Source organism: Streptomyces sp. NPDC029292 (genome assembly GCF_055569295.1).
The window spans coordinates 1-89,036 of sequence record NZ_JBVHXR010000033.1; the positions used below are offsets into that span (position 1 = coordinate 1).

66 protein-coding genes, 1 tRNA gene and 1 rRNA gene are annotated in these 89,036 nt (G+C 70.0%); 22 read left to right on the forward strand and 46 right to left on the reverse strand.

The genetic code is table 11. The features are described 5' to 3' along the window. Positions 1-240: 240 nt before the first annotated feature. The 4 genes from ACZ4WS_RS43715 to ACZ4WS_RS43730 all read right to left on the reverse strand — a co-directional run bounded on the left by ACZ4WS_RS43715 (position 241) and on the right by ACZ4WS_RS43730 (position 4,676). Positions 241-1,974 (reverse strand): DUF4153 domain-containing protein, encoded by a 1,734-nt coding sequence (locus ACZ4WS_RS43715; protein ID WP_467989171.1) that lies wholly within the window; start codon positions 1,972-1,974, stop codon positions 241-243. Positions 1,975-2,362: 388 nt separating this feature from the next. Further along, entirely contained in the window at positions 2,363-3,292 is a 930-nt protein-coding gene (locus ACZ4WS_RS43720) for an ADP-ribosylglycohydrolase family protein (RefSeq protein ID WP_467989173.1), read from the reverse strand. A gap of 12 nt (positions 3,293-3,304) precedes the next feature. Then, on the reverse strand, positions 3,305-3,964 hold the full coding sequence (locus ACZ4WS_RS43725) for a histidine phosphatase family protein (RefSeq protein ID WP_467989175.1): 660 nt from the start codon (positions 3,962-3,964) through the stop codon (positions 3,305-3,307). Between the two features lie 106 nt (positions 3,965-4,070). Further along, positions 4,071-4,676, reverse strand: a complete 606-nt coding sequence (locus ACZ4WS_RS43730) for a DUF4937 domain-containing protein (protein WP_467989176.1) — start codon at positions 4,674-4,676, stop codon at positions 4,071-4,073. Between the two features lie 155 nt (positions 4,677-4,831). Here ACZ4WS_RS43730 and ACZ4WS_RS43735 point away from each other — a divergent pair, with 155 nt between their 5' ends. Next, positions 4,832-5,365: a TerD family protein gene (locus ACZ4WS_RS43735; protein WP_467989178.1), complete on the forward strand. Its 534-nt coding sequence runs from the start codon at positions 4,832-4,834 to the stop codon at positions 5,363-5,365. A 167-nt stretch (positions 5,366-5,532) separates the two neighbouring features. Here ACZ4WS_RS43735 and ACZ4WS_RS43740 read toward each other — a convergent pair whose 3' ends face one another. The 3 genes from ACZ4WS_RS43740 to nrdR all read right to left on the reverse strand — a co-directional run bounded on the left by ACZ4WS_RS43740 (position 5,533) and on the right by nrdR (position 10,473). Beyond that, entirely contained in the window at positions 5,533-6,663 is a 1,131-nt protein-coding gene (locus tag ACZ4WS_RS43740; protein ID WP_467989180.1) for a hypothetical protein, read from the reverse strand. A gap of 195 nt (positions 6,664-6,858) precedes the next feature. Continuing rightward, the gene (locus tag ACZ4WS_RS43745; protein ID WP_467989182.1) at positions 6,859-9,759 is read right to left on the reverse strand and encodes a vitamin B12-dependent ribonucleotide reductase; all 2,901 of its coding nucleotides are present in this window, start codon (positions 9,757-9,759) and stop codon (positions 6,859-6,861) included. A gap of 150 nt (positions 9,760-9,909) precedes the next feature. Beyond that, positions 9,910-10,473, reverse strand: a complete 564-nt coding sequence (gene nrdR / locus ACZ4WS_RS43750) for a transcriptional regulator NrdR (RefSeq protein ID WP_467989184.1) — start codon at positions 10,471-10,473, stop codon at positions 9,910-9,912. Between the two features lie 518 nt (positions 10,474-10,991). On the opposite strand from nrdR, the gene lexA reads away from it, so the two are divergent. Next, complete coding sequence (lexA, locus tag ACZ4WS_RS43755; protein ID WP_081219793.1) at positions 10,992-11,768, forward strand: transcriptional repressor LexA; 777 nt, start codon at positions 10,992-10,994, stop codon at positions 11,766-11,768. Positions 11,769-12,137: 369 nt separating this feature from the next. On the opposite strand, the gene ACZ4WS_RS43760 is transcribed toward lexA, so the two are convergent. From ACZ4WS_RS43760 to ACZ4WS_RS43780, 5 genes are all read right to left on the reverse strand, one after another. Beyond that, entirely contained in the window at positions 12,138-14,114 is a 1,977-nt protein-coding gene (locus ACZ4WS_RS43760) for an ATP-dependent DNA helicase (protein ID WP_467989186.1), read from the reverse strand. Positions 14,115-14,202: 88 nt separating this feature from the next. Continuing rightward, positions 14,203-16,308 (reverse strand): IucA/IucC family protein, encoded by a 2,106-nt coding sequence (locus tag ACZ4WS_RS43765; RefSeq protein ID WP_467989188.1) that lies wholly within the window; start codon positions 16,306-16,308, stop codon positions 14,203-14,205. Between the two features lie 57 nt (positions 16,309-16,365). Then, on the reverse strand, positions 16,366-17,229 hold the full coding sequence (locus ACZ4WS_RS43770; RefSeq protein ID WP_467989190.1) for a GNAT family N-acetyltransferase: 864 nt from the start codon (positions 17,227-17,229) through the stop codon (positions 16,366-16,368). A 39-nt stretch (positions 17,230-17,268) separates the two neighbouring features. After that, positions 17,269-19,275, reverse strand: a complete 2,007-nt coding sequence (locus ACZ4WS_RS43775) for an IucA/IucC family protein (RefSeq protein WP_467989192.1) — start codon at positions 19,273-19,275, stop codon at positions 17,269-17,271. 478 nt (positions 19,276-19,753) lie between these two features. After that, on the reverse strand, positions 19,754-21,352 hold the full coding sequence (locus ACZ4WS_RS43780; RefSeq protein WP_467989194.1) for a diaminobutyrate--2-oxoglutarate transaminase family protein: 1,599 nt from the start codon (positions 21,350-21,352) through the stop codon (positions 19,754-19,756). A gap of 905 nt (positions 21,353-22,257) precedes the next feature. Between ACZ4WS_RS43780 and ACZ4WS_RS43785 the strand changes: the two genes are divergently transcribed. From ACZ4WS_RS43785 to ACZ4WS_RS43795, 3 genes are all read left to right on the forward strand, one after another. Then, on the forward strand, positions 22,258-23,826 hold the full coding sequence (locus ACZ4WS_RS43785) for a carbohydrate-binding protein (protein ID WP_467989196.1): 1,569 nt from the start codon (positions 22,258-22,260) through the stop codon (positions 23,824-23,826). Between the two features lie 932 nt (positions 23,827-24,758). Beyond that, positions 24,759-25,988 (forward strand): trypsin-like serine peptidase, encoded by a 1,230-nt coding sequence (locus ACZ4WS_RS43790; RefSeq protein ID WP_467989198.1) that lies wholly within the window; start codon positions 24,759-24,761, stop codon positions 25,986-25,988. A gap of 187 nt (positions 25,989-26,175) precedes the next feature. Further along, on the forward strand, positions 26,176-27,375 hold the full coding sequence (locus tag ACZ4WS_RS43795) for a trypsin-like serine peptidase (RefSeq protein WP_467989200.1): 1,200 nt from the start codon (positions 26,176-26,178) through the stop codon (positions 27,373-27,375). 104 nt (positions 27,376-27,479) lie between these two features. Here ACZ4WS_RS43795 and hflX read toward each other — a convergent pair whose 3' ends face one another. The 6 genes from hflX to miaA all read right to left on the reverse strand — a co-directional run bounded on the left by hflX (position 27,480) and on the right by miaA (position 35,610). Then, positions 27,480-28,976, reverse strand: a complete 1,497-nt coding sequence (gene hflX / locus ACZ4WS_RS43800; RefSeq protein WP_467989202.1) for a GTPase HflX — start codon at positions 28,974-28,976, stop codon at positions 27,480-27,482. Positions 28,977-29,149: 173 nt separating this feature from the next. Beyond that, positions 29,150-30,661, reverse strand: coding sequence for a M1 family metallopeptidase (locus tag ACZ4WS_RS43805; RefSeq protein ID WP_467989204.1), 1,512 nt, complete (start codon positions 30,659-30,661; stop codon positions 29,150-29,152). A 78-nt stretch (positions 30,662-30,739) separates the two neighbouring features. Then, positions 30,740-32,881, reverse strand: coding sequence for a RelA/SpoT family protein (locus tag ACZ4WS_RS43810; RefSeq protein ID WP_467989206.1), 2,142 nt, complete (start codon positions 32,879-32,881; stop codon positions 30,740-30,742). Positions 32,882-33,082: 201 nt separating this feature from the next. After that, on the reverse strand, positions 33,083-33,952 hold the full coding sequence (dapF, locus tag ACZ4WS_RS43815) for a diaminopimelate epimerase (RefSeq protein WP_467989208.1): 870 nt from the start codon (positions 33,950-33,952) through the stop codon (positions 33,083-33,085). Positions 33,953-34,000: 48 nt separating this feature from the next. Further along, a complete protein-coding gene (locus tag ACZ4WS_RS43820) occupies positions 34,001-34,564 on the reverse strand; it encodes a hypothetical protein (RefSeq protein WP_467989280.1) in 564 nt (187 codons plus the stop codon). A gap of 107 nt (positions 34,565-34,671) precedes the next feature. After that, the gene (gene miaA, locus ACZ4WS_RS43825; RefSeq protein ID WP_467989210.1) at positions 34,672-35,610 is read right to left on the reverse strand and encodes a tRNA (adenosine(37)-N6)-dimethylallyltransferase MiaA; all 939 of its coding nucleotides are present in this window, start codon (positions 35,608-35,610) and stop codon (positions 34,672-34,674) included. A 183-nt stretch (positions 35,611-35,793) separates the two neighbouring features. Between miaA and ACZ4WS_RS43830 the strand changes: the two genes are divergently transcribed. Together ACZ4WS_RS43830 and ACZ4WS_RS43835 are read left to right on the forward strand one after the other, a co-directional pair. Beyond that, the gene (locus ACZ4WS_RS43830) at positions 35,794-36,051 is read left to right on the forward strand and encodes a hypothetical protein (protein WP_467989211.1); all 258 of its coding nucleotides are present in this window, start codon (positions 35,794-35,796) and stop codon (positions 36,049-36,051) included. 24 nt (positions 36,052-36,075) lie between these two features. Continuing rightward, on the forward strand, positions 36,076-36,348 hold the full coding sequence (locus ACZ4WS_RS43835) for an antitoxin (protein WP_467989212.1): 273 nt from the start codon (positions 36,076-36,078) through the stop codon (positions 36,346-36,348). A gap of 249 nt (positions 36,349-36,597) precedes the next feature. Here ACZ4WS_RS43835 and ACZ4WS_RS43840 read toward each other — a convergent pair whose 3' ends face one another. The 3 genes from ACZ4WS_RS43840 to ACZ4WS_RS43850 all read right to left on the reverse strand — a co-directional run bounded on the left by ACZ4WS_RS43840 (position 36,598) and on the right by ACZ4WS_RS43850 (position 39,425). After that, positions 36,598-37,317, reverse strand: a complete 720-nt coding sequence (locus ACZ4WS_RS43840) for a class III extradiol dioxygenase subunit B-like domain-containing protein (protein ID WP_467989214.1) — start codon at positions 37,315-37,317, stop codon at positions 36,598-36,600. Between the two features lie 139 nt (positions 37,318-37,456). Beyond that, positions 37,457-38,980, reverse strand: coding sequence for a tRNA (N6-isopentenyl adenosine(37)-C2)-methylthiotransferase MiaB (gene miaB, locus ACZ4WS_RS43845; protein WP_467989216.1), 1,524 nt, complete (start codon positions 38,978-38,980; stop codon positions 37,457-37,459). A 40-nt stretch (positions 38,981-39,020) separates the two neighbouring features. Next, positions 39,021-39,425, reverse strand: a complete 405-nt coding sequence (locus ACZ4WS_RS43850) for a pyrophosphohydrolase domain-containing protein (RefSeq protein WP_467989218.1) — start codon at positions 39,423-39,425, stop codon at positions 39,021-39,023. Positions 39,426-39,508: 83 nt separating this feature from the next. Here ACZ4WS_RS43850 and ACZ4WS_RS43855 point away from each other — a divergent pair, with 83 nt between their 5' ends. Beyond that, a complete protein-coding gene (locus ACZ4WS_RS43855) occupies positions 39,509-40,507 on the forward strand; it encodes a TAXI family TRAP transporter solute-binding subunit (protein ID WP_467989220.1) in 999 nt (332 codons plus the stop codon). A gap of 49 nt (positions 40,508-40,556) precedes the next feature. Here the strand turns inward: ACZ4WS_RS43855 and ACZ4WS_RS43860 are convergent, their stop codons facing one another. After that, positions 40,557-41,963, reverse strand: a complete 1,407-nt coding sequence (locus ACZ4WS_RS43860) for a sensor histidine kinase (protein ID WP_467989222.1) — start codon at positions 41,961-41,963, stop codon at positions 40,557-40,559. 9 nt (positions 41,964-41,972) lie between these two features. Continuing rightward, complete coding sequence (locus tag ACZ4WS_RS43865; protein WP_467989224.1) at positions 41,973-42,659, reverse strand: response regulator transcription factor; 687 nt, start codon at positions 42,657-42,659, stop codon at positions 41,973-41,975. 352 nt (positions 42,660-43,011) lie between these two features. Between ACZ4WS_RS43865 and ACZ4WS_RS43870 the strand changes: the two genes are divergently transcribed. The 8 genes from ACZ4WS_RS43870 (at position 43,012) to ACZ4WS_RS43905 (ending at position 49,768) form a co-directional block, all read left to right on the forward strand. Beyond that, positions 43,012-43,788 (forward strand): amino acid ABC transporter ATP-binding protein, encoded by a 777-nt coding sequence (locus ACZ4WS_RS43870; protein ID WP_467989226.1) that lies wholly within the window; start codon positions 43,012-43,014, stop codon positions 43,786-43,788. Between the two features lie 83 nt (positions 43,789-43,871). Beyond that, positions 43,872-44,714: a glutamate ABC transporter substrate-binding protein gene (locus tag ACZ4WS_RS43875; RefSeq protein WP_467989227.1), complete on the forward strand. Its 843-nt coding sequence runs from the start codon at positions 43,872-43,874 to the stop codon at positions 44,712-44,714. A gap of 93 nt (positions 44,715-44,807) precedes the next feature. Then, the gene (locus ACZ4WS_RS43880; protein WP_467989229.1) at positions 44,808-45,476 is read left to right on the forward strand and encodes an amino acid ABC transporter permease; all 669 of its coding nucleotides are present in this window, start codon (positions 44,808-44,810) and stop codon (positions 45,474-45,476) included. Then, on the forward strand, positions 45,473-46,381 hold the full coding sequence (locus ACZ4WS_RS43885) for an amino acid ABC transporter permease (protein ID WP_467989231.1): 909 nt from the start codon (positions 45,473-45,475) through the stop codon (positions 46,379-46,381). The genes ACZ4WS_RS43880 and ACZ4WS_RS43885 overlap by 4 nt, the downstream gene beginning before the upstream one ends. A 175-nt stretch (positions 46,382-46,556) precedes the next feature. Continuing rightward, positions 46,557-48,293, forward strand: a complete 1,737-nt coding sequence (locus ACZ4WS_RS43890) for an FAD-dependent monooxygenase (protein ID WP_467989232.1) — start codon at positions 46,557-46,559, stop codon at positions 48,291-48,293. A 408-nt stretch (positions 48,294-48,701) separates the two neighbouring features. Then, a complete protein-coding gene (locus ACZ4WS_RS43895) occupies positions 48,702-48,773 on the forward strand; it encodes a putative leader peptide (protein ID WP_467989282.1) in 72 nt (23 codons plus the stop codon). 75 nt (positions 48,774-48,848) lie between these two features. Further along, positions 48,849-49,376 (forward strand): cupin domain-containing protein, encoded by a 528-nt coding sequence (locus ACZ4WS_RS43900; RefSeq protein WP_467989234.1) that lies wholly within the window; start codon positions 48,849-48,851, stop codon positions 49,374-49,376. Then, positions 49,373-49,768, forward strand: coding sequence for a rhodanese-like domain-containing protein (locus ACZ4WS_RS43905; RefSeq protein ID WP_467989236.1), 396 nt, complete (start codon positions 49,373-49,375; stop codon positions 49,766-49,768). Before ACZ4WS_RS43900 ends, ACZ4WS_RS43905 begins: the two co-directional genes overlap by 4 nt. A gap of 81 nt (positions 49,769-49,849) precedes the next feature. Here ACZ4WS_RS43905 and ACZ4WS_RS43910 read toward each other — a convergent pair whose 3' ends face one another. The 4 genes from ACZ4WS_RS43910 to recA all read right to left on the reverse strand — a co-directional run bounded on the left by ACZ4WS_RS43910 (position 49,850) and on the right by recA (position 55,784). Next, positions 49,850-52,384, reverse strand: a complete 2,535-nt coding sequence (locus tag ACZ4WS_RS43910) for an ABC transporter permease (protein ID WP_467989238.1) — start codon at positions 52,382-52,384, stop codon at positions 49,850-49,852. Next, the gene (locus ACZ4WS_RS43915) at positions 52,381-53,082 is read right to left on the reverse strand and encodes a helix-turn-helix domain-containing protein (protein WP_467989239.1); all 702 of its coding nucleotides are present in this window, start codon (positions 53,080-53,082) and stop codon (positions 52,381-52,383) included. The genes ACZ4WS_RS43910 and ACZ4WS_RS43915 overlap by 4 nt, the downstream gene beginning before the upstream one ends. A gap of 671 nt (positions 53,083-53,753) precedes the next feature. Beyond that, complete coding sequence (recX, locus tag ACZ4WS_RS43920; RefSeq protein WP_467989241.1) at positions 53,754-54,656, reverse strand: recombination regulator RecX; 903 nt, start codon at positions 54,654-54,656, stop codon at positions 53,754-53,756. A 3-nt stretch (positions 54,657-54,659) separates the two neighbouring features. Next, positions 54,660-55,784 (reverse strand): recombinase RecA, encoded by a 1,125-nt coding sequence (recA, locus tag ACZ4WS_RS43925; protein WP_467989243.1) that lies wholly within the window; start codon positions 55,782-55,784, stop codon positions 54,660-54,662. Positions 55,785-56,130: 346 nt separating this feature from the next. Here recA and ACZ4WS_RS43930 point away from each other — a divergent pair, with 346 nt between their 5' ends. Beyond that, positions 56,131-56,910: a hypothetical protein gene (locus ACZ4WS_RS43930; protein ID WP_467989244.1), complete on the forward strand. Its 780-nt coding sequence runs from the start codon at positions 56,131-56,133 to the stop codon at positions 56,908-56,910. Between the two features lie 21 nt (positions 56,911-56,931). Here ACZ4WS_RS43930 and ACZ4WS_RS43935 read toward each other — a convergent pair whose 3' ends face one another. Together ACZ4WS_RS43935 and ACZ4WS_RS43940 are read right to left on the reverse strand one after the other, a co-directional pair. Next, entirely contained in the window at positions 56,932-58,146 is a 1,215-nt protein-coding gene (locus ACZ4WS_RS43935; RefSeq protein WP_467989246.1) for an AI-2E family transporter, read from the reverse strand. 60 nt (positions 58,147-58,206) lie between these two features. Further along, on the reverse strand, positions 58,207-58,401 hold the full coding sequence (locus ACZ4WS_RS43940; protein ID WP_467989247.1) for a DUF3046 domain-containing protein: 195 nt from the start codon (positions 58,399-58,401) through the stop codon (positions 58,207-58,209). 80 nt (positions 58,402-58,481) lie between these two features. Between ACZ4WS_RS43940 and ACZ4WS_RS43945 the strand changes: the two genes are divergently transcribed. Then, positions 58,482-59,435, forward strand: a complete 954-nt coding sequence (locus ACZ4WS_RS43945; RefSeq protein WP_467989249.1) for a hypothetical protein — start codon at positions 58,482-58,484, stop codon at positions 59,433-59,435. On the opposite strand, the gene ACZ4WS_RS43950 is transcribed toward ACZ4WS_RS43945, so the two are convergent. From ACZ4WS_RS43950 to ACZ4WS_RS43965, 4 genes are all read right to left on the reverse strand, one after another. Beyond that, on the reverse strand, positions 59,406-60,608 hold the full coding sequence (locus ACZ4WS_RS43950; protein WP_467989251.1) for a PucR family transcriptional regulator: 1,203 nt from the start codon (positions 60,606-60,608) through the stop codon (positions 59,406-59,408). The genes ACZ4WS_RS43945 and ACZ4WS_RS43950 overlap by 30 nt on opposite strands. Positions 60,609-60,761: 153 nt before the next feature. Next, positions 60,762-61,070 (reverse strand): AzlD domain-containing protein, encoded by a 309-nt coding sequence (locus ACZ4WS_RS43955; RefSeq protein ID WP_467989253.1) that lies wholly within the window; start codon positions 61,068-61,070, stop codon positions 60,762-60,764. Continuing rightward, the gene (locus tag ACZ4WS_RS43960) at positions 61,067-61,786 is read right to left on the reverse strand and encodes an AzlC family ABC transporter permease (protein ID WP_467989284.1); all 720 of its coding nucleotides are present in this window, start codon (positions 61,784-61,786) and stop codon (positions 61,067-61,069) included. Before ACZ4WS_RS43960 ends, ACZ4WS_RS43955 begins: the two co-directional genes overlap by 4 nt. Continuing rightward, positions 61,687-62,676, reverse strand: a complete 990-nt coding sequence (locus ACZ4WS_RS43965) for an AraC family transcriptional regulator (RefSeq protein WP_467989254.1) — start codon at positions 62,674-62,676, stop codon at positions 61,687-61,689. Before ACZ4WS_RS43965 ends, ACZ4WS_RS43960 begins: the two co-directional genes overlap by 100 nt. A gap of 355 nt (positions 62,677-63,031) precedes the next feature. Here ACZ4WS_RS43965 and ACZ4WS_RS43970 point away from each other — a divergent pair, with 355 nt between their 5' ends. The 3 genes from ACZ4WS_RS43970 to ACZ4WS_RS43980 all read left to right on the forward strand — a co-directional run bounded on the left by ACZ4WS_RS43970 (position 63,032) and on the right by ACZ4WS_RS43980 (position 69,876). After that, positions 63,032-68,137: an ATP-dependent helicase gene (locus tag ACZ4WS_RS43970; RefSeq protein ID WP_467989256.1), complete on the forward strand. Its 5,106-nt coding sequence runs from the start codon at positions 63,032-63,034 to the stop codon at positions 68,135-68,137. 99 nt (positions 68,138-68,236) lie between these two features. Next, positions 68,237-69,079 (forward strand): Fpg/Nei family DNA glycosylase, encoded by an 843-nt coding sequence (locus ACZ4WS_RS43975; protein WP_467989258.1) that lies wholly within the window; start codon positions 68,237-68,239, stop codon positions 69,077-69,079. Between the two features lie 32 nt (positions 69,080-69,111). Then, entirely contained in the window at positions 69,112-69,876 is a 765-nt protein-coding gene (locus ACZ4WS_RS43980; protein ID WP_467989260.1) for an SDR family NAD(P)-dependent oxidoreductase, read from the forward strand. Positions 69,877-70,033: 157 nt separating this feature from the next. On the opposite strand, the gene ACZ4WS_RS43985 is transcribed toward ACZ4WS_RS43980, so the two are convergent. The 10 genes from ACZ4WS_RS43985 to ACZ4WS_RS44030 all read right to left on the reverse strand — a co-directional run bounded on the left by ACZ4WS_RS43985 (position 70,034) and on the right by ACZ4WS_RS44030 (position 84,860). Continuing rightward, positions 70,034-70,303 carry a hypothetical protein gene (locus tag ACZ4WS_RS43985; RefSeq protein WP_467989262.1) on the reverse strand — a complete coding sequence of 90 codons (270 nt, stop codon included), beginning with the start codon at positions 70,301-70,303 and terminating at the stop codon, positions 70,034-70,036. A 95-nt stretch (positions 70,304-70,398) separates the two neighbouring features. Further along, entirely contained in the window at positions 70,399-70,869 is a 471-nt protein-coding gene (locus ACZ4WS_RS43990; RefSeq protein WP_467989264.1) for a Dps family protein, read from the reverse strand. A gap of 199 nt (positions 70,870-71,068) precedes the next feature. Next, positions 71,069-71,446 carry a helix-turn-helix domain-containing protein gene (locus ACZ4WS_RS43995; protein ID WP_037620346.1) on the reverse strand — a complete coding sequence of 126 codons (378 nt, stop codon included), beginning with the start codon at positions 71,444-71,446 and terminating at the stop codon, positions 71,069-71,071. A gap of 109 nt (positions 71,447-71,555) precedes the next feature. Next, positions 71,556-72,101, reverse strand: a complete 546-nt coding sequence (locus ACZ4WS_RS44000; protein ID WP_467989266.1) for a CinA family protein — start codon at positions 72,099-72,101, stop codon at positions 71,556-71,558. Continuing rightward, complete coding sequence (gene pgsA, locus ACZ4WS_RS44005; protein WP_467989268.1) at positions 72,098-72,820, reverse strand: CDP-diacylglycerol--glycerol-3-phosphate 3-phosphatidyltransferase; 723 nt, start codon at positions 72,818-72,820, stop codon at positions 72,098-72,100. The genes ACZ4WS_RS44000 and pgsA overlap by 4 nt, the downstream gene beginning before the upstream one ends. Beyond that, positions 72,817-74,292, reverse strand: coding sequence for a 30S ribosomal protein S12 methylthiotransferase RimO (rimO, locus tag ACZ4WS_RS44010; protein WP_467989270.1), 1,476 nt, complete (start codon positions 74,290-74,292; stop codon positions 72,817-72,819). The genes pgsA and rimO overlap by 4 nt, the downstream gene beginning before the upstream one ends. A gap of 91 nt (positions 74,293-74,383) precedes the next feature. Further along, the gene (locus ACZ4WS_RS44015) at positions 74,384-75,244 is read right to left on the reverse strand and encodes a helix-turn-helix domain-containing protein (protein ID WP_467989272.1); all 861 of its coding nucleotides are present in this window, start codon (positions 75,242-75,244) and stop codon (positions 74,384-74,386) included. A gap of 263 nt (positions 75,245-75,507) precedes the next feature. Continuing rightward, positions 75,508-78,240, reverse strand: a complete 2,733-nt coding sequence (locus ACZ4WS_RS44020) for a DNA translocase FtsK (protein WP_467989273.1) — start codon at positions 78,238-78,240, stop codon at positions 75,508-75,510. A gap of 124 nt (positions 78,241-78,364) precedes the next feature. After that, the gene (locus ACZ4WS_RS44025; protein WP_028802361.1) at positions 78,365-79,048 is read right to left on the reverse strand and encodes a response regulator; all 684 of its coding nucleotides are present in this window, start codon (positions 79,046-79,048) and stop codon (positions 78,365-78,367) included. 313 nt (positions 79,049-79,361) lie between these two features. Beyond that, the gene (locus ACZ4WS_RS44030; protein WP_467989276.1) at positions 79,362-84,860 is read right to left on the reverse strand and encodes a HAMP domain-containing protein; all 5,499 of its coding nucleotides are present in this window, start codon (positions 84,858-84,860) and stop codon (positions 79,362-79,364) included. A 343-nt stretch (positions 84,861-85,203) separates the two neighbouring features. On the opposite strand from ACZ4WS_RS44030, the gene ACZ4WS_RS44035 reads away from it, so the two are divergent. Next, positions 85,204-87,951: a SpoIIE family protein phosphatase gene (locus ACZ4WS_RS44035; protein ID WP_467989278.1), complete on the forward strand. Its 2,748-nt coding sequence runs from the start codon at positions 85,204-85,206 to the stop codon at positions 87,949-87,951. Between the two features lie 48 nt (positions 87,952-87,999). Here the strand turns inward: ACZ4WS_RS44035 and ACZ4WS_RS44040 are convergent. The 3 genes from ACZ4WS_RS44040 to rrf form a co-directional block, all read right to left on the reverse strand. Then, positions 88,000-88,075: transfer RNA gene (locus ACZ4WS_RS44040), tRNA-Thr, on the reverse strand. A 93-nt stretch (positions 88,076-88,168) separates the two neighbouring features. Further along, on the reverse strand, positions 88,169-88,831 hold the full coding sequence (locus ACZ4WS_RS44045) for a DegT/DnrJ/EryC1/StrS family aminotransferase (RefSeq protein WP_467989286.1): 663 nt from the start codon (positions 88,829-88,831) through the stop codon (positions 88,169-88,171). Between the two features lie 114 nt (positions 88,832-88,945). Continuing rightward, positions 88,946-89,036: ribosomal RNA gene (gene rrf, locus ACZ4WS_RS44050) — 5S ribosomal RNA — on the reverse strand; the annotation flags it as partial.

Consider the following 89,036-nt stretch of genomic DNA (forward strand, 5'->3'; position numbering starts at 1 on the left):
CCCCCCCCCCCCCCCCCCCCCCCCCCCCCCCCCCCCCCCCCCCCCCCCCCCCCCCCCCCCCCCCCCCCCCCCCCCCCCCCCCCCCCCCCGCGCCCGGAGAGCAGCAGACGTCCTCTCACCCCACTCCAAGCAAGCCGGAACAGCAGGCAAGCCGGACTCAGCAGCCCATGAACCGGATTCAGCAACCCCTGAGCCGTACTCAGCAGCCCATAACCGGACGCAGGGCTACATGCGCCGGACTCAGCGGTACATGAGGTCGTCCCCCACCTGGCCGCACACACTCCACTCCGCGTCCTTGGACAGCGGCCCGTCGCGGAGGATGTCCCGGGCGTGCGCCTCTCCCCAACTGGTGGCGTACCAGGGTTCGCCAGCCCCTCCCAGGTCGTCCGCGATGGACCGCAGCGCGCACGAACGCAGCGGCTCCTTCAGCTTGTCGAGGGCCGGTACGGCGTCGGCGGACAGCCCGCGCGCGTAGTCGAGGTCGAACTTGCCGGTGTCCTCGTACCGCTGGACATTGCGCTCGGCGATCAGCCCATCCGGTGACATCAGCCCGAACGCGAGCACACTCGCCGCCGCACTGGCCGCGACGGCACGCGGCAGCCAGCGGGCGTCCCACACGCCGGCCGCCATGATGAGCACGATGACCAGGCCCAGCCAGAGCTCCACGGCCAGCACCGAGACCCTCAGTCGCGTCAGTCCATAAGCCCCCACATACATGTCCATACGTCGCACAGCCGATGCCACGACAACGAGCGCCAGCGCGCTCAGAGTTCCCAGGACACCGCGCACCAGCTTCCGGTCGACCGCGCCGTCGCGTGGCGCCCAGCGCAGGGCGAAGACAATGACGAGCAGGGTCAGGAGCGTGACGAGGAGCAGTTGCCAGAAACCCTGGCGCGCGTATTGGGCGTACGTCTGGCCGGTGTTCTTCAGTACGGCGTCGTATCCGCCGAAGAGCACAGTGAGTTGGACGGCGTTGAAGGCCGCGAAGAGCACAGTGAGCACGATGAGCGGCAGCGCCCACTCGACGCGGCCGCGGGCCCGGCCCGTGGGGACCTCCATCCGGTCCCACTGGACGGGCGCGGCGGCCGTGTGCGCCGCCGCAAGCGCGCCGACCAGGCCGAGCACCAGGAGCAGGACGCGCCAGGGGCCACCGGAGACGGAGGTATCCGGCACCAGATCGCCGAGCAGATCCGCGAAGGCGGCGTCGGCCCCCGCGAACAGCGCTCCGAAGACCAGCAGCAGGACCGCGGTCACGGCGAGCGCGCGCAGCCCGGCGCCTACGCTGCGGCGAGAACCGCCGAACCGTTGGCGCAGCCCGCGCCAGCCCCAGGTGGGGCCGGTCACGAGGGCGTTGAACACGCCGATGGGGCCGAGCAGGACGGCGGGCCAGGTGCGGCCGCCGTGCAGCGCGAGCGAGCCCAGCCCGACCGCGGTGACGACGGCCAGGAACGACGGCCAGTCCGCGTCGCGCAAGGCGGGCACGGACAGCAGACCGATGCCGCCGACGCCCCAGACCACCGTCCACGCGCGCGTGCGTCGTCCCGCGGCCTGAGCGGCGAAGTACGCGGCGAGCGCGGCCGGGATCGCGACCAGCAGGAGATTGAGCGCCAGTCCGTCGTCCAGGAGCAGCATGCTGAGCACGCCGGTGGCGAGCGCGGCCCACAGAGTGGCCGTACGCACCGCGGCGGGTGGCCTGGCCTGAAACTCGGCCAGCCACGGAGCGGGGGTGGGCGACGGATCGGCCCAGTCGTTTTCCTCGTCCGGTTCGGACACGTCTCCCTTGGAGCCGGATCCGGGGACAGCGTCTGCAGACTCACGGCTCTTCGCCGACCCGACGCCCAGCGGCGTCTTGGAATCGGGATCTCCCGGACCGCTCGGTTCGGTCTCCGTCGGTTCGGTCTCCCGCGGCTCCTGCACCTGCGGACCCTGCGGATCCCTGGGCCGCGTCGGCTCCTGGTCTCTCGGCTCGGGCATGGACGGTATGTCGGACACGGGACCCCCTCCCAGCCGGTCCGTACGCAGCCCGCGACACGCCCCTGCGGCGGAAGGCTGGTGACCGGTGTCTCGTCGGCGCACGCCCTTCATGATCAACGGGCGGCGTGGCGGACAGGCTATCCACGGGCAACCCGCCCCAGCGGGTGGCGGCCGGGCTGTAGCAAACCTGTGACAGAGACCCACCGGCCTCGCCGGGCGGTCCGTCCGCCTCCGAGGCGGCAACGCCCTCCGGAGACCTCAGACGGTGCGGCCCGCTCATGAAGCGGTGACAGACGGTGAGACTCTGCTTCGCGACCCGTCACTCACCGTGCAGCGCCGTACACCGCCACAGCCGGGCCCGATCGCCCGCCGGATTCGCCGTACGGCCCTAGGCCCCGCTCGCCGTACGCCCGTACGCCGGACCCGGCACCCAGTCCGGCAGTCCTTCCGTGCGCTCCACCCACGCACTCGGTGGCGCCCCCGCTTTCGCGGAGCCGACCACGCCGCCCACGATGGCGCAGGTCGTGTCCACGTCGCCGCCCACCTGGGCGGTCGCCCAGAAGGCCTCTTCGTAGTCACCGAGGGCCCGGGCCGCCGACCAGAGCGCGAACGGCACCGTGTCGTGCGCCGAGGTGCGCCGTCCGCAGCCCAGGACGGCGGCGACCGTCGCGGCGTTGCCGTAGTCGAGCATGTCCCGGGCGCGCCGCAGCCCCGCGCCGACAGCGCTGCGCGGCACGAGCGCGATGACGCCGTCGAGCAGCGCCTCGGCGCTCGGCGGGCCCGCCGGGTCGGCAGCCAGCGCGGCGGCCGCGGCGACGGCCATGGCACCGACCACGGCCTCTCGGTGCTGGTGCGTGGGGTAGGCCGAGATCTCCGCCTGGTGGGTCGCCTGCTCGGGATCGTCCGCGTACCAGGCCCCCAGGGGGGCGATGCGCATCGCGGCGCCGTTGCCCCAGGAACCCTGGCCCTTGAAGAGGGCGGACGCCAGCTCGCGCCAGTCGCCGCCCTCCCGGATCTGCCGCAGCAGTCGGTTGACCGCGGGCCCGTAGCCCCGGTCGAAGTCGTGGTGCTCGGCGAAGGAGAGGGCCAGTTCGTCCTGGTCGATGCGGTGATGTTCGGCCAAAACGGCTACTACGGAGCAGGCCATTTCGGTGTCGTCGGTCCATTGCCAGGGATCGGGCGGCAGCTCGCGGCACTTGAGCAGCGGGTAGTTCGCGGGCACGAAGAACTGGGAGCCCAGCGCGTCTCCCACCGCGAGTCCGCGCAGGCTTGCCACGGCGCGGTCCAGGCGCCCGTCGGGAGAGGAGTCAGCGGTCATCGCCCTGCCACTCTATCCGGTGACTCCGTACGGTTCCGGATCACGCCAGCGTTCGAAAGGCCGGTCAAGTGTGTACTTGCCGTCGTCTCCCAGAACGAGCATCCGGGTCTCCCCGTTCCCCGGATTCGACAGCGATTCGAAATCAGCGACCGTCCAGTGGAACCAGCGCATGCAGAACAGCCGCATGGCCAGACCGTGCGTCACCAGGAGCACGTTCGGCGGATGGTCGGGGGCCTCGAAGCTCCGGTACAGGCTCTCCAGGAAGCCGCCGACCCGGTCGTACACGTCGGCACCGGACTCGCCCTGCGCGAAGCGGTAGAAGAAGTGCCCGTACGCGTCCCGGTACGCCTTCTGGAGACGTACGTCGTCGCGGTCCTGCCAGTTGCCCCAGTCCTGCTCGCGCAGTCGCGGCTCCTCACGCACCCGTACGAGCTCGGAGTCGAGGTGGAAGGCCTGGAACGTCTCGTGCGTACGCCGGTAGGGGGACACGTAAACGCTTACGTGCTCCCGCCCGAAGAGCTCCCGCAACTGTTTGCCCGTCTCGTCCGCCTGCCGCCACCCCTTCTCGGTGAGCGCCAGCGCGTGGTCGGGCTCGCGTTCATACACGGTGTCATCGGCGTTGCCCACCGACTCGCCGTGCCGGACAAGGACGATGCGCCGTGGTCGTGCCATGCCAAGACCCTAGATCGAATCACGGCCGATCGAGCACTCGTACGGGCTCCATACGGCGTAGGTCACACAGATCCCGCACACACGGGACCCACGACAGGTGGCCCGATCAGACCGTCCAGCTGGGCTCCAGCTCCACGATGTCGCCCGCGAGGGCCGCGACATCGGCCTCCGTCTGAGCGCGCAGTGCGAGGCGCTCCACCCGCTCCGCGCGGTACTTGCCGTGTTCGGCGGCCGACTGCCACATGGAGAGGATCAGGAACTCATGGCCGGGCGCCTCACCGAACAGGCCCCGCACCATGCCGGGTGAACCCGCCATCGCGGGGTTCCAGACCTTCTCCTGCATCAGCGCGAAGTGCTCGGCCCGTTCCTCGTGGATCCGGCAGTGGGCGACGCGCACCAGGTCGGCGTCCGTGAAGCGCGGCTCGAAGCCGGTCTTCACGTCGAAACGGTGATCGAACAGCTTGACCTGGGAGTCCTTGAAGGTGCCGGACTGCGTGGCGGCGAGCCGGTCGTGAGAACGGGCCATGAAGGAGTCGTAGAAGGCACGACTCTCCCAGAAGGCGAAGATGTGTGCGACGCCGGACCGCCCCCGGCTCCATCCCCCGCCCTGTCCCCGGAAACCCGGCTCCCCCAGAAGCCCCGCCCACTTTCGCTGCCCCCGCTCGAACCCGCGGCGGTCCACCACGGTGCAGCGAATCCACTTGACCAGCACCGCGCCATCGTAAGGCCACGGAGCGTGGCGCCGGTCACGCTCCGGCGGAGTACATCCGCGCGAACGCCCCGGCGTGCGTGGCACGATGGACAACCGGCCCTGATCGCGGAGCAGTTGGGCCGGAAGGCACTCGGGGAACGGGGAGGGGAGATCTGGTGAACGGTCTCAATAAGGGAATCCGTAAAGTCGAGCTCGCGGTGAAATGGGACCCCAGTCCCGTCGGTGAGCCCGCGACCGATCTCGACATCATCGCGGCGACGTATCTGGCATCTGACCCGTACGGAAATCCCGCCTACGTGGTGCACTTCGACAGCCGATCCCCGGACGGCACCATCTATCTGAACCGGGACAGCAAGGACGGCAAGGGCTTTGGTTGGGACGAGGTGATGACACTGGAGCTCGACCGCCTCAACAGCCAATACGCGCGCGTGGTGGTCGGCGTACTCATCCAACAGCGCGCCAGGCACAGGACGTTTGTCGGCGTGCTCAACCCTGCCGTGCGCATGCGCGAGGGCTACACCGTCCTGGCCGAGGACGACTTCGGCAGTGTCCTGGGGGCGACGGCCGCAACCGTAGGCGAGTTCGTACGCGACGACTCCGGGGAGTGGACTTTCCACCCGGGCATCCACGGCTACGACGAGGACCCGGCGACGTTCGCCAGGGTCATGGGCAGCCGCCAGGATTCCTGAAACGGACTCCCTGGGGACCACGCCGCAAACACACTCCCCAGGGACCGCGGTTTCGAAAACGGACCTCTCCGTAGGACCGCAAAAACGCCGAAGGGCGGCACGGCCGGGGGCCGTGCCGCCCTTCAGGGCTTCAGATACTGGCGGAGCACACTTATTCCTGACGTGCGCTAATCCTCGGCTCTCGACCTGTCGTTGGGGAAGGCCCGCAGATTGAGTTCCGATGCCACGGAGTCCGCGAGCCACGCCAGCCGGCTGTCTCCAGCCGCAAGGCCCTCCCGCGCCGCGTCACACGAGCCCGCACGGTCGACCAAGGCGAGATACGACGTCTGGGCCTCGTCCCAACGCGCCTTGAGTCCGGCGGCGTCGGGCCAGGCGGGTGTCTCCTTGGTCAGGTAATGGGCGACGGTCGCCGCGGCGAAATAGCGCTCTGCCGTCGGCCCCAGATGTCCGAGATGATGAACATGAGCCTCCAACACCGCGACCGCATGAGGGTAGTGGCGGAGAGAAGTGCCCATACCCTCGCAGTACGTCATCACGTGGAGGAGCCGCCCCGCCTGGTCCACTGATTCAGCGTCATCCCCGGACTCGGTGATGGCCTCATGGAGCATGGTCACTCGCGCAACGTTGGCGGCGAAACAGCTGTTGAGGAAGTCGCCGTTGGCGGCTCTCCGCAGCAGCCACGGCCGGGTGGCCGGGTGATCGTCCACGTGTCGACACAGCGTCTCCACTACGTAGACCCGGCCCCACCCGGTAACCCGCTCCGCGAGCCAGATCAGTGCGTCGACACCGCCCGGCAGGCGTTCCAGGACCCGCACCGCAAGGGGGCCGAAGGCGTTGGAGAGAAGGCCGAGGGTCTGGATCCTCGGAATGTCGTCCGCAGTGGCGACCTCGGTGAGCAAAGCAAGTCCGATGGCTGCGGGACCGGTCTCAGTCCCGTGCCGGACCAGCCACCGGCCGGTTTGCCGGGCCCTGGCTGCCGGCGCCCTCAGGGCCGCACCACTGATGTGCTCGTTGTGCCGGGCCGACACAGGAAGGCTACGAAGCCTGACGGCCGGCTCGCGCGGGGAATCTCTCGTGCCATTGAAGTACTCGTCGAGGACCTCGGCGGCGTCGACCCCGTCGAGAGTGGGGTCGAGTGGCCGTTTCCGATGTGATCCGCGTCGACGCCGTTCCAGGTCGGGAAACGACTCCCCACCACGAGGAAGGGGCTCGTCCGGCGTCAGCCGATGCAGCCGGAGCGCATGGTGAAACAGCGTGGTCGGGGTTCCGGGCAGTCCAGTCCCGGGCGTCTGGCTCACAGGCGGACGAAAGACTCGATTCTCTTGATCATGCCCTGGAGCCTGCCACCACCACAACCGCCACAACAAGCCCTTACAAAGGCCTCCTGTTGCATCGGGCACAACAACCAGCGTCACAAACGCCAAGGGCGGTGGCGCCGAGAAACCGGCTCCACCGCCCTGACCAGTAAATTCACCCCTGGGCTGTGCCCTGAATCAGCTGCAACCGCTGGTCGATCCGCACCCCTCGCAGATGTAGCAGGAACCGGCCCGCTGCATCTTCGTACCGCAGGAGAAGCACAGGGGGGCGTCCGCCTGGATGCCCAGCTGCATCTCCACCAGCTCGGCGCTGGTGTGGGCCTGCTTCGGGGCGGGCTTGGCCTCCTCGACCTCGGCCTTCGGGGTGGCGACGGCCTTCAGCTCCTGCGCGCGGGGCGCGGACTGGGCCAGGCCCTCGACGTCCATCTCGACATCGTCGATGGACGGCTCGTAGGAACCCGTCTCCAGGTGACGCTGCCGTTCCTCGGCGGAGTGGATGCCGAGCGCGGAGCGGGTCTCGAAGGGCAGGAAGTCCAGCGCCAGGCGACGGAAGATGTAGTCGACGATCGACTGCGCCATCCGCACGTCCGGGTCGTCCGTCATACCGGCCGGCTCGAAGCGCATGTTCGTGAACTTCGAGACGTACGTCTCCAGGGGCACGCCGTACTGCAGACCCACGGAGACCGCGATCGAGAAGGCGTCCATCATGCCCGCGAGGGTGGAGCCCTGCTTCGACATCTTCAGGAAGACCTCGCCGAGACCGTCGTCCGGGTAGGAGTTGGCGGTCATGTAGCCCTCGGCGCCGCCCACCGTGAAGGAGGTGGTGATGCCGGGACGGCCCTTGGGGAGGCGCTTGCGGACCGGGCGGTACTCGACGACCTTCTCGACCGTCTCACGGATGGTCGCCTCGGCCTTGGCGGTGACCTCGGCCTTCTCCTTCTCCTTGGTCTTCGCGGAGAGGGGCTGGCCGACCTTGCAGTTGTCGCGGTAGATCGCGAGCGCCTTGACGCCCATCTTCCACGCCTCGAAGTAGACCTCTTCGACGTCCTCGACGGTCGCCGTCTCCGGCAGGTTGACCGTCTTGGAGAGCGCGCCGGAGATCCAGGGCTGAATCGCGGCCATCATGCGGACGTGGCCCATCGCGGAGATGGAGCGCTCGCCCATGGCGCAGTCGAAGACCTCGTAGTGCGCGTGCTTGAGGCCCGGGGCGTCGATCACATTGCCGTTCTCGGCGATGTGGGCGACGATCGCCTCGATCTGCTCCTCCTGGTAGCCCAGGCGGCGCAGGGCCTGCGGGACGGTGCCGTTGACGATCTGCATCGAACCGCCGCCGACCAGCTTCTTGAACTTGACCAGCGCGAGGTCGGGCTCAAGGCCGGTGGTGTCGCAGGACATCGCGAGACCGATGGTGCCGGTGGGCGCGATGACCGAGGCCTGCGCATTGCGGAAGCCGTTCTTCTCACCGAGGTGCAGCACGTCCTGCCAGGCCTCCGTGGCGGCGGCCCAGATCGGCGTGTCCAGGTCGTCCATGCGGACGGCCACACCGTTGGCGTCGGCGTGCTGCTTCATGACGCGCTGGTGCGGCTGCGCGTTGCGGGCGTAGCCGTCGTACGGGCCGACGACCGCGGCGAGCTCGGCGGAGCGCCTGTACGAGGTACCGGTCATCAGCGAGGTGATGGCACCGGCGAGGGCGCGGCCGCCGTCGGAGTCGTACGCGTGGCCCGTGGCCATCAGGAGGGCGCCCAGGTTGGCGTAACCGATGCCCAGCTGACGGAAGGCGCGGGTGTTCTCGCCGATCTTCTGTGTCGGGAAGTCCGCGAAGCAGATCGAGATGTCCATCGCGGTGATGACCAGCTCGACGACCTTGGCGAAGCGCTCGACCTCGAAGGACTGGCGGCCCTTGCCGTCGTCCTTCAGGAACTTCATCAGGTTCAGCGAGGCGAGGTTGCAGGACGTGTTGTCCAGGTGCATGTACTCGCTGCACGGGTTCGAGCCGTTGATACGGCCGGACTCCGGGCACGTGTGCCAGTGGTTGATCGTGTCGTCGTACTGGATGCCCGGGTCGGCGCAGGCCCAGGCGGCCTCGGCCATCTTGCGGAAGAGCGCCTTGGCGTCGACCTCCTCGATGACCTCGCCGGTCATGCGGGACGTCAGACCGAACTTGCCGCCCTCCTCGACCGCCTTCATGAACGTGTCGTTCACGCGGACCGAGTTGTTGGCGTTCTGGTACTGGACGGACGTGATGTCGTCGCCGCCCAGGTCCATGTCGAAGCCCGCGTCGCGCAGGGCGCGGATCTTCTCCTCCTCCTTGACCTTGGTCTCGATGAAGTCCTCGATGTCGGGGTGGTCGACGTCGAGGATGACCATCTTGGCGGCGCGGCGCGTGGCGCCGCCCGACTTGATCGTTCCTGCGGAGGCGTCGGCACCGCGCATGAAGGAGACGGGACCCGAGGCGTTGCCGCCCGAGGAGAGGAGCTCCTTGGAGGAGCGGATACGGGAGAGGTTCAGGCCGGCACCGGAGCCGCCCTTGAAGATCATGCCCTCTTCCTTGTACCAGTCGAGGATCGACTCCATGGAGTCGTCGACGGACAGGATGAAGCAGGCGGAGACCTGCTGGGGCTGCGGCGTCCCGACGTTGAACCAGACGGGGCTGTTGAAGCTGAAGATCTGGTGCAGGAGGGCGTACGCCAGCTCGTGCTCGAAGATCTCGGCGTCGGCGGGCGAGGCGAAGTACTTGTAGTCCTCGCCGGCCTTCCGGTACGTCTTCACGATGCGGTCGATGAGCTGCCTGAGGCTCACCTCGCGCTGCGGGGTGCCGACGGCACCGCGGAAGTACTTGCTGGTGACGATGTTGACCGCGTTCACCGACCAGAAGCCGGGGAACTCGACGCCACGCTGCTCGAAGTTGATCGAGCCGTCGCGCCAGTTGGTCATGACGACGTCACGGCGCTCCCACTCCACCTCGTCGTACGGGTGCACGCCGGGGGTGGTGTGGATGCGCTCGATGCGCAGTCCCTTGGTGGCCTTGGTGCCCTTGGCGCGGGAACCTCGTGCCGGACCGCTCGCCGTCTCTGTCATGCCGCCTCCCTGTATCGGGCTAAAACGCCCTGAAGTGCCTCGTTCTTCCCGTGGCACGGTGTGTGTCTGGTGTTGCGCGCACCGCGTAAGCGGCCGCCCGCAACAGGTCTGTGGTCGCCGCCGATCGGCCGACCCGAGTCGGCCTTCCCGTCAGTCGGCGGCGCTGGCGGGCACGGGGACCTGAACAGTCCCTCCGGACCCGCGGTCGCTCTCCGGGCGCCCCCCGGCCGCGTCTTCTGCGGACGCCTCGTCCGCGGCGGGGCGCCACTTCGTCTCATCCCTGAGTTCCGCGATGGCTGCCTCGAAGTCCTCGAGCGAGTCGAACGCCCGGTAGACGGACGCGAACCGCAGATAGGCGACGAGGTCGAGTTCCTGCAACGGGCCGAGTATGGCCAGCCCCACGTCATGGGTGGTCAGCTCGGCGCTTCCGGTGGCCCGCACCGCCTCCTCGACCCGCTGGCCGAGCTGGGCGAGTGCGTCTTCGGTGACAGGCCGCCCCTGGCATGCCTTGCGCACGCCGTTGATGACCTTGGTACGGCTGAAGGGCTCGGTCACGCCGGAGCGCTTGACCACCATCAGCGAACACGTCTCCACGGTCGTGAAACGACGGGAGCAGTCGGGGCACTGGCGGCGCCTGCGGATCGACGTGCCGTCATCGGTCGTACGACTGTCGACGACGCGGCTGTCAGGGTGCCTGCAGAAGGGGCAGTGCATGGCTCCAACCCTCCTTCACAGCACGACTCATAGGCCTCGCGAGACCCCTTGAGCCCCTCGAAGCAGCCCCAAGCATAGGCGATTCCCGAGGGCCCGAAGACCGGGGGGACCACAACTTCTGGGCCGCTACTGCAATCCAACCACTAGATGTGGGGCCTGGAGCGCAAATTCCCCCACGACGCGCGTGTCGCACACGTATTGGCATGTGCCGCACGGCCATACCGATCCCGGACACGCGGAGATACCGTGGTCGCGGTGCAGATAGGGGGTCGGTACCCGGTTGACGGGGTACCGGATGGCAGACTGGGCGGCGGCCCACATCTGCTGGCAGGGTCATCGCCCCGGCGGTGAAGAGTACAGCAATGAGCCCTTTTGTCCTCGGGATGCAGCGTTAGCCATACACCCAGACACATGATCACGACAGGTAATCCACGTTTTTTCACTCGAACGTGTGTTTGGCGCAACCTTTCGAAAGCAACTACCGTTGTCCAGCAGGGAGACCATCGAGAGGGGCCGACGTGACCACCACCGCAGACAGCGCCACCATCACTGCCCAGGACCGCTCCCAGGGCCGACTCGAGCCGGTGCATGCGATGAACGAAGCCGCGAATCATGAGGGACCCAAGCGCTCCCTGCCTGGCCGACCTCCAGGCATCCGGGCGGACAGCTCCGGGCTCACCGACCGGCAGCGCCGGGTGATCGAGGTGATCAGGGACTCCGTGCAGCGGCGCGGCTACCCGCCGTCGATGCGGGAGATCGGACAGGCGGTCGGCCTCTCCAGCACCTCCTCGGTCGCGCATCAGCTGATGGCACTGGAGCGCAAGGGCTTCCTGCGCCGCGATCCGCACCGCCCGCGCGCGTACGAGGTCCGGGGCTCCGACCAGTCCTCGGTCCAGCCCACGGACACGGCGGGCAAGCCGGCCGCTTCGTACGTGCCGCTCGTCGGCCGTATCGCCGCAGGTGGCCCGATCCTCGCCGAGGAGTCGGTCGAAGACGTCTTCCCGCTGCCCCGACAGCTGGTCGGTGACGGTGAGCTGTTCGTCCTGAAGGTCGTCGGCGACTCGATGATCGAGGCCGCCATCTGCGACGGGGACTGGGTGACGGTCCGCCGCCAGCCGGTCGCGGAGAACGGCGACATCGTGGCCGCCATGCTCGACGGCGAGGCCACGGTCAAGCGCTTCAAGCGCGAGGACGGCCATGTGTGGCTGCTGCCGCACAACTCCGCGTACCAGCCGATCCCCGGCGACGAGGCGACCATCCTCGGCAAGGTGGTGGCAGTGCTGCGGCGGGTGTGACCACCTGCGACGGGCGGGACGCTCCGCCCCGCCCCTGACCGGGCCCCGGGACCAACTGCGCCGGTTCCGGGGTCCTGTGCATTTTTCTGGCCGGGCCCTTCGAGGGTACGGAGCCGGGTGCCCTGTGGCGGCGCGCGGCCGGTGTCGTCCGGGCCCTGCCTCGGCGCGTGCCGCACGCCTGGCAGCCGCAGCCCGGCGAGGCTCCGGGAATGCCCCCCCGTAGAGCCTGCCGAGCGACGCATCGCGCACGAACCTGAGGGTGACAAGCTCGGTGCCCCCAGGGGCAGCCGAGCTGCTTCGACTCGCCCCGAAAGGGCAGCTGCCCCTCACCATCCCGCCGTGCACCGTCGGCCGCCCACCGCCCAGGCGCTACGCGTCCTCCGCCTTCCGCGCCGTCTCGTCGATCGCGGCGAGCGACCTCCGTACCTGGTTACGGTCCGTCGTGTACCAGAAGTCGGGCAGCGACGCCTTCAGATAGCTGCCGTAGCGGGCCGTGGCGAGACGCTGGTCGAGTACGGCGACGACACCCCGGTCCCCCGACGCTCGTACGAGACGACCCGCGCCCTGGGCCATCAGAAGCGCCGCGTGGGTGGCGGCGACGGCCATGAAGCCATTGCCCCCATTGTCCTCGACGGCCTTCTGGCGGGCGCTCATCAGCGGGTCGTCGGGGCGCGGGAAGGGGATCTTGTCCATGACGACCAGCTGGCAGCTGGCGCCCGGGACATCCACGCCCTGCCAGAGCGAGAGCGTGCCGAAGAGGCAGGTCTTCGGGTCGGCCGCGAAGTTCTTGATCAGCTCGCCGAGCGTCTCCTCGCCCTGCAGCAGGATGGGGTACTCGGGGATGCGTGAGCGCAGCTCCTCGGCCGCGAGCTGGGCGGCCCGCATCGAGGAGAACAGGCCGAGCGTACGACCGCCGGCGGCCTGGATCAGCTCGGTGAGCTCGTCCAGCATGTCCCCGCGGTCGCCGTCGCGCGCGGGACGCGACAGGTGCTTGGCGACGTACAGGATTCCCTGCTTGGGGTAGTCGAAGGGCGAGCCCACGTCGACGCCCTTCCACTGCGGAAGATCCTCGCCCTCCGTACCCTCCGGGGCGAGCCCCAGCGACGCTCCCACTCCGTTGAAGTCGCCGCCGAGCTTCAGCGTCGCGGACGTCAGGACGACGGAGCGGTCCGCGAAGAGCTTCTCCCTGAGAAGCCCGGACACGTTCATGGGAGCGACGCGGAGGGATGCGCCGAAGCGGTCGTGGCGCTCGTACCAGACGACGTCCCACTCGGAGCCGTTGGTGATGCGCTCTGCCACGTCGTGCACGGACTCCACCGCGGCGAGGGCCTGCTTGCGCACCGCGTCCTCGTCCTGGACGGACTTGTCTCGGGTGGAGCCGATCGCCGAGATCACCGTACGGGCGGCGTCGCGCAGCGCCATCAGGGCGTACCCGAGGTCCTCCGGGATCTCCTCCAGGCGGCCGGGCAGGGCCAGCTCCATGAGCCGCTCGAAGCCCTCGGCAGCGGTCTGGAGCTGGTCGGCCGCCTTCTCGTTGACGAGCCTCGCCGCGCGACGCACGGCCCGGTTGACCTGGCCGGGCGTGAGCTCGCCGGTCGCGACGCCGGTGACTCGGGAGACCAGCTCATGGGCCTCGTCGACGATCAGCACCTCGTGCTGCGGGAGGACCGGCGCGCCCTCGATGGCGTCGATCGCGAGCAGCGCGTGGTTGGTGACGACGACCTCGGCGAGCTTGGCGCGCTCGCGGGCCATCTCGGCGAAGCACTCCGCTCCGTAGGCGCACTTGGTGGCGCCCAGGCACTCCCGCGACGACACGGACACCTGGGACCAGGCGCGGTCGGACACGCCGGGTGTGAGGTCGTCACGGTCGCCGGTCTCGGTCTCGTCCGACCAGTCGCGCAGCCGCAGCAGGTCCTGGCCCAGCTTGCTGGTGGGCGCGGCCGCCTCGAACTGGTCGAAGAGGCCCTCCTCCTCATCCTGGGGCACACCCTCGTGCAGACGGTGCAGGCACAAATAGTTCGACCGGCCCTTGAGCATCGCGAACTCGGGGCGGCGGCGCAGCAGCGGATGCAGCGCGTCGACCGTCCGCGGCAGGTCCCGCTCCACGAGCTGCCGCTGGAGCGCCAGAGTGGCGGTCGCCACGACGACGCGCTCCCCGTGCGCGAGCGCGGGCACCAGATAGCCGAGCGACTTTCCGGTGCCGGTGCCCGCCTGGACCAGCAGATGGGAGTTGTCGTCGATGGCGCCCGCGACGGATTCGGCCATGGTCACCTGGCCAGGGCGCTCCGTACCGCCGACGGCAGTGACGGCAGCATGCAGGAGTTCGGGGAGTGAGGGCTTTGTCATAGCGCTGCAAGCCTACGGGGCGCCACTGACAATCGGGCGATCAAGGTGGGGACGACGGATGCGATCAAGACGTGCACGCGGCGCGTGATCATGGCTGGTGGAGGGGGTTCGGGACAGTGCCGTGCACGGCGGCGTGCGGGCGCTCGGGGCGGTCACGGTAGCCGTCGAGGTGCAGCCGGTTGCGGTTCAGACACAGGCGCTCAATACGCGGAGTGAGCAGGTCGAACGTTTCGTAACGCTCCTTGAGCTCGGGAAAGCGGGCCTGGTGGCGGATGATCTCCGCTCGTACGAGCGACCAGAACTCGTCCTCCGCGACACCCAGTTGCTCCTCGCAGAGCGGTGCGAGATAGCGGAACACCCCCACAAAGAGCCCGGAATGAATGAACTGGGTCAGAAACGAAGGCGGCTCGGTGAGCAGTACACGCCGTACGTCGTCTGGCATGGAGGCATGCTCGGGCAGGGGATCCGCACTCACGTTGACGTCGTCCACGAAGTCCTTCATCGCGAGCCGGACGGGCACGTCATGGTCGTCGAAGACAACGATCGTGTTCTCGCCATGGGGGCTGAACACAGTGCCGTACCGATAGAGAAAGTGCAGCAGCGGCGGCAGGAGCGCACCGAAGAGGCGGCGCAGCCAGACCTTCGGGGCCAGGCCCGACCGGGCCACGAGCTGTGCCGTGAAGGCGCGGCCCTCCTGGTCGGTGTACAGGAGCGCGGCCAGGGTGCGGGCGCGTTCGCCGGGGGCCAGATGGCGGGAGACCGGCTCGCGCCAGATCGCGCCGAGCAGCTCCTTGTACTGATAGGGCACTTCAGGGAGAGCGTCGTACACGGGATGCCCGACGGTCACCGAGGCCACCTCCCCGAGCAGGATCACCCCACAGGAGTCGCGCAGGAACGGGTCGGCGGCGCGCAGGGCGTGCATCCAGGCGGTGACCGCGGGGGCCGCGAGCGTCCGTTCCGTCGGTAGTCCACGCCACACCAGGGTGTTGAGGACGGACAGCGGCAGCTTCACGGTGTGCCGGTCCGGGCGCGAGACATTGAGGAACGTGCGGATCGACTGCTGGGGCAGGCGCAGATCACCGTCCGTGGGCAGCGGCACGATCGCGCCCTCGGCGACGGAGGACGCGAAGAGGGGCAGGACGACGTCGTCCCACTGCCACGGATGCACAGGCAGATAGAGGTACGACTCCGGTGTGAGCCCGCGCGCGCGGAGCACCCCTTCGAAGGATTCTCTGGTGGCGGGTGTGAGTTCGCGCGCATAGAGGTGTTCGGCGGTGGCGAGGCCCGGGACACCCCTGTAGCTGGCGAGCGACGTGTGCACCGCGATCCACGGAAGAGCCACCGCTTTCCGGGCCTCGGGCGCCCAGTCGCCGGCGTCCCTCGCGGAGAATCCGAGACGTCCCTTGTTGAGCACGATCCAGGGGTGGCCTGTCTGGTGGCCCTCCAGTTCCGCGTATCCGAGGTCGGCGAGCTGAGCCGCCGGAACGGCGTCGTGGTCGAGGCGCGCGTCCGCCGCGAGCGTGGTGCTCAACTCGCGGATGACATGTCCGAGCGTCGCTCCGTCGAGTCCCAGCGTGCCGCGCGCCCGCGTCAGGAAGCCGAGCGGGTCGGTGAAGGGACGCGGCTCCTCCCCTCCTTCCATGAGCGTGAGCGAGGCGGGATCCACGCGCCAACTGTCGTACGCGGTACGGCGGGCGCGGAAGGAGAGGATGCCGCCGGCGTCCAGACGGAGGGTGTACGGGGCGCAACGACTGTCGGACAAGGGCACGTCGCCGGGACCGGCATGCGGCGCGTTGCGGCCGGTCGGCGCATCGTCCTGACCGCGCACCGGGATCTGTGCCTCCGCCGTGGCTCGCTCCGGGTTCGCGGGTGCGGCCGGGGAGGGGGCGGAAGCCGAGGCCTGTTGCTGCTCCTGGGCCGGATCTGGAACCGAGGCCGGGACGGGATTCTGCTCCAGGTCCGGGGACGGGGCCAAGAGTGGGGCCGGCGCTGGGTTTGAGGTTGGGGCTGGCTGACGCTCCGGCTCCTGCTCCGGCTGTGCCTCCGGCCGGACGATTCCCTCGTGCGCGAACTCGCCGACCATCTTGGCGAGGAGACGGCGGCCGGCCTGTTCCCAGCGGTCTTTGCGCAGCTCAGGAGGGTCGTACAGGGCGGGCGGGGTTGCGGAGGCCGGGGTGGCGGATGGATTCGGCACGGGGACTCCTCGACAGGGAACCGGAACGGGACGAGCGGTGTACTACAAGTGACGGCGCTACAACAGATCGCGCAAGGCCCGGTCTCGGACCATGAGGGCTGCCCGCTTGTCGGGCAGATCGACCTCGGCGGAGAACCGGAAGCCGGCGCTCAGGAAGGCGGAGACGGAAGGGGTGTTGCGAAGGTCGGGTTCCGCTACGACGCGAGCGCACGAGGGGCGCTTGTCGAGTACGAGGTCGGCGACAGCTCTGAGCAGGGTGGAGCCGAGTCCTCGCCCACGGTTGGCGACGCCACCGATGAGGAGGTGAATTCCGGTGTCGTGCGGTCGGGCGGGGTAATGGCGAGCCAGGAGGTCGAGATCCGCGCGGTAGATCTCCCAGTAGCTCATCGGGGTCCCGTCCAGCACGCCGAGACAGGGGACGCTGCGTCCGTCGCCGTCGAGCTGGAGGCGCAGGTGCCCCTCGGCCACGGACTCGGGCCCCTCCAGCTCCCAGAACTCCGCGACGGCAGGGTCGTTCATCCAGCGGGTGATGAGCGGTAGATCGCGCTCGACGCGCACGGGGACGAGGTGGAAGACGCCCACGGGGGTGGCGGTCGGCCCCCAGCCGCCGACGCGGCCCAGCAGGTCGTCGCCGACCGGTGCGACGGGATCGGTCTCCGCCGCGCCCTTTCGCTCGAACGTGGCCATCTCCGTGGCCTTCTCCGTGGCGTCGCCGTGTGCCCCGGCTTCCTCGGCGAAGAGCGCGATGAGCTCGTCGGGGAGGCGCAGGTCCAGGGTGTCCTCGCAGTCCGTGCTCACGCCGGAGCCCGAGCTGGGTCCCGGTACTGGACCCGCGCCGGGGCACGAGCCGGGACCCGTGTCGGCGCCGAGTTCGGTGGCGGGGGCGGTACCGGCGTCGGTGCTCGCATCGGTGGGAGGCACGGCGACGCTCCTCTCAGGAGACGGGGTGGGTCATGTTCCTCAGGAATGAAGGGGGTTGGTGAGGGTGATGTAGACGGACTGGGTGTCGACCGGACCGACGAGTTCGTCGAGACCGTGCAGCCGGGTGAGCAGGTTGGCCTTGCAGCGCAGGACGGGTGAGTCGAGCAGGCGGGTGGGCAGGGGCGTACGCAACCGAGCCGGGCCGGTGGCCACGTCGGCGAGGAAGCGGCGGAAGGCGGCGATCAACAGCCCTTCGTCGGCCAGGCGTTGGGAGCCGAACGCGCCGATGAGGCCCAGCACGTTGTTGATGGCGAGGTAGTAGGCGAAGCGTTCGTCGGTGACCTCGTCGGAGACGAACGTGTCGCTGTGCTCGCCGATGCCGGGCAGCCGGGCGTCGAGTTCCGCGCGCCGTGACTCGCGGAAGTAGTAGCCCTGGTTGTCGCGGTAGCGCCCGCCAGTGGGCCAGCCCTCGGGGTCCAGCAGGAGCAGGGTGTTCTGCTGGTGCGCTTCCAGGGCGATCCCGGCTTCGCTGTCCAGCCAGAGCACAGGGCGTACGACCTGCTCCAGATAACGCAGAAACCACTCGGTGGCGACGGCGCCGCGAGGCCGGCCCGTGCGTCCGGCGAGACCGGTGACGATCTCGGTGAGCCGGGAGCGCATGAGAGGCCTCTCCGGTGTCGGGTTGCTTGCGCCGGGTTGGGCGTGGGGCCGGGGCGAGACCAGCCCTGCGATGCAGCCGACGTCGTCCGTCGGGCTGAACGGGTTGTGGCGGATCATCACGTCGAGCCCGGGCAGCGGGTTGCCGTCCGGGCCGTTGACGGCGAGCCAGGCCGGATCGCGGACGATGTCGAAACCGGGGTGAGCGGCCTGCCACTGCTTGAACAAGCCGCTGCGCAACAGGCGGTGGACCTCCACGCCACGGTGGAGTTCCTTGCGGAGGTTCTCACGACGGGAGTTGGTGATGCGCAGGCCGAGCGAGAGCTTCAGCATCGCGGGGGCACCGGAGCGGTAGAGAGTGCGGACCGAGGAGGTGGGGTGCCACGGGGAGCCCTGCGGGCCGAGGTCCTGGAGCAGCCCCGCGTCCAGCAGGGCCGCGGTCGCGCGACGGTGCCGGACCTCGCGCATCTGCCACGGGTGCAGGGGCAGTGCGGCGTACCCGTCGGGCAGCGACAACCCGGTGCCGGCCAGCCGCGCGGTGAGCTGCCCCGCCGAGACGGGGCGGCCGCCCTCCGTCCACGCCGAGTCGGCCGCCAGCACCGAGGGGGCCACCGCCATCCAGTGCAGCGGGAACGAGCCGCGCAACTCTGGTGAATACAGCCGGGCTTCGGCCTCGGAGAGTCCCTCGCGGCTCTTCGGTGTGGGATGGAGCGGGTGTCCGAGCAGGAGGGCCTGCTCGGCGGCGAGAAAGAGGTCGGGCTCGTCGGCGGGACGCGCCCTGCGGTCGCTGATGAACACGGCGGTGCGCCGGACGGAGTCGGCGACGCGGCCGACGAGGTCGGCGCCGTCCCCGGCAGGGCTGTGCGGGGCCAGGGGTTCGGGGCGGCTCGCGGTGGCTCCGCGGGGTGCTAGGCCGGGCGTCGCGAGCGCCGGGTCGGTGGTGGTTGCCGATGCGCCCGTCGCCGATTGCCGTGTCAGCAGTGCCGCCACCGTGACCGCGTCGGCGGGCGGTGCGCCATCGGGAGCGTCCGCGAGATGAGGGAGGCCGAAGCGGTGCCAGCCGGTGCGGGACCAGTAGTGGACGGGGGCCAGCAGGGTCGTGCCGCTGGCGGAGAGGGGGATGCGCAGGGTGCCGTCGTCGGGAGCGGGCAGGTCGTTCTCCCGTACCCAGCAGCGCAACAGGTTCTCGACGGCCGCCGCCTGGGCAGCGGTGTGCGCTTCTGGGTGCTCCAGCAGGTCGGCGGTGGCGCCGCGCAGCCGCTCGGACTCCCGGGCCCCTCCCTTCTGCCGGGGGACCGAGTCGGCCCCCGGCACGAGCGGGGTCTGCGTGCCACGGCCCGCTCGCTCGTGGGTGTCGGGACGGCCGTCGGGTGCGGGGGTGGCGTTCAAGAGAGTTCCTTGTGGGGTCGTTCGGGCTCGTGCGGCGACGAACCGGGGCGGTACTGGCGTGCGTGGGGCCTTTGGCGTTCCTGGTTGATTCGGGTGGGGGTGGGGTGGTGGTTGGGGTCGCAGTGATGCGGGTCTGTATGCGGGGTCTGGATCTCGAGTGGGTGAAGGGCCGCCCGCCCGGATGGAACTGCTGGGGATGGCGTCGGGACTGGTGCAAGCCGGGAGGCGCGAGGGCGCATGGGGTTCGACCGACCAGGAGTGGGGTCTTGTGAGCTGCGACTCCAGCGCCGTACGGCCGACTCCGGAGCCGCCGCGCCGGGCAAGGCCCCGAGCCTCACGACGCCTCGCAACGGCTCACGGCCTTCTCGGTGCGGCGGTACCCGGGCACCCAAGCCCCGGCACTCCCATGGCCCATGACCCGAGACCCGACAGCCCACGATCCGACAGCCCGACGCCCGACGCCCCGGCCCCCGCGGGCCTATCCGGCGTGCTCGGCACACCCGGAACGCCGGTCTTGCTCGGCGAGCTCAAGCAACTCGGGATGGTCACGAAGCCGACCCTGCGCAGGGCGCCCACAGAGGGACCCGCCCTCGCCGCTGAGCCCGCCCGCACCACTGAGCAGCCCCCCGGCGGAATCCTGACCCTCGCCGGAGTCCTGACCCTCGCCGCAAGCCCCACCCCGACCCCCGCCACGTCCCACGTGCCCGCGTGCCACCGCGCCCACCGCGTCCGCGAGTCGGTCGAGGACCGCGTTCGCCTGTTCGTCGCTGATGTTCAGCGGCGGGAGCAGACGCACCACGCTTGAGTGGCGGCCGCCCAGTTCCACGATCAGGCCGCGGCGGAGGCACTCCCGTTGGACGGCGGCGGCGAGATCGGGGGCGGCCGGTCGAGGGCCGTCGGCGGCGGGCTTCGGGGCCGCTTCGGGGTTCACCAGCTCGACGCCGATCATCAGGCCCCGACCGCGTACGTCGCCGATGCAGGGGAACTCGTCAGCCAGTCCCCGCAGTTGGGCGAGCATGCGGGCACCCAGCGTCCCGGCGCGCTCGGCGAGACGGTTCTCGCGGACGTACGCGAGGGTCGCCGTGCCCGCGGCCATGGCGAGTTGGTTGCCGCGGAACGTACCCGCGTGGGCTCCGGGTGGCCACACGTCGAGGTCGTCGCGGTAGACGATCACGGCCAGCGGCAGACTGCCGCCGATGGCCTTGGACAGGACCATGACGTCCGGCGTGATCCCGCTGTGCTCCACGGCCCAGAAGGTGCCGGTCCGGCCGACTCCGGTCTGGACCTCGTCCGCGATGAGGGGAATGGACCGTGCCGCGGTGATCTCGCGCATCCGGCGCATCCAGTCGTCGGGCGCGGGGATCACCCCGCCCTCGCCCTGGACGGGTTCGAGGATCATCCCGGCGGGGCGCGGCACGCCGGACTTGGTGTCGTCGAGCACGGACTCGGTCCAGCGCGCGGCGAGTTCGGCGCCGCCGTCGCCGCCGATGCCGAACGGGCAGCGGTAGTCCTGCGGATAGGGCAGGCGCGCGACACGGACGTCGGTCGCGCCCCCGGATGCTGCGAGCGCCCCCGCGGTCATCCCGTGATACGCGCCGGTGAAAGCGAGCATCCCCGTGCGTCCGGTCGCCGCGCGCACCAGCTTGAACGCGGCCTCGACCGCGTCCGTCCCGGCCGGTCCGCAGAACTGCACCCGCGCGCGGTCGGCGAACTCCGGTGGCAGCGTGCGGAAGAGCTCGGTGGTGAAGGCGTCCTTCACGGGAGTGGCGAGGTCGAGGACGTGCAGCGGCGCTCCCGAGTCGAGGACTCTTCGGATCGCCTCCAGGACCACCGGATGGTTGTGCCCGAGGGCCAAAGTCCCGGCGCCGGACAGGCAGTCGAGATAGCGGCGTCCGTCGGCGCCCTCGATCGTCAGCCCGCGCGCCCGCACGGGAACGATGGGGAGGGCGCGCGCATAGGTGCGTGCCGCCGACTCGCGCGCCGACTGGCGCCGCAGAATCCCCTCGTGCACCGCGCGCGCCCCCTCAGAGACGCCGGGCACACCCTCACGCACCACCGCAGACTCGGTCACGGCCACGACTACAGGTCCTCCCGCTGTCCAGAGGCGAGTTGGCAGAGGGCTCTGAACGCAGGCGGCAGGTCCCCCGTACGTACCAACGACGCGACCCGCGCGGGGAAGCGGGTGAGTCGAAGATCCTTACCGTGACGGAACCGTTGCCGGTCCAGCCCGGCCCCGGGTGCAGAAGCATTTGGCATCCGTTACTGACATCAGTCAGCGATGGTTCCGCCAACGCCTGTCCAGCCGCCCGACAGCCTCCTTCACATCCGCCCGGGCCGTGGCGTAGATCTCCGTCATGGTGGAGATCCGGCTGTGCGGCAGGATCGCCATCGGTCTCGATGCTCTCCCGCCACATGGCCACCGGGTGCGGCGGGAGCGTCACCACCCGCACTTAGGGGGCGGTTGTTCAAACCGCGGTCGTCATGCAGCAGGCCGGTGTCGGTCCACCGCTTGCCTGCCTGGGGGCGGGTCCGGTGCGCGATCACACGTCCCCAGGCGGGCGCTCCGGGCTGTACACCCGCGGGTGCGGGCGAAGCCGAACTCGAGGCGTTCTCGGGCGAGTTCGATGGCGCGATCCGCAGCCCTCGCTTCACCCTCAGCAGTAGTTCATGTTCATGAACAGAAATCACGTACAAGTCTATTGACGCGTTCACAGCAGGAACATAACTTCCGATGAAAGCGCTTTCCCTCCTCGGGGTGCGGCATCCGACTGCACGGTCTGTTCATGGGCTCGAACCTGTCACGTTGCCACACCCACAACCGCGGCAGAAAGGGGTCGGCCCCACCCGTCTGCCCTCCGCTGCCCCGTGCGGCGACGCCTCACCGGCAACGAGGACGGACTGAAGGTCCCCACCACGCAGCTCCCCGACCACTCGTTTCACCGTGCCCCTGTTCAGACGGAACAACCAACCTGGAGGCGAACGATGCAACTGAGACCAGTCATCGCGTCCGTCAGCCTGTTAGCCGGCACGCTCGTCGCGCTGTCCGGCAACACGGCGCAGGCCGCGTCCACCCGTTACGAGGCCGAGAGCTCTCCGGCGGTCTGTACCGGCACCCTCGACTCCGACTGGGCCGGCTACTCCGGCGGCGGGTTCTGCAACGGCACCAACGCGGTCGGTGCGTACGCGCAGTTCACCGTGAACGCCGCCGGCGCGGGCACGGCGACACTGAACGTCCGCTTCGCCAACGGGACCACCAGCGCACGGCCCGCGGACGTCACCGTGAACGGCTCGACGGCCACGTCGGCGTCGTTCGAGGGCACCGGCGCCTGGTCGACGTGGACGACGAAGACGCTCACGGTCCCGGTGGCCGCGGGCAGCAACACCATCCGGCTCAACCCGACCGGCTCAGCCGGACTGCCCAACGTCGACTACCTCGACGCCGAGGTGTCCGGGGCGGCGGCAGGCACCGTGCTGTACGTGTCGCCGAGCGGCACCGACAGCGCGGCCGGAACGGAGTCGGCCCCGACGACGCTCACCTCGGCGATCAGCCGTATCACTCCCGGCGGCACGATCTACCTGCGGGGCGGGACGTACAGCTACTCGTCGACGGTCACCGTCCCGTCCGGCACCGACGGCACCTCCACCGCCCGCACCACCCTGTCCGCCTACCCGGGCGAGACCCCGGTGCTGAACTTCTCGGCGCAGAGCGAGAGTTCATCGAACCGCGGGCTCCAGCTGAACGCCTCGTACTGGCACGTCTACGGCATTGTCGTCGAGCACGCCGGAGACAACGGGATCTACGTCGGCGGCAGCAACAACGTCGTCGAGCGCACGGTGACCCGCTACAACCGCGACACGGGGCTGCAGCTCGGCCGGATCTCCTCCAGCACCCCCAGCTCCCAGTGGCCGTCCAACAACCTGATCGTGAGCGCCGAGTCGCACGACAACGCCGACTCCGACGGCGAGGACGCCGACGGCTTCGCCGCGAAGCTCACCACCGGCACCGGGAACGTCTTCCGGTACGACGTCTCCCACAACAACATCGACGACGGCTGGGACCTCTACACCAAGACCGACACGGGTGCCATCGGCCCGGTGACCATCGAGTACTCCCTGTCCTACAACAACGGCACGCTCTCCGACGGCACCGTGAACTCCAACGGCGACCGCAACGGCTACAAGCTCGGCGGCGACGACATCGCGGTCAACCACGTCGTCCAGCACAGCATCGCCTACGGCAACGGCCATCACGGGTTCACCTACAACAGCAACCCCGGCACGATGACCGTCACGAACAACGCCAGCATCGACAACGCGGAGCGCAACTTCTCGTTCGACGCCGGCACTTCGGTGTTCCGGACCAACACCTCGTGCCGGTTCAGCGTCAGCGGCTCGAACGACAAGACCATCGGTGACGCCGACAGCTCGAACCAGTTCTGGACCGGCTCGAACGGGTCCCGCTGCTCCTCGTACTCCGGCGCCCTGGGCTGGTCCTACGCCTCGGACGGCCACCTCGCCGTCACGTTCGGCGGCACTGTGGTGACGCCGTAACCGGCTCGACCCCGTCGAGGGTGTCGGGGCCGGCGATGCCCCTGACCGGCCCGTCCGGTTCGTCCGGACGGGCCGGTCGGCAGTTCCCGCCATACGCGCCTGCAACAGCGACCCTTCAGCCCTTGTCCGCGCAAGCGCCGTCGCCGCCCGAGCCGAGAGCGCGAGTTCGGTTCTCGTCACCCGCTCCGTGCAAACCCCCAGTCGTGGACCCGAGGGCTTACGCGCCCGCTGGGCGACCTCGGCGGAGTCCGCGCCCGTGCACCGCCACGTAGCAGCGGCGAGTGCCGCAGGTCTAGGAGCGGGCTGGGAGCGGCGTCGCGGCGAGCACGGGAGGCAGCGCCAGGACCTACTGCCAGACCCAGTGGCAAGCCGGCAGACACGCCTGCCTCTTCCAACTCCTGGAGGGTCCCCCAAAGCTCCGCCACGGCCTGCGCCCGCACCGGCCAAGCCCTGACAGTGGTTGTCCGCGTGCTTGACCATCCGTCCTTCGCGCACGCAAGGAGCAGCCCCCGGGCACCGAGGGCTCACGGGCTGATGTCAACGCAGGTGGTGACATCAGTCGTTGACACCAACGGGGGCCGGCAGTCCCCGACAGGAGCAGACGCAGGACGACGTCAAATCGGCAGACCTCTGGATTCTCGCCGGATCAGACAGCCCGTAGCGAAACCGTTGCCGTTCCGTCGGATGTCCCCCACAGCGACCGCATAGTCTGTGGTGCCGTTCAGCCGTACCGGATGATCTGTTCGGCCGTACCGAGTGAATCGTTCCGCGCGATCCGTTCGGTCGTACCGGATGATCACCGGCCGACCGACGCCCGCGGTCCCGCACCAAGGGGGTTCGGTTCGGCGGATCCGTACGAAGCTGCACGTACGAACGAGTTGACACCCGCATTAGCAGCGCACAGTTCTCTTACGCCCAGGGGGAGTTACACCATGCGATCCATACGCCCGCCCTTCGCCGCTCGTCGAGGGAGGAGCGCGCGCCGCAGAACGTCCCCCGTGCTGGCCGCCGTCGGCCTCACCGCGGCCCTGGCGCTGACCGCCACCGCCTGCAACTCGGGCGACAACAACGCGGGCGGCGAGGCCACCGCGTCCGCGACCCAGAGCGGCGACGACAAGATCAAGATCCCGGACAACATCAAGGACAAGCTCAAAGAGCACGGGATCGACATCGACAAGTGGAAGAACGGCGCCTGGAAGAACTGGAACAAGGACGACTGGCTGCGCGAGGCCGACGACTACATCAACCCCATCATCAAGGGGCTCTGGGACCCGAGCCGGATGCGCGACGCCAACGACCCGGACAAGAACAAGGGCGTCGACGACACCGATCTCTCCGGTGACCAGGGCGTCACCGACCCGACCCCGGCCCCCGTGACCGCGCAGGCCGTGAAGGCCGGGTACCACGACAACGCGCCTGAGGCGGGCAAGGTGTTCTTCGACTCCCCCGAGGGCACGATGGTCTGTTCGGCGACGGTGGTCGAGGACCCGGCGCACCCGGGCAAGTCCAACCTCGTGTGGACCGCGGGCCACTGCGTGCACGCCGGCAAGAAGGGCGGCTGGTACCGCAACATCGCCTTCGTGCCCGCGTACAACAACGCCGGCAAGACGGCCGCTCAGCTCCAGAAGGCCACCAGGCAGGAGATCGCGCCGTACGGCGTGTGGTGGAGCGACTGGGCGCAGACCTCGGACCAGTGGATCGAGCAGGGCGGTTCCACGGGCGGCCAGGGAGCCTCGTACGACTTCGCCGTCCTTCATGTGACGCCGGAGAAGGGCAGTGAGGGCAAGTCCCTTGAGGAGACCGTCGGTTCGGCGCTTCCGGTGAACTTCAGCGCTCCGGCCGTGCCGAAGGTGTCGAGCATCACGGCGACCGGCTACCCGGCGGCGGCGCCGTTCGACGGCCAGAAGCTGTACCAGTGCACGGACAAGCCGGGGCGGCTGTCGATCGCGAAGGCCGACCCGACGATGTACCGCATCGGGTGCACCATGACCGGCGGTTCGTCCGGCGGCGGCTGGGTGGCCACGGGGTCGGACGGCAAGCCCGCGCTGGTCTCGAACACGTCGATCGGCCCGGTCAGCGCGGGCTGGCTGGCGGGTCCGCGGCTGGGCGATGTGGCCAAGGGTGTGTACGACTCGGTGAGCAAGAAGTTCGCCGGTCAATGACGCGACGGGCGTAACAGGGTTCGGACAGACGGCGGTGGGGTGGCGCACAGAAACCTTCACCACCCCGCCGTCGTTCGTCCTCAATTGCACGGGCATAGTGGGGTGTCGCGTCCGCGCGGGCTCCACGGAGAGCCGATCCGGACCTGACAAGCACATGACACAATGCTCCAACGGGGGTTACACCAGCATGCGTTCCGTACGTACGCCCGGCGCGAGCAGACGTGGCAGGCGCGGCGTTCTCGCCGCCACCGGCCTCGTCGCGGCCCTGGCACTCACCGCCACCGCCTGCAACTCGGGCGACGACAAGGCGAGCGACAAGCCGGACGCCACCGCGTCCCAGACGTCCGGCAAGGACAAGGTCAAGATCCCGGGCGACATCGCCGACAAGCTCAAAGAGCACGGGATCGACGTCGACAAGTGGAAGAACGGCGCCTGGAAGAACTGGGACAAGGACAAGTGGCTCAGTGAGGCCAAGGACTTCGTCAACCCGGTGATCGACGGGCTGTGGAAGCCCGAGCGGATGAAGTCCGCCAAGGATCCCGACAAGACGATCTCGGCGAAGGACGCATCGGCCGACCAGGGCGTCAGCGACCCGGATCCGGCACCGGTCGACGCCACGGCCGAGAAGACTCCGTACCACCAGAACGCCGCTCCGGTCGGCAAGGTCTTCTTCGACTCCCCCGAGGGCTCGATGGTCTGCTCCGGGACGGTCGTCAAGGACGTGAACCACCCCGGCAAGTCCAACCTCGTGTGGACCGCGGGCCACTGCGTGCACGCCGGCGGCAGCGGCGGCTGGTACCGCAACATCGCCTTCGTGCCGTCGTACAACGACCTCGGCAAGTCCGAGTCCGCGCTGAGCAACTCCTCCGCGTCGGAGATCGCGCCGTACGGCCAGTGGTGGGCGGACTGGGCCTCCACCTCCAACGAGTGGATCTCCGGCGGCGACGAGACGGGCGGGGCGGGCGCCCCGTACGACTACGCCGTGCTGCATGTGAAGCCCGAGCAAGGCACCAAGTCCCTCGAGGAGACGGTCGGCAACGCCCTGGACGTGGACTTCTCCGCGCCGTCCGCCCAGGACGTCAACACGATGGGCGCCTGGGGCTACCCGGCCGCGCCGCCGTTCAACGGCCTGAAGATGTTCAAGTGCATCGACCAGCCGGGCCGCCTCTCGCTGGACTCGACCCTGCCGACGATGTACCGCATCGGGTGCACCATGACCGGCGGTTCGTCCGGCGGCGGCTGGTTCCGTGTCGTCGACGGCGAGACGAAGCTGGTCTCGAATACGTCGATCGGCCCGTCCGACAACACCTGGCTGGCGGGACCACAGCTGGGCAAGGGCGCCGAGGCGCTCTACCAGAACATGAGTGAGGAATACGGCGGCCGGTAGGCGCCGTCCGCGGACATATGACGAAGGCCCGCCCCCTGGAAAAGGGGGCGGGCCTTCATACGCCTGTACGAGAGCCGCATCACGCCGTGGGCCGCGGGTGCGTCCTAGCGGAGCGCCGGCGACGGAACGTACGGCGTGAGATCCGCCGCCAGTTCCTCGTGCACCCGCACCTTGAGCAGCGTGCCCTCCGGGGTGTGCTCCTCGGAGATCACCTCGCCCTCGGTGTGCGCACGCGCGACCAGCTTGCCGTGCGTGTACGGCACGAGCGCCTCGATCTCGACCGAGGGGCGCGGCAGCTCGTTGTCGATGAGCGCGAGCAGCTCGTCGATGCCCTGGCCGGTACGGGCCGAGACCGCGATGGAGCGCTTCTCGATCCGCATCAGCCGCTGGAGCACCAGCGGGTCGGCCGCGTCCGCCTTGTTGATCACGACGATCTCGGGCACGTTGGTCGCGCCGACGTCCCTGATCACCTCGCGCACGGCGGCCAGCTGCTCCTCCGGCGCCGGGTGCGAACCGTCCACCACGTGCAGGATCAGGTCGGAGTCGCCGACCTCCTCCATCGTGGAGCGGAACGCCTCGACCAGGTGGTGCGGCAGGTGGCGTACGAAGCCGACGGTGTCCACCAGCGTGTACAGCCGCCCACCGGGGGTCTCGGCCCGGCGCACGGTCGGGTCGAGGGTCGCGAACAGCGCGTTCTCGACCAGCACGCCCGCGCCCGTGAGGCGGTTGAGCAGCGAGGACTTGCCCGCGTTGGTGTATCCGGCGATGGCGACCGAAGGCACCTTGTTGCGACGGCGCTCCTGGCGCTTGATCTCGCGGCCGGTCTTCATGTCCGCGATCTCCCGGCGCATCTTCGCCATCTTCTCGCGGATACGGCGCCGGTCGGTCTCGATCTTGGTCTCACCGGGACCACGGGTGGCGAGGCCACCGCCCTTGCCGCCGCCCATCTGACGGGACAGCGACTGACCCCAGCCGCGCAGTCGCGGCAGCATGTACTGCATCTGCGCGAGCGCGACCTGCGCCTTGCCCTCTCGGGACTTGGCGTGCTGGGCGAAGATGTCGAGGATCAGGGCCGTACGGTCGATGACCTTGACCTTGACGACGTCTTCGAGGTGGATCAGCTGGCCGGGGCTCAGCTCACCGTCGCAGATCACGGTGTCGGCGCCGGTCTCCAGGACGATGTCCCGCAGCTCGTTGGCCTTGCCGGAACCGATGTACGTGGCCGCGTCGGGCTTGTCACGGCGCTGGACGACGCCGTCGAGCACGAGCGCGCCCGCGGTCTCCGCGAGGGCTGCCAGCTCGGCGAGCGAATTGTCCGCGTCGGTCACGGTCCCCGAGGTCCACACACCGACGAGCACCACACGCTCCAGGCGGAGCTGTCGGTACTCGACCTCGGTGACGTCCTCGAGCTCGGTGGAGAGGCCCGCGACGCGGCGCAGGGCCGCACGCTCGGAGCGGTCGAACTGCTCGCCGTCCCGCTCTCCGTCGATCTCGTGGCTCCAGGCGACGTCCTCTTCCATCAGGGCATCGGCCCGAAGACCTTCGGGGTAGTTCTGCGCGAGGCTCTGCGCGTCCTGGGAAGGGGAAGAAGAGGAGGTCATTGGATCCTTACGTCGATGGGGACAGCAATGCGGCGACGGACGCCGCCCGTCACAGGGAATAACGTCCGAGGCCACCGGGAGATTCCCGGATTCCGCCGGGCCAACCCTCGAAGGGGCCGCGCCGCCGACCCAAGGATGGTCGCACGGCACGGCCCGTCTCGTCACGCGAGTTATCAGGCGCCCTTACGGGCTTGCGGGGCGTCGCTCTTCCAGTCCGGGTGCCCCGGCATCGGCGGTGTCTTCTCGGCATACAGCCAGGCCTTGAAGAACCCGCTCAGATCACGGGCCGCGATGCTGGACGCGAGGTCCACGAAGTCGGCCGTCGACGCGACCCCGTCGCGGTGGACGACCACCCAGGCCCGCTCGAGATGCTCGAACGCGGGGCGCCCGATCTCCTGGCGCAGGGCGTACAGCGCCAGCGCCGCGCCGTCGTAGACGTTCGGCCGGAAGATGCTGATCTTCTGGCCGGGCTTGGGCCCCTTCGGCGCCGCGGGCGGCCCGCCGGCAGCCCGCCAGGAGTCGGACGCGCGATAGGCCGCCTTCATGCGCGCCGCCATGGGCTTGTCGGCCTTCTCCTCGGCGTACAGGGCCTCGTACCAGGTGGCGTGCCCCTCATTGAGCCACAGGTCGGACCAGTTGCGGGGGCTGACGCTGTCGCCGAACCACTGGTGCGACAGTTCGTGCACCATGATCGACTCGACGTACCACTTCGGGTACGCGGGCTCGGTGAAGACCCCTCTCTCGAAGAGAGAGAGCGTCTGTGTCTCCAGCTCGAAGCCGGTCCGCGCCTCGGCCATGAGCAGCCCGTACGTCTCGAAGGGGTACCGGCCGACCTTCCCCTCCATCCAGGCGATCTGGTCGGGGGTCTTCTTGAGCCACGGTTCCAGCTGCTCGCGGTCCTTGGTGGGCACCACATCGCGTACCGGCAGGCCGTGCGGCCCGGTCTGGTGCAGCACGGTGGAGCGGCCGATGGACACCTGAGCCAGCTCGGTCGCCATCGGGTGCTCGGTGCGGTACGTCCAGGTGGTGGACTGGCGGGTACGGTCCGCTCCGTCCGGGAGACCGTTGGCGACAGCCGTGTATCCGTTGGGCGCGGTCACGTGGATGGTGAACATCGCCTTGTCGGAGGGGTGGTCGTTGCACGGGAAGACCAGATGTGCGGCGTCGGCCTGGTTGGCCATCGCGAGCCCGTCCTTGGTCTGCACCCAGCCGCCGTCCTGCTTCTCGGCGGCGACCGGGTCACTGGTGTGGCGCACGGTGATCCGCATCCAGCTGCCGGCGAGCAGCGGCTCCGCGGGGGTCACCACCAGGTCCTCACCGGCGCTCGTGAACGCCGCGGGAGCCCCGTTGACCTCGACCGATCCCACCGTTCCGTGCGAGTAGTCAAGATTGATGTGTTCGAGCCGGGCGGAGGTCACGGCGTCGATCGTGGTGACGGCCGCGAGCGGCTTGGTGTTGGCTCCGGAATAGGTGAACGAGAGGTCGTACGACTCGACGTCGTATCCGGGATTGCCCAGGTGCGGGAAGAGACGGTCGCCGACGCCGAGCGGTGTTGCCGGTGAGGGGGCGCTCGCGGCGATCAGACAGACGGAGACGGCCGAGGCGAGCAGGGCCGCCTTGGCGCGGCTGGTCCTGGGGCGTGGGGTCCTAGGACGGGGGATCCTGGAGCGGGGGGTGAGCAGCATGGACCACCGCTACCAGCGCGTGCCTCTCCCGCGGTGACGACTCGCGCCGGTCCCACCCGAACGGGTCGGTACGGAGGCTTATTGGGCGGCTGCCGCCTGGTGCTGTGCCCGGCTCACGTCGTACACCCCCGGCACATTGCGCATCGCCCGCATCAGCCCCGGAAGGTGTGCCGCGTCCGGGAGTTGGAGCGTGTACGTGTGGCGCACGCGCTGCTGGCTCGGGGGTTCGACGGTCGCGGAGACGATGGCGACGCCCTCCAGGGCGATGGCTTCCGTGAGGTCGGCGAGCAGATGCGGGCGCCCGAAGGACTCGGCGACCAGCGTGACCCGGCACTCGGTGGTGTCGCCCCAGCGCACGCCGACCTCCGCGCGCCCCGCGCTTGTCATGCGCGCCACTCCGGCGCACTCCACGCGGTGGACGGTGACCACTCCCCCGCGTACCGCGAAGCCGGTCACCTCGTCGGGCGGTACAGGCGTACAGCAGCCCGCCAGGCGTACGGAGGCGCCGGGCTGGTCGACGACGGCGTTCGCGGCGGCGGGGCGGGCGGCAGGCGCGTCGCCGGACGGCCTGGGGGCCGCGGCCGGGGCTTCGGGGGGCTCCGTGTCGCGGGGTGAGGGGTGCGCGGCCAGCCAGCGCTGGATGGCGATCCGCGCGGCGGGCGTGTGCGCGTGCTCCAGCCACTCCCTGGACGGCTCGGATGCCGGGTCCTGCCCCATGAGGAGCTGGACGGTGTCGCCGTCCCGCAGGACCGTACTCAGCGTCGCCAGGCGACCGTTGACGCGGGCGCCGATGCAGGCGTGCGCGTCCTCGCCGTACTGCGCGTACGCCGCGTCCACACAACTGGCGCCCTCGGGAAGGCCCAATGAGCCACCGTCGGCGCGGAAGACGGTGATCTCCCGGTCCTGGGCGAGGTCTTCGCGCAGCGTGGACCAGAACGTGTCGGGGTCCGGGGCGGCCTGCTGCCAGTCGAGGAGCCGGGAGAGCCAGCCGGGGCGGGTGGGGTCCACCCGCTCGCCGTCCACGGGGCGCTCGTCGTCGCCGTCCGTCTGCTCCTCCGAAGGAGGAGCGTAGGGATTGCCGAGCGCGATGACCCCGGCCTCGGCGACCTTGTGCATCTGGTGGGTGCGGATGAGGACTTCGGCGACCTCGCCGTCCCCGCGGGTCACGGCCGTGTGCAGCGACTGGTACAGGTTGAACTTGGGTACGGCGATGAAGTCCTTGAACTCCGAGACCACCGGCGTGAGACACGTGTGCAGTTCGCCGAGGACCCCGTAGCAGTCGGCGTCCTCGTTCACGAGCACCAGGAGCCGTCCGAAGTCGGCGCCGCGCATCCGGCCACGCTTGCGCGACACGCGATGCACGGAGACGAAGTGCCGTGGCCTTATGAGGACTTCGGCCTGGATCCCGGCGTCGCGCAGGACCGCACGCACCTCTTCGGCGATCTCGGCGAGCGGGTCGCTGTCGCGCGACGCGTTGCCGACGATCAGCTCCCTGGTGTGCTCGTACTCCTCGGGATGCAGGATCGCGAAGACCAGGTCCTCGAGTTCGGTCTTGAGCGCCTGGACACCGAGCCGCTCGGCGAGCGGGATCAGAACGTCCCTGGTCACCTTGGCGATGCGCGCCTGTTTCTCGGGGCGCATGACACCGAGGGTGCGCATGTTGTGCAGCCGGTCGGCGAGTTTGATCGACATCACGCGGACGTCGTTGCCGGTGGCGACGAGCATCTTGCGGAACGTCTCGGGCTCGGCGGCAGCCCCGTAGTCAACCTTTTCCAGCTTGGTGACACCGTCGACCAGGTAACAGACCTCGTCGCCGAACTCCGTCCGCACCTGATCAAGTGTCACTTCCGTGTCCTCGACGGTGTCGTGGAGCAGGGAGGCGGTCAATGTCGTGTTCTCCGCGCCGAGTTCGGCGAGGATCAGGGTCACGGCGAGCGGGTGCGTGATGTACGGCTCACCGCTCTTGCGCATCTGGCCGCGGTGCGAGGACTCGGCGAGGACGTACGCCCGGCGCAGCGGCTCCAGGTCCGCGTCGGGGTGGTGGGCGCGGTGCGCCTCGGCCACGTGGCCGATCGCGTCGGGCAGCCGGTCGCGGGCCGCGGGACCGAGCAGCGCGGCCCGGCCCAGCCGACGCAGATCGATCCGGGGACGGCCCTTCTTGCGGTGCGCTGCGGGCGTTGCAGGGCCTGGCGTCGCGGGATTCGTCGCCTCCGCACTCATGGGCACCTCCGGCTGCGTAGACCGGCGGACGGGTGCCCCATGGCGAACACGGCTCAGGGGATGGCGTCGATCCCCCGTCCGGGCCGGTGCTTGATGCTACCGAGCCCACCACGCGCGGCTGACCGCCTCTCGCCGAGCGTGAAACGGATCACCCATTCGAGCGACAGTTCTGGGGTTTACGGTTTCGACCCGCGCGAACGCTCAGCGGTTCACGGCGTCGAGCCACTCCGCGTCGATCTCGCCCTCGGCGACGATCACCGCGGGGCCCGTCATCTCGATCTCGCCGTCCGGGCGCTCGGTGATCAACAGGCGTCCGCCCGGTACGTCGACGGTGTACGTGGCCGGGGTCCCGGTCACGGCCGGGTCCGCGCCGTCGCGGCGCGCCGCGGCGACGGCCACGGCGCACGCGCCCGTGCCGCACGAGCGGGTCTCACCGGCGCCGCGCTCGTGGACGCGCAGGGCGACGTGGTGCGGGGCCCGGTCGACCACGAACTCGACGTTCACCCCGTCCGGGTACGACGACGCCGGGCTGAACGGCGGCGGCGCGAACAGGTCGCCGGCGTGCGCGAGGTCGTCCACGAAGGCGACGGCGTGCGGGTTGCCCATGTTGACGTTGCGCGCGGGCCAGCTGCGCTCGCCGACGCTCACGGTGACATCCCCTTCGGGGAGGAGTGCCTTGCCCATGCCGACGGTCACGTCCCCGTCCTTGGCGAGGTGCACGGTCTTCACGCCCCCGCGCGTGGCCACCGTGATGTCCCCTTCGGCCACATGTCCGGCGCGCTGGAGATAGCGCGCGAACACACGCACTCCGTTGCCGCACATCTCCACGGTCGAGCCGTCGCCGTTGCGGTAGTCCATGAACCACTCCGCCTCGGCCGCCATCTCCTTGGCCTCGGGGTGCGCGGCCGATCGTACGACATGCAGCAGACCGTCACCGCCGATACCCGCGCGGCGGTCGCACAGGGTGGCGACGGCGGCCGGGGGCAGGTCGATGACGTTCTCCGGGTCCGGGATGATCACGAAGTCGTTCTCGGTCCCGTGGCCCTTGAGGAAGGCGATCCGCGTGCTCATTCCTCGATCGTACGAGATCGGTCGGACACTCCGTCCCGCAAGGGGGCGTCAGCGCAGCCGGGCCACACGCCACACGGCGAGCACGGCCACCGCGGTGACCACCACGACGTAGGCGATCACCACCCGCCAGTCCGGGCGACGGCCGGAACCGCGCTGTGGGAAGCCCGGCAAGGTGTAGCCGACCCGGCGAGCGGCCATCATGCCCCAGCCCGCGGCGCACGAGCAGATCAGCAGGCCGAGCATGGCGACCACGGCACCGCCGTCACCGAACTCGAAGGCCAGCGGGAAGGCGAACATCAGCGAGCCGATCGCGGCCAGCGTCACGATGGGCGCGAGCTGCCAGATGCGCAGCCGGCGCTGCGGTCGCAGCTCGACCTCGACCTCGGGCTCCGGGGACATCTCGTCGGGCCCGGGCCCGTCGGCGGTCACACCGTCCGGAGCGTCCTCGGGTCCGTCGGAGCTCAGACGCTCCCCGTCCGGATCGATACCCAGAGGGTCTCCGTCCGGATCGATGCCCAGAGGGTCTCCGTCCGGATCGATGCCCAGACGGTCTCCGTCCGGATCGATGCCGTGCTCAGTGTCTCGTGCAGTGTCGCGAGGGCCGGCCTCCATCGCCACGCGCCCTCCCAACTCGGACTTCACCTGTCGATCGAAGCTCGATGATGGCACGGCGTCAGAGGCCGGGATGACGGCCGGAGCGTCCCGATGCCATGACGTGATCAGGCTGTAACCGGTCGTTCGACCAACGCCAATGCGAGCTCCGGAAGTTCTGTGAGATCCGCCGCAGCCCCACTGAGCCAATGCACCCGCGGGTCGCGCCGGAACCACGAATCCTGACGGCGCGCGAAGCGCTTGGTAGCGCGTACGGTCTCGGCGCGCGCCTCTTCCTCGGTGCACTCCCCGGCGAGCGCCGCGAGCACCTGCTGGTACCCGAGCGCACGCGATGCCGTGCGCCCCTCACGCAAGCCCTGCGCCTCCAGCGCGCGCACCTCGTCGACAAGGCCCGCCTCCCACATCCGGTCGACCCGGCGCGCGATGCGCTCGTCGAGCTCGGGGCGCGCCACGTCGACCCCGATCTGGAGGGTGTCGTACACGGAGTCGTGGCCCGGGAGGTTGGCCGTGAAGGGCATGCCGGTGATCTCGATGACTTCGAGGGCACGGACGATACGGCGGCCGTTGCTGGGCAGGATCGCGTTCGCGGCCTCGGGGTCGGCCGCGGCCAGACGCGCGTGCAGCGCGCCGGATCCGCGCAGGGTGAGCTCCTCCTCCAGGCGGGCCCGCACCTCGGGGTCGGTGCCGGGGAACTCCAGGTTGTCGACGGCGCCGCGGACGTACAGCCCGGAGCCGCCGACCAGGATCGGCCAGCGGCCCTCGGCGAGCAGCGCGTCGATGCGGGCGCGGGCGAGCCGCTGGTACTCGGCGACGCTGGCCGTGACCGTCACCTCCCAGATGTCCAGGAGGTGGTGCGGGATCCCGCCGCGTTCCTCGGGCGTCAGCTTGGCGGTGCCGATGTCCATCCCTCGGTACAACTGCATGGAGTCGGCGTTGACGACCTCGCCGCCGAGACGTTGGGCGAGGAAAACGCCCAGATCGGACTTTCCTGCCGCGGTCGGTCCGACGACGGCGATGACCCGGGGGGCGGGGGGTGCGCTACTCACCGCCCCAGTCTCGCAAACGTCAGGGCCTCTCCTCGAACGAGCTACGTGACGCCACGCGTCCGGGGTCGTTGCCTGTTGCGAGGTTCCAGCCGCCGGTTTTCGAGGACCGGTGACCCGGGCGACGCAATGGGACGCACCGGGCAACGCGGGATTTCGCCCTCACGAGTAACGTATGGAGTGGATATGGGCGTTTTTGCACGGCTTCTCCGGAGGTCGAAGGCGACGGAGGAGGCGTCAACCGCCGAGGTGCAGGCCGACACGCAGACGGCCGAACCCGAGGCGGAGGTGGCGGAAGAGGCGAAGGGTTCGTCCCAGACCGAGGGCGAGGCCACGGCGGAGGAGACCGCTGAGGCTGCCACCACGGACGACGTCGAGATCCCCAAGCAGCAGACCGCCGAACAGGCCGCCGACAACGAGGCCGACGAGGGCGCCCGCAAGTAACTGCCCCGCGAGGGAAGGTGAACCATGGGTCTCCTGGACAATTTGAAAGCCAAGCTGACGCCCGCCAAGGAGAAGGTCTCGGACCTCGCGCATCAGCACGGGGACAAGATCGACAAGATCGGACACGGTCTCGACAAGGCCGCGAAGGTGGTCGACGAGAAGACCAAGGGCAAGTACAGCGACAAGATCCAGACGGGCACGGGCAAGGCGAAGGGCGCCATGGACCGACTCGCGCACAAGGACAGTGGCGGCGCGACGCCTCCGCCGGACGCGCCATCCCCGCCTCCGGCATCCTGAACACCACACATCGGCGGACGGCCGCGGAGCGCTCAGGGCTCCCGGCCGTCCGCCGTGTTCACGGCCAGTACGGGACCGGAGGACCAAGTCCGTGCCCGGGTACGTCGCCAGGGTCTGTGTTCAGCCGTATGACCCGGGGTCCGTGTTCTGGTCCTTACGACCAGGGGTCCGTGTTCGTGCCCGTACCGCCCAGGAACCGTGCTCGTGCCCGTACGGCCCAAGGAGCGGAGACTTTCCTGGACGGGCCCGCTACGACCAGGCCGCCACCAGATACCCCACCCCGTACGGCGCGTCGTCGTAGAGCAGGGCGCCGCCCAGCCCCGCGCCGTCGGCCGCGCCCGCGAGGACCTGCCAGGGGGCTCGCCCGGAGGCCTTCAGCTCGTACGCCAGCTCCGCGTCCAGCGCTTTGAGGGCCGCCACGTCCGCCGTCTCCAGCGCACGCGCGACCTGCGCGTCGAAGCCCGCGGCGCGCTCGTCGAGATAGCCCGGCGCCTTGAGCGTCCGGCATGCGCTGGCGTCGCCCATCACCAGCAGTGCCACTCTCTCGGCCTGCGCGACGATTTCCCCTCCGACTTGGATACACCGCTCGGCTGCGAGAGGTTCCCCCACGCCCAGACCCTCGATGGGGGCGTCGGACCACCCCGTGCGTTCCAGGAGCCACGCGGCGACGGCGAGCGAGGGCGGCAGTTCCCGCTCCGACGCCCCGGGGCCCGGCTCGTGTCCCCCAAGGCGTACGTCGAGATCGACGCCGAACCCGTGGAACGAGCCCCGCGTGCCCTCCGGGTGCGGCCCGCGCCCGCTCTGTTCGGCGGGACCTACGACGACCAGCAGGTCGGGGCGGGAAGCGGCGAGCACGCCCAGCGCGTCCGTGCACGCCGCGCGCGCGGCGTCCAGCTCGGGCGCCGCACCGGCGGCGACGTCGGGGACGAGCAGCGGGGGGCAGGGGCAGACTGCGGCGGCGACCAGCATGATCGCCAGCCTACTGCCGCGCCTCCCCGTCGGAGCGCCGGACCGGCTTCGCGGCCGGAACACGGTCTTCGGCGCCGCCACCCCGCGGACGACTTCCACGCGGCGCGCGGCCGCTCAGTTCCACGCGGAGCGCGTCCGGTCAGTGAGCGGAACAGCCCCCGGTCGCGGCGGGCAGCGGCGCGGGCACGCCCACGGCCGGCAGCCCCAGCATGACGCCCGCCGGCTTCGCCGCCTCCGCCGCGTTGCGCTTCTCCCAGGCGTCCCCCGCGCGCGTGCGGCGCACGCTCAGGACGGCGCCTTCGGCGAGCAGGTGGTGCGGGGCGGCGTAGGTGATCTCGACGGTGACCACGTCGCCGGGACGGACCTCTTCGTCGGGCTTGGTGAAGTGGACCAGGCGGTTGTCGGGGGCACGGCCGGAGAGGCGGTGCGTGGCGCCGTCCTTGCGGCCCTCGCCCTCGGCCACCATCAGCTCCAGGGTGCGGCCGACCTGCTTCTTGTTCTCGTCCCAGGAGATCTCCTCCTGGAGGGCGACGAGACGCTCGTAACGCGCCTGGACGACCTCCTTGGGGATCTGCCCCTCCATGGTGGCCGCCGGGGTTCCGGGGCGCTTGGAGTACTGGAAGGTGAACGCCTGCGCGAAGCGGGCCTCGCGGACCGCGTGGAGGGTCTGCTCGAAGTCCTCCTCGGTCTCGCCGGGGAAGCCCACGATGATGTCCGTGGTGATCGCCGCGTGCGGGATGGCGGCCCGCACCTTCTCGATGATCCCGAGGTAGCGGTCCTGGCGGTACGAGCGGCGCATCGCCTTCAGGAGGGTGTCCGAGCCGGACTGCATCGGCATGTGCAGCTGCGGCATCACGTTCGGCGTCTCGGCCATGGCGGCGATCACGTCGTCGGTGAAGTCGCGCGGGTGCGGCGAGGTGAAGCGCACGCGCTCCAGGCCCTCGATCTTGCCGCAGGCCCGCAGCAGCTTGCTGAACGCCTCGCGGTCGCCGATGTCGCTGCCGTAAGCGTTTACGTTCTGCCCGAGCAGCGTGATCTCGGAGACGCCCTCGCCGACCAGAGCCTCGATCTCGGCCAGGATGTCGCCGGTCCTGCGGTCCTTCTCCTTGCCGCGCAGCGCCGGGACGATGCAGAAGGTGCAGGTGTTGTTGCAGCCGACGGAGATGGAGACCCAGGCGGCGTACGCGCTCTCGCGGCGGGTCGGCAGCGTGGACGGGAACGCCTCGAGAGACTCGGCGATCTCGACCTGCGCCTCCTCCTGTACGCGGGCGCGCTCCAGGAGGACCGGCAGCTTGCCGATGTTGTGCGTCCCGAAGACGACGTCCACCCAGGGAGCCCGCTGCACGATGGTGTCGCGGTCCTTCTGCGCGAGACAGCCGCCGACGGCGATCTGCATCCCGGGGCGCTTGGTCTTCATGGGCGCGAGGCGGCCGAGGTTGCCGTACAGCCGGTTGTCGGCGTTCTCCCGTACGGCGCAGGTGTTGAAGACGACGACGTCCGCGTCGCCGTCCGACCCCTCGGGCGCGCGCACGTAACCGGCGTCCTCAAGGAGCCCGGAGAGCCGTTCGGAGTCGTGGACGTTCATCTGGCACCCGTAAGTGCGTACTTCGTAGGTCTTGGATTCCTGAACGTCCACTGCCTGGCTCCGGTCGCTGCTGCTCATGTGACAAGGGTAGGCGGTGCCCGGAGTGCCTCCTGTCCCCCTACGCGTCAGCGGCCGTCCAGCCCTGTCGGCGGAGGACCTCCGAGACGTCCGGAGCTCGGTAGTGGTCCCCCTTGAGGACCTTGCCGTCGGCCCTGCGGGCGACGCGGCCGTCGGGGCCCAGCTTCGTCATGTTGGACCGGTGGACCTCGGCGATCACCGCGTCGAGGTCGATCCCGTGGACGAGTGCCGTGCCGTAGGCCACGTACACGACGTCGGCCAGTTCGTGTGCCAGCCGGTCGAGCGGGCCGGTGACCGAGACCTCGGCGACTTCGGCGGCCTCCTCGGCGAGCAGTTCGCCGCGGTGGGCCGCGAGCTCCGCGGAGACCTCCGACGGAACGGCGCGGGCGTCGAGGCCGAAGGCCAGGTGGAATTCACGGACCAGGGAGGCGGGAGAGGACTGCATCCGCCGACCCTATCGATCTACCGGGGTCCTCATATGAGCTCGGCCCTGGTCAGGACGGCACCCCGGCTGGCAGGATCGCGCGCATGTTCCAGGCACTCCCCCGTATCGGCCGGCGCCGCGCGCTGTTCGGCTCGGCGGCCGCTTTCGCGGTCTTCGGGCTGCTGCTGTGGTGGCTGTTGCCGCTGGGCGAGGAGTCCCCGAGCGGGACGATCACGTTCAGTACGGGCACGCCGACCGGGGTCTACCAGAAGTACGGCACGCTCCTTCAGGGCGCCATCGCCAAGGACATGCCGCGCGTGGACGTACGGCTGCTGAACAGCGACGGGTCGCAGGAGAACGTCCGGCGTGTGGCCATGGGGAAGGCCGACTTCACCATTGCGGCGGCCGACGCGGTGGAGACGTACATCCTGGCGAACAAGCCGGGAGCGGACCGGCTGCGCGGCTGCGCCCGGCTCTACGACGACTATGTACACCTGGTGGTGCCCCGTTCGTCCTCCGTACGGTCCGTGGCGGACCTGCGGGGCAGGAAGGTCGCCGTGGGGCCGAGCGGTTCCGGGGTGCGGCTGATCGCCAACCACGTGCTCCAGGCGGCCGGACTCGACCCGCAGAAGGACATCAAGCCGCTTGCCGACGGCATCGGGACCATGCCCGACCTGCTCAAGCAGCACAAGATCGACGCCTTCTTCTGGTCGGGCGGCCTGCCGACCAGTGCCGTCCTCAAGCTCTCGAAGAGCTTCGACATCAGGCTGGTGCCGATAGGCAGCGACCTGATCAAGAAGCTGCACGAGCAGGGCGGCGCCTCCCGCTACTACCGGGCCGCGGTGATGCCCGCCGACGCCTACCCCAAGGCGCAGCTGGGCTCCTCCGTGCAGACACTCGCGGTGGCGAACTTCCTGATCACACGGGAGGACGCGGACCCGAAGCTCACCGAGGAGCTCACCCGCACGGTGATCGCCAGCCGCGACCACATCGGTGCCAAGGTGCACGCCGCGCAGCTGGTGGACCTGCGGACGGCCATCTACACGGACCCGCTGCCGCTGCACGAGGGCGCGCGACGCTACTACCGCTCGGTCAAGCCCTAGCAGCTCCCGGGTGAGCCGCTCCCAGGTGAGTCTCTCCCGGGTCAGCCACTCAAGAGGCGGGCCGCGACCTCGGCACCCTCACCGTCACCCTGAGCCCGTGCGGCTCATGATGGGCGTACGCGATGGAGCCGCCGCCCGCCGCGAGCAGGGCCCGTGAGATGGACAGCCCGAGGCCCGAGCCCTTGATGTTCTGGTGCCCCGCGCTGCGCCAGAAACGGTCGCCGATGCGGGCCAGGTCCTCGTCGCTGAGGCCGGGTCCGCCGTCGGTGACCACGACGGTCGAGACCTCGCCGTTCGAGGCCACCGTCACCTCCACGCTCTCTCCCTCGGGGGTGAACTTAAGCGCGTTGTCGATCACCGCGTCCAGGACGCTGGACAGCGTGACCGGATCGGCCCAGGCGGTGGTGGCCGGGCAGGTCCCGGCCAGCCGTACGCCCTTGTTCTCGGCGACCGCGTGCCAGGAGGACACGCGCTCGGCCGTCAGCGCGCCGATGTCGGTGAGGCGCAGGTCCGCCTCGGTGTGCTCGGCGAGCGCCAGGTCGAGGAGGTCGTCGAGGACCTGGGCGAGGCGCTTGCCCTCGGTGCGGACCGAGGCGATCTCCTCATTGCCCTCCGGCAGTTCGAGGGCGAGCAGCTCGATGCGCAGCAGCAGCGCCGAGAGCGGGTTGCGCAGCTGGTGCGAGGCGTCGGCGACGAAGGCGCGCTGCTGCTCCAGAACGTCCTCGACGTTGTCCGCCATCTCGTTGAACGACCGGGCCAGGCGCCTGAGTTCCGGTGGCCCGCCGGCCGCCGCGACCCGTGACTTGAGGCGCCCGGTCGCGATGTCGTGGGTGGTGGCGTCGAGGACGCGTACGGGCCTGAGCACCCAGCCGGTGAGGCGCAGCGCGGCGCCTATGGCGAGGAGCATCGCGAAGACCTCGCCCGCGCCGATGAGCAGCCAGCCGTGCAGGGTCTTCGAACGCATCTGCCCGGTGGGCGAGTCGGTGACGACGACCGCGATCACGTCGCCGTCCCTGATGACCGGGGAGGCGACGACGAGACGGTGGCGCTGCCACGGCCAGACCTGCTTCGGGTCGTGGCTGCGCCGGCTCACCAGCGCCTCATTGAACGCGTCGCGCCCCTCGCCCGTCTTGGGCAGGTTCCAGGACTCCGGGGCGTTGGCCATGGGCTTGTCGTTGCGGTAGAAGACGCCGGCCCGGATGCCGTACACGCTGTAGTAGCGGGCGAGTTCCTTGCGCAGGGTCTCTTTGCGCTCGTCCGGGAAGGCCGTCTGGGAGCCTGTCTGCGGGTCGGTGACGAACTGGGCGAGGGCCGCGAAGCGCGCCGTGTCGTCGATGCGGTCGACGACCACCCGTTGCTGCTGCGCGGCCGCGACACTCGCGGCGAGCGGAATGCCGAGCGCCAGCAGCACGGCGGCCATCAGGACGATGAGCAGCGGGAGAAGACGTGTGCGCACCCGTGCCCGCTATGCCACAGGGGCGACGAGCCGGTACCCGACGCCGCGCACGGTCTCGATCAGCGCCGGCATGCGCAGCTTGGAGCGCAGGGACGCGACATGCACCTCCAGGGTGCGTCCGGTCCCCTCCCAACTGGTGCGCCACACCTCGCTGATGATCTGCTCCCGGCGGAACACCACTCCGGGGCGCTGGGCCAGCAGCGCGAGAAGGTCGAACTCCTTGCGGGTCAGTTGGACAACCGAACCGCCCACGGTGACCTGCCGGTTGGGGAGCTCGATGTGCACCGGCCCGAGCCGCAGACCAGTGTCGCCGGGTGCCGCCGCTTCGTCCGGGACGGTGCGCCGGCTGACGGCGTGGATACGGGCGAGCAACTCCCCCGTGTCGTAAGGCTTCACTACGTAGTCGTCGGCGCCGAGGTTGAGGCCGTGGATCCGGGAGCGTACGTCGGCGCGCGCGGTGACCATGATCACCGGAGTGCTGGTCCGCTTGCGGATCTTGCCGCACACCTCGTAGCCGTCCTGGTCGGGCAGGCCCAGGTCGAGCAGGACGACCCCGAAACCGGCACCCTCCGGCACGAGCGCCTGCAGGGCCTCCTCGCCGCTGCGGGCGTGCGTCACGTGGAAACCGTGCCGCGCCAGGACCGCGGACAGGGCGGCGGCGACATGGTTGTCGTCCTCGACGAGCAGCAGTCTCATCCCGGCCCCCTCCGGTTCATCGGTCGTACGGTCCCGGTTGTGATTGTCCGTACCGCCCCGGTTGGCTGTTCGTACGGTCCCGGTTTGTCATTCATACGGTCTCGGCTTGTAAAGCGCGTGCACACGCGCGTGCACCATGGCAGTCACGCCGATGGATAAGGACGGCGTCAAGAGGGTTCGGGTTGCGTGCCGCTTCCGTTACCCAGCCGGTACGCGGCCCGCTCACGGCCGCTACGAGGTGTGTCCGATTGCTATCGGATCGTGATGCTCAGATTACCCTCAGATGTAATGACGCTGGTCGTACAGGGTCACTACTGTCCTCCGAAACCGAGGAGGACGGAGCCTAAGAGCGATGACCGAAGTATCGGTGGCCAAGGACGCCGTGGCCGCGACCGAGGAACTGGTCGTCCTGAAGAGCGTCAACAAGCACTTCGGCGCGTTGCACGTGCTCCAGGACATCGACCTGACGATCGCCCGGGGCGAGGTCGTCGTGGTCATCGGGCCCTCCGGGTCCGGGAAGTCCACCCTGTGCCGCACCATCAACCGCCTGGAGACGATCGATTCGGGCGACATCTCGATCGACGGCAAGCCGCTGCCCGCGGAGGGCAAGCCACTTGCCCGGCTGCGGGCCGACGTGGGCATGGTCTTCCAGTCCTTCAACCTCTTCGCGCACAAGACAGTGCTCGAGAACGTGATGCTGGGCCAGATCAAGGTACGCAAGGCGGACAAAAAGCAGGCCGAGGAGAAGGCGCGTGCCCTGCTCGACCGGGTCGGGGTGAGCACGCAGGCGGACAAGTACCCCGCTCAGCTCTCCGGCGGCCAGCAGCAGCGTGTCGCCATCGCACGGGCGCTGGCCATGGACCCCAAAGTCATGCTCTTCGACGAGCCGACGTCGGCGCTCGACCCGGAGATGATCAACGAGGTCCTGGAGGTCATGCAGCAGCTCGCCCGCGACGGCATGACCATGATCGTCGTCACCCATGAGATGGGCTTCGCTCGTTCGGCTGCGAATCGGGTGGTCTTCATGGCAGACGGTCGCATCGTCGAAGAAGCTGTGCCGGACCAGTTCTTCAGCAACCCGCGCAGCGACCGCGCCAAGGACTTCCTGTCAAAGATCTTGCATCACTGACGGCCCCACATCGCGCCTCTGACGACCTGCGTCACCCGCCCTTGACGGGCCCGCATCTCTTCACCACTCAAAGGATGTTCACCATGAAGCTCCGCAAGGTCACCGCCCTGGCAGCCACTGCGCTCGTCCTCTCCCTGACCGCGACCGCCTGTGGGGGTGACAGCGACAAGGACTCCGGTTCGAGCTCCAGCGGCAGCGGCAAGATCAAGATCGGCATCAAGTTCGACCAGCCCGGCCTCGGCCTGAAGCAGCCGGACGGTTCCTACGCCGGCTTCGACGTGGACGTGGCGACCTACGTGGCCAAGCAACTCGGCTACAAGCCCGACCAGATCGAGTGGGTCGAGACCAAGAGCGCCGACCGCGAGAACGCGCTCGCCCGCGGCGACGTCAAGTTCATCGCGGCCACCTACTCGATCACCGACGAGCGCAAGCAGAAGGTCGACTTCGCCGGCCCCTACCTGCTGGCCCACCAGGACCTGCTGGTCAAGGCCAACTCGAACATCGCCAAGGGCACGGACCTCAACGGCAAGAAGCTGTGTTCCGTGACCGGCTCCACCTCCGCGCAGAACATCACGGACACGATCGCCCCGAAGGCCAACCTGCGTGAGTACAGCGGCTATTCGGAGTGCATCGCCGGTCTGCAGAGTGGCGCCGTGGACGCGGTGACCACCGACGACTCGATCCTCGCGGGCTTCGCTGCGCAGGACAAGTACAAGGGCCAGTTCAAGCTCGCCGGGCTCAAGCTGAGCAACGAGAACTACGGCATCGGTGTCAAGAAGGGCGACACCACAACGGTGAACAAGATCAACACCGCGCTGGAGAAGATGGTCAGCGACGGCTCCTGGAAGAAGGCGGTCGACGCGAACTTCGCTCCGGCCAACTACAAGTACGAGCAGGCCCCGAAGATCGGCGTCATCGTCAAGTAACCCAGGGATCCACAGGCGCGCCGCCGCCCGCCGCGATCACGGCGGCGGCGCGCCGCGCCCTCCACCGCCACACACCCGGAAGCGCGGGAGATCGTGTTCGACTTTCTTCAAGGTTATGACGTCCTCGGGGCGTTCTGGATGACGGTGAAACTCGCCATCCTCTCCGCCGTCGGCTCCCTGGTCTGGGGCACCCTGCTGGCCGCGATGCGGGTCAGCCCGGTCCCGCTCATGCGCGGGTTCGGCACCGCCTATGTGAACATCGTCCGGAACATCCCGCTGACCGTCATCATCGTCTTCAGCTCGCTCGGCCTCGCCGACATCTTCGGTGTGACGATGGGCGCGTCCGACGACTTCAAGCTCCAGGGCTTCCGGCTGGCGGTGCTCGGTCTCGTGGCCTACCACGCGGCCTTCGTCTGCGAGGCGGTGCGCTCGGGCATCAACACCGTGCCCGTCGGGCAGGCCGAGGCGGCACGCGCCATCGGGCTGAACTTCAGTCAGGTCCTGCGGCTCATCATCCTTCCGCAGGCCTTCCGTTCGGTCATCGCACCGCTGGCCAACGTACTGATCGCACTGACCAAGAACACGACCGTAGCGGCCGCCATCGGCGTCGCCGAGGCCGCCAGCCTGATGAAGACGATGATCGAGAACGAGGCCCAGACGGTGGCCATCGGCGCGGTCTTCGCCTTCGGCTTCGTGGTACTGACCCTGCCCACCGGCCTCATCCTCGGCTGGTTCGGCAAGCGACTGGCGGTGAAGCGATGACCTCCGTTCTCTACGACACCCCCGGCCCCCGCGCCAAGCGGCGCAATGTGCTCCTCTCGGTGGTCTTCTTCGTCCTGCTCGCCCTGCTCCTGTGGTGGATCTGGCAGACGATGGACGACAAGGGCCAGCTGAAGTGGTCCCTGTGGGAGCCGTTCACCACGGCGGATGCCTGGACGACGTACCTGCTGCCGGGTCTCCGCAACACACTGAAGGCCGCGGCGCTCTCCATGGTCATCGCCCTCCCGCTGGGCGCGTTCTTCGGCATCGCACGCATGTCAGACCACCGGTGGGTCCGGGTCCCGGCCGGTGTGGTGGTCGAGTTCTTCCGGGCGATCCCGGTGCTCCTGCTGATGCTGTTCGCCAACGAGTTCTACGTCCGCTCCACGGACATCAGCAGCGACGAACGGCCCCTGTACGCCGTTGTCACCGGCCTGGTGCTCTACAACGCCTCGGTCCTCGCCGAGATCGTACGGGCCGGCATCCTCGCCCTGCCCAAGGGTCAGACGGAGGCCGCCTACGCGATCGGTCTGCGCAAGGGCCAGACGATGACCAGCATCCTGCTCCCGCAGTCCGTCACCGCCATGCTGCCGGCCATCGTCAGCCAGATCGTCGTCATCGTGAAGGACACCGCGCTGGGCGGCGTGATGCTGGCGTTCCCCGAGCTGCTCAACGCACGCAGCACGCTGGCGGCCAACTACGCCAACGTCATCCCCAGCTTCATCGTGGTGGCGGTCATCTTCATCGCGCTGAACTTCCTCCTCACCACCTTCGCGAGCTGGCTGGAGGGCAGGCTGCGGCGCAGCAAGAAGACCACGGGCGCGGTCCTCGGCGCCGATGACGCGGTGGAGCTCAACCCCGCCGCGGTGCATGGCTCCTTCGGGACTGGTGCCGGCGGCTCCATCTGATGAACAGTCAAGTCGCATGAGCGGCACGGAGGCAGTGGCGTGATCGCCACTGCCTCCGTCACTTGACGCAAGCACCGGCAATGGGTTGCATACGTTCTGTGATCGTGCACCCCGCTCCAACTGCCTGTTCCCGTACGTCCCTCAGGACACCGCTCCAGGCAGGGGGCACCGCGCCGTGGACCCGGTGATCATCGTCGGAGCGGGGCCCGTGGGGCTCACGCTCGCCCTCGCGCTCGCCCGCCAGGAGGTCCCTTCCGTGGTCCTCGACGAGGGCCCGGGCAAGGACGAACAGCGGCCCGCGCGGACGGTGGTGCTGCGCGAGGACACGGCCGCGCTCATCGAACGGCTGACGGGTTTTCCCCTCTCCGGGGCGGGTTTCCGTTGGGCCGGATGGCGGTCGATGCGGCGCAAGCAGGTGATGCGCGAGATCACGTTCGGCGCGGGGGTACCCGACAGGTCCGATGGATCCGATGGCGGCGCGCGGGGCGCGGGGCGCGGCGTGCACGGCTCACAGGACGGCGCTCGGCGCTCCGCGGGCAACGGCGCACAGGATTCCGAAGGCGCCGAGGTACGCGCCCCTCTGCACATCGCCCAGCACGTCCTGACCACCGCCCTGCGCGAGGCCATCGCCCATGAGCGGCTGATCAAGGTCGCCGTCGACAGCCGCCTCGACTCCGTCGAGCAGGAGACGTCGGGCGTCACCGCGCACACGCGGGGCCCCAAGGGCACCTGGTGGCGGGGCAGTTATCTGGTCGGCTGCGACGGACCGCGCTCGACGGTGCGCAAGCTCCAGGACATCCGCTTCCCCGGACGTACGGCCGTCGAGCGGCACGCCGTAGCGGCGCTGCGTACGGAACTTCCGTGGCCCGGCGAGGCGTTGTTGCATCGGACGCCGCCGTGGCGGACGTCGGGCCCCTCGGCCGGGGAGGTGACCGCGCGCCCCCTCGCCGACGACACGTGGCGCCTGGACTGGCTGCTGCCTCCGGGCAAGGACCTGGTCACGCCCGACCTGCTGGTGGCGCGCGTCCGGGAGACCCTCGCGGGCTGGAGCGGGGGCTCCACACCCGCGTACGAACTGCTCGACACCGGAGTGCACACCGTCCACCACCGCCTCGCCCGCCGCTGGCGGTCGGGCCGGGTATTCCTCGCCGGGGACGCCGCGCATCTGCTCGGCGCCCTCGGCACGCAGGGCCTGGACGAGGGCCTGCGGGACGCCGACAACCTCGCCTGGAAGCTGGCGCTGGCCTGGCACCACGGTCCGCACGAGAGGCTGCTGGACAGCTACCAGGCGGAGCGGCGCGCCGTCGTCGCCGCCCGGCTGCGCGCCGCCGACCAGGCGCTGCCGCTGCTGCGCGGTGGCGGAGGGCTGCGCGCGTACGTCCCCGGGTCGGCCCGTGGCCACGATGCACTGCTCACCGACGGTCACCTGGGGCGCGGCCCGCTGGGCGCGCCGGGAGCGTACGCCGATTCGCCGCTGGCGCCTCCACGCGCCGAGTCGGAGACTCCTGTCGACACGGCCCCCGGGGCGCCGGTCGTCGATGTACGGGTGACCGCGGAGGACGGCTCGTTCGTACACCTGCGGGAGCGGCTCGGGCGCGGAGTGCTGCTCGTGGTGCTGATCGCTCCGGGTACGGGCGTGTGGGAGCGGAAGCACTGGGTGACGGCCGGGATCATGCCCCGGCTCGCGGCCGCCGTGACCGCGCTGCCGCACCCGGCCGAGCTCCTGGTCGCCGAGAGCTACCCGGGCGCCGCCGCGCACACCGTCCTCCTCGTCCGCCCCGACGGCCACCTGGTCACCGCGCTCGGCGGGGTGCGCCCGGCCGATCTCTACGAGGCGGCCGAGGCAACGCTGGGCGGACCGACGAAGGCAGAGGCCGTGGCAGCGGCCGAGGCCGCGGCGACTACGGGCTGAGCTGGTGATGCCGCGCCCGGAGCGTCGGGCGGGGCATCACACAGCTCGGGCCGCCAGGCGCGGGACACCCGGCAAGGACCGTCGGGCGCGGACCACCAGGCACGGAACCGGGCACGGACCTTCCGAGACTGCGGTGACCGAGCGGAGGCCCGTCCCCTTGGGCCGTCGGATCCCGCCGTCCCCCCTTCCACCGCCTGCGACCTGGACCGCCAGAGCTCGGCGTGGCCGCCCTCATCGCCGCGTCCTGAGCCGGCCGAGGCCGCCCTCGACCACTCTGACCACCTGCGGCTCGGCCGACCCGAGCCCGGGGCTCGGCCGCACTCACGGTCACCGTGTGGTCCACATAGTGACAGTGAGTTGACCGGCCTGCACCGCCATGGTGTACTCCGGATCGTGACCGACACCTGCGTGCACCTGTGGCGGAGGGTCCATATGGACCTCATCCGCTATGCGGGCTGCGTGTGTCGTTCGTCCTGCTGAATTCGCTCCCCCTTGCCCCCCGCGCGCCCCTGTGTGCCGCTGCGCGCTCCCACGCGAACCCTCAGGACGGTACGAGTGTCTGTGTCCCCTTCTGTCTCCGCACCACCACAAGCTCCCTCCCAGGCCGACCTGCTCGACTTCGTACGCCGTACGGCCGCCGACGCCGAGCTGATCGCCTCCCTCCCGCTCGACCCCGAGGGCCGTACATGGGTGCGCCTCGAAGGCCCGGGGGGCAGCGAGGCCTGGCTCATCGGCTGGCCACCCGGCACCGGAACGGGCTGGCACGACCACGCCGAATCGGTCGGCGCCTTCGTCACCGCGTCAGGCGAACTCAAGGAGAACTCCCTCACCGCCCGGCTGCCCGCCGACGGCTGGAAGACCCTGGAACTCACCGAAGATATCGACCGGGAACGGGCGTTGCCGGCGGGCAAGGGCCGCTCCTTCGGCCTCCACCACGTGCACGAGGTGCTGAACGAGTCCACCGCGGAGCACGCGATTTCGGTCCACGCCTACTACCCGCCCCTGCCGCGGATCCGCCGCTACAGCCGTACAGGGCAGGTACTGCGTCTGGAGCACGTCGAGCGTCCGGAGGACTGGCAGTGAGCACCCAAAGCCCTGTGGGCATCGATGAGTTGCTGGAGCAGGTCCGCGAGGGCCTGGACCGCGTGGAGGCCAAGGAGGCGTACGAAGCCGCGCGGGCGGGCGAGGCGCTCCTGGTTGACACCCGGTACGCCGCCCTGCGCGAGCGCGACGGGCTGATCCCCGGCGCCCTTGTCGTCGAGCGCAACGAACTGGAGTGGCGGCTCGACCCTCAGGGCAGCCACCGCGCCCCCGAGGCCACAAGCCACGATCTGCGGGTCGTGGTGTTCTGCAACGAGGGCTACGCGTCGAGCCTCGCGGCCGTGTCCTTGCGGCAGTTGGGACTGCACCGGGCGACCGACCTGGTCGGAGGGTTCCAGGCATGGAAGGCGGCCGGGTATCCGGTGACCGCCTAGGTCGTAAAGAGGGTTCTTCAAGTCGTACGTTGATGTGGGCGCCCCTCGATGTAAGGGGCGCCCACCTTTGCGTACTGCCCCTTACTCCTTGGCCGTGGCCACGGTGACGGGGCGGACCTTCAACGCCACCCGGCCCGGCAGTGAGGTGGCGACGAGCGCGAGCAGTCCGGCGACCGCTACGACCGCTACGTACACCAGGGGCGTGACCGCCGGAGCCGCGCTGCCGGTCATGCCGACGCTGAAGGCCGTCAGGACCGCGAGCGCGATACCGCTGCCGAGCGCGGTGGCGAGCAGCAGAACGGACAGCGCCTCGGTGCGCAGCATCCGCAACACCTGGCGGCGGGTCGCCCCGGCGAGGCGAAGCATCGCGAACTCACGGACGCGCTCGGAGACCGACATGGCGAGCGTGTTGACGACGGCAATGGCGGTGAAGGCCAGGACCAGTCCCATGGCGAGGTAGTTGACCTCCGCGTTCGCCTGCTGACGCGCGGCCTGGATCGAGTCCACGGCCTCCGGTGCGAGGACATGGACGCTCGGGAACTTACGGAGCGTAGTCACGAGTTGTGTCTGTGTACGGGTGGTGGTGACGAGGACGGAGGTCGCGAGCGGGTTGTCCACGTGGTGGGCGACCAGGTCATGGGCGAAGGTGAGGTCACCGAAGCCGAGGCCCTTGGCGTAGACGGCGGCGACGGTGAGCTTGGCGGGCGTGCCGTCACCGAGGGTGAGCTTCAGGGTGCTGCCGGGCTCCAAGTAGAGCTGGTCGGCGGCGAGTTCGCTGACGGCGACGGTGTCGTTGGTCAGGTCGTTCAGCGAGCCCGCGGTGACGTCCGGGTCCCAGGTGCGGGTGAGGCCCTCGGGCGTGACGCCCTGGGCCGCGTACTTGTCGAGGCCCACGCGGACGGTCGTTCGGACCACTTCCGTGGCGGTGTCGTGGTGCGTACGCAGCTGCTGCGCGGCCTCGGCCGGGACGCCTGGGCCCTGGGCTGCGAGCACCCAGTCGGCGCGGATGCCCTCGCGGGCCTGGGCGCGGGCGGCGTCGCCGAAGGTCGGCTGGACGAAGAGAACCGTGCAGGTCATGCCGATGAGGAGGGTGAGGGGAGTGACGACGGAGGCCATGCGGGCCGCGTTGCCGCGGAGGTTGGCGCGCGCGAGACGGCCGCCGGGACCGGTCAGCCGCAGCGGGCCCGCGAGGACCGCCGCGGCGGCCCTGACCAGCAGGGGGCCGAGCAGTGCCACGGCGGATGCGAGGACCACGACGGCCAGGAAGGTCACGGGCGTTGAGGCGGGCTCGGTGCGCAGGACACTGAGCACGGCGACGAGGACGGTCCCGCCGGCGAGCAGCGCGAGACCGGCGAGGATGCGCCCCCATGCGGGGCGGCTGGACTCGACCCGGGCTTCGGCGAGCGCCTCGGCCGGTCGGATCCGTGCGATACGGCGGGACGAGATACGGGCGGCGGTCCAGGCGCCGAAGAGTGTCGCGGCGACGGCGGCGAACAGCGGGAAGACGCTGACGGTGTGCTGAAGCGTGGCCGGGACCGCGCCCATGGCGACGAACCGACCGTGCAGCCAACTACCCAACGGCAGCCCGGCGAGTGCGCCCGTCGTACCGGCGGCCGCCCCGACGATCAGGGCCTCACGGCCCAGGAGCGTGCGGATCTGGCCGGGTGTGGCGGCGATGGCACGCAGCAGGGCGAGTTCGCGGTGCCGCTGCTGCACGGAGAGCGCGAACGTGCCGACGACCACCAGTACGGCCACGAGCAGCGAGGTGCCGCCCATCGCGCCGCCCATGCTGACCAGCTTCGTACGGGCGGCGGCCGCGTCCAGGAACTCGACCGGGCCGCGGTCGTCCCCCGCGCTGACCTGCGCGGTGGTGCCGTGCATCGCCTTGGTGACGGCCTGTTCGAGGGTGCTGACGTCCGTGCCCTTGGTGGGCAGCACACCGAAGGCGGTGACCTGGCCGGGATGTGCGGCCAGGCGCCGCGCCTCGGCGGTGGAGAAGAAGAGGGAGGTCTGGTGGCGTACGGCCTCGGCGGTCGCGGCGATTCCGGTGATGCGGTAGGTGCGCGGGGACCGGGTCGACTGGACGGTGAGGCGGTCGCCCGGCACGAGGTGGGCGCGCTCGGCGAAGTGACGGTCGACGACGAGGTCGCTGTCGGCCTTGGGCGCGGTGCCTGTGGTGAGCCTGTAGGGGGTCAGCGCGGCGGAGTCCCAGGCGTGGCCGTAGGCGGGCCGGTTCTTCTCGACGGCCCCGTCGGGCGTCAACGGCTCGGCAAGGAAGGTCAGTTCGGGGACGACTCGGTCCACGCCCGGGACTCGGCGGAGCCGCGCGGCGAGGTCGTCCGGCAGCCAGGCCCGTTCGGCGATCGGCTTGGCCTTGTGTTTGACCTTCGTCTTTCCCTTCTTGTGCTTGACCGTGGTCTGGTGGACGTTCTGGTCGGCGGAGACCACGACGGGAGTCCCGGCATAGCGTTCGGTGGCGATCGTGCCGCGCAAGCCCGTTTCGAGGAGGGTGCCGCAGGCGGTGATGAGGGCGGCCGCGCACATCAGGGCGAGGAAGGCGCCGAGGAACCCGCCTTTGCGGGCTCGGACGGTCTGCAGGGCGTAGCGCAGCATCATGACGGTTCGCTCTCTTCCCTGTTGTGGTTTCTGTTGTGGTTTATGTCGTGGTCTCTGCCGTGGAGTGCCGGGGGGCTCTCGTGTGCGGCTTCAGGTGCCGGAAAGGCGAGGAAGCGGGTGAGGACGGTGCGCGCGCCGGGCGGGGTGTCGGCTTCCGGGCGCTTGTAGTGGTTGAGGAGCGCGATGTACTCCTCAAAGAACGCGCGGAGTTCGGGGAGCGTCAGCCGGATGCTGCCGCGCGAGTAGGGGAAGGCGTCGGCCCAGGGGTCGTCGTCGCCCGCCTGCTCTTGGAGCTGCATCTGCTCGAAGAGTTCGAGGTCGGCGGCGTACGCGTGGTGGTTCAACTCGTCCATGACGAGCCGCGTCTCGGGGCTCTGGCGGCTGCGCGGCGGGAAGCGGCGGTCACCGGGGACGGCCCGCCACCATCGCTCTCGGCCATGGCCGGCCGGCTCGTCCGGTTCCTCCACGAAGCCGTACCGCGCCAGTTCGCGCAGGTGGTAGCTGGTGGCTCCCGTGTTGAGCCCGAGCGCCCGGGCGAGCGTTGCCGACGTGGCGGGGCCGTGCACGGTGAGGTGCTGGAGCATGCGCTGCCGACGGGGTTGCGCAAGGGCCTTGAGCGTGGCGAGGTCGGAGAGCTCGGTGGGGAGGTGCGGCGTCTCCGGGGGTCCTTTCGCTGTCGCGCCGGGTTCCTGTGCCATGCATACACAGTCGTCTGTGCACAGGTGTCTGTGCAGTGCGGCGGCCCGGCGTCTTCAGCCGGGGGTTAACCCCACCTCGGTCGCCGGGAGTTGAGCGGCTCTATCCCTGCGAGCTCCATGGATCCGGACACGCGTCAGGGCCCCGAACGCGATCCACGCCCCCGCGCGTCTACCGTGTTCAGGGCCCGCGATCGAGCCTCGGTGCCTCTGCGCGGTCTCGGCGCCGTCTCTGCGAACCGAGACGGGGCTCGCCACCGTCTCTGCGTCGTCCCTGTGCCGTCTCTGTGCCCCGAAACGGGACTCGCCGTGGCCCGGGTCGCCTGGCATTCCAGGGCAACCGGATCGGGACTGCTCGGCGATACGGGCACCTCGGTGCTCTCACCCCGCCGGTTCGGGGCACCCTGGCGGTCTGATGGCCGAGTAGTTCGGGGCGCTCCCGCCCGCCGGCCGCACAGTCCGAGACGCCCCTGACACTCTGCCCCAGGCACTCCGGCGACTCTGCCCCAGCCGCTCCGGGCACCCTGCGCCAGCGGGTCCTGGTCCCCGGAACCGGACGGCCCCACGGTCCGGGACACCCGGGCAGCCCGCTTCAGGTCCAGGCCCCTCGAGTCTGTCCCAGCGGACCGGTCCACCCTCGCGCTCCTGGCGACAGTCCCCCGGATCCCCTGACGTCAGAACCCCTCGTCCAGCCCCTCCGTGTCCTCGCCCTCTTCCTCCAGTGCTTGGCGAACCACTCGCAGGGCCATGCCCTCCGAATAGCCCTTGCGGGCGAGCATGCCCGCGAGACGCCGCAGCCGCTTGTCGCGGTCAAGGCCGCGCGTGGAGCGCAGCTTGCGGGCGACCAGGTCGCGCGCGGTCGCCTCTTCCTGCTCGGAGTCGAGCTGTCCGACGGCCTCGTCGATCAGCGTCGAGTCCACGCCCTTGGTCCGCAGCTCCTGTGCGAGCGCCCGCCTGGCCAGGCCCCGGCCGTGGTGCCGTGACTCCACCCAGGCATCCGCGAAGGCGCTGTCGTTGATCAGGCCGACCTCCTCGAACCGTGACAGCACCTCGTCCGCCACGTCCTCGGGGATCTCGCGCTTGCGCAGCGCGTCCGCGAGCTGTTTCCGCGTGCGCGGGGTCCCGGTGAGCAGGCGCAGACAGATCGCCCGCGCCCGCTCAGCCGGGTCCCCTGGGGGCTCCCCCTTCTCGGCCCTCGACGAGGAAGGGTCACCTCCGTCCTGTGGGTCGCCGGACGGCTCACCGAAACCGCCACGTCTCCGGCGCCCTCGTCCACCGCGCGGCCCTCCGTCGCCACGTCGACCACCGCCACGGCGCGAGCCGCCGCCCGGCGAACCGTGACCGCCCGGCAGGCCGTCACCGCGCCGCGAGCCGCCGTCCGGCGATCCCTCGCCGGACGGATCGCCGTCGTGGAGTCCGTCGGCGCCGTACGCCCCGTCGGCGCTATACGGCGCCTCGCCGCCGTACGTCCTGTCACCGTGTCCGGCCGAGCCGCCATGGCCCCCGTCGTACCGCTGCCCTGGCCCCTCCGGGGCGACAGGGTAGGCGTACTCGGCCCAGTCGGTTCGTCGCGTCATGGACTAGCTCTTGGCTGCCGCGGCCTTGGACTTGGCGGCCTTGGCCGCCGGAGCGGGCACCGTCTTCGCGGCGTCGCCCGGGGCGGTCGAGACCGCCGCGTCCGCGCCCGGCTCGGCGGTGGGCTCCACGGGCTTCACGCCGACGCCCAGCTTCTCCTTGATCTTCTTCTCGATCTCGTTGGCGAGGTCGGGGTTGTCCTTCAGGAAGTTGCGCGCGTTCTCCTTGCCCTGGCCGAGCTGGTCGCCCTCGTACGTGTACCAGGCGCCGGCCTTGCGGACGAAGCCGTGCTCCACGCCCATGTCGATCAGGCCGCCCTCACGGCTGATGCCCTGCCCGTAGAGGATGTCGAACTCGGCCTGCTTGAAGGGCGGCGCGACCTTGTTCTTGACGACCTTGACGCGCGTGCGGTTGCCGACCGCGTCGGTGCCGTCCTTCAGCGTCTCGATGCGACGGATGTCGAGTCGCACCGAGGCGTAGAACTTCAGCGCCCGGCCACCCGTCGTGGTCTCCGGGGAGCCGAACATCACGCCGATCTTCTCGCGGAGCTGGTTGATGAAGATCGCGGTGGTCTGGGACTGGCTCAGCGCGCCGGTGATCTTGCGGAGCGCCTGGCTCATCAGACGGGCCTGCAGACCCACGTGCGAGTCGCCCATCTCGCCCTCGATCTCCGCGCGCGGCACCAGGGCGGCGACGGAGTCGATGACGATGAGGTCGAGCGCGCCGGAGCGGACCAGCATGTCCACGATCTCCAGAGCCTGCTCGCCGTTGTCCGGCTGCGACAGGATCAGGTTGTCGATGTCGACGCCGAGCTTCTTCGCGTACTCGGGGTCGAGGGCGTGCTCGGCGTCCACGAAGGCCACCTGGCCGCCGGCCTTCTGCGCGTTCGCCACCGCGTGCAGGGTCAGGGTCGTCTTACCGGAGGACTCCGGGCCGTACACCTCCACCACTCGGCCGCGCGGCAGGCCGCCGACACCGAGGGCGACGTCGAGCGCGGTCGACCCGGTGGGGATGACCTCGATGGGCTCATTCGGCCGCTCGCCCAGGCGCATCACGGCGCCCTTGCCGAATTGCCGTTCAATCTGCGCGAGCGCGGCGTCGAGCGCCTTCTCGCGGTCGGTTCCTGCCATGGGTTCCACCCGGTTTGCTTGAGTCGATCGCTTCACGTCAAAGACGCTAACGCCTGCCACTGACAATGCGCCCCGACGCCCGTCCGGCCTGTGGATAACTCGGGCACATCTCCATCAAAACCCTGTCGAAATCCCCGTCAAGAGCTCCGCCGGAACCTCCATAAGAATAGATGTTCGATTTTCGTGTCAAGCGCACCACGCGGCATCTCCGAGAGTACGTTCACGGTCTGACAGTGCCCCGGATTCCCATCGACCCGGCTCCGGCCCCGGGCTACTCTCCCGGGCGTACAGCGGGCGCCTTCAGTGGTACGACGACGCCGGGGGGCCTGCTCGCAAGGCTTGCGGCATGGAAACTCCGAGGTCCCGGTCCCTGGCAATCCTGAAGCCCGCACCCCGCCCGGTTGAGCGGCTCTGTTACGCGACGGGCGCCCTGCTCGTGCTCTCGGGATGCGTGCACCTGGTGGTCTTCGCCGTCGACGGCGGCCCCTGGGACGGGCCCGTCTCCTGGCGCAAGCCCGTCACATTCGGGCTCTCCTTCGGGCTGACACTGATCGCGATCACCTGGGTCACGTCGTATCTGCTCATGGGGACGCGCCTGCGCACCGCACTGCTCGTCGTGTTCGCCGCCGACTGTGTCGTGGAGGTCTGCGGGATCACCCTCCAGGCGTGGCGCGGTGTGCCCTCGCATCTCAACATGGAGACCGGCTTCGACTCGGCGGTGTCCATGACGCTGGCGGTGGGCGGCGGAGTTCTCGTGGTGCTGCTCAGCGTCTTCGCGGTCGCCTCGTTCCGGAACCGGCCCACCGGCCCCCTGGGGATGCCGCTCACGCTGCGTTCCGGGTTCGCGATCCTGCTCGTAGCCCTGCTGTCGGGCGCCGCGATGATCGCGCGCGGGGTCGTCCTCACCCGGACCGGCCACCAGGAGGCGGCGTACCACTCGACGGCCCCGCTCAAGCCGCTGCACGGGGTGAGCCTGCACGCCGTGCTGGTGCTGCCCGCGCTGGCCTGGCTGATGTCCCGCACCTCCTGGAGCGACGGGACCAGGCAGCGGGTCGTGTACGCGGCGGTCGGCTGCTACGCGGCGGCCGTCGTGGGCGCCGGCGTGTGGGCGGTACTCACCTGGTGAATCTGAACCTCGTCCGGTGAATCAGCTGGTGAACAGCCGCCGCACGCGCGTGAAGAGGGTGCTCGAGCCCCTTGTCCGGTGCCCGTGCACACGGGGGTCGTCCGTGACGTCGTACCGCTTCACGTACGCCCCCAGGAAGGCCTGCAGTGTCGCGACCGCGGGAATCGCGATCAGGGCGCCGACGGCACCGAGGAGCGCGGTGCCCGCGATGACCGAGCCGAAGGCGACCGCGGGGTGGATGTCCACGGTCTTGGCGGTCAGCTTGGGTTGCAGCACATAGTTCTCGAACTGCTGGTAGATCACGACGAAGATCAGCACCCACAGCGCGTACCAGGGGTTGACCGTGAAGGCGATCAGCATCGGCAGGGCGCCCGCGAGATACGTGCCGATCGTGGGGATGAACTGCGAGACCAGCCCCACCCAGACGGCGAGTACAGGCGCGTAGGGCACGCCCAGGGACTCCAGCAGGATGTAGTGCGCGATGCCCGAGATCAGCGCCATCAGGCCGCGCGAGTACAGATAGCCGCCGGTCTTGTCGACGGCGATCTCCCACGCGCGCAGCACCTCGGCCTGCCGCGCGGGCGGCAGCACGGAGCACAGGGTGCGCCGCAGCCGCGGTCCGTCGGCGGCGAAGTAGAACGAGAACAGCGTGATCGTCAGCAGCTTGAAGAGACCGCCCAGCACCTGTGCGGACACGTCCAGGACACCGGTCGCGCTGTTCTGCACGTACTTCCGCAGCCAGTCGGAGTGGACCAGGCTGTCCTGGACGTCCACCCGTCTCAGGTCGGTGTGGAAGGTCGTATTGATCCAGTTAATGACCGAGTCGAGGTACTCGGGGAAGCCCTCGACCATCTTGACGATCTGGCCCGCGAGCATCGAGCCGAGCAGCGTGATGAATCCCGCGGTCACGATCAGCAGGCCGAAGAAGACGAAGAAGGTGGCCAGCCCCCGGCGTATGCCGTACGAGGCCATCCAGCTCACCGCGGGTTCTATGGCGAGCGCCAGGAAGAACGCGATGAGAATGTTGATCAACAGCCCTATCAGCTGGTGGAACGCCCAACTGCCCAGCTGAAAGACGGCGATGAGCGCCAGCGCGAGCACCATCGCGCGCGGCAACCAGCGCGGCATGCGCGCGCCCTGCCCTGTGGCGTCACCGCCCGGAGGCGGAGTGGGCGGCGTCGTGCCGAATGGTGATGCCTGCTGGTCGACCTGCGCGGTCTCGTCTGTCGGGGCCACGGTGCAAGTCTCGCCCACGCCACCGACAATCGGTGCCCGCCCCCGGATCTTCGTGGTCCGTCAGCGATTTTCGTACGGAACGTTCATGGCCGCGCACACCACGCGCCACACGTCCTTGGCCTCCCAGCCGGCGTTCAGCGCCTCGTGCACGGTACGCCCGCCGAGCTCCGTCATCACATGATCGCGCGCGAAGGTGTCGGCGTACCCCTCACCGAAGTGATCCGCCATCCGCTGCCAGAAGACCGTCAACCGCATGACTCCAGTATCCCGCCCCTGAGGGTGGGCCCTGGCCGGGACCCCTTGTCGAGACCGCTTTCCGTCCTACGGTCTGACGCATGGCCGAAACAGGAGCATCCCCACTCCCCCCGACGCCCCCGGCACACTCCCCGCTCTCGCGCGCCGAGCGCTTCATCTGGCTCACCGCGCGCGTGCTGGAGCAACGCCGCTTCGAGTACCACTTCCTGAACAACGGCGACGGCGGCGCCGACGCGGTGGAGACCGCGCTGGCCGCCTACCGCAACGAGGACGACGGGTACGGTCACGCGCTCGAACCCGATCTGCGCGGCCCGGTCAGCCAGCCGCTGCACACCGGGCACGCGCTGCGCGTCCTCGACTCGATCGGGCGCTGCAGCGGGCAGCGCGTGGAGCGCGTGTGCCGCTACCTGACCTCCGTGTCGACGCCGGACGGCGCGCTGCCGGCGATCCATCCCAGCCAGCGCGGCTATCCGACGGCTCCCTTCGTGCCGATCGTCGACGACCCGCCGAGCGAACTCCTCGCCACCGGGCCCGTGGTGGGCCTGCTGCACCGCAACGAGGTGTGGCACGCCTGGCTGTTCAGGGCCACCGACTTCTGCTGGCAGGCGGTCGAGTCCCTGGAGAAGTCCCATCCGTACGAGATCGAGGCGGCCGTGGCCTTCCTGGACTCCGCGCCCGACCGACCGCGCGCGGAGGCGACCGCCGACCGTCTGGGCCGCCTGGTGCGCGAGAACCGGCTCGCGGCGCTGGACCCGGAGCGCCTCGAGACGTTCCCGGTCGCACCCGGTTACGCGCCGGGCGAGCACCACTTCCCGCACGACTACGCGAAGACGCCGGGCTCACTCGCGCGCGCGTGGTTCACCGACGAGGAGATGACGCGCTCGCTCGATTGCCTGGCCGAGGAACAGGAGAAAGACGGCGGCTGGCCGATCCGCTGGCGTCAGTGGGCGCCGGGCACCGCCCTGGAGTGCCGCCCCATGGTGACGATCGAGGCGCTGCGCACGCTACGGGCGTACGGACGGTCCATCGGCTGACGTGTCCTGGGTGTCCCTGAGGAGCAGTGCCGCGATTGCCAGGGCCGCCCCTCGGGGCGACGACAGGTCGATGCCGGTCTGTTCGCCGATCTTGGCGAGCCGGTTGTCGACGGTGTTCGGGTGCAGCCCCAAGACGGTGGCGGTGGTCCTGCGGTCCTGCTGGTGCGCGAGGTGGGTCCGCAGGGTCTCCAGGAGTTCGGGGCGGTCGGCGACCGGATCGAGCAGAGCGGCGATCTTGTGGCTGCTGGGGTCGGGGCGCGAGAGGTGGAACTCCAAAAGGACGTCCTCCAGGCGGTGCAGCCCCGGCGGCAGCCCGCACGCGCGCGTGACGCGCAGGATCTCCGTCGCGGTGCGGGCCGCCTCCGGGATCTCGGCGGGCCCGGCGGCCGGCACGTGCGCGACCCTGACCGGTGTCCCCAGGGCCTTGCTCAGCCGCTGGGCGAGATCGTCCGGCGGCTCGCACTCCTTGGGTACGACGGCACGGCCCAGGCCGGTGTCCAGGAGCGCCGCCACCTCCGTTCCGAAGGCGTGGTCCAGGACGGCCTGTGTCCGGCGCTGCCGACGTCGCTCGCCCACGGGACCCTCCACGGACGCGCCCAGGTCGAGGGCGAGCACCAGGGCGGGCCCTTCCATCCGGAGCTCGTCCAGGAGTACGTGTCCGGGCTTGAGTACGCCGTCCAGCAGTCCGCGTACCAGGGAGCGGCGCTGCGCGCGGGCGTCGGCCTCCAGGGCGGTGCGCTCGACGACGTATGTCTCGGCCACCGCGCCCACGACCCGGTGGTGCGACTCCAGGAGGAGGTCGACCAGCTCCACGAGGGCGGCCTCCTCGCCGGGCCGCGCCGTCTCGCGCAGCGCCCGCCACAGCATGTACGCGCCCAGCGAGTGCGTGCGCAGCAACAGGTGCAGCGGCATGCCCTCCTCGGCGCGCTGGGCGGCCCGCTCACGGAACAGGCGCAGGTTGTCCGGGGCAAGATGGAGGTCGCCCGCACGACGCAGGAACAGACGGATGCCGTGCCTGGCCGTCGCGGCGATCTCCAGGTCCTTCACGTCGTCCGGGAGCTCCGGATAGCCGGGGAGCGCCTCGAAGGATTCTCGGGCCATGCACCGGGCCAGATCGTTGGCCCTGCGCTCGCAGCGCTGCGCGAGTGCCCTGGCAGCTGCGGAGAGGGGCACGGCGGGCTCCTGCGGGGCGTACGGGCGGCTTGTGACGCGTCACAGTACCCAGGCGATCTGTGCTCCTTCGACCGCGCGGCCCGGCACTGCGGTCGTACTCGGTTTCGGGCCGCACGCGTGCGTGCGGGCCGAAACCGGCCGCGTGTCCGGACGTCAGCCCGTCACGGCCCGTACCCCGGCCGTCACCACCACGGCCGCGGCGACCACGAGCAGGAAGGGGGCACGCAGGATCAGTGCGACGGCGGCCGCGGCGAGTCCCGCGGCCTTCGCGTCCACCACCAGGACGCGCCCGTCGGCGAAGGTCTGCTGGGCCGTGAGGGCCGCGAGGAGGGCGACGGGCAGCAGGGCGGCCAGGCGCTGAACGAGCGGCCGCTCCAGTACCCCGGCGGGGACCAGCAGACCGATGAGTTTGACGGCGTAGCAGCCGACGGCGGTCGCGCCGATGGCGATCCAGATGTTCAACGGTCTTCCCTTGGTGCGTCGTTGGCGGTCTTCACACTGCGGCGCCCCTCTACGTAGAGGAGGGCGGGGGCGGCCAGAGCGGCGACCAGTACGGGGACTCCCGCGGGCAGCACGGGCAGCAGACCGAGTCCCAGAAGGACCGCGATCCCCGCGACCGCCCGCTCCGTGGTGGTCTTCAGCATCGGCGCGAGCAGTGCCAGGAAGACGGCGGGACCGGCGGCGTCCAGCCCCCACGCGTCGGTGTCGCCGATGGCCTCCGCCCCGACGGCGCCGAGCAGGGTGGTGAGGTTCCACAGCACGTAGAGAGTGACCCCAGTGACGGTGAAGCCGATGCGGACGCTGCGGCGGGTGGGCTGGGCGAGCGCCACGGCCGTGGTCTCGTCGATGACCCACTGCGCGGCGAACGGGCGCACCGCGCGCGGGAGGGCCAGCAGTTGCGACAGGCGCAGTCCGTAGAAGGCGTTGCGTACCCCGAGGAAGAAGGCTCCCGCGGCCGCCGTGAGCGGGTTGCCCCCAGCCGCGAGCGCGCCCACGAGCGCGAACTGCGAGGCGCCGGTGAACACCAGGAGGCTGAGCGCGCAAGTCTGCAGCAGCGTGAGCCCGCTGCCGGCCGAGGTCACCCCGAAGGCGAAACCGGAAAGTCCGACGGCGACCCCGACTCCCAGGGCGTCCCGGACGACGGCGGCGTCGGGTTTTCCGCCGTCTTCACTGCGTATGTCTGCGAGAGCTGTCTGTTCTGCCACGTCCCGGACGATAGGAGAAGCCGCCCGTCACGGTCTTGTACGTTCTTGCGCTCGCGCTGGTAGGCGCCTGGGGGCACGCCCACGATCCGGGTGAAGTGCCGATTGAGGTGCGGCTGGTCGGTGAAACCCACAGCGACCGCCACCTCGGCGGGCGCGGAACCGGCGTCCAGGAGATGGCACGCCCGGCGTACCCGGGCATCGGTCAGCCAGGTGTGGGGCGGCATGCCGTACACGTCGCGGAACGCGCGCAACAGCGCGAACGGGCTGGTGCCGAGGTCGGCGGCCAGCAGCTCCAGGGTCGGGGGTTCGGCCATCCGCTCTTCCAACACGGCACGCGCGCGTGCCGCGACGCGGGCGCCGGCGGTGTGCACGGCCCGCTGAGGCAGCGGACCACCGTTCAGGCGCAGCAGCCGGGTCACGGCGACCCGCAGCAGGGTGTCGGCGGCGAGCGCGTTGCCCTCCTCCGCGGCCCGGAGCACCTGGTGGACCAGGCCCGCGGCATACGGGTCGTCGAGTACGGGACCGGTGAATCCGGGGGTACCGCGGATCGTGGTGGTCTCGGCGGCGATCTCGGCCACCAGCTCCGGCGACGGGTAGACCGCTCCGTACCGCCAGCCTTCGGGAACGCCCGCACGGCCGGTGTGCGGGGTGTCCGGGTTGACCAGTGCCAGGGCTCCCGGGCCCGCGTACTGGTCGGCGCCGCCGTGGTGGAAGACCTCGACGCCGTCGGCGATGGCCGCGATCACGAAGTTCTCGTGGGTGTGCCGCACGAAGATCTTTTCGACGTAGCTGGCACGCAGCAGATCGACACCGGGCAGTTCCGCGTACTGCCAGTGCCGTGCCCGCTCCGCCGAAGCCGCCATGTTTTCCATTCTGCGCCAACGGCCGGAGCCGCCTCACGGCCGCGGGCCGTTGACCGGCTGGCAGGGATGGCGAGCCCGCGGCCGGGCTGAGATGCCTCACGCCTCGCGCCTCACGCCCCCGCCACCCGCCATCCGCCAGACGGCCTGCGGCGGTCGGGACGGGGGCAGTCGGGTTGTGAGTTGGGGCGACCGGGACAGGGGGCGGCCGGGGACGGGGACGGGGGGGCGGGGACGGGCGAGGCCGCCGCCCCCGCCGAAGCAGCCCGCGCATCCGCCGAACCGGCCCGCACCACTCACGGTCACGACATTTTCGCAGGTCAGAGCCATTGTCAGTGGCCGGGTGCAGGATGGACGCATGGTCAGCTCCGCACACCGAGCCCTAGACGGCTTCTCCCCCGCGACCCGCGGCTGGTTCACGGGGGCCTTCTCCGCGCCCACCGCGGCCCAGGCCGGGGCGTGGGCGGCCATCGGCGAGGGCTCGGACGTGCTGGTCGTCGCCCCGACCGGCTCCGGCAAGACCCTGGCCGCGTTCCTCGCCGCGCTCGATCAGCTGGCTTCGACCCCGCCGCCGGCCGACCCCAAGAAGCGCTGCCGGGTGCTGTACGTGTCGCCACTCAAGGCCCTCGCGGTCGACGTCGAGAGGAATCTGCGCAGCCCGCTGACCGGTATCCGGCAGGAGTCGGTGCGCCTCGGGCTGCCCGAGCCCGAGGTCAAGGTGGGCATCCGCTCCGGCGACACCCCGGCCGCCGAGCGCCGCGCTTTGGCCACGCGTCCGCCGGACATTCTGATCACGACCCCCGAGTCGCTGTTCCTCATGCTGACGTCGGCCACGCGCGACGCGTTGACGGGCATCGACACGGTGATCCTGGACGAGGTGCACGCGGTGGCGGGCACCAAGCGCGGCGCCCATCTGGCGCTCACCCTGGAGCGCCTCGACGAGCTGCTGCCCAAGCCCGCGCGCCGCATCGGCCTCTCCGCCACCGTGCGCCCGGTGGACGAGGTCGCGCGCTATCTCTCGCCCCGGCGCAAGGTGGAGATCGTCCAGCCGCCGTCCGGTAAGGAGTTCGACCTCTCCGTGGTCGTCCCGGTCGAGGATCTGGGCGAGTTGGGCGGCTCCCCGGTCGCCGATGCCAATGAGGGAGCCGAAAAGCCCTCGATCTGGCCGCACGTCGAGGAGCGGATCACCGACCTCGTCCAGGCCCACCGGTCCACGATCGTGTTCGCCAACTCCCGCCGCCTGGCGGAGCGGCTCTGCAATCGGCTGAACGAGATCGCGTACGAGAGGGCGACCGGCGAGCCCCTGGAGGAGGCTCACGCCCCGGCCCAGCTGATGGGCGGCTCGGGCGCGGCGCAGGGCGCCCCTCCGGTCATCGCCCGCGCCCATCACGGCTCGGTCTCCAAGGAGCAGCGGGCCCTCGTCGAGGAGGACCTGAAGGCGGGCCGCCTGCCCGCCGTGGTCGCCACCTCCAGTCTCGAGCTGGGCATCGACATGGGCGCGGTGGACCTCGTCGTCCAGGTCGAGTCGCCCCCGTCCGTGGCCTCCGGCCTCCAGCGCGTGGGCCGCGCGGGCCACCAGGTGGGCGCGGTCTCCACCGGCGTCGTCTTCCCCAAGTACCGGGGCGACCTGGTCCAGGCGGCCGTGGTCACCGAGCGAATGCGCACCGGCTCCATCGAGTCCCTCCGGGTCCCCGCCAACCCCTTGGACGTGCTGGCCCAGCAGCTCGTCGCCATGACCGCGCTAGACACCTGGCAGGTCGACGACCTGCTCGCCACGGTCCGGCGCGCGGCGCCCTTCGCCTCGCTCCCCGAGTCGGCGTTCACCGCCGTGCTCGACATGCTCGCGGGCCGCTATCCGTCCGACGCCTTCGCGGAGTTGCGGCCGCGCGTGGTGTGGGACCGCGTCGCCGGTACGGTCACGGGCCGCCCCGGTGCCCAGCGCCTCGCCGTCACCTCCGGAGGCACGATTCCGGACCGCGGGCTCTTCGGGGTCTTCCTCGCGGGGTCCGACCCCAAGAAGGGCGGCGGCCGGGTCGGCGAGCTCGACGAGGAGATGGTCTACGAGTCCCGCGTCGGCGATGTCTTCACGCTCGGCACCAGTTCCTGGCGCATCGAGGACATCACCCGTGACCGCGTCCTGGTCTCACCCGCACCCGGCGTCCCGGGCAGGCTGCCATTCTGGAAGGGCGACCAGCTCGGCCGTCCGCTCGAACTGGGCCGCGCGGTCGGCGCGTTCCTCCGCGAGGTCGGCTCGCTCCCCAAGGACGACGCCCGACTCCGGTTGCTCGCCGCGGGACTGGACGCCTGGGCGGCCGACAACGTGCTCTCGTACCTCGCCGAACAGCGCGAGGCCTGCGGGCACATCCCGGACGACCGCACCATCGTCGTCGAGCGGTTCCGCGACGAGCTGGGCGACTGGCGGGTCGTCGTGCACTCCCCCTTCGGCGCCCAGGTCCACGCCCCCTGGGCCCTGGCGCTGGGCGCCCGGCTCTCCGAGCGGTACGGCATGGACGCCCAGGTCATGCACGCCGACGACGGCATCGTGCTGCGGCTGCCGGACGCCGACCTGATGGGCCTGGATCTGCTCGACCAGGAGCCCAGGAAGACGGGCACTCCTTTGAACACGGCGGCCGACGCGGAGCAGGCGCCCGTCGGCGCGGCCGACGTCGCCTTCGACAAGGGCGAGGTCGACCAGATCGTCACCGACCAGGTGGGCGGCTCGGCCCTGTTCGCTTCCCGGTTCCGCGAGTGCGCCGCCCGCGCGCTGCTGCTGCCGCGCCGCAGCCCAGGCAAGCGCACCCCGCTGTGGCAGCAGCGCCAGCGCGCCGCCCAACTGCTCCAGGTGGCCAGCGAGTTCGGATCGTTCCCGATCGTCCTGGAGGCGGTCCGCGAATGCCTCCAGGACGTCTTCGACGTCCCGGGCCTCACGGAGCTGATGGGCGACATCGAGTCCCGCAAGGTGCGCCTCGTCGAGGTCACTACACCGGAGCCGTCGCCGTTCGCCCGCTCCCTGCTCTTCGGCTACGTCGCCCAGTTCCTGTACGAGGGCGACTCACCCCTCGCCGAGCGGCGCGCCGCCGCCCTGTCGCTTGACTCGCGGCTGCTCGCCGAACTCCTCGGCCAGGCGGAGCTGCGCGAGCTGCTCGACGCCGACGTCCTGACCGAGCTGGAGCGCGAGCTCCAGTGGCTCACCGAGGATCGCCGCGTCAAGGACGCCGAAGGCGTCGCGGACCTCCTGCGCCTGCTCGGCCCGCTCACGGACGCCGAGCTGGCCGAGCGGGGCGCCGAGCCGCACTGGGCCCAGGAGCTCGCGGCGGCCCGCCGCGCCATCCGGGTCCGGATCGCCGGGGCCGACCACTGGGCGGCGATCGAGGACGCGGGCCGTTTGCGCGACGCACTGGGCACCGCACTGCCCGTCGGCGTCCCGGAGGCCTTCACCGAGCCGGTCAAGGACCCGCTGGGCGACCTCCTCGCGCGGTACGCGCGCACCCACGGCCCGTTCACCTCGACCACGGCCGCCGCCCGCTTCGGTCTCGGTACGGCCGTCACGGACGGAGCGCTGCAGCGACTCGCCGCGAGCGGCCGTGTCGTGCAAGGAGAGTTCCATCCGGCGGGCATCGGCCAGGAGTGGTGCGACGCGGCGGTCCTGCGCAGGCTGCGACGCCGTTCGCTCGCGGCTCTGCGCCACGAGCTGGAGCCGGTGCCGCCCGCCGCGCTCGCGCAGTTCCTGCCGCAGTGGCAGCACGTCGGCAGCGGGCACGGGCTGCGCGGTATCGACGGACTGGTGCGCGCCATCGAGCAGTTGCAGGGCGCATCCGTGCCCGCCTCCGCGCTGGAGAAGCTGGTCCTGCCGTCCCGGGTCGTCGGTTACACCCCGGCGATGCTCGACGAGCTCACCGCCGCCGGGGAGGTGGTCTGGGCCGGTGCCGGGGCGCTGCCCGGCAAGGACGGCTGGGTCTCGCTGTATCTGGCGGACACGGCACCACTGCTCCTGCCGGCCCCGCACCCCCTTGAGCTGACCGCGCTTCACCAGTCGGTCCTGGACACCCTCTCCGGGGGCTACGGCCTCTTCTTCCGCCAGATCGCCGACCAGGTGCGCGCCACCACACACCCCGACGTCACCGATCCCCAACTGGCCGACACCATCTGGGACCTTGCCTGGTCCGGACGGCTCACGAACGACACGCTCGCGCCGATGCGCGCCCTGCTCGGCTCCGGCCGTACGGCAGGCTCCACGGCCCACCGCGCCAAGCGCTCGGTCCCGCGCGGGCGTTACGGCTCCCTGACCGGCGCCGCACGCCCCCAGTCCCGTACCGGACCGCCGACCGTCGCGGGCCGTTGGTCACTGCTTGCGGCCCGCGACCCCGACCCCACCGTGCGCGCTCACGCCCTGGCCCGCACACTGCTCGACCGGCACGGCGTGGTGACGCGGGGCGCCGTCGCCGCGGAGGGCGTCGAGGGCGGCTTCTCGGCGATATACCGCATCCTCTCCGCCTTCGAGGACAGCGGCCAGGCACGCCGTGGCTATGTGGTGGAGGGTCTCGGCGCCGCCCAGTTCGCGATGGACGGCGCGGTGGACCGCCTGCGCGCGGCGGCGAACGCGCGGGACCGGGGCGAGGCCCTGTCCGAACCCGACGTCGCGAACGGCTTCCCTGGCCGGGACGGCTTCCCGGGCGATCGCGGCTCCGCAAACGCCTACGGCTTCCCCGCCGACGGCGGCAACGCGCACACTTCCGGCTTCCACAGCGACGGCGGCCCCGGACACGCTTCCGGATTCCCCGGTGATGGCGGCTCGGCGCACGCCTCCGAATTCTCCCGCGACGGCGGCTACGGACACACCCCTGGATTCCCTGACGACCAAGCCCCGATGGACGCCTTCGGCCATCCCCTCGACCTCGGCCCGGCGAACGCCTCCGGATTCCCGGACGGCTCCGACTACCCCGACGCCCACAGCTTCTCCGCCGACTCCGCCTCCCCCGCCCGCTCCGCCTCCGCGGCCCGCTCCGCCTTCTCCAACGGCCCCGCTTTCCCCACCAGCCACTACTCGAACAACCGCTCCCGCTCCCGCGCGACGACCCAAGCCGTGGTCCTGGCCGCCGCCGACCCCGCCAACGCCTACGGCGCGGCCCTCCCCTGGCCCGAGCCCCCGACCGGCGCGGGGCACAAGCCGGGCCGCAAGGCGGGGTCCCTGGTCGTACTCGTCGACGGCGAGCTGACCCTGTACATGGAGCGCGGCGGCAAGACCCTGCTGGCCTGGCCCTCCGCCCCGGACGGCGCGGTCATGGAAGACGCACGTCTGCGCGCCGCCGCCGAGGCCCTCGCCGTGGCCGCCCGCGCGGGCTCCCTCGGCACGGTCACGGTGGAGCGGGTCAATGGCGCCTCCGCCCTGACATCCCCCTTCGGCACCCTCCTGGAAGGAGCAGGCTTCATCGCGACCCCCCGCGGACTGCGCCTGCGCGCGTGAATCCGCTTCGAGAACCATGACCGCCCCGGAGAGGGCCCCGGCCATCCCGGACAACGGATCGCCGAAGACGCCCTCTCCCCGACATGCCACCCTGGTCCCATGCCCGAAGGAGACACCGTCTGGCAGGCCGCGAGACGACTGCACATCGCCCTCGCGGGCAAGGTGCTGACCCGCTCCGACCTGCGGGTGCCCAAGTACGCCACCGCCGACCTCACCGGCCGCTCCGTCCTGGATGTCACCCCGCGCGGCAAGCACCTCCTCGCCCGGATCGAGGGCGGGCTGACCCTGCACTCGCATCTGCGGATGGACGGCTCGTGGAAGGTGTACGCGAACGGTCAGCGCTGGACCGGCGGCCCCACGCACCAGATCCGTGCCGTCCTCGGCACCGCGGACCGCACAGCCGTCGGCTACCGCCTGCCCGTACTGGAGCTGCTCCGCACCACCGACGAGGACCGCGCCGTCGGCCATCTCGGCCCCGATCTCCTGGGCCCCGACTGGGACCCGGACAAGGCCCTGGAGAACCTGTTGCGTGACCCCGCCCGCCCCCTCGGCGAGGCCCTGCTCGACCAGCGCAATCTCGCCGGCATCGGCAATGTCTACAAGAGCGAGCTGTGTTTCCTCCTCGGGGTCACCCCCTGGCTCCCCATCGGCGACGTCCCCGCCGATCGCGCCGCCAAGCTGCCTGCCCTCGCCAAGAAGCTCCTGGAGGCCAACCGCGACCGTCCGGCGCGCAGCACCACGGGCCGCCGCGACCAGAACCTCTTCGTGTACGGCCGCACGCCCCGCCCCTGCCTGCGCTGCCGGACCCCGATCCGTACGGCCGACCAGGGCGACGGCTCCCGCGAGCGCCCCACCTACTGGTGCCCGAGATGCCAAGCGGGCCCCACCCCGCCACCGAGCGGCGCCCAACCCCGTACCAGTCCCCGACGTACGACTAATTGACGGCCCGTCAGAAACCCTCGTACCGTCCCTTCATGCCCCTCAAGGCGTACGACCTCACCGGACGCACCGCATTCGTCACCGGCGCCGCCAGTGGCATAGGCCGCGCATCCGCCATCCTGCTCTCGGAGGCGGGCGCCACCGTCCACTGCGCGGACCGCGACGCGCAGGGCCTGCATGAGACGGCGACCCTGATCAAGGACCAGGGCGGCACCGCCCGCACCCACCCGCTCGACGTCACCGACCACGCCCAGCTCAAGCAGGCCATCGAGTCCTGCGAACGACTCGACGTCATGGCGGCGGTCGCCGGAATCATGCACAGCAGTCCGGTGCTGGAGACCCGTGACGAGGATCTCGACCGGGTACTGGGCATCAACTTCAAGGGTGTGCTGTACGCCTGCCAGGAAGCGGCTCGCCTCATGATCACAAAAGGCATCCGCGGCAGCATCATCACGATGGCCTCCGGCGCCGTCGACACCGGCGGCCCCGGCCTGCTCTGTTACGGCGCGGCGAAGGCGGCGGTCGTCCAGTTGACGAAGACCCTGGCGACCGAGATCGGCCCGCACGGCATCCGCGTCAACGCGGTCGCGCCCGGATGGATCCGCACGCCGATGACCGACCGCCACGACGAGAAGGCACAGGCGCACACCGAAGCGTTCATGGCCCGGCTGTCCCCGCTGGGCCGGGTCGGCGAACCCGAGGACATCGCCCACGCCGTACTGCACCTGGCGTCCGACGCCTCGGCGTTCACCACGGGCCAGATCCTCCGCCCCAACGGCGGCGTCGCGATGCCCTGGTAGCCCACTCGCCGGGACCTCGGCACACCCCCCGCGCGCTCACGCACTCCCCCCACACGCCCCTACACGCCCCGGCGCGCCCTTCACGGCGCCCACCGCCGCCCTTCCTTGCGAAGAGCGCCCCGACGTCCGCCCCCTCCCCACCGAGCGCCTCCACCCCCTATCGCACGCCGCCCGCAGGCCCCCTGCGAGCCCTCCGCCGCCGCCACGCCTCCCGCATCGCCGGCCACCACTGATCCGACCCCACGGCACCCACCGCCCGAGCCTTCGGCACACAGTGCACCGGCAGCAGGCTCAGCCCCCAACCCCCGGCCGCGACCGCCCCCTCCAGCACCCCCGCATCGGGCACCAGCGCGAGCCGGAGCACACTCCACCACCACAGCGCACCGAGCCCCAGTGCCGCCCCCCAGCGCACTATTCGCCCTGCCATGGCGCCCACCTCCAGCCCGACGCTAGAACGCCGCCCTCACGCACCGGCAGGGCGCACCGGCGGCACACAGGCGCATCCCGGGAACCCGAGGGCGGTCACCCGTTCTCCGCCTGGAACATCCAGTGGTGCTTCTCGAGGTCGGCCGTGATCCCGATGAAGATGTCCTGGCTGACAGGGTCAGGTTCCCCGGTCGCCTCCACACGCTCCCGCATCCGCGTGATCACCGCGCTCAGCGCGTCCACCAGCGTGCCCACTGCGTCGGTGTCCTTGACCCAGCCCTCGGGCGTCGCGCCAATGCCGCTGCTGGTGGCCACGGTCGAGGCCCGTCCGTCCGGCGGGACACCCAGCGTCGAGGCGCGCTCCGCCACGGTGTCGGAGTGCAGCCGCGCGGTGTCCACGACCTCGTCGAGCTGGAGGTGGATGGAACGGAAGCGCGGTCCGACCACGTTCCAGTGAACCTGCTTCGCCACGAGCGAGAGGTCCACCAGGTCGACCAGCGCGCCCTGCAGCGCCACGGCCACGATCTTCAGGTCCGCGTCGGACAAGGGGCTCTTCACGACGTACATCCCGGTCCTCCGTTTCTTGCGATCCGATCCCACCAACCATGCCATAAACGCACAATTCGGGTCACTTGAGGCAGTCGAGAGTCCCGTTGGAGGCGCGGACAAGCAAAAGCCCCGGCCGTCGCCCCCAGGTTCCCCTGGAGACGCCCCGGCCGGGGCTTCGCACATGCATCCTCAGCTCAGGAGCACGAGCTCGTGAGCGTCAGGCGGCGACGACGTCAACCGCCTCGGCAGGTGCCTTGATCGTGACCCGTTCCGGTGGCACGCCGGTCACCGATACGGAATTGAGCATCGGGCGACGCACCGGCGCGGGCACCGGTTCGGTGGCCGCAGCCGACTGTGCCAGCTCGGCGAGGGCGAGCTCGTCGCTCACTTCTCGCATGAGCTCGGACATCCGTACGTCCAACGCGTCGCAGATCGCGGAGAGCAGCTCGGAGGATGCCTCCTTCTGCCCCCGCTCCACCTCGGAGAGATAGCCGAGTGAAACTCGGGCGGACGAGGAGACTTCGCGCAGAGTACGGCCCTGGCGCTGGCGCTGCCGACGCAGCACGTCACCCAGCAGGCGACGGAGCAGAATCATCGGTGGCTCCCTCCTCGGACCGCGTAGCCGCATCCTTCACGCCCCACCGTACCGCCTTGCGCCGCGGCCGTGCGGGGAGCGATGTCGTGTTCACTCAGGGCTGCAAACATCAAAACCCCCCGTTCTGTTCCGTATCCTGTGCCCGCTCATTCCCGGTCTGTTCGCCCGCAAGCTCCTTCAGGAGCAGTGCGAGTACGCTCCGTACACTCTCCATACGGATTTCCGCACGATCGCCGTTCAACCGCAGCGGTACGACTTTCCCGCCACCAACGGCATGAAAAATCGCATCGGACGGCCCATCGACGGCCACGAAAACCGTCCCGACCGGGTGCCCGTCCTGAGGTTCGGGACCGGCGACTCCGGTGGTCGCGATTCCCCAGTCGGCACCCAGGGCCTTCCGCACTCCGACCGCCATCTGGGCCGCGACCTGCGGATCCACCGCACCGCGCTCGGCCAGCAGAGTGGCGTCGACGCCGAGCAGCTGGTGCTTGAGCTCGGTGGCGTACGCGGTCACGGAGCCCCGGAAGGCCTTCGAGGCACCGGGCGTCGCGGTGATCTCCGCCGCCACCAGACCACCGGTGAGCGACTCGGCGACGGCGAGCGTCTCGCCCCTCACCGTGAGTAGTCGCAGCACTTCGGCGGCCGGCGAACTCACCGCTCCGCCTCCTCGGCCACCGCCTGCCGCTCGGCGATTCCACGCCTGCGCAGCACAATGGCCTGTCTTACGTAGTCGAGCCCTGTCACGACCGTCAGGACGACCGCCACGGCCATCACCCAGAACCTGAGGGTGGCCAGCGGCCCCGTCAGCGCCAGGATGTACATCCCGACCGCCGTGCCCTGCGTCAGCGTCTTCAGCTTGCCGCCGCGGCTCGCCGGGATGACCCCGTAACGGATCACCACGAAGCGCAGCAGGGTGATCCCGAGCTCACGCCCGAGGATCACCCCTGTCACCCACCACGGCAGATCGCCGAGCGAGGACAGACAGATCAGCGCCGCGCCCATGATCGCCTTGTCGGCGATGGGGTCGGCGATCTTCCCGAAGTCGGTGACGAGGTTGTACGTGCGCGCCAGATGGCCGTCGAAGATGTCGGTGATCATGGCGACGGCGAAGGCCGCCCAGGCCCACGCGCGCATGGCGGGGTCGTACCCCCCGTCGGCCAGCATCAGGGCCACGAAACCCGGCACGAGGACGAGCCGGATCATGGTCAGGATGTTCGCGATGTTCCAGAGGCTGGCCTGGTTGACGGCCGCAGCGCCCAGCTTCCCGCCTCGCGCCGGCTTCGCGCCCCCCGGAACGCCGGGTGCGCCGGGAGCGCCCGCCGCACCTTTCGCGCTGGAGGAGCCGCCCGCCGCGGATGCCGGGACTCCGGTCATCTGCCCGCCTCCTCAGTACACGGGAGCGAGCCCAGGAGCGGCTCGGCCACCAGATCGACACCTTCCGTACCGACCACCTTGGCCTCGACGATACGGCCGACGGTCAGACCTTCGCTGCTCGTGAACAGCACCTGGCCGTCCGTCTCGGGCGCCTGGTGCGCGGCGCGGCCGACCGCGCCCTCCTCGTCGTCGATGGACTCGACGAGCACGTACACGGTCTCGCCGACGCGCTCCTCGGCGCGCTGCGCGACCAGCTCCTCGGCGAGCCGGGACACGCGCGCGAGGCGCTCGTCGACCACGTCCTGGTCGAGCTTGTGCTCGTACGTCGCCGCTTCCGTGCCCTCCTCGTCGGAGTACCCGAAGACGCCGATCGCGTCGAGGCGCGCGTTGGTGAGGAACCGCTCCAGTTCCGCGAGATCGGCCTCGGTCTCGCCAGGGAAGCCCACGATGAAGTTGGACCGCACACCGGCCTGCGGGCCCTTGGAGCGGATCGTGTCGAGCAGCTCCAGGAAGCGGTCGGTGTCGCCGAAGCGCCGCATCGCGCGCAGCACGTCGGGCGCGGAGTGCTGGAAGGACAGGTCGAAGTAGGGCGCGATGTCCGGTGTCGACGTCAGGACGTCGATGAGTCCGGGGCGCATCTCGGCGGGCTGCAGGTAGCTGACCCGCACGCGCTCGAGGCCCTTGATCTCGGCGAGCTCGGGCAGCAGGGTCTCCAGGAGGCGGATGTCGCCCAGGTCCTTGCCGTACGAGGTGTTGTTCTCGGAGACCAGCATGATCTCCTTGACGCCCTGCTCGGCGAGCCAGCGCGCCTCGTTCAGTACGTCGCTGGGGCGGCGCGAGATGAACGAGCCGCGGAAGGACGGGATGGCGCAGAAGGAGCAGCGCCGGTCGCAGCCGGAGGCGAGCTTCACCGAGGCGACGGGCGAGCCGTCGAGGCGGCGGCGCAAGGGCGCGCGCGGGCCGGACACCGGGGCCACGCCCTCGGGGAGGTCCGAAGGGGCGCCGTGACCGGGAAGGGCCACTTCCTCGCCTGCGCTCTGGCGCTCGGCCGGGCTGATCGGCAGCAGCTTGCGGCGGTCGCGCGGGGTGTGGGAGGCGTGGATGCCGCCGTTCAGGATGGTCTGGAGGCGGTCGGAGATGTCGGTGTAGTCATCGAAGCCGAGCACGCCGTCGGCCTCGGGCAGCGCCTCGGCGAGCTCCTTGCCGTACCGCTCGGCCATGCAGCCCACCGCCACGACGGCCTGGGTTCTGCCATGCCCCTTGAGGTCATTGGCTTCGAGGAGGGCGTCTACGGAGTCCTTCTTGGCGGCCTCGACGAAGCCACAGGTGTTGACGACGGCTACGTCCGCATCCTCGGCGTCCTCCACGAGTTGCCAGCCGTCCGCCTCCAAGCGGCCTGCGAGCTCCTCCGAGTCCACCTCGTTACGGGCGCAGCCAAGGGTGACGAGTGCGACGGTACGGCGTTCAGGCATGGGCTCAAGACTACTTCGTCCCGCTGACAGCCCACGTCGACGGGGTTGGCCGATCTTGGCCAACCCCGTACCGGCATACCCCTTCGGACCGTTATCCGACCTGGGGGTCGCCCTTCGTATACGTGAGACGCTCGACCGCGCCGGGCTGGAAGGCGTCCTCGATCTTCTTGCCGTTCACGTACAGCTGGATCGCGCCGGCGTCGCCGAGGATGAGGTTGATCTTCGAGTTGTCCTGGAAGGTCTTCGACTCGCCCTTGTTCAGCAGCCCGTCGAAGAGCATCCGGCCGTTGTGGTCCTTGGCGGAGATCCAGCTGCGGCCGTCGGTGGCGCTCACCTGGACGGTCACCTTGTCCGCGGGGGCGGCGGCGATGGCACTGTCGGACGGATCGGGCTTCGGGTCGGCGGGCTTGCTGCTCTCGGGCGTGGCCGAGGGGGTGGTCTTGCTCGCGGTCGGCGTGGACCCCTCGGCGACCTGCGTCTTCGCGTCACTCCCGCTGTCGCTGCCCTTGACGACGGTGAACCCGACGAAGCCGATCACCGCGACGATCGCCGCGACCATGGCCGCCGTCCAGTTCGGCCCGCGGCGCTCGGGACGGATACGTTCCGCCTCGAAGAGCGGGGCGGCCGGTGTCGGTGCGGGGCGCCCGCCGTGCTCGGCGTCGTACCGGGCGAGGAGCGGGGCCGGATCGAGGCGGACGGCGCGTGCCAGGGTCCGGATGTGACCGCGCGCGTAGACGTCGCCGCCGCAGGGGGCGAAGTCGTCCTGCTCGATCGCTTGCACAATGCCGATGCGGACCCGGGTGGCGTTGCTGACGTCGTCGACGGTCAGCCCGGCTTCGATGCGCGCCTGCTGCAGGGCACGGCCGATCGAAAACTGCTCGGTCTCGCGGTCGTCTTCGAACGGACGCTCGTCTTCGGGGGAGTTGCCGTCGGGGGAGTTGCCGATGGACACGGGGGCGCCTTTCGAGCGTGTAGCCACCTGTGCTGGAGGTTCAGTCTAGGGGGGGTACGAAAGGGTGGGGCAACCGGGCGGTAGGACTTTGTACGCCATCAGAATGGCCGGTCATCCTGATGCTGGGACATGTACGTGTCCCCTCCCTCAAATTGACGTACGCCGAGGGGAAACGGTTGCCCGCCGATCGCTTACGGGTGAGTCACGTTCGCCTGTCCGGCTGCCGCGAACCCACCCGCCCGGTGACCGACCTGCCCGATTCCTTACCCTTCAGCTTCCCCACGTATCACGGCGAGCACTCCATCCAGCTCATCAGCCTTCACAAGAACGTCACGCGCCTTGGAGCCCTCGCTCGGCCCGACGACGCCGCGGGACTCCATGAGGTCCATCAGGCGCCCCGCCTTGGCGAAGCCGACGCGGAGCTTGCGCTGGAGCATCGAGGTGGAACCGAACTGCGTGGAGACGACCAGTTCGGCCGCCTGGCACAGCAGGTCGAGGTCGTCGCCGATGTCCTCGTCGATCTCCTTCTTCTGCTTGGCGCCGACGGTGACGTCGTCCCGGAAGACGGGCGCCATCTGGTCCTTGCAGTGCTGGACGATGGCCGCGACCTCGTCCTCGGTCACGAAGGCACCCTGCATACGGGTGGGTTTGTTGGCGCCCATCGGCAGGAACAGCCCGTCGCCCTTGCCGATCAGTTTCTCGGCGCCCGGCTGGTCGAGGATGACGCGGCTGTCGGCGAGCGAGGAGGTGGCGAAGGCGAGCCGGGACGGCACGTTCGCCTTGATCAGACCGGTGACGACGTCGACGGACGGCCGCTGCGTGGCGAGCACCAGGTGGATGCCGGCCGCGCGCGCGAGCTGCGTGATGCGCACGATCGCGTCCTCGACGTCGCGCGGCGCGACCATCATGAGGTCGGCGAGCTCGTCGACGATCACCAGCAGGTACGGGTACGGGCTCAGCTCGCGCTCGCTGCCTTCCGGCAGCTTCACCTTGCCGTTCCTGATGGCCTCGTTGAAGTCGTCGATGTGCCGGTAGCCGAACGCCGCGAGGTCGTCGTAGCGCAGGTCCATCTCGCGTACGACCCACTGCAGGGCCTCGGCGGCCCGCTTCGGGTTGGTGATGATCGGTGTGATCAGGTGCGGGATGCCCTCGTAGGCGGTCAGCTCGACGCGTTTGGGGTCGACGAGGACCATGCGCACGTCCTCGGGGGTCGCGCGGACCATGACGGACGTAATCAGGCAGTTAATGCATGACGATTTACCGGAACCGGTCGCTCCGGCCACCAGGACGTGCGGCATCTTCGCGAGGTTGGCCATCACATAGCCGCCCTCGACGTCCTTGCCGAGCGCGACCAGCATCGGGTGGTCGTCCTCGGCCGCGTCCGCGAGGCGCAGGACGTCACCGAGGTTGACCATCTCGCGGTCGGTGTTGGGGATCTCGATGCCGACCGCGGACTTGCCGGGGATCGGGCTGATGATCCGCACGTCGGGGCTGGCGACGGCGTACGCGATGTTCTTGGTGAGCGCGGTGATGCGCTCGACCTTCACGGCGGGGCCGAGCTCGACCTCGTACCGCGTGACCGTCGGACCGCGCGTGAAGCCGGTGACGGCGGCGTCGACCTTGAACTCCATGAAGACGTTCGACAGCGAGGCGACCACCGTGTCGTTGGCGGCGCTGCGCGTCTTGCCGGGGCCGCCGCGCTCCAGGAGGTCGAGCGACGGCAGGGAGTAGGTGATGTCGCCGGAGAGCTGGAGCTGCTCCGCGCGCGGGGGCAGGTCGCGTGGCTCGTCGGGCGCGGCCTTGGTGAGGTCGGGCACGACGGACTCGACCTTGAGCATCTCCTGCTTGGGCGCCTTGGTGCCCTTGGCGCGCGCGGCCGGGACGGGCGTCGTCTCCTCGTACCCGTCCCGCTCCACGCTGACGCCCTGCGTCAGATCGGCGACCAGCGGCGAGGGCGGCATGCCGTGCAGCACGGCCCCGTCGAGCGCGGCAGCGGCCGCCGCGGCGACGTCCACGGCGTCCATCGGCCGGCTCATGTCCGGCTGCTGCACCGCGAGCCGCCTGGGGCGGCCCCGGCGCTTGGTGAGCGCCTCCTGTTCGGCGTTGTCGGGGTCATACGCCTCAGGGGCGCGCGAGCGCCTCCGGGAGCGCGCGGGGAGCGCCTCGCGCCACTGCTCGTCGTAGCGCTCGTCGTCCTCGCCGAGGTCGTCCTCGTCGACGTCGGCCTGGACGATGCCCAGCTTCTGGCCGAGCAGCCGCAGCCGCTGCGGAATCGCGTTGACCGGGGTCGCCGTGACGACCAGCAGACCGAAGACGGTCAGCAGCACCAGGAGCGGTACGGCGAGGACGTCGCCCATCGTGTACGTCAGTGGGGTGGACGCGCCCCAGCCGATGAGCCCGCCGGCGTCCCTTATCGCCTGCATGCCGTCGCTGCGCGCGGGCGCTCCGCAGGCGATGTGGACCTGGCCGAGCACGCCGATGACGAGCGCGGACAGGCCGATCACGATGCGGCCGTTGGCCTCGGGCTGCTCGGGGTGCCGGATGAGCCGGGCCGCGATGACGCCGAGCAGTATCGGGACGAGCAGGTCGAGGCGGCCGAAGGCGCCGGTCACCAGCATCTCGACGAGGTCGCCCACGGGGCCGCGCAGATTGGACCAGGTACCCGCCGCGACGATCAGCGCGAGGCCGAGCAGCAGGAGCGCGAGACCGTCCTTGCGGTGCGCAGGGTCGAGTCCCTTCGCGCCCCGCCCTATGCCGCGGAACATCGCTCCGACGGCGTGCGCGACACCGAGCCAGAGGGCGCGTACGAGTTTGTACACGCCCGCGGTCGGGTTGGGCGCCGGCGCGGGTGGGGCCTTTTTCGCCGCGGCTTTCTTGGCGGGCGCCTTCTTCGCGGCGGCCTTTTTCGCCGGGGCGGCCTTCTTCGCCGGAGCCTTCGTCGGAGCGGCCGCCTTCTTCGCGGGCGGCTTCTTGGCTGCGGACTGACGTGAGGCCATGTGTGTGAGGTTACCGGTGGAGACGACAAGGGACACGTGCGCCTACTGCTTCACCCGTTCGTGTCGCCCTTACCGGGGCCCGAAACTGACGCCGACTCACCGTGAGCGAGCGCCTCCGTGCAACTCAGTTCTGCGACGGCACCGACGGCGCCCCGCTCCCCGTGCCCGGCTCCAACGCGTCCAGCGCCCTGCGCAATCCCGTGAGTTTGCGTTCGAGATGGGCCGCGGTCGCTACCGCCGCCGCGTCCGCCGAGTCGTCGTCGAGCTGCTTGGACAGCGCCTCGGCCTGCTCCTCAACGGCCGCGAGCCGCGCCGAGAGTTCGGCGAGCAGCCCGGCGGGCTCCTTGGCCTCGCCGAGGGCCGCCTTGCCGCCACCCTCCAGCTGGAGCCGCAGCAACGCTGCCTGCTCCCGGAGTTGGCAGTTCTTCATGTAGAGCTCGACGAAAACCGAGACCTTGGCGCGCAGCACCCACGGGTCGAACGGCTTGGAGATGTAGTCCACCGCACCCGCCGCGTACCCCCGGAAGGTGTGGTGCGGGCCATGGTTGATGGCGGTGAGGAAGATGATCGGGATGTCCCGGGTCCGTTCTCGCCGCTTGATGTGCGCGGCGGTTTCGAAACCGTCCATGCCTGGCATCTGGACGTCCAGCAGAATGACCGCGAAGTCGTCCGTGAGTAGTGCTTTGAGCGCTTCCTCCCCGGACGATGCCCGCACCAGTGTCTGATCGAGCGCGGAGAGGATCGCCTCCAGCGCCAACAGATTCTCCGGCCGGTCATCGACCAGGAGGATCTTGGCCTTCTGCACCATGGCCCGCCCTCCTCGCCCCGGCAGTGCACCGGGCGCCGCCCCAGGGGACGACTCCCTTGCGCCGCCCGTCCTTGTGCCGGTCATGGTAGCCGCACCCTGCCTGTCGCCACACCCTGTCACCGCGATGTCACTGTGCACGTAGCAGAAACGTAGCGGGAGACCAGAAGGTTCCCCGAATCCCGTACTTCTACACGGCTTCGGCCACAGTCAGTTATGCGCGGCCGGGCCTGCCGCGCCGCCGGTTCGGCACGCACGCCCCGGCGGCCCGGTCGCTGACAGCGCGTAGCGGCCGGGCCCGCCGGACACGAGCTGGTCACTCCTCACGCATCCACTGCTCCATCACGGAGAGCAGATGGTCGGGATCGACCGGCTTCGTGACGTAGTCGGACGCACCCGACTCGATGGCCTTCTCCCGGTCGCCCTTCATCGCCTTCGCCGTGAGCGCGATGATCGGCAGCCCGGCGAACTGCGGCATCCGGCGAATCGCCGTAGTCGTCGCGTAGCCGTCCATCTCGGGCATCATGATGTCCATCAGGACGACCGTCACATCATCGTGCTGTTCCAGGACTTCGATGCCCTCACGGCCGTTCTCGGCGTACAGCACCGAAAGGCCGTGCTGCTCCAGGACGCTGGTGAGCGCGAACACGTTGCGGATGTCGTCGTCGACGATCAGCACCTTCTCGCCCTCGAAGCGGACGCCGCGGCGCGGCTGCGGCGCCGCGTCCTGCCGGCCCGCGGACGCCCACTGGTCCTGAGCCGAATCCGGGGCCCCGCCAGGCTGCCCCGGCACCGCCGTCCGCTGCTCGGCCGCGGTCACCGCCCTGCGGCGCCGCCGGAAGAGCGCTGCGGGCCCGTTCTGGGTCTCCCGGTACGACTTCACCTCGGCCGGCGTCTCGATGTCCGACCCGGACAGCTCCGCCTCGGAGGCCAACAGCTCCCCGGCCTCCAGCGCGGGCGCCAGCTGCCCGTAACCCTGCGGCGGCAGTTCGCTCGGGTGCAGCGGCAAATACAGCGTGAACGTGGAGCCGCGTCCCGGCTCGCTCTGCGCGTGGATCTCGCCGCCCAGCAGCCGCGCGATCTCCCGCGAGATGGACAGCCCCAGACCCGTACCGCCGTACTTCCGGCTCGTCGTGCCGTCCGCCTGCTTGAAGGCCTCGAAAATGACCCGCATCTTGCTGGCCGCGATGCCGATGCCGGTATCCGTCACGGAGAACGCGATCAGACCGGCGTCCGCGTCCCGCAGCGAACCGGCCTCCAGGAGCTGCTCCCGGATGGCCACCGGAACGTCCGCCCCGGCGGGCCGGATCACCAATTCGACCGCTCCGGAGTCGGTGAACTTCACCGCGTTGGACAGCAGGTTGCGCAGCACCTGAAGGAGCCGCTGTTCGTCGGTGTGCAGCGTGGCGGGCAGTTCCGGCGACACGCGTACGGAGAAATCGAGCCCCTTCTCTGCCGTCAGCGGACGGAAAGTGGCCTCTACGTAGTCGACGAGTTGGACGAGCGCGATGCGGGTCGGCGACACGTCCATCTTGCCCGCCTCGACCTTCGACAGGTCGAGGATGTCGTTGATCAGCTGGAGCAGGTCGGAGCCCGCGCCGTGGATCGTCTCGGCGAACTCGACCTGCTTCGGGGTGAGGTTCGTGTCCGCGTTGTCGGCGAGCAACTTGGCGAGAATCAGCAGGGAGTTGAGCGGCGTACGCAGCTCGTGCGACATGTTCGCCAGGAACTCGCTCTTGTAGCGCATGGAGACCGCGAGCTGCTCGGCGCGCTCCTCCAGGACCTGCCGGGCCTCTTCGATCTCGGTGTTCTTGACCTCGATGTCGCGGTTCTGCTGGGCGAGCTGCTCGGCCTTCTCCTCCAGCTGGGCGTTGGAGTCCTGGAGTGCCTTCTGGCGGCTCTCCAACTCGGCCGAGCGCTCCTGGAGTTGCTCCGTCAGCTCCTGCGACTGCTTGAGCAGCACCTCCGTCTTGGTGTTGACGGAGATGGTGTTGACGCTCGTCGCGATCATCTCGGCGATCTGGTTCAGGAAGTCCTTCTGGATCTGCGTGAACGGCGTGAAGGACGCCAGCTCGATGACGCCGAGCACGGTCCCTTCGAAGAGCACCGGAAGCACGATCACCTGCGCCGGAGGCGCCTCGCCGAGCCCGGAGGAGATCTTCAGGTAGCCACTCGGCGCGTTCTCCACCAGGATCGTGCGCTTCTCCTGGGCGGCCGTCCCGATCAGTGCCTCGCCGGGCAGGAACGACGTCGGCATGGAACCCATTGAGTAGCCGTACGAGCCGAGCATGCGCAGCTCGTACGCTTCCTCGTCGCTCCCCGCCTCCTTGCCGTCGACGAGCGGCATGGAGAGAAAGAACGCGCCGTGCTGTGCGGAGACGACGGGCGTCAGCTCGCTCATGATCAGCGAGGCCACGTCGTCGAGGTCGCGGCGTCCCTGCATCAGGGCGGAGATACGGGCGAGGTTGCCCTTGAGCCAGTCCTGCTCCTTGTTGGCGATCGTCGTGTCGCGCAGGTTGGCGATCATCTTGTTGATGTAGTCCTGAAGTTCCTGGATCTCGCCCGAGGCGTCCACATCGATCTTCAGGTTCAGGTCGCCGCGGGTCACCGCGGTCGCCACGCGCGCGATGGCACGCACCTGCCGGGTCAGGTTCCCGGCCATCTCGTTCACCGACTCGGTGAGGTCGCGCCAGGTGCCGTCGACGTCACGGACGCGTGCCTGACCGCCCAACTGCCCCTCGGTGCCCACCTCGCGGGCGACTCGGGTGACCTCCTCGGCGAAGGACGAGAGCTGGTCGACCATCGTGTTGATGGTGGTCTTGAGCTCCAGAATCTCGCCGCGCGCGTCGATGTCGATCTTCTTGGTCAGGTCGCCCTTGGCAATGGCCGTGGTGACCATCGCGATGTTGCGCACCTGACCGGTCAGGTTGGACGCCATCCCGTTCACGGACTCGGTGAGGTCCTTCCACGTACCGGACACGCCCGGTACGCGCGCCTGCCCGCCGAGGATGCCGTCCGTGCCCACCTCGCGGGCAACCCGGGTGACCTGGTCGGCGAACGAACTCAGCGTCTTCACCATCGTGTTGACGGTGTCGGCGAGCTGCGCGACCTCGCCGCTCGCCTCGACCGTGACCGTCTTGGTCAGGTCGCCGTTGGCCACCGCGGTCGCGACCTGCGAGATGTTCCGCACCTGACTCGTCAGGTTGTTGGCCATCAGGTTGACGTTGTCGCTCAGGTCCTTCCAGATGCCCGTGACGCCGGGCACCCGGGCCTGGCCGCCCAGATTGCCGTCGGTGCCCACCTCGCGCGCGACCCGGTTCACCTGCTCGGCGAAGTTGGAGAGCTGGTCGACCATCGTGTTGACGGTGGTGACGAGTTCGAGGATCTCGCCCTTGGCGTCGACAGTGATCTTCTTCGACAAGTCACCCTTGGCGACCGCGGTCGTGACCTCGGCGATGTTGCGCACCTGAATGGTCAGGTTGTTCGCCATGAAGTTCACGGACTGCGTGAGGTCCTTCCAGGTGCCGGAGACACCCTGCACCTCGGCCTGACCGCCCAGCTGCCCCTCGGTGCCCACCTCGCGGGCGACCCTGGTCACCTGCTCGGCGAAGTTCGAGAGCTGGTCCACCATCGTGTTGAGGGTGTTCTTCAGCTCCAGGATCTCGCCGCGCGCGTCCACGTCGATCTTCTGCGACAGGTCACCCCGGGCCACCGCGGTCGCGACCTGCGCGATGTTCCGTACCTGGGCGGTGAGGTTGCCCGCCATGCCGTTCACGGAGTCGGTCAGGTCGCGCCACACACCGGCGACGCCGGGCACCTGCGCCTGCCCGCCGAGGCGGCCCTCCGTACCCACTTCGCGGGCGACCCGCGTCACCTGGTCGGCGAACGCGGAGAGCTGATCGACCATCGTGTTGATGGTGTTCTTCAGCTCCAGGATCTCGCCGCGCGCGTCCACGTCGATCTTCTGCGACAGGTCACCCCGGGCCACCGCCGTGGTGACCTGGGCGATCTGCCGTACCTGCGAGGTCAGGTTCCCCGCCATGAAGTTGACGGAGTCGGTGAGTTCCTTCCACGTACCGGACACGCCGTCCACGCGGGCCTGACCACCGAGGCGGCCCTCCGTACCCACGTCCCGGGCCATCCGCGTCACCTGGTCGGCGAAGCTCGACAGCTGATCCACCATCGTGTTCACGGTGTTCTTCAGCTGGAGCATCTCGCCGGAGACATCGACGGTGACCTTCTGCGACAGATCACCGTTGGCGACCGCCGTCGTCACCTGCGCGATGTTGCGCACCTGCCCCGTCAGGTTCTGGAACGCCGTGTTGACGGAATCGGTGAGGTCCTTCCAGGTACCGGCCACACCCGGGACCTGCGCCTGACCGCCCAGTTCACCCTCGACGCCGACCTCGCGCGCCACACGCGTGACCTCGACACCGAACGACGACAGCTGGTCCACCATCGTGTTGACGGTGTTCTTCAGCTCCAGCATCTCGCCGGCGACGTCGACGGTGACCTTCTGGGAGAGGTCACCGTTGGCCACAGCCGTGGTCACCGCGGCGATGTCGCGCACCTGAGTCGTGAGATTCCGGAAGACCGTGTTGACGGAATCCGTCAGGTCCTTCCACGTCCCCGCCGCACCCGGCACGTTCGCCTGCCCGCCGAGCCGCCCCTCGCCGCCGACTTCGTTGGCCACACGCGTGACCTCGTCGGCGAACGTCCGCAGCGTCTCGGTCATCTGGTTGATCGTCTCGGCGAGCTGCGCGACTTCACCGCGCGCACTGACCGTGACCTTCTGCGACAGATCACCGTTGGCGACCGCCGTCGTCACCTGCGCGATCCCGCGCACCTGGGCCGTGAGGTTTCCGGCCATCAGGTTCACCGAATCGGTGAGGTCCTTCCACACACCGGCCACACCGGGCACCTGCGCCTGGCCGCCGAGCTCGCCTTCGGTGCCCACTTCGCGCGCGACTCGCGTCACCTCGGAGGAGAACGAGGACAGCTGGTCCACCATCGTGTTGACGGTGTTCTTGAGCTCCAGCATCTCGCCGGCCACATGAACCGTGACCTTCCGGGACAAGTCACCCTTGGCAACCGCCGTCGTCACGAGAGCAATGTCACGCACCTGAGCCGTCAGCCGGTACGCCATGGTGTTGACCGAATCCGTGAGATCCTTCCACGAACCGGACATACCGCGCACCCGGGCCTGCCCGCCCAGCTTGCCCTCGGTGCCCACCTCGCTGGCCACGCGCGTGACTTCGTCGGTGAACGTCGACAGCTGGTCGACCAGATTGTTGACCGTCCGTCCGACCTTGAGAAACTCACCCCGCAATGGATGCCCGTTACCGTCGGCCGCCAGCGCCCGCAGCTCCATGCGCGGCGACAGATCGCCCTCCGCGACCGCGGACAGCACCCGGCCGACCTCGGAGACAGGCCGTACGAGATCGTCGACGAGCGCGTTGGACGCGTCGATCGCGGCCGCCCAGGAGCCCTCGCAGGCGCCCGCCTCCAGCCGCTCCGTGAGCTTTCCCTCACGTCCGACCATGCGTCGTACGCGCGACAGCTCACCCGTCAGATGCAGATTGCGGTCGGCAACTTCATTGAAAACCGCCGCAATCTCGGACATCACGCCGTCGCCGGAGACCGTGAGCCGCTTGCGGAAGTTGCCGTCCCGCATCGACACCAGGGCCGCCAGCAGCCGGTTCAGGGCAGCCGTGTCCACTGCCGTAGTGCCGTTGCGCGGTGTGCGCCCGTTGTTCAGGGACTGTCCGCCTTTCGCGCGCGTCTTAGTGCCCCGCGTCGCTGCGCCAGACTCCACTGTGTCCCTCCCGCAAGGGTCGACCATTACTGCTCGGCGTACTCGGGTACTTCTGCTCGGCGTGCTGTAACGCACTCGGCCTGCCCGGTGCTACTCATTGGAGCTTGCCCAGTGTTTCACCATGGTTGAACCAGGCCATAACAGTTCGGCAGCTTCGCACATCGTCCGCACACCGCCCGGCCGAAAACAGTGCACACCCTTCGGACGGAAACACTGGTGACCGGCATCCGCATGGACCGCGAAGGTAAGTAACCTTGCATGCGGCTGTCCAGCTGTGCCGGTCCCGTCCGGCCTGGGCGGTGGCACGAGCACGAGCGGGCAGGCATCGGAGGGGCGCCGCACCATGACCACCGGACTGCATCCTGGGGGATCGTCCCAGGATCCCCGGCCGACGGGGAACCACGCACTGCCCCGGCAGGAGCGGGTCGGCCACGGAAGCCTGCACGCCGACAACCGGACAAGGAGTTCTGTGATCACCGCGCGCGCGGCCGCCAATTTCGAGCCCGTGGGGCGATCCGTCGCGACCGCCCGGTCCTTCGTCCGTGACACCCTCCAGGGCTGGGGCTTCGCCGACATCGTCGACGACGCCGTGGTCCTCACCAGCGAGCTGGTCACCAACGCTGTCGTGCATGCGGGCACCTCCGCGGACGTCCTGTGTCTGCGCAGCGACGACGGCGTACGCATCGAGGTGGCAGACCGCTACCCGGAACGAGAGATTCCACTCCAAGCGACGGCCGTCAATATGGGCAGTCCCGACCGCGAGGGCGGCCGCGGCCTCCAGCTGTGCGCGGCCCTGGCCGGCCACTGGGGCGTCGAGTACACGCCCACGCACAAACAGGTCTGGTTCCAGCTCGACCTCCCCGAGCGCCCGGTGGGCACCCGCGCCGCCGGCCCCGCCCTCCCCGCCGACCTCCTCCCCCTCGCCGACGGACGCGTACGCGTCGCGGTCATCCAGATCGACCGCTCCTGCGCCATCAACGCCTGGAACGAGGACGCCGAGGAGCTCTTCGGGTACGCGGCCGAGCAGGTCACCGGCAAGCCGCTCACCGACCTCGCGGCCTGGCCGCACACCCCGGGCACCAGCACCGGCATCGCCGAGGCCCTCCAGCTCTCACGCTGGGAGGGCAGTTACGGCATCCGCGGCGCCAACGGCCGCGTCACGCCCGTCTACGCCTCGCACCTCCGGGTCCGTGACACGGGCGGCGAGCCCTCCACGGTCTGCCTTCTCGTACGCGACCACGAACGCGCCGTCCTCCAGACCCCGTTGCGCCTGCCCGCCTCGGACGCGGCCCCCAGCGTCGAGGGCCAGGCCTCGGACCCCTTCGAGGTCTTCATCGGCTCTCCGGCACCCGATGACCTGGACGGCCTCCTCCAGCGCACGGTGGAGCGCGCCCGCGACATGCTCGACGGCGACTCCGCCTTCCTGCTCCTGGCGACGGACGACGAAACGGAGTTGGAGGTACGAGCCTCCACGGGCCTCCCCTCCGCCCGCCAGCGCTTCGCCCGCGTCCCCGTCGAAGCGGGCCCCGGCCGCTACGGATCGGCCCGCATGCCCGCCGTCCACGAGGACCTGACCGTCGTCCCCGGCGCCGTCCCCCTGCTGAGCGGCACCGGCATGCGCTCGGTCGTCACGGTCCCGCTGAAGGTCGAGGGCCGCCTCACCGGCTCGCTCGGCGTCGCGGCCGAGTCGCCCAACAGGTACTCCAACGAGGAAGCTCTGCGCCTCCAGTTCGCCGCCGACCGCATCGCACTGGCGGTGGAATCGGCCCGCCTGGGCGAACTGGAACGCCTGCGCCGCGGCTCACTGTCCTTCCTCGTAGAGGCCTCCGACCTCCTCGCCGGCACCCTGGACCGCGACCAGACACTGGCTCTCATGGCCCAGATGACGGTCCCGACCCTGGCCACCTGGTGCGCCGTCTACACGATCGCCGACCAGGCCTCGGAGCCGTATCTCTCATATGTCCTGCACGAGGACGAGGAGCGCATCGACGGCCTCAAGGCCCTCTTGTCGAAGATCGCCCCACCGGACCCGGTCCCCACCCCGGGCGCCCGCGTCTGGTCGGCTCCCGCCGAGGCGGCCCACCAGGCCGCCCTGCGCACCTCCATGCGCAGCCTCGACCTCGGCGAGCCCGCGACGGTGAGTTCCGGCATCGGTACGACGCTGGCGACGGCCTCGGCGGTCGGCGGCGAGACCGTCGTACTCCCCCTGGTGGCCCGCAACCGCGTCATCGGCATGCTGACGCTCGGCAAGCCGTCGGACGAACACTTCCGCCAGGAAATCCTGGAGTTGGCCGAGGACCTCTCACGCAGGGCCGCCCTGGCGCTCGACAACGCCCGCCTGTACTCGGAGCGCATGGCCATCAGCCAGTCCCTCCAGCGCAGCCTGCTGCCCCCGGAACTGCCCCACATCCAGGGTGTGGAGGTCGAGGTCATCTACCGCGCCGCGGGCGAGGGCAACGAGGTCGGCGGCGACTTCTACGACCTCTTCCCCATTCGCGACGGCGCGTACGGCTTCGCCATCGGCGACGTCTGCGGTACGGGCCCGGAGGCGGCGGCGGTCACGGGTCTGGCCCGGCACGCGCTCAGGCTCCTGGCCCGTGAGGGCTACGGCGGCCCGGCCGTCCTGGAGCGCCTCAACTCCGCGATCCTCGACGAGGGCGCCCGCAGCCGCTTCCTGACGCTCCTGTACGGCGAGTTGTGGCCCCAGGAGGACGGCTCGGCGGTCCTGAAGGTGGTCTGCGCCGGCCATCCGCTCCCGCTGCGCCTGCGCCAGGACGGCACGGTCGAACCGGCCGCCGAACCCCAGCCGCTGCTGGGTGTCATGGAGGACCTGGAGCTGTACGAGCAGACGGTCACCCTCGACCCGGGCGACGTCCTGCTGTGCGTCACGGACGGCGTCACGGAACGCCGCGAGGGCACCCGCATGTTGGGCGACGACGGCCTCACGGACGTCCTCACCACGTGCACGGGCCTGACGGCCGGCGCGGTGGCGGCCCGCATCATGCGCGCCGTCGAACGCTTCGCCTCCGACGCCCCGTCCGACGACATGGCAATCCTGGCGATGCGGGTTCCCGGTCTCCAGAAGGACTGATGAGGGCATGAAAAAGCCCCCGCCCTATTGGGCGGGGGCTTTTTCTGCTGGAGCCCCCCAACGGAATCGAACCGTTGACCTTCTCCTTACCATGGAGACGCTCTGCCGACTGAGCTAGGGGGGCCAGTCACCTTTCGAGGTTTCCCTCGCGGCAACGAAATAGATCATACCCCGAACAGAAGCGTGCTCCCAACCACTCCGTCGCAGTCCTGTTGGGTCAGAAGGCGGGCTGCAGCAATCCTCCGAGGGCATTGCACGCGGAGACGATCCGCTGCATCTCCCGCTTCGTCAACGACGCTTCCACGGGCAGCGCGAGCGTCTCGTCCGCGGCCCGCTCGGTCTCCGGAAGAGGTACGTCCCGACGGAACCCGGGCATGCGGTGCACAGGCGTCTTCACCGGCACCCTGCACTCAACTCCCCTGGCCCGCACGGCCCGTGCGAAGGCGTCCCGGTCCGGCCGCCCATTGCCCGGCACCCGCACCACGTACTGCTGGTAGGTGTGCCCGTCGCCGCCGTCGGGCGTGCGCACGCCGCTCAAACGCGCGTCGAGATACGCCGCCCGCGCCCTGCGCTGCGCAATCTCGTCGTACGGCGCCTCGGCCTCGCCCTGCTCAAGCACCAGGAGCCCGTGCCGCTGCCCGACCTCCCGCAGCCGCACCATGTCCGCGGACCGCCCGAAGCGGTGTACGACGACGAGCGCCGCCGTCCGACGGGAGACGCCAGCCTCGACCGCACGCGCGTCGAGGCAGTATGTCGACGGGTTTATGTCGGCGAAGACGGCCGTCGCACCGGCCTGGGTCACGGCCTCGGCGACCTCGACGTTCCCGAACGCCGGCACGATGACCTCGTCACCGGCTCCCACGCCCGCAGCCCTGAGCATTGCAGCAGTACCCATGCCGCGGATGCTCGTCGTGCAATGTGAACGCAAAGTGACGCACAACAAAAAAGAGCTGGTCCTCGAACCGAAGTTCGGGGACCAGCTCTTTTAATATTAGTTCGGCGGCGTCCTACTCTCCCACAGGGTCCCCCCTGCAGTACCATCGGCGCTGTGAGGCTTAGCTTCCGGGTTCGGAATGTAACCGGGC

Excerpts from the sequence above, each read along its gene's own strand:
- ACZ4WS_RS43715 (WP_467989171.1), bottom strand. The coding sequence starts at position 1,974 with ATGCCCGAGCCGAGAGACCAGGAGCCGACGCGGCCCAGGGATCCGCAG.
- ACZ4WS_RS43720 (WP_467989173.1), bottom strand. The coding sequence starts at position 3,292 with ATGACCGCTGACTCCTCTCCCGACGGGCGCCTGGACCGCGCCGTGGCA.
- ACZ4WS_RS43725 (WP_467989175.1), bottom strand. The coding sequence starts at position 3,964 with ATGGCACGACCACGGCGCATCGTCCTTGTCCGGCACGGCGAGTCGGTG.
- ACZ4WS_RS43745 (WP_467989182.1), bottom strand. The coding sequence starts at position 9,759 with ATGACAGAGACGGCGAGCGGTCCGGCACGAGGTTCCCGCGCCAAGGGC.
- nrdR (WP_467989184.1), bottom strand. The coding sequence starts at position 10,473 with ATGCACTGCCCCTTCTGCAGGCACCCTGACAGCCGCGTCGTCGACAGT.
- ACZ4WS_RS43760 (WP_467989186.1), bottom strand. The coding sequence starts at position 14,114 with ATGACAAAGCCCTCACTCCCCGAACTCCTGCATGCTGCCGTCACTGCC.
- ACZ4WS_RS43785 (WP_467989196.1), top strand. The coding sequence starts at position 22,258 with ATGCAACTGAGACCAGTCATCGCGTCCGTCAGCCTGTTAGCCGGCACG.
- ACZ4WS_RS43790 (WP_467989198.1), top strand. The coding sequence starts at position 24,759 with ATGCGATCCATACGCCCGCCCTTCGCCGCTCGTCGAGGGAGGAGCGCG.
- ACZ4WS_RS43795 (WP_467989200.1), top strand. The coding sequence starts at position 26,176 with ATGCGTTCCGTACGTACGCCCGGCGCGAGCAGACGTGGCAGGCGCGGC.
- hflX (WP_467989202.1), bottom strand. The coding sequence starts at position 28,976 with ATGACCTCCTCTTCTTCCCCTTCCCAGGACGCGCAGAGCCTCGCGCAG.
- ACZ4WS_RS43805 (WP_467989204.1), bottom strand. The coding sequence starts at position 30,661 with ATGCTGCTCACCCCCCGCTCCAGGATCCCCCGTCCTAGGACCCCACGC.
- ACZ4WS_RS43810 (WP_467989206.1), bottom strand. The coding sequence starts at position 32,881 with ATGAGTGCGGAGGCGACGAATCCCGCGACGCCAGGCCCTGCAACGCCC.
- dapF (WP_467989208.1), bottom strand. The coding sequence starts at position 33,952 with ATGAGCACGCGGATCGCCTTCCTCAAGGGCCACGGGACCGAGAACGAC.
- ACZ4WS_RS43820 (WP_467989280.1), bottom strand. The coding sequence starts at position 34,564 with ATGGAGGCCGGCCCTCGCGACACTGCACGAGACACTGAGCACGGCATC.
- ACZ4WS_RS43830 (WP_467989211.1), top strand. The coding sequence starts at position 35,794 with ATGGGCGTTTTTGCACGGCTTCTCCGGAGGTCGAAGGCGACGGAGGAG.
- ACZ4WS_RS43835 (WP_467989212.1), top strand. The coding sequence starts at position 36,076 with ATGGGTCTCCTGGACAATTTGAAAGCCAAGCTGACGCCCGCCAAGGAG.
- ACZ4WS_RS43840 (WP_467989214.1), bottom strand. The coding sequence starts at position 37,317 with ATGCTGGTCGCCGCCGCAGTCTGCCCCTGCCCCCCGCTGCTCGTCCCC.
- miaB (WP_467989216.1), bottom strand. The coding sequence starts at position 38,980 with ATGAGCAGCAGCGACCGGAGCCAGGCAGTGGACGTTCAGGAATCCAAG.
- ACZ4WS_RS43850 (WP_467989218.1), bottom strand. The coding sequence starts at position 39,425 with ATGCAGTCCTCTCCCGCCTCCCTGGTCCGTGAATTCCACCTGGCCTTC.
- ACZ4WS_RS43855 (WP_467989220.1), top strand. The coding sequence starts at position 39,509 with ATGTTCCAGGCACTCCCCCGTATCGGCCGGCGCCGCGCGCTGTTCGGC.
- ACZ4WS_RS43865 (WP_467989224.1), bottom strand. The coding sequence starts at position 42,659 with ATGAGACTGCTGCTCGTCGAGGACGACAACCATGTCGCCGCCGCCCTG.
- ACZ4WS_RS43870 (WP_467989226.1), top strand. The coding sequence starts at position 43,012 with ATGACCGAAGTATCGGTGGCCAAGGACGCCGTGGCCGCGACCGAGGAA.
- ACZ4WS_RS43875 (WP_467989227.1), top strand. The coding sequence starts at position 43,872 with ATGAAGCTCCGCAAGGTCACCGCCCTGGCAGCCACTGCGCTCGTCCTC.
- ACZ4WS_RS43885 (WP_467989231.1), top strand. The coding sequence starts at position 45,473 with ATGACCTCCGTTCTCTACGACACCCCCGGCCCCCGCGCCAAGCGGCGC.
- ACZ4WS_RS43910 (WP_467989238.1), bottom strand. The coding sequence starts at position 52,384 with ATGATGCTGCGCTACGCCCTGCAGACCGTCCGAGCCCGCAAAGGCGGG.
- ACZ4WS_RS43915 (WP_467989239.1), bottom strand. The coding sequence starts at position 53,082 with ATGGCACAGGAACCCGGCGCGACAGCGAAAGGACCCCCGGAGACGCCG.
- recX (WP_467989241.1), bottom strand. The coding sequence starts at position 54,656 with ATGACGCGACGAACCGACTGGGCCGAGTACGCCTACCCTGTCGCCCCG.
- recA (WP_467989243.1), bottom strand. The coding sequence starts at position 55,784 with ATGGCAGGAACCGACCGCGAGAAGGCGCTCGACGCCGCGCTCGCGCAG.
- ACZ4WS_RS43930 (WP_467989244.1), top strand. The coding sequence starts at position 56,131 with ATGGAAACTCCGAGGTCCCGGTCCCTGGCAATCCTGAAGCCCGCACCC.
- ACZ4WS_RS43940 (WP_467989247.1), bottom strand. The coding sequence starts at position 58,401 with ATGCGGTTGACGGTCTTCTGGCAGCGGATGGCGGATCACTTCGGTGAG.
- ACZ4WS_RS43945 (WP_467989249.1), top strand. The coding sequence starts at position 58,482 with ATGGCCGAAACAGGAGCATCCCCACTCCCCCCGACGCCCCCGGCACAC.
- ACZ4WS_RS43965 (WP_467989254.1), bottom strand. The coding sequence starts at position 62,676 with ATGGCGGCTTCGGCGGAGCGGGCACGGCACTGGCAGTACGCGGAACTG.
- ACZ4WS_RS43970 (WP_467989256.1), top strand. The coding sequence starts at position 63,032 with ATGGTCAGCTCCGCACACCGAGCCCTAGACGGCTTCTCCCCCGCGACC.
- ACZ4WS_RS43975 (WP_467989258.1), top strand. The coding sequence starts at position 68,237 with ATGCCCGAAGGAGACACCGTCTGGCAGGCCGCGAGACGACTGCACATC.
- ACZ4WS_RS43980 (WP_467989260.1), top strand. The coding sequence starts at position 69,112 with ATGCCCCTCAAGGCGTACGACCTCACCGGACGCACCGCATTCGTCACC.
- ACZ4WS_RS43985 (WP_467989262.1), bottom strand. The coding sequence starts at position 70,303 with ATGGCAGGGCGAATAGTGCGCTGGGGGGCGGCACTGGGGCTCGGTGCG.
- ACZ4WS_RS43990 (WP_467989264.1), bottom strand. The coding sequence starts at position 70,869 with ATGTACGTCGTGAAGAGCCCCTTGTCCGACGCGGACCTGAAGATCGTG.
- ACZ4WS_RS43995 (WP_037620346.1), bottom strand. The coding sequence starts at position 71,446 with ATGATTCTGCTCCGTCGCCTGCTGGGTGACGTGCTGCGTCGGCAGCGC.
- pgsA (WP_467989268.1), bottom strand. The coding sequence starts at position 72,820 with ATGACCGGAGTCCCGGCATCCGCGGCGGGCGGCTCCTCCAGCGCGAAA.
- rimO (WP_467989270.1), bottom strand. The coding sequence starts at position 74,292 with ATGCCTGAACGCCGTACCGTCGCACTCGTCACCCTTGGCTGCGCCCGT.
- ACZ4WS_RS44020 (WP_467989273.1), bottom strand. The coding sequence starts at position 78,240 with ATGGCCTCACGTCAGTCCGCAGCCAAGAAGCCGCCCGCGAAGAAGGCG.
- ACZ4WS_RS44025 (WP_028802361.1), bottom strand. The coding sequence starts at position 79,048 with ATGGTGCAGAAGGCCAAGATCCTCCTGGTCGATGACCGGCCGGAGAAT.
- ACZ4WS_RS44035 (WP_467989278.1), top strand. The coding sequence starts at position 85,204 with ATGACCACCGGACTGCATCCTGGGGGATCGTCCCAGGATCCCCGGCCG.
- ACZ4WS_RS44045 (WP_467989286.1), bottom strand. The coding sequence starts at position 88,831 with ATGCTCAGGGCTGCGGGCGTGGGAGCCGGTGACGAGGTCATCGTGCCG.